Genomic DNA, 115,343 nt, shown 5'->3' on the forward strand with positions numbered 1-115,343 from the left:
ACTACTGGGGTGCCCCCGGATCAGCTCGCGGACTCCTTGACACCGGACACCTGGGCCGGGACCGCCGGCACCGGGGTTTCCTTCGCGTCGGACGCGGCGGGGATGTCCGCCTCGTCCGGCGCGTCGTCCTCGTCCGAGATGACGATCTCCCGGTCCAGCACCTTCTTCGCGCGCTCCAGGTCCAGGGCGCCCTCCCAGCGGGAGACCGCGAAGACGGCGACGCAGTTGCCGAGCAGGTTCGTCACGACACGCATCGAGTCCATGATGCGGTCGACGCCGAGGAGCAGGGCGACGGCCCCCGCCGGGATGGCCCCGAGCGAGGAGGCGGTCGCGGACAGCGCGAGGAAGGCGGAACCGGGGATGCCGGCCATGCCCTTGCTGGTGAGCATGAGCACCAGGATCACGGTGACCTGCTGACCGAGGCTGAGGTCCACTCCCACGGCCTGGGCGATGAACAGGGTGCCGATGGAGAGATAGAGCGACGCGCCGTCGAGGTTGAAGGAGTAGCCGGTGGGCAGCACCAGACCCACGGCGTCGTCGCGGGCGCCGGCCCTGCGCAGCTTCAGCATCACGCGCGGCATGACGGACTCGGTGGAGGCGGTGCCGAGGGCGAGGAGCATCTCCTCACGGATGTAGCGGAGGAACTTCCAGAGGCTGAGCCCGGTGACCATCTTCAGAGCGACGGCGAGCAGCGCGATGAAGAGCGCGGCAGCCGCATAGCAGAGGATGATGAGTTTGGCGTACGTCTCGATCACGCCGAGTCCGTACTGGCCGATCAGGACCGCCATCGCGCCGAACACCGCGATCGGGGCGAGTCGCATGATGAAGCCGACGACCGCGAAGATGATCTCCTGGGCCTGCTCGATGGCCGGCAGCACCTTCGGCACCTTGGTGTGGCCGAGGTGGAGCAGGGCGGCGCCCACCAGACAGGCCAGGATCAGCACCTGGAGGAGCTCGTTCTCGGCGAAGGCACCGACGAAGCTGGTGGGAATCGCGTTGACGACGAACTCGGTCGTCGAGGGCAGCGAGCCGCCGCCCGTCTTCGCGTCGATCGCCGAGGTGTCGAGCGTGGCCGGGTCGACGTTCATGCCCGAGCCGGGCTGGACGATGTTGGCGGCGAGGAGCCCGATGACCAGGGCGAGCGTGCTCGCCACCTCGAACCAGATCAGGGCCTTGAGGCCGATCCGGCCGAACGCCTTGAGATCTCCGGCCTTGGCGATGCCGACGACGACCACGCAGAACACGAGCGGCGAGATGATCGTCTTGATGAGCCGGGTGAAACCGTCGCCGAGCGGCTTGAGATCAGTGGCCACGCCGGGCCACAGCTTGCCGACGACGATGCCGAGCACAAGCGCGACGGCAACCTGCGCGAACAGAGAGGTACGCAGTATGCGTGCGACGCGTCGCGGCAGGGACGGTACGGACTGCGGCACGAGCACTCCTCCAGGAAGTTTCTGGGATGCGGAAAAGTGCTTCCGCGTCGCACACTATTGAGGAATCATGGATCCCGGCTGCAACCTGCGTATTTCAGCGGCGTAAATCATCGACCGTCCCCACCGCGCGCACAGCCCTCTCAGCAGCCGTCGCGGTCCTCCGTGAGCACCCCCTGCACGGTCACCAGCGAACGGTCGTGGCATCCGGCCGAGCCGAACAGCCGGTAGCGCTCGCTCGTCGTCCCGACGGCGTGACGCTGGTCGCGCGGCACGTTCGCCGTGTATGTCGCGTCGCCCGTGTACGCGTCGTCGAGCCACGACCACGCCGTACGCCGGCCTGCGAACGTCTCGGTGACGGCCTCCCGGTCGCCCAGCGCCAGCACGGTCCGCAGCCGGTCGCCCGCACCGAGCGTGGTCGTGCCGTCCATCGTGTACGTCCGCTGCGTGCGGGTCGCCCTGGCCGGCCCGCGTCCGTCGACGGTGACGTTCTCGGCGTCCGTCCAGGTGGCGGCCAGTCCGTCGGTGTTCTCGCCGTCGGTCCAGCGGTGCACGGAGGTGTTGGTGAGGGATCGGCCTACGGTGGTGACGACCCGGCCGTGCGAGGTGTCGACATACCCGGCGACGGTCAGCCGGTGAGCGGCGCCGGTGTCGAGACGGTGCTGCTCGTCGGCCGAACCAGGTGTGTACGTCGAGGAGTTGTCGAGGTCGCCCGCGTGGTGGGCGGTGAGCCTGCCGGTGACCCGCGCGCGCTCGGTGTCCTGCCAGACGAGGACGTTGACGGGGCTGCTCCAGCCCGCCTGCCCTTCCGGAACACCGACGACGGAGACCTCCACGTCGTGCGGGCGACCGTCGTTGAGCAGCCCGGCGAAGGGGGTCAGATCGTATTCGATCGGTTTGATGTCGAAGGCGCGCGGCCCCGGAATCACGTACCAGAGAAAGGGGTTGGACCAGCCTCCGGTCCACACGGTCGGGAACGGGGCGGCGATTCCGGCCAGTTGGCCGTCGACCTTGATCTGCACCTCGCGGTACGGGCCGTCCGTGGCCTTGCAGGAGTAGGGGGCCGAGTCGGGGACGGTGAGGTACCAGTACTCCTCGCAGCCGCCGCCGGAGCCGGTCGCGTAGACCTCGGCGACGATGCGTTCACTGTTGCGCGGGGTGGTGAGGGTGCCGTCCTGGAGGGTGAGGACGCGGTCGGGAGTGTCCTTCGCGACGGGTGTGCCCGGATAGAACGTCAGCGTGACCTTGACGTCGAGGATGCCGGTGTAGGTGTCGTTGACAACGTTTCCGATGAGCATCTCTACGGGCTGGGCCCTACTGAGGGTGTCGCTGTAGCGCGTGACGTCCTTCTCGACGGACCAGGAGATGCCGTCGGGCGAAGGCTGCGGAGTGGAGGTACGGAGGACTTCGACGCCGCCGATGTGCAGATAGCCGAGTCGGTCGTACTGACGCCCCTTGACCCTGCCCTCCATCCGCAGCACGACCTTGCTCCAGCCCGCACCGCAGCCTCTCGGGGGCTCGTACGCGCCCTCGTAGGGTGTGAAGTCCCTGAACTGGGCCTCGGCGACGGTGACTTCGCAGGAGGTGGAGCCGACCGGGCGGGTGACCGCGGGCGCGGCGGTGACCGGGTCGTGCCAGTCGGTGCCGAACTCGGCGGGTACGTCGACGGGCTGGGCCGCCGCCTCGGCCGACTGAGCGGGGTTCGCTCCTAGGAGGGTGCTCGCCAGGAGGGTCGCTCCGGCAAGCATGGACATGATGATCCGGCTTCTCATGGCCGGTGTTCTACGGGCAGTCGGCCCCGCGCGGCAATGAGGCGAACAACCGCCAATCGGGCCGAAACCACGCCTCTTGCCGGAAAACCGTTTGCCTCCGACCACACGGTGACGCGAACCTTTCACGGCCCGTTGTCGGCCTTTCCGACCCCCTCCCCCACACATCCACCCCCTCATGCGAGATGCGAGCCACTGGGACGTCATGAAGATCCAAGACCTTCCGTATCGAGACCCGGGTGTACCGGACGCACGCTCGGGCCCCAGATTTCTGTGGTGGCTCTTCCGCAACCAGCTCGGCGGTCAGCTCACCGCCCTCGCCTGGGGACTGGTGCACTTCGTGGCCGTCTCCGGACTGCCGTTCGGCGTCGGGTTCGCCGTCCAGGCCGTCGTCGACCGCTCGGGCGAGCGGCTGGCTCTCGCGGGCGGGCTGATGGTGCTGTGCGGGGTGGCCATCGCACTCGGCGACAGCATGCTGCACCGGGCCGCGGTCACCAACTGGATCACGGCGGCGGCCCGCGTCCAGCAGCTGCTGGCCCGCAGGACCGCCCAGCTGGGGTCGGCCCTGACGCGGCGCGTCGCGGCCGGTGAGGTCGTCGCGGTCTCCACGGGGGACGTGGAGAAGATCGGCTGGTTCGTGGAGGCCCTCTCCCGGTTCACGGCCGCGGCGGTGACCGTCGTACTGGTCTGCGTCGGCCTGTACCTCTACCAGCCGGAGCTCGGCATCGTCGTCGCCGTGGGCATCCCGGTCCTCGCCATCGCCGTACTGCCGCTGCTGCCGCGAGCCACCCGGCGGGCCGACTTCCAGCGTGAGAAGGCGGGCCGCGCGACCGAGCTGGCCTCGGACACCGTCGCGGGACTGCGCGTGCTGCGTGGCATCGGTGGCGAGGAACTCTTCCTCGACCGCTACCGCCGGGCCTCGCAGGAAGTGCGGCACGCGGCCGTGCGCAGCGCCCGTATGTGGGCGCTGATCTCGGCGATCCAGGTGCTCCTGCCCGGTCTGCTGATGATCGCGGTCGTCTGGCACGGCGTGCACCTGGCCGGGCAGGACCGGATCACCGTCGGCGAGCTCGTCACCGTGTACAGCGCGGTCATGCTGCTGACGTATCCGCTGCGGCACTTCGAGGAGATCGCCATGGCGTACTCCTTCTCCCGGCCCTCCGCGAAACGGGCCGCCCGGGTGCTGTCCCTGGAACGCGCCACGGACACGGCGGGCTCGCGCGAGGCGGTGGTGCCGACCGGGGATCTGTACGACCCCGCGACCGGGCTGCTGGCACCCGCCGGATGTCTGACCGCCGTGGTGTGCGGCGATCCGGACGCGGCGGGTCTGCTGGCGGAACGGCTCGGCGGGCACCCGTCCGAGGAGGGCACGTCGGCGCTCCTCGGTGGCGTGCCGCTGGACGAACTGCCGCTCTCCAGCACCCGCACGGCCGTCCTCGTCCAGGACAAGGACCCGGTGCTGCTCTCCGGTTCGCTGCGCGAGCTGCTCGACGTGCCCGCCTCGGGTGCGGTGACCGCCGCCGAAGCACTGGCCGCCGCACAGTGCGGGGACGTGCTGGAAGCGCTCGTGCAGGGTTCACTGGACGCCGAGGACCCGTTGGACGCGCGGATCACCGAGCGTGGGCGGTCGTTGTCCGGCGGCCAGCGCCAGCGGCTGGCACTGGCGCGGTCGCTGATCACGGACCCCGGGGTGCTCGTGCTCGACGAACCGACGTCGGCCGTCGACTCGCACACCGAGGCCCGGATCGCCGACGGGGTGCGGGAGTTGCGCGCCGGCCGGACGACGGTCGTGTTCACCTCCTCGCCGTTGCTCCTGGACCACGCCGACCGGGTCGTGCTGATCCATGAGGGCGAGGTCGCGGCCGTCGGTGTGCACCGCGAACTGGTGCACAAGGAACCGCGGTACCGGGCCGTGGTGACCCGCGAGACCGAGGACGAGGAAGCCATCGGCCTCGAACTGGACGACCTGGAAGACCTGGAACAACTCAAGGAAATCGGAGAGACGGCATGATCGGCGTGGCGCCACCGGCGTACGACCCGGCGGCCCCGACAACGGCGAGCACCCTGCCGGTCGGTGCCCCCGCGACCGTACGCGCCTACGTGGCCGAACTGTTCCGCAGGCACCGGCGTGCCTTCCTGCTCCTGGTCACCGTCAACACGGTCTCCGTGGTGGCCTCCATGGTCGGCCCGTACCTGCTGGGCGACCTCGTCGAGCGGGTCTCGGACGACGCCCGCGAAGTCCATCTGGAGCTCACCGTCGGCCTGTTCGCCGCCGCGCTGGTCGTACAGGCCGTGTTCGTACGCCAGGTGCGGCTGCGCGGCGCGATGCTCGGCGAGCGGATGCTGGCCGACCTGCGCGAGGACTTCCTCGTCCGGGCGGTCGGGCTGCCGCCGGGTGTCCTGGAACGGGCAGGCACGGGTGACCTGCTCTCCCGCATCACGACCGACATCGACCGGCTCGCCAACGCGATGCGCGAGGCGGTGCCGCAGCTCGCCATCGGTGTGGTGTGGGCGGCACTGCTGCTCGGAGGTCTCGTGGTCACGGCACCGCCGCTGGCGCCGGCCGTGCTCCTCGCGGTGCCGCTGCTGGTGGTCGGCTGCCGCTGGTACTTCCGGCGCGCCCCCTCCGGCTACCGCTCGGAGGCCGCCGGGTACGCCGCTGTCGCCGCCGTGCTCGCGGAGACCGTGGACGCCGGGCGGACCATCGAGGCCCACCGGCTGGGCGACCGCCGGATCGAGCTGTCGGACCGGCGGGTCAGGGAGTGGACGGCCTGGGAGCGCTACACGCTGTGGCTGCGGTGTGTGCTCTTCCCGGTCATCAACGCCACCCATGTGACGGTGCTGTGCTCGGTGCTGATGATCGGCGGGGTCTTCGTGCTCCAGGGCTGGATCGGCGTGGGCCAGCTGACCACGAGCGCTCTGCTCGCCCAGATGCTCGTCGACCCGGTGGGGATCATCCTGCGCTGGTACGACGAGCTCCAGGTCGCCCAGGTGTCGCTGGCCCGCCTGGTCGGCGTCCGGGACATCGAGCCGGACGCCGGTGACCCCTCGTTGGCCCCGGACGGGCGGGACGTGCACGCGGACCAGGTGCACTTCGGTTACCGGGAGGGCGTGGACGTGCTGCGCAAGGTGTCCCTGGAGGTCGCGCCGGGCACCCGGCTGGCCCTGGTGGGCCCCTCCGGCGCGGGCAAGTCCACGCTGGGCAGGCTGCTCGCCGGGATCTACGCGCCCCGGACCGGCCGGATCACCCTGGGCGGCGCCGAGCTGTCCAGGATGCCCGCCGAGGAGGTCCGCTCGCACGTCGCGCTGGTCAACCAGGAGCACCACGTCTTCGTCGGCTCCCTGCGCGACAACCTGCTGCTGGCCCGGACGGACGCAGGGGACGCCGAGCTGTGGGCGGCGCTGGGCGCGGTCGACGCGGACGGCTGGGCCCGGGCGCTGGACGACGGCCTGGACACCGAGGTCGGTTCGGGCGGGTTCGCGCTCACCCCGGCGCAGGCCCAGCAGATCGCGCTGGCCCGGCTGGTCCTGGCCGACCCGCACACACTGGTCCTGGACGAGGCGACCTCCCTCCTCGACCCGCGCGCGGCGCGTCATCTGGAGCGGTCCCTGGCAAGGGTCCTGGACGGCCGTACGGTCGTCGCCATCGCCCACCGACTGCACACGGCCCATGACGCGGACGTCATCGCCGTGGTGGAGAACGGCCGGATCAGCGAGCTGGGCAGCCACGACGAGCTGGTCGCGGCGGACGGGGCGTACGCGGCGCTGTGGCGGTCGTGGCACGGGTGACGCACGGGTGATCGGGCGGCGGGGCGGGGCCGGCTCGGCTCCGTCCCGTTGCGCGGTCCCGACGGTGGGTGGAACGCTGGAAGCGGCTGCCCGCCCATCCCGGCGGCGCCGGGGCCGGTCCCCACCCACCTGGAGGTACCCGTGGACAGTGACGAGGGATGGGGAGACGACGTCTACCAGCCCGACGGATCCGAGGTACAGGACGACGCGGGCCTCCTGGACGCCGAGGACACCCTGGTCACCGACGGGGTCGACGACCCCCTCGACCGTGGCTGGTCCCCTCCGGACCGGCCCTGGGCGGTGGAGCGCACCGGTGTGACGGCGGCGGAGCGACGGCAGGGCGAGACCCTGGACCAGCGCCTCGCCGAGGAACTGCCGGACATCGCGGCATCGGACGGCGACGGCATCGGCGACTGTGCGGGCACGGACGGCGAGCCGCTGGACAACGAGGTGGGCGCCGCCCGCTCGGGCCGCCTGGTGGCCCCGAACGAGGGCGCGCACGAGGACGGGGAGAGCGGGCTGATCGCCACCGACGTGGGTATCGACGGCGCCGCGGCCTCGGCCGAGGAGGCCGCGATGCACATCGTCGACGAGGACGCCCTGTCCGGCTGACCGGCCCCCACACGCAAGGGCCCGGTGGGGCCACCAGGCCGAGCGAGGAGTACGCGCATGCAGCAGGACAAGCAGCCCGCCTACCAGCCTGTCGTCTTCCGGGACCGGGCCGCCGGATACGCCTTCCTGACCCGGTCCACCGCGACGAGCGAGCAGACCATCGAATGGGACGACGGCAAGACCTACCCGGTCGTGGACGTGGAGATCTCCTCCGAGAGCCATCCGTTCTACACCGGCAGGGCCCGGACGGTGGACACCGAGGGCCGCGTCGCCGCCTTCGAACGGCGATACGGCGACGGGGAGAGCCAGGGCTGAGACGGCTGTCTCAGCCCTGGGCCTCAGATGAGGTTGAGTGCCGCCGCGCAGCCCACTCCCCCGAGCAGCATGAACGCCGGCATGAGCACCTTCAGCTCAACCCAGCTGCCCGCCCGGAAGCGCAGCGCCTTCGGCGGGCCGATCGGGTACCAGCGCTTGCGGCCGATCGGGACGGGCCACAGGACCGGGCAGCCCGACACCGTCAGCGCGTCCCCGATGTCGTGCACCAGCCCGCCGAGCACGATCGGCAGCCCGAGCCACAGATACGTCTGCCCCGGGTCCGTGAACAGCCAGTCCGCGCCGTTGCCCGGCTTGTCCAGGACGCCGGCCAGGATCCAGGCAGTGGTCGCTGCCAGCAGCCAGACCAGGACGTCGGCGCTGGAACCGCGCGTCGCCCGCCACAGCAGGCCCTCGATGGCGAGCACGATGTGCACGAAGAGGATCGCCAGCACCGCCCAGCGGCCTCCGGTGATCGCCGCCGCGGAGGCGCCCCCACCGATCAGGACCGCCCACAGCCAGGTGTGCGTCAGCGTCCGGTGCCCGCCCGAGCGGCGCGGGTCGCCCTGCTTCTTCGTCGCCTTGTAGACGGCGTAGGAGAGCTTGTCGACGATCTCGCACAGGCCGCGCGAGACCGGGCCGAAGGCACGCGAGATCGTCGCCGCCTTGTGGTCGAGGTCCGGGCCGAGTGCGGCACCGGCACAGATCAGGGCACCGACCAGGACCACCGGCCAAGGCATCGGCTTGCCGGCCGCGGCCGCGGCGGCTCCGACCCCGAGCCAGGCCGCGGCCCCCGAGAGTGAGTGTGCTGGTCCCATCATGGCCGTGTCCCGCCCTATTCCTCGTACGCCGCTGTCCAGTTGACCGGGTGCGCTGACGCTCCGTCGGCGACACAGCGTATCGGCCATGATCTTCGGACTGGCATCCGATTCCCCCTTCACCTGGGATCACAGGCAAGATGGGGGCGTGACCCTCATCGATCAGCTGCCGCAGACCGCAGACCCCGACGCCCTCTACGAAGCCTTCGAGTCGTGGGCCCAGGAGCGCGGTCTCACGCTCTACCCGCACCAGGAGGAGGCGCTGATCGAGGCGGTCTCGGGTGCGAACGTGATCGTGTCGACGCCCACCGGCTCCGGCAAGAGCATGATCGCGGCGGGCGCGCACTTCGCCGCGCTTGCCCGGGACGAGGTCACCTTCTACACCGCTCCGATCAAGGCCCTGGTCTCGGAGAAGTTCTTCGAGCTGTGCAAGATCTTCGGCACGGAGAACGTCGGGATGCTGACCGGTGACGCGTCCGTCAACTCCGATGCCCCCGTCATCTGCTGCACGGCCGAGGTGCTGGCGTCGATCGCGCTGCGCGACGGCAAGCAGGCGGATGTCGGCCAGGTCGTGATGGACGAGTTCCACTTCTACGCCGAGGCCGACCGCGGCTGGGCCTGGCAGATCCCGATCCTGGAGCTGCCGCAGGCGCAGTTCATCCTGATGTCGGCGACGCTGGGCGACGTCTCGATGTTCGAGAAGGACCTCACCCGCCGCACCGGCCGCCCGACCTCGGTGGTCCGCTCGGCGATCCGCCCGGTCCCGCTGTCGTACGAGTACAAGCTGACCCCGATGACCGAGACCCTGACGGAACTCCTGGAGACCCGGCAGGCACCCGTCTACATCGTCCACTTCACTCAGGCCCAGGCGGTGGAGCGGGCGCAGGCACTGATGAGCATCAACATGTGCACGCGCGAGGAGAAGGACCGGATCGCCGACCTTATCGGCAACTTCCGCTTCACCACCAAGTTCGGCCAGAACCTGTCCCGTTATGTCCGGCACGGCATCGGCGTCCATCACGCCGGCATGCTCCCCAAGTACCGCCGTCTGGTCGAGAAGCTGGCCCAGGCGGGCCTGTTGAAGGTCATCTGCGGCACGGACACGCTCGGCGTCGGCGTCAACGTGCCCATCCGTACGGTGCTGTTCACGGCGCTGACGAAGTACGACGGCAATCGCGTACGGAATCTGCGCGCGCGTGAGTTCCACCAGATCGCCGGCCGGGCGGGCCGCGCGGGCTTCGACACGGCGGGCTTCGTCGTCGCACAGGCGCCCGAGCACGTCATCGAGAACGAGAAGTCCCTCGCCAAGGCGGGAGACGACCCGAAGAAGCGCCGCAAGGTGGTCCGCAAGAAGGCGCCCGAGGGTTTTGTCGGCTGGACGGAGAACACCTTCGATAAGCTGATCACCTCCGATCCGGAGCCGCTGACGTCCCGCTTCCGGGTGACCCACACGATGCTGCTGTCGGTGATCGCCCGCCCCGGCAACGCCTTCGACGCGATGCGGCACCTGCTGGAGGACAACCACGAGCCGCGCAAGCAGCAGTTGCGGCACATCCGGCGCGCGATCGCCATCTACCGGTCGCTGCTGGACGGCGGCGTCGTCGAGAAGCTGGACGAGCCGGACGCGACCGGGCGCATCGTGCGCCTGACCGTGGACCTCCAGCAGGACTTCGCGCTCAACCAGCCGCTGTCCACCTTCGCGCTGGCCGCGTTCGAGCTCCTGGACCCGGAGTCGCCGTCGTACGCGCTGGACATGGTGTCGGTGGTCGAGTCCACGCTGGACGACCCGCGCCAGATTCTCGCGGCCCAGCAGAACAAGGCGCGCGGTGAGGCCGTCGGGGCGATGAAGGCGGACGGCGTCGAGTACGAGGAGCGCATGGAGCGCCTCCAGGACGTCTCGTACCCGAAGCCGTTGGAAGAGCTGCTCTTCCACGCCTACGACACGTACCGCAAGAGCCACCCGTGGGTCGGCGATCATCCTCTCTCCCCCAAGTCCGTCATCCGCGACATGTACGAACGCGCCATGTCCTTCACCGAGTTGGTGTCCCACTACGATCTGGCCCGCACCGAGGGCATCGTGCTGCGCTATCTCGCCGGCGCCTTCAAGGCCCTCGACCACACCGTCCCCGACGACCTCAAGTCCGAGGACCTGCAGGATCTGATCGCCTGGCTGGGCGAGATGGTGCGCCAGGTCGACTCCAGCCTCCTGGACGAGTGGGAGCAACTCGCCAACCCGGAGGTGATGACCGCCGAGGAGGCCCAGGAGAAGGCGGACCAGGTCAAGCCGGTCACGGCCAACGCGCGGGCCTTCCGTGTCCTTGTCCGCAACGCCATGTTCCGCCGCGTCGAGCTGGCCGCGCTCGACCAGGTGGAGGCCCTGGGCGAACTGGACGCGGAGGCCGGGTGGGACGCCGACGCGTGGGGCGAGGCGATGGACAAGTACTGGGACGAGTACGAGGAGCTCGGCACCGGCCCCGACGCCCGCGGCCCCCGGCTGCTGATGATCGAGGAGGAGCCGCAGAACAGGCTGTGGCGCGTCCGGCAGGCCTTCGCCGACCCGAACGGCGACCACGACTGGGGCATCAGCGCGGAGGTCGACCTCGTGGCCTCCGACACGGAGGGGCGCGCGGTCATCAAGGTCACCGACGTCGGCCAGTTGTGAGGACAGGAGAATCGCACCCATGACGAACGCAGCCGAAAGACTCGTCGACCTGCTGGACCTGGAGCAGATCGAGGTCAACATCTTCCGTGGCCGCAGCCCCGACGAATCCCTCCAGCGGGTCTTCGGCGGCCAGGTGGCGGGCCAGGCACTGGTCGCCGCCGGGCGCACCACGGACGGCGAGCGTCCGGTGCACTCGCTGCACGCGTACTTCCTGCGCCCGGGCCGCCCGGGGGTACCGATCGTGTACCAGGTCGAACGGGTCCGTGACGGCCGGTCGTTCACCACCCGGCGGGTCACGGCCGTGCAGCAGGGCCGCACAATCTTCAATCTCACCGCCTCCTTTCACAAGCCCGAGGAAGGCAGCTTCGAACATCAGCTGCCGCCGGCCCGGAAGGTCCCCGATCCGGAGTCCCTGCCGAACGTCACCCAGGAGATCAAGGACCATCTCGGCGCGTTGCCCGAGCAGTTCGAGCGAATGGCGCGCCGTCAGCCCTTCGACATCCGTTATGTGGACCGTTTGCTCTGGACCGCCGAGGAGGTCCAGCAGTTGGAGCCGCGCAGCGCGGTGTGGATGCGTACGGTCGGCCCGCTGGGGGACGACCCGCTCGTCCACACCTGCGCGCTGACGTACGCGAGCGACATGACGCTGCTCGACGCCGTCCGCCTCCCGGTGGAGCCCCTGTTCGGCCCGCGGACCTTCGACATGGCCTCGCTGGACCACGCCATGTGGTTCCACCGGCCGTTCCGCGCGGACGAGTGGTTCCTGTACGACCAGGAATCCCCCATCGCCACGGGCGGGCGCGGGCTGGCCCGCGGCCGGATCTACGACGTCGAGGGCAGGCTGCTCGTCTCCGTCGTCCAGGAGGGGCTGTTCCGGAAGCTGGGTTGAGGAGTCTCGTCCGGTCAGACTCGTGCCGCGCGCTCACGGTCCCGGGCGGGGCGTGGGTTTCTGCCGCGCAGGCGGCTCAACAGTCCGCGGGTTCGCTCGGATGCCCCTGATTGCACGGACACTTCGGGCCGGCGCTCCTGCTGCTGGGGCAGGTGCCCGACGTGCTCCTGTTCGGTCTCTTCGTACGAGGCCCGGGCCTGTTCCGGCCCGGGGCGCGGTGCGGGTCGGTGGTCGCGGGCCTCGGCCAGGGTTCCGGCCAGGTCCGCGCGGAGCCAGCCGATCTCGTCCGGGTCGTCCGCCGTCATGATCCGTTCCGCGAGACGGGCGGCGGGCGAACCCGGTACCCCATAGGCCGGCCGCTCCGGCCGGAAGCGGTTCAAGTAAGCACGTTCGTAGGGGTCGTTGACGATTTCCGCGACCTGGGCCGGGTCGAGGAAGGACGCCACGACGGCGGCCCGCGCCCACGGGTCGTCGGCCGGCCGGAGCAGGAATCCCAGTTGTCGTCCCCGCCAGTTGCGGGGCCGCAGGTCAAGGCCTGCTTCGAGTTGGTTCCGCAGGCTCCGGGTGGTGCGGCCGGTCAGCAGCGGGGCGGTGTCCTTGCCTGCGGCGAACTGCCGTAGTTCGTCGGCGAGATACAGCCAGACCACGGCCCGGTAGCGGTTGAGGTAGAAGTTCACCGGCGTCACCAGGCCCAGCCGCGCCAGGCGGGTGAACCTGGTGGGCGTCACATCCATGAGCTTCGCGCCATCGGCCGTGCCCACCGCCCGCACGCGTTCGCGCAAGGTGTCGGGGAAGTGTGCGTCGTTGCGCAGCCGGTCGATCTCGTCGCGGCCCACGCGTCGGCCGCCGCCCCCTTCGTCAGGAACGGTCCGGACACACCCGAGATGGACCGCGAGGTCGAACTCGCGTCGTTTCAGACCAAGTTCGCGTGCGGCTCGGCTCGGCGCGAAGGGTGTGCCGGAAGTGCGGAGCGTGCCGGTGGCCGTCTGGGCGGGTCGTGCGAAGTTGACGCCGGACATGGTCGGTCTCCCCCGTGGAGTGGATGGCCCGCGCCGTGTGCGCCGGCCTCGGGAAAAACCGTAGCCGGTTCGGCGCCCGGACCGGCAAGCCTGTGGATAACTCTCTCCACAGGGCCATATCCGCAGGTCAGATATCTGACGCCGGAGTCGGCCCGGGCTGCCTGGCATCCACGTCGAGGTGTTCGCCGACGCGATTGACGAGCAGTGTCATCTCGTAGGCGATCTGGCCGATGTCGGCCTCGGCGGCGCTGAGTACGCACAGACAGCTGCCGGCGCCGGCCGCCGTGACGAACAGCACCGCGTCGTCGAACTCGATCATCGTCTGACGTACCTTGCCCGCGCCGAAGTGGCGTCCGGAGCCTTTGGCCAGGCTGTGCAGGCCCGACGACACGGCGGCGAGATGCTCGGCGTCCTCGCGTCGAAGTCCTGTGCTGGCGCCTGTCACCAGCCCGTCGTTCGACAGGACCAGCGCATGCCGTATGTGGTCGACACGCTCGGTCAGATCATCCAGCAGCCAGCCAAGTCCTTGGTTCTGCGCCATGATTCCGATCTCCCCGTACGGCAGGTCCTCCAAGCCGAAGGATCCGGTCAGTCAGCCTTGCCCACGGCTGCCGTCCGAGCAAGCAGGATGGGTGCATGGCACAGAAGATGACTGACGAGGAATGGCGGGCCTTTGTCTCGCACGGCACCCGCACGGGAAAACTGTCGACCGTCCGAGCCGACGGGAGCCCGCACGTGGCCCCGATCTGGTTCCTGCTCGACGGTGACGACCTGGTGTTCAACACCGGGAAGGACACGGTGAAGGGGCGCAACCTGGCGCGTGACGGCCGGATCGCCCTGTGCGTGGACGACGACCGGCCGCCGTTCGACTATGTCGTGATTCAGGGCCGGGCGACGCTGTCGGAGGAGCTCGACGACGTCCGGCACTGGGCCGCGCGCATAGGCGCGCGCTACATGGGCGAGGACCGGGCCGAGGAGTTCGGCGCCCGCAACGGCGTTCCGGGGGAACTGCTCGTCCGCGTGCACATCGAGAAGGTGCTGGCGCAGACCGCCGTCGCCCACTGAGGAGGGAACCGGCCCCACCACCCACTCCTCCGCATCAGCTCACCGAGTCGAGCAGCCGGGCGGTGTGCATCCGCCCGGCGTACTCGACCAGCCGGATCAGCACTTCCTTGCCCGAGTCGCGGTCGCGGGCGTCGCAGAGCACCACGGGCGTGCCCTGGTCCAGGTCGAGGGCGCGCGACACGTCCTGGGCTCCGTAGGAGCGGGCGCCCGCGAAGCAGTTGACGGCCACCACGAACGGGATGTGCCGGTGCTCGAAGTAGTCCACAGCGGGGAAGCAGTCCTCCAGTCGGCGGGTGTCGGCGAGGACTACCGCGCCGAGGGCACCCTGGGACAGTTCGTCCCACAGAAACCAGAAACGGTCCTGGCCCGGCGTACCGAACAGGTACAGGGAAAGACCTGAACGAATGGTGATGCGGCCGAAGTCCATGGCGACGGTCGTCGTGACCTTCTGGTCCACACCGTCGGTGTCGTCCACCAACTGGCCCGCCTCGCTCAGCAGTTCCTCGGTGCGCAGCGGCCGGATCTCGCTGACCGCGCCCACCATGGTGGTCTTGCCGACACCGAACCCGCCGGCGACCAATATCTTCAACGCCAGGGCGGACATCTCGTCGTCCGTGGCGTCGGAGTGTTCGGAGACCATCGATCACTTCTCTCGGGAGGGCCGGCAACGGTCGACGTCCATAAGTGCGTGCCGCGCCCTCGCGGTGGGTCCGCGCGCGGCGTCGCTGCGTGTGTGCGAGGTCAGCATCATGACAACTGCCGGTCCCCGCTGGGGGATTGGACCGCTATTAGCCCGATGCGACCGGCTCGCACCCATTCGGTGTCCGGAAGAGCGCACAACTCGGCGTGGTCCGGATGGTTCCGTGACTCTCATCTACAACGCCCTCAGTCCTTCGATCACCTCGCGCAGAATGCGTTCGTCGGGCAACTGGGCGGGGGGCACCGGACGGCTGACGGTGACGCAGCCCAGCTCCAGCAGATCGCCGAGCAACACCCTCACCACCCCTACGGGGAGGTCGGTACCCGCGGCGAGTTCGGCGACCGACTGCGTCTCCGTACGGCACAGGTCGATGAGGGCCCGGTGCTCGGGGCCGAGCGCGGTGTCGTCGTCCATGCCGGGCGCGCCCTTGTCGAGCGTGACGAGCGCGATCAGGTCGAAGCGCACCCCTGTGGGACCGGATCTGGTGCGCCCGCCCGTCATGGCGTACGGGCGGACCAGGGGCCCGGCCTCGTGGTCGTACCACTGGCTGCCCGGCTCCTGCAGGGTGCCTGTCGTGTCCTCGGTCATCGGTGCGGACCGCCCTCTCGCCTCATCCGGCGGCGGGCGGGCGGGCCGCAGCCCGCGGCGCCGTGTGAAGGTGCTCGCCCACGCGTTTCACCAGTCGTGCCATCTCGTACGCGACGAGGCCCATGTCGGCGGTCGCGGCGGTGAGCACCGCGAGGCAGGAGCCGTCCCCCGCGGCGGCGACGAACAGGAAACCGTCGTCCATCTCCACCATGGTCTGTCGTACGCCGCCGGCGCCGAAGTGCCTGCCTGCACCCTTGGCCAGGCTGTGGAACCCGGAGGCGACCGCGGCGAGGTGCTCCGCGTCCTCGCGTTTGAGATCGGTGGAGGCGCCCACCGCGAGTCCGTCGTTGGACAGCACCACCGCGTGCCGTACCTCGCTGACGCGCAATACCAGGTCGTCCAGCAGCCAGTCGAGTTCGCCGGACCGCCGCTCCGCCCTCGTGCTCGGGTCCTTGATCATGCGCGGTCTCCTTCGCTGCTGTCTCTGCCGGTTCCGGAGCCTCGGGCGGCTCCGCGGCCGGATGACCTGCCGCCGCCGCGCACCCAGCCGTCGCGGTAGGCCACCATGCGGTCCCGTACGGCCTCGGGGGTGCGCTTCTCCTCGCTCCGGGAATCCGGCGTCCGGGTCGGCTTGTCAGGGCGCTGTTCGCGCAGTTGCGGCGCGAGGTGCGCCTGTCGCACGCGCCGTGGGAGGTCGTCGGACTCCTCCCCGTCGCCGGGGTCCTCGGGTGGACGGTGCAGCCGCAAAGCGGTGACTCCTGGCGGTGGGGTTTCGGGGGCGGTCTCCGCCGGGGCCTGCGCGTGAGCCACCAGTGCGGGGCGGTCCGCCGACGCCTGGACAGGTTCCTGGTGCGGGGCGGCGGCAGCGGGCACGCGCGCGTACTCGCGTTCGACGGCCGGCTCCCGGTCCACCGCTGCGCGGGGGGCGCGTTCCGCCGCGCCACCGTGCAGCAGACCCGTGGGCAGCAGGACGACCGCGGTGGTGCCGCCGTAGGGCGAGGTCCGCAGGTGCACCTTGATGCCGTGCCGCGCGGCGAGTCGGCTGACCACGAAGAGGCCGAGCCGGTCGCTGTCGAACAGGTCGAGCGTCTCGGACTGTTCGATGCGGCGGTTCGCCTCGGCGAGGGTCTCCTTGCCCATTCCCAGTCCCCGGTCCTCGACCTCCACGGCGTAGCCGTTGCCGACCGGCTCGCCGGTGATGCGCACCCTGGTGTGCGGAGGTGAGAACTGGGCGGCGTTCTCGACGATCTCGGCAAGGAGATGCGTGAGGTCGGCGACCGCCGCGCCGGTGACGGACGCCTCGGGGAACTGGCGTACCTCCACGCGCGCGTAGTCCTCGACTTCGGAGACCGCGGCGCGGACCACGTTCGTCAGGGAGACCGGCAGCCGCCAGGCCCGGCCGGGTGCCGCTCCGGAGAGGATGATCAGGCTCTCCGCGTGGCGCCGCATACGCGTGGTGAGGTGGTCGAGCCGGAACAGGTCGCTGAGTTCGTTGGGGTCGTCGGACCTGCGCTCCATGCTGTCGAGGAGGCTCAGTTGGCGGTGGACGAGGACCTGACTGCGGCGCGCGAGGTTGACGAAGACCCCGGAGATGCCGCTGGCCAGTTCCGCGCGTTCCACGGCGGCGCGCAGGGCGGCGCGGTGCACGGTGCCGAGGGCCTCCGCGACCTGTTCGGTCTCGTCCTCGGCGGGTGGTCCGGGGGGTGCCTCGGCCCGGATGTCGATCTCCTCTCCCGCACGCAGCTTCAGCATGGCCTGCGGGAGTTTGTGGCGGGCGATCTCCAGAGCGGTGTTGCGCAGACTCACCAGCTCGACGACGAGGCCGCGCCCGATGCGTACGGAGATCACCAGGGACGCGACGACGGAGGCGAGGCCGAACAGCACCGCGGCGCCGGCCGGGGTGAGCAGGCCCCGGGTGAAGGGGTCGGCCCGGTCCGCGACGTCGTGGCCCGCGTCCGCCTCGATGGCTCGCATGCCGCCCTGCACGCGTGCGTGTGCCTTGGTCCAGCCGGCTTCGGGCGCGGCTGCGTTCACCTTGGTCCCCGGGAGGGCGCCGAGCACCTTGTCCTCGACGGCGGCCAGCGTGGCGTACGCGGTGCTTGCCGCGACGTTCTGCCAGGTGGCCCGTTCCGGGCCGCGCAGGTCCGAGGCACTGGCTTCGATGAGGGTGCGTCGGGTGTCGACGGCTCCGGTGAACAGCCGTAGCCGTGGTCCGTCGAGGCGCCCGGCGAGCCGCGCACCGGCGAGAACGGCGTCCTCCTGGGCCAACGCCTCTCCCGCGCGGGAGAACTCGAGCAGTACGCGCGCGTCGGAGCCGAGTTCGGCGTCCTGGATGCCGGTGAGCGCGCCACCCACGGCGAACGCAGCCGAGATGCTCCTGGTGTACCGCGCATACGTCTCGGCCCAGCCGGTGCTGCGGTCGAGTACCGAGGTCCGCAGCGTGCGCAGTTGTTCGACACCGACGACGAAGGTCTCCAGACGCTCCGCGACTCCGGCGGGCAGTTCCTCGCCGTCGGCGACGGTGTTGCTGCCACCGAGGCGCAGCTTCGCCACGGTCCGGTCGGTGTGCTCGCCGAGTGTCCTGAGGTCGGTCCCCGGCACGGCGGCCGGATCGGTGGCATGGCGTACGGCGGCCGTGCGTTCGGCCTGAAGTGCGGCGACGACGGCGGCGACCGGCGCGCGCACCTGGGAGTCGACGCGCTGCAACTGCCGCAGCCGGGCGACGTCCTGGGCCGTGGTGACGGTGGCGTACGCCCACAGCGCGAGCAGCGAGACAACCGGCACCATCAGAAGGCAGACGATCTTGGCGCGGACACTTCCTGGCCGTAGGCGCCAGCGTCCCGCGCGTATGGGCACCTCGTCGGGCAGGGTGCCGAGGGATTCCTCGGAGTCTTCGTCGGCCGGCGGACCGGCGTGCGCGCGGCGTCCGCGCACCGGGGGCGGGGGCGCCGTCCCGGCGCCGGGTATCGGGGTCCTACGGGGTGTGCGCATGGCCTCCTCGCTCGTAGTGGTTCGGGGTGTGCCCGAGGCGTCGCCGACCCGGTGCACGCCTCTAACGGGCAGCGACGCTGTCGACCAGCCGCTGGGCGGACGCGGATGCCTCGCGTTCCCCGGCCGACGGCGACAACGCGACGAACGCCGAGGTCAGGAAGAGATAGGACCCGAGGCCGACGGCGAGGGGGAAGATGAACTGCATCGCCGTGGCCCCGGGCAGCGTCCCGCCGGAGGGCGTGACGTCCACGTGCACCGCGAACATCCCGGTGTAGTGCATGCTGCTGACGGCCGCCCCCATGACGAGCGAGGCGACGGTCACCGCGATCGGTGACTTGATGTTGAGAGCCGCCCACAGGGCCGCGGTGGCCGCCACGACGGCGATCACCACGGAGAGCACGACGAGCGCCGGGTCGTACTTCACGTCACCGTGCAGCCGTACCGCGGCCATGCCGAGGTAGTGCATGCTCGCCACGCCCAGCCCGGTGGTGAGTCCACCGACGAAGAGCGCGCGGGCGCGGTCGTGCCCGTAGCCGACGGCGAAGACCCCGGTGGAGACGACGACCATGGCGACAAGGAGGCTGAGGATGGTCAGCGGCACGTCGTAGCGGATGCCGGTGCCGCGGACGCTGAAGCCGAGCATGGCCACGAAGTGCATGGTCCAGATGCCGGTGCCGATCGCGGAGGCCGCGGTGACGAGCCAGTTGCGGCGCGAGCGGCCGGTCGCAGCGAGCGCACGGACGGTGCAGCGCAGCCCGAGGGCGGCGCCCATACAGGCCATCACGTATGACAGTACGGGGGTCAGCCAGCCGAAGGTGGCGTGGTCCAGGTGTCCCATGACCACGGGACGCTAGTGGGGGCACGGGAGCACAAAGGGGGCGCATTTCGAAAGGTATTGAAATATGGCAGGGAATTGCGCCTGAACGATCGCGTCCAGCTCGAACGTGTGCGCCGCGGGCTACTTCTCGTCCGTGCGGGATCATGCGGAACATGAGCGACGACCACACACACGTCCAGGAGTTCTTCGCCGCCCGCGCGGCCGACTGGGACAGCAGGTTCCCGGACGACGGACCCGCCCACGCCGCCGCGGTCGCCGAGTTGCGGCTGTGCGAGGGGGCCCGGGTGCTGGACGCGGGCTGTGGCACCGGACGGGCTCTGGCGCCGCTGCGTGCCGCAGTGGGGCCTACGGGAGTGGTCCTGGGCGTGGATCTGACTCCGGCCATGCTGGAGGCCGCGGTGCGAGCCGGACGGAACCTCGACGGGCAGTTGCTGCTCGCCGACGCGGCCACTCTTCCGCTGCGTTCGGAGTCCCTCGACGCCGTGTTCGCGGCGGGCCTGATCGCGCATCTGCCTCAGCCCGGCGAGAATCTGCGGGAACTCGCGCGCGTGGTCCGCCCCGGAGGCACCCTGGCGCTGTTCCACCCGATCGGCAGGGCCGCTCTGGCCGCCCGGCAGGGCAGACGTATCACCCCGGACGACCTGCGCGCGGAGGCCAACCTCGGTCCGCTGCTGGCCGGTTCCGGGTGGCGGATGACGTCCTATGCGGACGAGGACGCACGGTTTCTGGTGCTGGCCGTGCGACCGGCCTGACCCGGGCGGTCGTCGACATGCGGGGCGCCTCACCGCACATGCCCTCTTCTGCCGCCGGAACTCCATCTCTACGTTGGACCGCAGCAGATGAAACGATCAACCGTGGCAACCGCACAGGGGGAAGGTGGTCCGCATGTTCGGCGGTATCCATAAATCGTTCACCGGTTTCCTCCGTTCGTGGCGCTCGGAAACGAGCCCGGGGCGGGAGAAGCGCACACACAATCTCTTCGAGGCCGCTGCCGTGTACGTGTCGGCGTGTGCGGAGGACGACCAGGACCAGATGGACGAGGCCGTGGCCTGGGTGTCCCCGGAGGCGCTGTCGTTCGGCGTGAACGAGCTGGCGTGCCGTGCCGTCATCGCGCTGGCCAGAGAGCGCGACGAGTCGCCGCGGACGGTCGCCCGGGACCTTCTCGGGCTGCCGACGACCTGACCGAAGCGGGTACATCCGGTCGATTCCCCCTGCCCGGCAGGAAAGCAGCAGCTCCGGGTGGGGTGGGAGTCGTGACAACGGCCTTCCGCTCGGATTAGGGTGCGCGCCGATGGACGAACCGATGGGGAGGCTGGGATGGCAGAGACGGACGAGGGAGCCGTCGCCACCGCGGACGACGCGCTCTATGTGCTCACGGCGATACTGCTGACGCCCGCGCAGTTCCCGAGCGTGCTGGGCGACGACTATCCGGAGGCATGTGCGGCGCTCGGCCTCGCGCCTCTCGCCGACGGGTACGGGCTGGTGCTCGGCCAGGACGGCGACGGCGCGCGGTGGACGGTGGTCATCGACGATGTCTCCCTGGTCGCGGTCGCGATCGCGTCGTGGGACTGCGGCATGGAGTACGACCTGTCGCCGGAGGAGCACACGGTCGTCGCGGCCCTGCCCGGCTGGCCTCTCGCGGTCGCCGTCGCGGCTCCCGACGTACCCGCCCCGCACGACCCGGGCCCCGAACTCACCGACCGGCCGCCGCTCACTCCGCCGGACACCGCTTCGTGGGGCCCGGCACAGCGGCGTCTGGGCGCCGACGAGATCGCGCGCCAGTGGGCGGTCTGGCGGGAACAGCTCAGCGACGAGGACTTCACACCTCCGGGTGGCAGGTCAGCGACGCCCGAGGACGAGTCGGACGCGGCTGGGGCGAACACGGATCGGGCTGTGGACGCCACAGACTCGGCCGAGGACACCCCGGGCCGGGCCGAGGGCACCGTGAACCGGCCCCGTGCCGGCATCCGGCGCGTCCTCGCGGAGGTACGCGCGTACGTGGACACTCCTCCGCCTCTCGGCCGTGTCCGCTCCTCCTTCGCTCCGGAGGGCGCGCGGACACTGCGCGCCGACGGTCCCGGCTGGTCGATGGTGGCCAGGACGGACGACATCGCCTTCGTCCTGCTCGACGACGAGCCCGGAGAGGTGCTTCCGGTCGGCCGGGGCCCGGAGCTGCCCGGTCTCCTCGAAGCGCTCGACAAGATGGCCGTACGGCCCAGCTGAGCCCCGCGGCCGACGCCGCCCGGATCTTTTGTGTTCCGGGCGGCGTTCGGCACGCCGATCGCCCTGCGGGCCACGCGGGGCGTCAGCCGGAGTGAAGCACGCTCGCCTCCGGACGGCTGCGCCTCAGCGGCCGATCTCCTTGCGGGTGACGCGGCGCAGCCTGCGCCGCTGTGCGGGGTCCAGTGCGAGATAGGCAGCCGCCGGGACTCCCAGCACTATCAGCAGCGCGGCCCACCAGGGCAACCAGATCCACAGGATGATCCCGGCTGCCACGCCTCCTGCGGCGATCTTCGCGTTCCTCGACATGAGTGTCGCCTCCTTCGCGGCCAGTGCCGCTCTCTGCCATCAAAAACGGGTCCGCGCCTCCCACGGTTCCGGATCGCGACCCTGAGACGTCCCTGAGACTCGCCCCCTACTCGTCCCTGAGGGGCTGTCCCACCTCGTACAAGTGCCGCAGAACCTGCCGGTGCGAGTTGACGAGCCCCGTCTCCGTATAGGGGATACCCAACTCACGGCAGTAGGCGCGCATCGTCGGCCGCGCGAGCCGTAAACGAGGGCGGGGCATGCTCGGGAAGAGGTGGAGGCCGATCAGGGCCTGGTGCAGGGCGGCGAAGGCGAGTGCCTCACCTGGCGGGAGACAGGTCAGCAGCCGCGTCTCGCTGCCACCGGACTGCGCGGCGGAGGTCCCCGGAGGCCCGGCGGCGAGGAGGACGGCCTCGGGCATGGCCGGTCTCCTGGTCTCTTCGGGGATCGGCTGACCTGAGGCAACGCACGAAGCAGTCACCTTTGGCGACCCGTCGCCACCACTCGTGCCTCGCGGTGGAACGCGCGCCATTCCCAAGGGATTGATGGCACCCCGGCAAAGGTGACCCGGGTCACCGCCCAGGGATGCCGGGCAGGTTGCCGAAGTGCTGTACCCTCGGCGACTCGAACCCCCAGTAGTCAAATTTGAGGAATGCGGCCATCGCTGTGCAGAGGATTCCCGCGGCAACCCCTTCCCAGATCTCCGAACTGGCCCGCTGCTGTGCCGTGTTCGTGCCCGGCGATCCGGCCCGCACCGGCCTGGTCGCGTTCTGGCGGCCCGACGGCGACGCGCCGCCCGCCGTGGCCGCCGGAACCGTCGACGACCTGACCGTGGTCCTGCCCGGCGACCATGGTGTCGAACGGACACAGGTGACCGCCGTCCTGCTCCCGGTACGTACGGCGTTGCCTGTCCTCACGCGGGCGCGTGGCGCCGCGCAGGGCCACAGGGCGACGGCGTTCTGGGGTACGGCCGGCGTTCTCGCCCTGCAACTGGCCGCTCGCGGACTGCTGTTGCCCGGGCTCTCCGCGGGGGATAACGACGCCTGGCGGGCCGGGCCGCTCGGCGCGGCGGACGTGGAGCGCGTTCGCGAACTCGCCGCCGCGATGCCCCCGGAGGCGCATTCCGTGCCGCTGGAGGGCACGGAGCCGCCGCGACTGCCCGACCCGGAGCGGCTGCTGCGTGCCTTCCTGGACGCGGTGGCCGACGCACTGCCCCGCTCCCCCGCCGCCTCGCTCGCCGCAGGCGGGGCGGCCTACGCCGGGCCGGAACCGCAGCACCTGCCGGAGCAGCGTGTATGGGCCTCCGAGGTCGCCGCCGGGCACGACGCGGGCGTACGGATCTCACTGCGGCTGGAGGTACCGGGGTTGGCGTCGGCCCTGCCGGACGAGACTGCCCTGCGGTTCCGGGCCGTGCTCCAGGTGCACAGTGTGAGCGAGCCCGGACTCGTCGCGGACGCCGCCGAGGTATGGGCTTCGGCCCGCGGCTTCGGCCCGCGCGCGCGGATGGACGCCCTGCTCGCTCTGCGCCGTGCGGCCCGGACCTGGCCGCCGCTCACACCGCTGCTCTCCGCAGCCGTGCCCGACGCCGTCGAACTGGCCGACGAAGAGGTCACCGAGTTGCTCGGGGAGGGCGCCCGCGCCCTGTCCGCCGCCGGGGTCGAGGTGCACTGGCCCAAGGAGCTGGCCCGCAAGCTGACGGCCCGCGCGGTCGTCGGTCCACCCGACGAGGGCACGAGCCCAGGGAAGGCCCCGTCGGACACGCCCTCGTTCCTGTCCGCCGACGCGCTGCTCGCCTTCAACTGGCGGTTCGCACTGGGCAACCAGCAGCTCACGCGCGAGGAGCTGGACCGGCTCGCCGAGGCGAACCGCCCCGTGGTGCGACTGCGTGACCAGTGGGTCCTCGTCGACCCTCGGGAGATACACCGCGCCCACGCACAGCAGGACCGCAAGATCACCCCCGTCGACGCTCTCAGCGCCGCTCTGACGGGCTCAACGGAGGTGGACGGCCGCTCGGTCGAGGTGCGGCCCACCGGGTGGCTGGCGGCCTTGCGGGACCGCATCTCGGAACCGGACGCACAGGCCCCGGTCGGTCAGCCGGCCGCGCTCGCCGCCACACTGCGCGACTACCAGCTGCGGGGACTCAACTGGCTGGCCCGGACGACCTCCCTGGGACTCGGCTGCTGTCTGGCCGACGACATGGGGCTCGGCAAGACGATCACACTGATCGCTCTGCATCTGCACCGGCAGACCGACACGTCGGCGGCGGGGCCCACTCTCGTCGTCTGTCCGACCTCCCTCATGGGCAACTGGCAGCGCGAGATCGAACGGTTCGCGCCCGGTACGCCCGTGCGCCGCTTCCACGGGTCACGGCGCAGCCTGGAGGCCCTGGCCGACGGCGAGTTCGTGCTCACCACGTACGGCACGATGCGCCTGGACGCGCGGCGGCTGGCCGAGGTGCCGTGGGGCATGGTGGTGGCGGACGAGGCACAGCACGTCAAGAACCCGTACTCGGAGACGGCCCGGGAGCTGCGTTCCATCGGTGCACGCGCACGCGTGGCGCTCACCGGCACACCGGTGGAGAACAACCTGTCGGAACTGTGGGCGATCCTCGACTGGACGACCCCGGGACTGCTGGGCCGGCTGGGCACCTTCCGCTCGCGGTACGCGCAGTCCGTCGAGGGAGGTCAGGACCCGGCCGCCGCGGAGCGTCTGGCCCGGCTCGTGCGCCCGTTCCTGCTGCGGCGGCGCAAGTCGGACCCGGGCATCGCTCCCGAGCTGCCGCCGAAGACGGAGACCGACCGCGCCGTGTCGCTCACCAAGGAGCAGACGGGGCTGTACGAGGCCGTCGTGCGGGAGACGCTCGCGGAGATCTCCGGCGCCGACAACATGGTGCGGCGCGGGCTGATCGTGAAGCTGCTGACCGGCCTCAAGCAGATCTGCAACCATCCGGCGCAGTTCCTTAAGGAGGACCGACCGAAAATCGCGGGACGCTCCGGGAAGCTGGAACTGCTGGACGAGTTGCTCGACACCATCCTCTCCGAAGGAGCGAGCGTTCTGGTCTTCACCCAGTACGTGCAGATGGCGCGGCTCCTGGAACGGCATCTGGCGGCACGCGGAGTGCCCACGCAGTTTCTCCACGGCGGCACGCCCGTCGCGGAACGCGAGGCGATGGTGGAACGTTTCCAGGAGGGGCGAGTGCCTGTCTTCCTGCTGTCCCTGAAGGCCGCCGGCACCGGCCTGAACCTGACCAGGGCCGAGCACGTCGTGCACTACGACCGCTGGTGGAACCCCGCGGTCGAGGCCCAGGCCACGGACCGCGCGTACCGCATCGGCCAGAACCGCCCCGTGCAGGTGCACCGCCTGATCGCCGAGGGCACGATCGAGGACCGCATCGCCGAAATGCTGAACCGCAAACAGGCACTGGCCGACGCGGTGCTCGGCTCCGGTGAGGCCGCGCTCACGGAACTCACGGACGACGAACTGGCCGACCTGGTACGACTGCGAGGGGGCGCGCGATGAACCAGCACAACGGCGACCAGAACAACGGTGACGAGCACAACGGTGACGGCCACGACCGCGAGGCGTACGAGAGCGACGCGTCCGGCGCCGACCTGGAGCGTACGTTCGCCGCGCTGCCTCCCCCGTGCGGGCGCGGTTTCGCGGAGACGTGGTGGGGGCGTGCCTGGCTGAAGTCGCTGGAGGACGCGGCGCTGGACTCCGAACAGGTGCGGGCGGGCCGCCGACTCGCGCGTGCGGGAGCCGTGGGCGCGGTGTCGGTGCGCCCGGGGCGCATCACCGCCGTCGTCCAGGACCGAGACCGCACCACTCACCGTTCCGACGTCCTGCTCCAGGAGCTGTCCCCCGCACAATGGGAACGCTTTCTGGACGTGGCGGTCGAACAGGCCGGTCATATCGCGGCCCTCCTCGACCGGGACATGCCCCCGCACCTTGTGGAGGACTCCGCTGCCGCCGGAGTCGAACTCCTGCCCGGCATGGGCGACCTGGAGCCGGATTGCGACTGCGGCGCCTGGGACCACTGCGGTCATACGGCAGCTCTCTGCTACCTGGTGGCGCGGCTGCTGGACCAGGACCCCTTCCTCCTGCTGCTGATGCGGGGACGCGGCGAACGCGCCCTGCTCGACGACGTACAGAGCCGTGACGCCGTGCCCGCCGGCGAGTCCGCCGCGCCGGAGGGCGTGGACGCGGCCGAGGCGTACGCGGCCGGGGACACCCTCCCGCCGTTGCCTGCCCTGCCCCTCCTGCCCGACGCGCCAGGGACACCGCCGGCCCTGGACACCGACGCCCCGCCCGCGCCCGGGGTGGACCCCGGGGCGTTGGAGTTCCTGACCGCACGGACAGCCGTAGAGGCGCATCGGCAGCTTGCCGACGCGCTCGGGGCCGGTCATGGACGGCGGCCGGTCGAAGCGGAGTTGACGATGGCTCAGGACGCGGTGCGACTGGCTGCGGGCAACCCTTCGGGGACCGTTTCGGACCGGCTGGCGGAGGGATCGGGGCGTGGCCGGGAGCAGTTGGCGTCGGCTGTTTCCGCCTGGCGGTTCGGTGGCACGGAGGCGTTGTCGGTCCTGGAGGAGGAGTGGACGGTCGAGGGCGAAGTGCTCGCACGCGCGCGTGCCGCGCTCGACTCGGCCTGGGACGAGGACGAGCGGCCGGTACTGCGGGCGACGCGCAACCGGTGGACGGTGGTCGGCGCGGGCGGTCAACTGCGCCTGGGGCGTGACGGCCGCTGGTGGCCGTACCGGAAGCAGAGCGGCCGTTGGGTGCCCGCCGGGCGGGCGGCCCAGGACCCGGGGACCGCGCTCGCCTCGATGGAGCACATAGCCGGGGAGGAGTCTTCCTGAGGCCTGACGAATTCGCGATCTCCGTGAAGGGGACGCCGACGACGAAGCGGAGTCCGCTGTCCCGCAGGCGTCGGCCGGGGCACGGGACCGCAGGCCGGTCGGTACGCACGCGTGGACCCCGCCCCTCCGAGATGTCAGGTCAACGGAGTGGTGAGTTTCCGGGTGTCCGAGCCGAGGTCGGTGGCCAGACTGCACGCGACGTTGTCGATGCCCAACCGGTAGCCCGAGGTGTCCGGATACTGCACCAGGCTGCCTTTCACGCTCCCCGCCGGCTGTTCGGCCGCCACGCGCTCCAGGGCCGGCCGACACAGCTCGGCAGCGGCGTCCTTCAGGGCGGCGTCCGTCGCGAACCCGCCTGCGAGCTCGGCGACCTTCACGACCTCGGCGTCATGCGGATCGTCGCACGCGCGCTTCGCGGCCTGCCCGGGGTGGGCGGCATCGGCGTCGAAGCAGTCGCCGGTTCGCAGCATGTAGTACGGCATTTCGTCGCCGGCCAACGGGACAAGCGACTCCAGGCCACTCGGGAACTCGCTCGGCAGGTCGGTGGGGAACTCGGTCGGAAGCTCGGTGGGGAGCCCGGACGGCAACGTGGGCAGCTTGGTGGGAAGCCTGGTGGGCAGTTCGGTCGGGATGCTGAACGACGGCTCGGGGGTTCGGCCTGGGCTCTGGCTGTTCCCGGGCGGGTTCTTGTCCGGGGTGTCGTCGCCTCCGGAGACCATGAGCACCACCGCGGCGATGACACCGACTGCGCCGATCGCCGCGAGCAGGATGAACAGAGGCCTCGGACGCCCACCGGAGCCTCGGTGTCCCCCGGGGCTGTCGGGCGGTTCGGGCGGCACCGGCGGCAGCCAGCCCCCGCCACCCTGCATCGGCGGTCCATCGTCTCCCGGAGGAGGTCCGTAGCCGCCGTTCCTGTGGCCTTCGTAGGGAGGGCCGTAACCTCCCCCGGCGGGCGGGCCGAAGCCACCGGGAGGCGGGCCGAAGCCACCACCCGGAGGCGGAGTGTCTCCCGGTGGCCCGGGCGGCTGGGGCGGTACGGGCGGCATGGCCATACCGTCAAGACTCGCCGCGAACCGGTCAGCGCGCGACCCCCACACGCAAGTTGATACGGACCGATGCCATGGACCGCACGATTCCGGAGCAATTCACGCCAGGACCCGTCACAGAGAATCGAGCGGCGCACATTTGTATGCGCCGGTGACCGGGGACGCCCGCCGGCAGACAGACACCCCCGGCTCGCGACTCAGCCTCGTGCGCCCAGCAGATGGTCCATCGCCAGCTGGTCGAGCTGCTCGAAGGCCATCCCGCGCGCGGCCGTCGCGTCCACGTCGAACCCCTCGAAGGCCGAGCGGTCCGCGAGCAGGCCTGCCAGACCGTCCGCCGCCGTCTGCTGGGCCAGCTCGTCCAGACGCGAGGCGCGCAACGCCGCCTGAACCTCCGGGTCGGCGCGGAACGCGGCCGTACGCTCCTTCAGGATGAGGTAGTTGCGCATGCAGCCGGCCGCCGAGGCCCACACGCCGTCGAGATCCTCGGTCCTCGGCGGCTTGAAGTCGAAGTGCTTCGGGCCCGCGTAACCGGCACTCTCCAGGAGGTCGACCAGCCAGAAGGCGGCACGCAGGTCACCGGCGCCGAAGCGCAGGTCCTGGTCGTACTTGATGCCGGACTGGCCGTTGAGGTCGATGTGGAAGAGCTTGCCCGCCCACAGGGCCTGGGCGATGCCGTGCGGGAAGTTCAGCCCGGCCATCTGCTCGTGGCCGACCTCGGGGTTGACGCCGTACATCTCCGGGCGCTCCAGGCGCTCGATGAAGGCAAGGGCGTGGCCGACCGTGGGCAGCAGGATGTCGCCGCGCGGCTCGTTCGGCTTGGGCTCGATCGCGAACTTCAGGTCGTAGCCCTGGGAGATCACGTACTCGCCGAGGAGGTCGAAGGCCTCCTTCATGCGGTCCAGCGCGACGCGCACGTCCTTGGCGGCGCCGGACTCGGCGCCTTCCCGGCCGCCCCAGGCGACGTAGGTCTCCGCGCCGAGTTCGACCGCGAGGTCGATGTTGCGGATCGTCTTGCGCAGCGCGTAACGGCGCACTTCACGGTCGTTGGCGGTGAACGCGCCGTCCTTGAAGACGGGGTGCGTGAAGAGGTTGGTGGTGGCCATCGGCACCTTCATGCCGGTCGCGTCGAGGGCCTGGCGGAAGCGCTTGATGTGCGACTCGCGCTCGGCGTCCGAGGACCCGAACGGGATCAGGTCGTCGTCGTGGAAGGTCACCCCGTGGGCACCCAGCTCGGACAGACGCTGCACCGTCTCGACCGGGTCGAGCGCACGGCGGGTGGCGTCGCCGAACGGGTCCCGTCCCTGCCAGCCGACGGTCCACAGGCCGAAGGTGAACCTGTCATCGGGGGTGGGCTGGTAGTTCATGCCGCGGCTCCTTGCTGCTCCGACTATTTCGTCATGGCGGTTTACAAATTAGTATGCGGAAGCATCTCTGGGAAGAGACAACGTGTCCCTGAAACGTTTCCCTGAGCAGAGACTGAGGGTGAGGACGGGTCGCCGCGACCCGGACAGGCACCGGAAACCACCAGGCCAGATCCCGCGGAGCCGCGGAAAAGGGAGAGCCCGATGTCAGCAGCCGAGGGTCCGCTCGTCGTCGGCGTGGACACGTCGACCCAGTCCACCAAGGCGCTGGTCGTCGACGCGGCCACCGGACAGGTCGTGGCGAGCGGACAAGCCGCGCACACCGTCACCACCGGGGCTGGCCGCGAGAGCGACCCCCGGCAGTGGTGGGACGCCCTGTGCGAGGCGCTGAGCCAATGCGGTGACGCGGCCCGCGAGGCCGCCGCCGTGTCGATCGGCGGCCAGCAGCACGGGCTCGTCACCCTGGACGCCCAGGGCGAGCCGATCCGGCCGGCGATGCTGTGGAACGACGTGCGCTCGGCGCCCCAGGCCCGCCGGCTGGTCGAGGAACTCGGCGGCGCGAAGGCCTGGGCGGAGCGCACCGGAAGCGTGCCGGGCGCCTCTTTCACGGTCACGAAGTGGGCCTGGCTGGCGGAGCACGAGCCGGAGACGGTTCGCGCCGTCAAGGCTGTACGGCTCCCCCACGACTACCTCACCGAGCGCCTCACGGGTCAGGGCACCACCGACCGCGGCGACGCCTCCGGCACGGGCTGGTGGGCGTCCGGGACGGAGGCGTACGACGCGGAGGTGCTCGCTCACGTGGGGCTGGACGCCACGCTGCTGCCCCGGGTGGTCCGGCCTGGTGAGGTCGCCGGAACCGTCCGTGACGGCCATGACCTGCCATTCTCCAAGGGCACCCTGGTCGCCGCGGGCACCGGGGACAACGCCGCCGCCGCGCTGGGCCTCGGACTCCGCCCCGGCACTCCGGTACTGAGCCTTGGCACTTCGGGCACGGTGTACGCGGTCTCGACGCACCGGCCCGCCGATCCGACCGGCACCGTCGCGGGCTTCGCCGACGCACGCGGCGACTGGCTGCCGCTGGCCTGCACCCTCAACTGCACCCTCGCTGTCGACCGCGTCGCGGCTCTGCTCGGCCTGGACCGCGAGGCCGTCGAACCCGGTACGTCCGTCACCCTGCTGCCCTACCTGGACGGCGAGCGCACCCCGAACCTGCCGGGCGCCTCGGGGCTGCTGCACGGGCTGCGCCACGACACGACCGGCGGACAACTGCTCCAGGCCGCGTACGACGGGGCCGTGCACTCACTGCTCGGCGCCCTCGATCTGGTGCTCGACGCGGACGCCGACCGCTCGGTGCCCCTGCTGCTGATCGGCGGCGGCGCACGCGGCACGGCCTGGCAGGAGACCGTACGGCGGCTGTCCGGACGGCCCGTCCAGGTGCCCGAGGCCAAGGAACTGGTCGCGCTCGGCGCCGCGGCACAGGCGGCGGGCCTGCTGACCGGCGAGGACCCGGCCGCGGTGGCTCGGCGCTGGGAAACGGCCCGGGGCCCGGTCCTGGACGCGGTGGAGCGGGACCAGGCGGCGCTGGACCGGATCGCCGGGGTACTCTCCGACGCATCGCCGCTGCTGGAGCGGGGGACGGACGCCGGCTGACGGCTCCGAGGGACGGACACGAACCGACGGAGCCGAACCGGCTCCACCGAACGTCCGCTGAAGGACGCCGACGTGCGTCCGTCCACGGATGTCGGCTCACGGACACCCACTGAGGACTGACGGAGGCATGACCGCACCGCTGCACGAGGCCCGTCCGCCCGGCGCCGGCGCCCGCCTGCCCGACACTCAGCAGGGCATGCGCCGCCGCAACCTCGCGCGGGTGATGCACACCGTCAGCGCCGAGGGGCCGCTGTCCCGTGCCGGGGTCGCCTCACGCATCGGGCTGACCCGGGCGGCGGTGTCGACACTCGTGGACGAGTTGGTCCGCTCGGGGCTGCTCGAAGAGCTGGGCCCCGAGCGGCCCGGCCGGGTCGGGCGCCCCGGGTCGGCGCTGGCCGTGAGCGGGCGTGGTCCGGCCGGGATCGGCGCGGAGGTCGGTGTCGACCACCTCGCGGTCTGCGCGGTCGATCTGCGGGGCGCGGTGCGGGCGCGCGCCGTGCGCCACCACGCCAACCGCGGGCGCTCCCCCGAACCGGTGATCGAGGAACTGACCGGATTGGTTCGGGAGGTGATCGCCGAGGTGGAGCGTGAGGGGCTGTGGCCGGCCGGCCTCACGGTCGCCGTGCCGGGGCTCGTGGCCCGCGACGGGCGCACGGTCGTCCGCGCCCCCAACCTCGACTGGAACGCCACGGATCTCGGGGCACTGCTCCCCACCGGATTCCCGCTGACCGTGGACAACGAGGCCAACCTCGGCGCGCTGGCGGAACTCTGGCTCGGAGACGGCACTCCGCCCGACTTCCTGCACGTGTCGGCCGAGATCGGTATCGGCGCGGCGGTGGTCGTGGACGGGCGGCTGTTGCGAGGAACGAGAGGGTTCGCTGGCGAGTTGGGGCATGTGCCGGTCCATCCGGACGGGCCGGAGTGCGCGTGCGGCGGGCGCGGGTGCCTGGAGCAGTACGCGGGTGAGGAGGCGGTTCTGCGGGCGGCGGGAGTCGAAGCAGGCGAGGACCGCGTCGGGCTCCTCGCAGAGCGCGCCGCCCAGGGCGACAGAGACGTACGCCGGGCCCTGGACGGGGCCGGCACGGCACTCGGCATCGCGCTGACCGGGGCGGTCAATCTGCTGGACCCCGAGATCGTCGTCCTGGGCGGTGCGCTGTCCGGGCTCGCGCCGTGGCTGCTGCCGTCGCTGGAGACGGAACTGGCCCGGCGTACGGCGGGACCCGCCTGTGCGGTGTCGGTGTCGCGGCTCGGACCCGAGGGCCCACTGCTGGGCGCCGCGCACTCGGTGGTGCGGGCGGTGCTGGACGATCCCGGGGCGGTGGCGGAACGGGGCTGAGCGGGCCCCGACCGGCTTCGATCCGCCGCACGGCGTGCCAGCGTCATCACCCGTTGGGGTGGCCGAGTTATCCACAATCACACGGTCATCCACCGAAATTCACGGGTCCTTCCTGCCCGACCGCGACGCGCCGTAGCGTGATCCACGTGAGGCGCGGCCCGTCATGGCGGTCGGCGGCACTCCAGCGCCGAGCCGAACCGTTCGCGGGCATCTGCATCCGCCTGGCACACGCATGCGTCTCACAACCAGTGGTCCCGAGTCCCGCGGCCCCTGTCGAAAGGATGTCACGCATGGAGCGGACCAGGTTGTTCCCCAGCAGACGGCGGCTGTTGAAGAGCTCCGCGCTCGGCGCCGGCAGTTACGCCCTGCTCCCCGCTCCCCGGGTCGGCGCCCAGCCCCGGTCCCTCGACTACCCGCTCGCCACGTGGGAACCGGCGACCACCGCCAACTACACGGTCTCCGCCCGCCCGATGACCCAGGTCCCCGATCTCGTCGTCCTCCATGTCACCCAGGCCTCCTACGCCAACACCCTGGCCGTCTTCCAGCACCCACGGAAGAAGGTGTCCGCGCACTACGTCGTACGGTCCGATGACGGACACGTGGCGCAGTGCGTGCGGGAGCACGACATCGCCTGGCACGCGGGCGACTGGAACCACAACCTCCGCAGCATCGGCATCGAACACGAAGGTTGGGTGGACCGCCCGGGCTATTTCACGGACGCCCTGTACGAGCAGTCCGCGAGACTCACCGCGACGATCTGCACGCGCTACGGCATACCGAAGGACCGTACGCACATCATCGGGCACTACGAGGTTCCCGGTACCGATCACACCGATCCCGGACCGAACTGGGACTGGACGCGCTATATACGCCTCGTCAACGCCACCTGAGCGAAACGGTGGTGCGGTCGACCGGGTCCACCGGCGTCGAAACGGTTGTCCGCGTCCCTCCCCCGAGTGACGATGTCACCAGCCGCATCACCTTCCGGGAGGCCCAGTTGACCGATCCATGGGTGGCCCTGGAACAGGGAGCCGACCCCGTCGAACGGGGACGGGTGCTGCGTCGCGCGCACGAGACGTTCACCGAGGCGGGGACGGTGACACTGCCGGTGCGTTCCGTGGTGGCGGACTCCTGGAGACGTTCCGCCCGGGCAGGCGTGGGGCCGGACGGCACGGCGAGCGTGGAGCTGGTGGACGGCGACCTCGGCGCCTACCGTGCGGAGCATCCGCTGGCCCGGGTGATGCCCCTGTTCCGTGAACTCATGGGCACCTTCGCCGCCGACGGCGAGCATCTGCTCGCGGTGTGCGACGCGCAGGGAAGGCTGTTGTGGGTCGAGGGGCATCCGGCCACCAGACGGCAGGCGGGGCGGATCAACTTCGTACCGGGGGCGCGTTGGGCGGAGTCGGCGGTCGGCACGAACGCGCCGGGTACGGCGGTCGCCGTGGACCGGCCGGTGCAGGTGTTCGCGGCCGAGCACTTCATCCGGCAGGTGCAGCCGTGGACGTGCGCGGCGGCTCCGGTGCACGACCCTCGCACGGGACGGGTACTGGGTGCCGTGGACATCACCGGCCGGGACGGGCTCGCGCATCCGCACAGCCTCGGATTCGTGCAGGCGGTGGCGCGGGCCGCCGAGTCCCAGCTGGCGCTGCTCGCCCCGGCCGGCCCCGCAGCGGGCGCGCTCGAACTGACCGCGCTGGGCCGTGACGAGGCCCATCTGCTGTCCGCCGGGCGCACGTTGCGGCTCAGTCGTCGGCACAGCGAACTCCTCGTTCTGCTCGCCCGCCATCCGGAAGGGCTGACCGGGGACGAGTTGCTGTGCGCCCTGTACGAGGACGAGTCGGTGACACCGGTGACGCTGCGCGCCGAACTGGCCCGGCTGCGCCGTGTCCTGGCGCCGGGGTTGCTGGCGTCGCGCCCCTACCGGCTGACGGTGCAGGTCGAGTCGGACATCGCCGTCGTGGAGCGCGCGCTCGAGACCGGGGCGGTCACGACGGCGATGCGGGCGTATGCCGGTCCGCTGCTGCCCGGTTCCCGTGCTCCGGCGGTGGCCCGACTGCGGCGCAGGCTCGCCGACGGCCTGCGCACCGCGCTGGTCGCCCGCCGCGACCCGGACCTGCTGGCCGACTGGGCCCACGCGCCGTGGGGCGAGGACGACCTCGACCTATGGCGTGCGCTCGCGGCGGTGCGACCGACGGCGGCAGTACGGGCCCGCCTCAACGAGCTGGAGTCGGAACAGGCGGCGCCTCGGGGTTGGGCACACCAGGCCGCGCGGCGCTGACGGAACGCCGGCGCCGGAACTCGGGGGGAGGTCCCATGGCAGACGCGGGTGCCTGACACCTGTCGCCCCACGCTGCGGCACCCTCGTACACATCACGCTTCACGCGCCCGTGCCTGATCCCGCACGCACACCTCACCCCCCGGCGTCGGTGCGCAACCTGTCTGCAACCTCGGCGCTTCTAGCCTCACGGCGAGAGCGGCCCAACGGCGGGCGGCTCTGCTGAAGGAGGCAGGCCAGCATGACCCGTTACGCGGCGCCCGGTACCGACGGCGCGATCGTCTCCTACCAGGCGCGCTACGACCACTTCATCGGCGGCGAGTACGTGCCGCCGGCCCAGGGGCAGTACTTCGAGAACCCGAGTCCGGTGAACGGGCAGCCGTTCACGGAGATCGCGCGGGGCACCGCCGAGGATGTGGAGCTCGCGCTCGACGCGGCGCACGCGGCGGCGCCGGCGTGGGGCCGTACGTCGGTGACCCAGCGGTCCGACATCCTGCTGAAGATCGCCGACCGGATGGAGGCGAACCTCGAAGCACTGGCGGTCGCCGAGACCTGGGAGAACGGCAAGCCGGTTCGGGAGACGCTCGCCGCCGACATCCCGCTCGCCATCGACCACTTCCGCTACTTCGCGGGCGCGATCCGTGCGCAGGAGGGGTCGCTCGGCGAGCTCGACGACGACACGGTGGCGTATCACTTCCATGAGCCGCTCGGTGTGGTCGCACAGATCATTCCGTGGAACTTCCCCATTCTGATGGCCGTCTGGAAGCTGGCTCCCGCACTCGCGGCGGGCAACGCGGTCGTGATCAAGCCCGCCGAGCAGACGCCGGCGTCCCTCCACTACTGGATGAGCCTGATCTCGGATCTGCTTCCGGCGGGTGTGGTGAACATCGTCAACGGCTTCGGGGTGGAGGCGGGCAAGCCGCTCGCGTCCAGTGCGCGGGTGGCGAAGGTGGCGTTCACGGGTGAGACCACGACGGGGCGGCTGATCATGCAGTACGCCTCGGAAAACATCAAACCGGTCACGCTGGAGCTGGGCGGCAAGTCGCCGAACATCTTCTTCGACGACGTGTGGGCGGCGGACGACGACTTCCGCGACAAGGCGCTCGAAGGCTTCACCATGTTCGCGCTCAACCAGGGCGAGGTGTGCACCTGCCCGTCCCGTGCGCTGGTCCAGCGCGGCAACTACGCCGACTTCCTCCAGGCCGCGGTCGCCCGCACCGAGCTCATCAAGCCGGGTCACCCGCTCGACACGGACACCATGATCGGCGCGCAGGCCTCCAACGACCAGTTGGAGAAGATCCTCTCCTATCTGGACATCGGCCGGCAGGAGGGCGCCCGGATCCTCACGGGTGGCGAACGCATCGAGTACGACGGTGAGTTGAAGGGCGGCTACTACGTCCAGCCGACCATCTTCGAGGGTGACAACCGGATGCGGATCTTCCAGGAGGAGATCTTCGGGCCCGTGGTGTCCGTTACCTCGTTCGACGACTTCGACGACGCCATCAAGACCGCCAACGACACGTTGTACGGTCTCGGGGCCGGTGTGTGGACCCGCGACATGAACACCGCGTACCGGGCGGGCCGCGCGATCCAGGCGGGCCGGGTGTGGACCAACTGCTACCACGCCTATCCGGCGCACGCGGCGTTCGGCGGCTACAAGCAGTCCGGGATCGGCCGTGAGACGCACAAGATGATGCTGGACCACTACCAGCAGACCAAGAATCTGCTGGTGAGCTATTCGCCGAAGAAGCTGGGCTTCTTCTAGACGTCCAGGAAAGGGCGCCTGACCAGGGAAGATACTGTCCGGGCGCCCCATGCTCTCCCCGAGGACCATGGAGATGCCGAGACGGCGGCTGTCGGCCCGCGTGTACGTCGAGTCGCGGTGACGACGGGGGTGAGCCGAAGGCGGACAGGCCCGGCAGCTCGTCGCGAGATCGACCGGGTCGTGGCCCAGGACCGCTGCGTCGTCGCGGCGGGCCGCCGGGACGCCCCGGGCTCGGACGATCGGGTTTCAGCCCCTTCGTCGACGTCTTCAGCGTCGCCCAGGGAAGCCGTCGGACCGGTCCTGGTCGGACCTCACCTCGGCGTAGCACAGCACTCGGAATCGACCGCGGATGTCCTGTACGGCACCCAGAGAGCCGCGCCTGGCCGCCGCCGCCAGGGAATCGAGCCGGGATGCCGCGACAGGCGTGCGCTGCCGCCGGGCAGCCCGCCTACCGCCATCCCGATGAAGACCAGGGTGATCAGCGGGCCGACGACCCGGAGCAGCAGGCACCCGGTCGGCCAACTGCCGCGGCCCGCGGGTCACCCGCTTCCGGTCCCTCTGAGACGGGGTGCGTCGCTGTTCCACAGCCGCTCAGCCGCTCAGTCGCTCTGCCGATCGGACCGGGAGTGTGGCCGATCGGCCGACGCGGTGTCGCCAGGGGTGCGCCTAGCGTCGTTCCTACCGAGACACCGCGCTTCGAGGGGGATGTTCGATGGATCAGCGAGGGACGACCGCAGCACAGGCCGGCGCCACGACCGTGGTCGGAGCAACCACAGAGTTCGAGCCGGACGTCATGGACCTGCTCGTGGAGGCACTGCGGCGTGCGGTCAGGCGCGAGTTGCCGGTCGTGGGGACGGACACTCTGCTGGGCGCGCTCGTGATGGGAGAAACCGACGCAGGTGCGGCGATCGCCCCGGGGATGCGGAAGGCCGGCTCGCTCAGCGGCTTGATCTCCGGCCGGGCGGGCGGCGGTTGGGTGAGCGACGACGAGGCGGACGGTGCGCCGGTGGCTGTCGGCGCGGAAGCCGATCGGGCGGAGGTCGACGCCGCGTGGGGTGAGACACGGTGGCGCTACGGCCTCGGTTCGCGCGGAGCGGCTTCGGAGAGTGGCCCCGTGCTGCCCGGGATGACCGGGGCGACGCGCGCGTGCCTGATGCTCGCACTCAGCTCGGCCCGCGCCGAGGGGAGCATCTCGGTGCGCTGCCGCCATGTGGCCCGTGCCCTGCTGGACCTGCCGGGCAGCAGGGCACGGGAAGCCCTGCTGCTGCAGAGGCTGGACCCGGCCGCCGCGGCGACCGCGCTCGACGGACTGGACGCCGGGGCTCCGGCGGAGACCGGGGGACCGGAATCCCGCGGTGTCACCCTTCTTCGCCGGGCCGGAACGCTGGGGAAGAGCGGCAACCCCCTGACACGCGCACTGATTTCGTGGACCTCAGGGACCCCCGTGAACGGCTCGCCGGTGCTGTTCGCGGTGTCGGTCGAGGCTGTGCGGCAAGCGGTACGGTGCGGGCGCGCGGCGGCGGAGCCGGTGGATCTCCTGCTGGGCATACTGGCCCTGGACCGGGCGCTGTCCGTCGCCGGACGCGCGCTGCCCGGGAGTCTGACGGCCGCCAACGCCGCTGCGGCCCTGATGCGTCGGCACGGCGTACGGCAGGATTTCCTGGTCCTTTCGGCTTCGGCGGTCCCGTCCCCCACTGTTCCCGACGGTGCTGGCAGCGACGTGCGGCTGTCCGCTGCCGCCGACCGGATCACGGCGGTCGCACAGTTGTCCGCCGCCGAGCACGGTTCACCCACGGTCGGTACGGTCCACCTGTTGTCCGCGCTGCTCGACGGGTCACCGACGGAGGCGGACGCCGGGGGTGATGGTGCGGTCGTACGGCTTCTGACCGCCGGTCAGGTCGACCTGGCCGCGTTGCGGGCAGAGTTGAGCCTCCGGCTGGGCGCATGACGCCCGGGGGCCGCCGCGTGGCGACCGCTGCCGCCACCGCTACCGTTCCTCCCGGCAGATCCACGGGGGCGGGGCAGGGGTGATCATGAGTCAGGTGGCCGGAGACGCACAACCGCCGCGCCCGTCCGTACGGCTGGGGCGCACGCTGGCCGGTGTGCCTGGGCGGGTGTGTCGCGAGGCAGCCCAGAGCTGGGCCGCGGTACGTGCCGCCGAGCGCCGTACGGTCGTCGTAGAGGCGCTGATCTCTGCGCTGGTGGCGGTCTTCTGCCTGTTGCCGCTGCTGCTCGCGCCCCCGGAACATCCTGTGTCGGCGGTGTTGGAGGGGGTGTGGGCGGCGCTGATCGTCTCCGCTCGGCGCGGTCGGCCGGTCGCCGCCGTGGTGGGTGCCTCTCTGCTGGTCGCGGGTGCCAACGTATGGACGCTGGCGGTGGTGCCGCTGATCGTGCTGTCCGCCACCCGTCGTATCGCGCCGCCCCGGCGTGTGTGGCAGGTCGTCGGGGTGGCCTGCGCCGCCGCCGTCGCGCTGACCGTCGCCTCCGCTCTGATCCATTCCGATGCACTGGCGTTCGAACTGGCCGACAACGCGGTCTCAGCGGTGCTGCTTCTCCTGTTTCCCGCCCTGGCCGGGACCCTGTTGGGGCGGCGGCGGCCCCTGGTCAGCCTGCTGCGGGAACGCAACGCCTATCTGGAACAGACCCGCACGATGACCGCCGAAGCCGCCCGAGCGGAGGAACGGAACCGGATCGCGGGAGAGATGCACGATCTCCTGGGCCACCGGCTGAGCCTGATCTCCGTGCACGCGGGGGCACTTGAGCTCGCCACCGCGCGACAGGCACCCACTCTCGTCGGACAGGCCGAGCTGCTGCGCACGACCGCCGGTACGGCCATGGGGGAACTGCGTGAAATCCTCGGTGTCCTGCGGCACGTGGACGTCACGGATCTGACTGACGGGACCGGGGACGGGAGGGGAACGCGGGAGGACATCACCGCTCTGGTGACGGAATCCCGGCAGACAGGCAGCACCGTCGAGCTGGACTGGTCCGTTCCCGACACCACCGAAGTGGGCCTCGCTACGCGTCAGGCGATCCACCGTCTGGTCCGCGAAGGGCTGACGAACGTACTGAAACACGCGTCCGGGGCGCCCACCGAAGTGAAGGTCGAGGGCACGGCCAGGGGAATCGAGGTGTCCGTCACCAACGAGGCACCGCGCGCGGCGGGCCGCTCCCAGGGAGGAAGCCACAGTGGACTGGCCGGCTGCCATGAACGGATCTCGTTGCTCGGCGGCACGTTCGCAGCGGGCGCCTTGACGAACGGCGGTTTCCGCATGGTGGCCTGGCTGCCCAACCACGGGAACAGACCCCTCGAATTCGCCCCGATCGACGGTGCCTCGACCAGGACCCCGCCGGGCAGGGCCCGTCATCCCTCCGGCGGTATCGGGCAGGAAGGGGCGCGCGCCCCGCTGTCGGACGAGATCCTGACCTGGCCGCGGGTCCTGGGATCGGGCTGCGTGGCACTGCTCGTGATCCTGCCGACGGTGGGCTTCCTCGTGGCACTGCTGACCCTGGCAGTCCTAAGATGAGCTGATGATCCGAGTCCTGATCGCCGACGACGAGGCACTGATGCGTGCGGGGATCCGGATGATCCTGGAGAACGCCGAGGACATCGAAGTGGTCGCCGAGGCGGGCGACGGTCGGGAAGCCGCCGCGGCATGCCGCGGCCAGGACATCGACGTCGCCCTTCTCGACATCCAGATGCCCTCCCGGGACGGAATCGCGGCCGCCGAGGACATCAGCCGGCTCTCGCCCCGCACCTGTGTCGTGATGCTGACGGCGTTCGGCGAGGAAGCGAGCGTGACGCGCGCCCTGCGGGCCGGGGCGAGCGGATTCCTCCTCAAGGACACCGGTCCCGTCGAGCTGATCCGCGCCGTGCAGCTCGCCGCGAGAGGTGAACCGGTCCTGGCACCCAGGATCACCCGGCAACTGCTGGAACGGCATGTGCGGTCCGGCCGGGACACCGAGGCGGCTCTGCGCAGGACCGAGGAGCTGACCCCGGCCGAACGGGATGTCCTGCGGCTGCTCGGCACGGGCCTGTCCAACGCGGAGATCGCCGATCAGCTGTATCTCAGCGCCGGCACGGTCAAGGCGCACATCAGCCGGATCCTCACCCGCACCGGCTGCGCCAACCGCGTACAGGCCGCCGTCCTCGCACACGACGCCGGTCTGCTCACCGATCGTTGAGCCGCCCCTCCGCGGTCCTGCGCGAGCGGACGGCGGAGTCTCAGAGTGGCGGAGTGGCGAAGCCAACGGGACCTCGGCAGCCGCCGAGTCGTCACCGGACGGGCCTACGGCCCCGGAGATGGCGGGTCGAGGGGTGTCCACATCTCGCATCGCCCGACCGCCATCGACCCGGATCCCCACGCCCCGGCGGACTCCGCGATCACGTGCTTGCCCACGCCGCCGCCCGGCTCGAACGCCTGGTGCGCGGCGGTGATGTCCGCGAGCGGATGGCTCGTGTCGACCACCGCGCTCAGCACACCCGCACGCGGTGACCCGCTCGGCCATCCCACTCAGCACGGCGGCATCGGGATCGACGCTGAAGGTACGGACGCGGCGAGCGCCCTAGACGCTCGATGCCGGGGCCACGCCCAGGGCGAGGGCCGAGAGGGACCGACGGTGGCCATCCGTCCCCCTTCGCCAGCCGCCCTTGGCAGGAGTACGAGGGGGGCGGACCCGACGACGAGCGCCTCCAACTGCCCGTCGGCCTGCTCAACACCCCTGACCTGGCTTCGGCTTCCGCCTCGCGGCGCACGGAGTCCGGATCGGCGTGAGACCAGCGCGGCATCCCGGTTCCCTGGTGCGAGATTTCTGCCGAGCAGCCCTGGACGGCCTGCGCCGGGTCCTGCCCGCACAGCTCGAAAGGGGGTGCACCGGGCAGGTTCAGGGCCTCGGCACGTTGCGCAGATTGGCCCTGGCCAGGTCGAGCATCTTGCCCACGCCCCCGTTGAGAACCGTCTTGCCTGCCGAGAAGGCGAAGCCCTTCACCTGTTCGCCGGAGATGTGCGGGGGGATCGACAGTGCGTTGGGGTCGGTGACCAGGTCCACCAGACACGGCCCGTCGTACGCCAGCGCCTCCCGCAGGCCTTCGCGGATCTGGCCGGGCTTCTCGATACGGATCGAGTGGATTCCGACCCCCGCGGCGATGGCGGCGTAGTCCACCGGCTCGTGGTCGGTCTCGTAGTCGGGCATGCCGTCGACCATCATCTCCAACTTGACCATGCCGAGGGAGGAGTTGTTGAAGACGATCGTCTTCACCGGCAGATTGTGCAGTTTGACGGTGAGCAACTCCCCCATGAGCATGCCGAGTCCGCCGTCGCCCGACATCGAGATCACCTGACGGCCGGGGTAGGCGAACTGGGCCCCGATGGCGTGCGGGAGAGCGTTGGCCATGGTGCCGTGCCGGAACGAACCGATCACGCGGCGGCGCCCGTTGGGCGTGAGGTAGCGGGCCGCCCACACGTTGCACATGCCGGTGTCGACGGTGAACACCGCGTCGTCGTCGGCAAGTTCGTCGAGGACCGACGCCGGGTACTCGGGATGGATCGGCACCTGGTGCTCGACGTCACGGGTGTACGCCGAGACCACGTTCTCCAGGGACTTGGCATGGTGGCGCAAGGTCCGGTCCAGGTACGAGCGGTCGCCCTTGGCCTCGACCAGCGGCAGCGCCGCGCGCAGCGTCTCCCCCACGTCGCCGTGCACGCCCAGCTCCAGCGCGGTCCGGCGTCCGATGCGCCCCGCGTCGTGGTCGATCTGCACGGTGTGGGCCTGCGGCAGGAAATCGTCGTACGGGAAGTCGGTGCCCAGCAGTACCACGAGGTCGGCCTCGTGCATCGCGTCATAGCAGGCGCCGTAGCCGAGCAGCCCGCTCATGCCCACGTCGAACGGATTGTCGTACTGGATCCACTCCTTGCCGCGCAGGGTGTGCCCGACCGGCGCGTGCACACGGCCGGCGAGTTCCATCACCTCGGTGTGCGCGTCCCGTACGCCGGCTCCGCAGAAGAGCATCACCTTCTCCGCAGCGTTGAGCTTCGCCGCGAGGTCCCGTACCTGCTCGGGCGGAGGTACGACCCGGCCGTGAGTGGTGACGAAGCTGCTCGTGCCGGTGGGGTTGGTGGCGGACGCGTGGGACAGGTCGCCGGGCATGACGAGCACCGAGACCCCGTTGTCGGAGAGCGCGCGCTGTACGGCGATCCGGACCATCCGCGGCATCTGCGACGGCTGGCTCACCATTTCGCAGTACCGGCTGCACTCGGTGAACAGCCGCTCCGGATGCGTCTCCTGGAAGAACCCGGTTCCGATCTGCTTGGACGGAATGTGCGAGGCGATCGCGAGCACCGGGGCGCCTGAGCGATTGGCGTCGTACAGCCCCTGGATCAGGTGGGTGTTGCCCGGACCGCAGCTGCCCGCGCACACCGCGAGCCGCCCGGTAAGCTGCGCCTCGGCCGCGGCGGCCAACGCCGCCGCCTCCTCGTTGCGCACATGGATCCACTCAATGCCGTCGGTACGCCGGATGGCGTCCACGACGGGATTGAGGCTGTCGCCGACGACGCCGTAGATGCGTTCCACCCCTGCTTGGCGCAGGACATCGATCAACTGCTGTGCCACGGTCGGATTACGCATCGCAGGCCTCCTTGAACGGGTTGCTCGGCAGTACTGGTTCCCACCCGCGCCGCCGGGCCCGGCCACCACGCAGGCGCAGCCGGAGGCGGTGCGGGTCAGGTCCGCCCTGGTACCCCGGTGCCCACCGTTGCACACCGTCGTCCTGAGACATGATCGCCACGAGGCGACCCGGACGCCGGTCGGACGCCGCCCCCTGCGTCAGATCAACAATTTGCCGGTGACCGACGCTCTGACCAGCGGAGCACCAGAACGCCGGGGTACCGGAGCGGCGCGTCAAGTGTTGGCAATGGTTTCCACATAGATCGGAATCGGCCACGTTTTTGATATTCATTTCCATCTACTGTGGCGCACACACCCTTGCTGACCCCCTGTCGTGGAGGATCCATGTCCCCGTCCCCGTCCCGGCATCTCGCCCTGATCACCGGCGCCTCGCTGGCCCTCCTGGCAGGGTGCGGCAGTTCGTCGGACTCCGGCGGTGACGGGAGCGGTGCGCAGGCGCCGGTCGGCTCGTCCAAGGTCGCCGTGGTCGCCTCCACCAACGTCTACGGCGACATCGTCGAGCAGATAGGCGGCGCGAAGGTCGACGTCACGTCGATCATCAGCGACCCCGACCAGGACCCGCACTCCTACGAGGCCAACACCCAGAACCAGCTGGCGCTGTCGAAGGCGAAGGTCGTCGTCGAGAACGGCGGCGGCTACGACGACTTCGTCGACCGGATGCTGAAGAGCGGCGGCTCCTCCGCCGAGGTCGTCAACGCGGTCAAGGTCTCCGGGAAGACCGCCCCGAAGGGCGGCGAGCTGAACGAGCACGTCTGGTACGACTTCCCCACCGTCGCGAAGATCGCCGACCGTATAGCCGCCGCGCTCGGCAAGGCCGATGCCGGCGACGCCGCCCTCTTCACCAGGAACGCCGAGGCCTTCAGGACGCAGCTCACGGCGCTGGAGGCGAAGGAAGCCCAGATCAAGAAGGCACACGCCGGTGAGGGCATCGCCATCACCGAACCCGTGCCGCTGTACCTGACCACCGCGAGCGGGCTGGTGAACAGGACGCCCGAGCAGTTCAGCGAGGCCATCGAGGAGGGCGACGACGTCTCCCCCCGGGTTCTGCAGGCCACGCTGGCGGTGTTCGGCGACAAGCAGGTCAAGGCGCTGGTCTACAACGAGCAGACCTCCGGCCCGCAGACCGAGAAGTCCAAGGCCGCGGCCGTGGCGGCCGGCATCCCCGTCGTACCGGTGACGGAGACCCTGCCCGCCGGCAAGAACTACCTCGGCTGGATGACCTCCAACGTCGACGCGCTCGCGAGCGCGCTCGCCAAGTGAGGCAGCCGGTCCCGGCCGCCGTACCCCGCGCCCGCCTGGGTGAGGCGCCGGCCGGGGGCAGCGACTCCGGTGCGGTGGTCAGCCTGCGCGGCGCCGAACTGTCGTACGGCACGCGTGTGGTGTGGCAGGGCCTCGATCTGGAGGTGCGGCCGGGCGAGTTCCTGGCCGTGCTCGGGCCGAACGGTTCGGGCAAGACCAGTTTCGTCCGGGCCCTGCTGGGCCGACAGCCCCTGTCCGCCGGCACCCTGACCGTCCTCGGCGGCTCCCCTCGCGAGGCCGGCCGGCACGTCGGGTACGTCCCTCAGCAGGCGGAGTTGTCCGCACAGGCGATGCTGCGCGCCCGCGATCTCGTGCGCTTCGGCATCGACGGGCACCGCTTCGGACCCCGGCCGCGCACGGGCGCCGTCCGCCGCCGGGTCGACGAGATCCTCGCCTCCGTCGGAGCCTCGGCGTACGCCGATGTCCCCCTCGGCATGCTGTCCGGCGGCGAGCGGCAGCGCGTCCGCATCGGACAGGCCCTGGCGACCGACCCGCGCATCCTGCTCTGCGACGAACCGCTGCTCTCCCTCGACCTGAACCACCAGCGGGCCGTCACCGAACTAGTGGACGCCCGCCGCCGTTCCCACGGCACCGCCGTGGTCTTCGTGACCCACGAGATCAACCCGGTGCTCGGCCTGGTCGACCGCGTGCTGTACCTGGCGCCGGGCGGTCACCGGATCGGTACCCCGGAGGAGGTGCTGACCTCGGAGTCGCTGTCGCGGTTGTACGGCACGCGGGTCGACGTCCTCCGCGTCCAGGGGCGGGTCGTGGTCGTCGGCGCCCCCGACGGACCGGCCGCACCACCGCATCACACCCATGAGACAGCCCATGAGACCGCCCACGAGACCGCCCCTGGGGCTGTCCCGCAGACCGAGGAAGTGCGCCCATGACGCTCGCCGAGGGGGTCTGGCACCAGATCTTCAGCTTCGAGAACTACGGCGAACTCCTGGCGCTCGTCCGCAACTCCCTCATCGCGGGTGCGGCGCTCGGCCTCGTCGGCGGGCTGGCCGGGGTCTTCGTCATCATGCGCGACCTGCCCTTCGCGGTGCACGGCATCAGCGAGCTGTCCTTCGCGGGCGCGTCGGCGGCGCTGCTGCTGGGGGCGAACATCGTCGCGGGCTCGATCGTCGGGTCGCTTCTCGCGGCCGGCGCGATCGGTCTCCTGGGCGCGCGGGCCCGCGACCGCAACTCGGCGATCGGAATCCTGATGCCGTTCGGTCTCGGGCTCGGCGTGCTCTTCCTCGCTCTCTACAAGGGCCGGGCAGCCAACAAGTTCGGGCTGCTCACCGGGCAGATCGTCGCCGTCGACACCCCGCAGATGACCTGGCTGCTGGGCACCTCCGCGCTGGTCCTGGTCGCCCTGGCCGTCATCTGGCGGCCGTTGACCTTCGCCAGCGCGGACCCGGACGTCGCCGCCGCCCGTGGTGTGCCGGTGCGCGGACTGTCCTTCGCCTTCATGATCGTGCTCGGCCTCACCGTCGCCCTGTCGGTCCAGGTCGTCGGCGCGCTGCTGGTCCTGACCCTCGTCGTCACACCCGCCGCGGCCGCCGCCCGCGTCACCGCGTCCCCGGTGCTGCTGCCGCTGCTCAGCGTGGTCTTCGCCGTGCTCTCCATCGAGGGCGGCATCCTGCTCGCCCTGGGCAGCTCCATCCCCATCAGCCCGTACGTCACGACGATCTCGTTCACGATCTACGCGCTGTGCCGCCTGGCCGGCACCTACCGCACCCGGCGGTGGGGAGTCAGGAGGACGGCACCGCAGCCCGCCTGACACGGTCCCCCTTCTCACACCGGCCCGTCCCGCACCACCGCTTGTCACTCACGGACGAACACCGGTCCCGCGGGACTCACCTCGCGCACACAGAACGGTGATTGACCCGGTCCCCTCCTCCGACGCTGCCATATTCGAAAGCCACTTCGGAGGTGGCTGTGACGCTAGAGGCGACAACATCCTGGGCCACACGCCTGCCAGACCGTACCGTCGACCGCATCACCGTCCTGGAGAGCCGTCGGTCGCGGGCGCTGGCCGAGGGCGGACCCAGAAGACGCGGGGAGTTCGGCGCCCGGGAGCGGATCGACCTGCTGCTGGACGAGGGCTCGTTCACGGAGACGGGGATGTTCGTCCGGGCGCGGCCCACCGAGGACGGCGCCCGGCGCCCGTACGGGGACGGGGTGGTCACCGGGCACGGCACGGTCGACGGTCGTCCCGTCTGTGTGTTCGCCCAGGATTCCACGGTCTTCGGCGGGAGCATGGGCGAGGCCTTCGGGGAGAAGACGATCGCGCTGATGGACCTGGCGATGAAGACCGGCTGTCCGGTGATCGGGCTCAATGACGGCGGCGGCGCCCGGATCCAGGAGGGCGTCGCCTCGCTCGCCCTGTACGCCGAGCTGGTGCGCCGCAACGTGCAGGCGTCCGGGGTGATCCCCCAGCTCTCGGTCGTGCTCGGGCCGTGTGCCGGCGGGGCCGCGTACTCGCCGGCCATCACCGACTTCACCGTGATGGTGGACGGCGCCTCGCACATGTTCGTCACCGGACCCGACGTCATCGAGGCGGTCACCGGGGAGCGCACCACCGCCGAGGATCTCGGCGGTGCCCGCACCAGCAACTCCGTCAACGGCAACGCCCACTTCCTCGCCGCCGACGAGGTGGAGGCCCTCGACACCGTACGGGACCTGCTGTCGTACCTGCCCGCCAACAACCTGGAGCGGCCCCCGCAGTACGCGCCCGCGCAGGCGCCCGCCGACGTGTGTCTCGACGACGTCGTGCCGGACCGGCTCGGGCAGGCCTACGACATGCGGGACATCCTGCGCGCGGTCGTCGACGGCGGTGAACTGCTGGAGGTCCAGGAGCTGTTCGCGCCGAACATCATCTGCGCGCTGGCCCTCGTCGAGGGCTCTTCCGTCGGTGTCGTCGCCAACCAGCCGCTGCACAGCGCCGGGGTGCTCGACATCGACGCCTCCGAGAAGGCGGCGCGCTTCGTGCGGTTCTGCGACGCGTTCGGCATCCCGCTGCTGACGTTCGCCGACGTCCCCGGTTATCTGTCCGGTGTCCGGCAGGAACAGGCCGGGATCATCCGGCGCGGCGCCAAACTGCTGTACGCGTACGCCGAGGCGACCGTCCCGAAGGTCACGGTCGTGGTGCGCAAGGCGTACGGCGGCGGGTACGCGGTGATGGGATCCAAGCACCTGGGCGCCGACATCAACCTCGCCTGGCCCACCGCGCGGATCGCCGTCATGGGCGCCGAGGGTGCGGTGGGCGTCCTGCACCGGCGTGAACTGGCCGCCGCCGACGACCCGGAGGCGCTGCGGGCCCGTCTGATCGCCGCGTACGAGAGCACGCACGGGACGCCCTACCTGGCCGCCGAACGCGGGTACGTCGACGCCGTCATCGCCCCGCGCGACACCCGCGACCACATCTGCCGTGCCCTGCGCGCGCTGCGCGGCAAGCGCGCCCCGATGCCGACGCGCCGGCACGGCAACATCCCCCTCTGAGCCCCGAGTTCCTGAGCGGCCCGAGGCCTCCGAGCCGTCCGAGTCCGCGCCGTTCCCGCCGTTCCCGCGATGTGAGGAGCCATGCCCGATGGACAGCCGCCGCCCCCCGCTCGCCCCCGCCCAGCGGAGTCTGCCGGAGTACGTACGGCACTGGGCCGAAACCACCCCCGACCGCCGGGCGTTCACGTTCGTCGACCATCCCGCCCCCCACTCGCGCGGTGTCCATCGCACGCTGACCTGGCGCCGACTGGATCTGCGAGTACGGGCGTTGGCCGCCCGTCTCGCCGAAGAGGCCGAGCCCGGCACCCGGGTGGCGCTGCTCTGCCCGCAGGGTACGGAGTACGTCACCGCCTTCCTGGCGACGCTCACGGCCGGGCTGGTGGCCGTCCCGCTGTATCCGCCCAGTCTGCCCGGGCACGGCGACCGGCTCGCCGCCGTGCTGGACGACGCGTGTCCGGCGATTGTTCTGACGACCAGTCACATCTACGACGAGGTGCGGGACTTCTGCGCTCATCTGCCGGTCCGGATCATCGCTGTGGACCACATGCCCGACACGGTGCGGGAGTTGCCGCCGGTCGTGCCGGACGGGGATTCGGTCGCGTACCTCCAGTACACGTCCGGGTCGACCCGTTCCCCGGCGGGCGTGGAGATCAGTCACGGCAACGTCGTCGCCAACGCCCGCCAGGCGCTGGCCTCTTACGGCCTGGACGAGCGTCCGGCGACCTGTGTGGGCTGGCTGCCGCTGTACCACGACATGGGACTCGTCCTGAGTGTCGCCGCTCCGGTCGAACGGGGGCTGTTGTCGGTGCTCATGGACCCTGCCGCGTTCCTGCACGAACCGGTGCGCTGGCTGCGGCTGCTCGCCGCTCATCCGCGCGCGCTGAGCGCGGCGCCCAACTTCGCCTACGACTACTGCGCTTCGGCCGTCACCGAGGACCAGAAGAGGGACCTGCGGCTGGACGGTGTCGCCGCGCTGCTCAACGGCAGTGAGCCGGTCCGCCCCGCCACCGTCGACCGCTTCCACGCCGCCTTCGCCGACCAGGGGCTGTCGCCCGACACCCATTGTCCGTCGTACGGACTCGCCGAGGCCACCGTCTTTGTCAGCGCGGCCCGGCCCGGGCAGCCGCTCAGCCGGTTCGCGCTCGACCGCGACGCCCTCGCCACCGGCAAGGCCCTGCCCGCGCGGGCCGACGACCCCACAGCCGTGACGCTGGCCGGCTGCGGGACTCCGGCGGGGCAGCGGGTGCGTATCGCCGACCCCGTGTCCCGCGCCCGGTTGTCCGAGGGCGAGGTCGGTGAGATCTGGGTGCAGGGTCCCAACGTGGGGCGTGGCTACCGGAACCGGGACGAGCAGACGCGGCGGGTGTTCGGCGCGGTGTTCGCCGAGGACACCTCCGATTCCGGTCGCTGGTTGCGCACCGGGGACCTGGGGACCTTCCTGGACGGGCAGTTGATCGTCACCGGGCGGCTGAAGGACCTCATCGTGGTCGACGGCCGCAACCACTACCCGCAGGATGTGGAGGCCTCGGTCCAGGACGCGGACCCGGCCGTGCGGCGCGACCGGCTCGCCGCGTTCGGTGTGCCGGGGGACACGGGCGAACGGGTGGTCCTCGTGGCCGAGCACGCGCGGAGCATCCGCCTCGCGGAGATCGACGCACCGGGCCTGGTGCGTGCCGTGCGAGCGGCCGTCTCGGCACGGCACGGGCTACGGCTCGCCGACGTCGTCCTCGTGCCGCCGGGCACCGTGCCCCGTACGTCCAGCGGCAAGGTGGCCCGGGCTCTGACCCGGCAACGCTATCTGGAGGGTGCCTACACGCCGGAACCGCCGGAGCCGGCACAGTCGGGGGAGGCGGGCGAATGAAGGGCCTCGACAAGGGCCCGATACGCCGGCTGGTCACCGAGCGGGTGGCCGCCTGGAGCGGTACGCCTGCCGAGGGCGTGCCCATGGACCGGCCGCTCGCGGACCTCGGGATGTCGTCGCGGGACGCGGTCGTGCTGGCCGGGGAGCTCTCACGGGCAACGGGTCGGGAACTGTCGGCGACGCTGCTGTGGGAGGCGCCCACCTGTGACGCCCTGGTCGCGTATCTGTGCCGCGCGGAATCGGGGACAGGGACGGGGACCGGGGTCGATCCGGCGGGCAGACCGACTCCGTCCCCGACTGCGGCCGGGGAGCCCGTCGCGGTCATCGGGGTCGGGTGCCGCCTGCCCGGAGGTGTGCACGGGCCGGGCGACTACTGGCGGCTGCTGACCGACGGCGTCGACGCGGTCCGCCGGGTGCCCGAGGACCGGTGGCGCGACTTCGGCCCGTTCCCGCCCGCCGACGCTCCCCTGTACGGCGGTTACCTCGACGACATCGCGGGGTTCGACGCGGACTTCTTCCGCGTCACACCGCGCGAGGCAGCGGTGATGGACCCACAGCAGCGAATCCTCCTGGAGGTCGTCCACGAGGCCCTCGACCATGCCGCCGTCCCGGCGTCCTCCCTCGCCGGCAGCGCCACCGGTGTCTTCGTCGGCGTCTCCGCCGCCGAGTACGGCTCGCTCACCGGCGCCGACCCGGCTGCCGTCGACCCCTGGGCGCCCGCGGGCGGGGCGTTGAGCGTGACCGCCGGGCGACTGGCGTATGTGCTGGACACCCGGGGGCCGAGCATGGCCGTCGACACCGCCTGCTCGTCCTCGCTGGTCGCCGTGCACCACGCCTGTGTCAGCCTGCGCACCGGCGAGAGTGACACGGCGATCGCCGCCGGGGTCAACCTGCTGCTCTCGCCCACCGTCGGCGTGGCGTTCCGGCGGGCCGGGGCCCTCGCGCCGGACGGGCGGTGCAAGCCGTTCTCGGCGGCGGCCGACGGCATCGGACGCGGCGAGGGATGCGCGGCCGTGCTTTTGAAGCGGCTCTCCGACGCCGAGCGGGACGGCGACCGTGTCCTCGCCGTCATCCGCGCCACGGCCGTCAACTCCGACGGCCGTTCCAACGGCCTCCTGGCGCCCAACCCCGTCGCGCAGAAAGCCCTGTTGGCCACCGCCTACGCCCGGGCCGGTCTCCTCCCTGCGCACATCGACCACGTCGAGGCGCACGGCACCGGCACGCCGCTCGGCGACCCGATCGAGGCGGGCGCGCTCGGCGCCGTACTCGGTGCGGGCCGCGACCCCGACCAACCGCTGCTGCTCGGCTCGGTCAAGGGCAACCTCGCCCATCTGGAGTCCGCCGCGGGCATCGCCGGGCTGGTGAAGACGGTCCTCGCGCTGCACCACGACACCATTCCGCCGTCCCTGCACTGCGCGGACGGGAGCGCCCTGGACGACGAACGGCTGCGGGTGGTCACCGAGTGCGAGCCCTGGCCGCGCTACGGCGGTACGGCCACCGCCGGGGTGTCCGGGTTCGGGTTCGGCGGCACCAACGCCCATGCGGTGCTGGAGGAATGGCGACCCGACGTCCTGCCACCGCCCCGGGGGGAGGCCCCGGCTGCCCGTCTCCACCTCCTCTCCGACGTCGACACCACCCGTCTCAAGGACACCGCGGCCCGGCTCGCCGACTGGCTCGGTACGCCCGAGGGCAGCGCCGCGCATCCCGCCGACGTGGCGCGCACACTCGCCGGGCGCGTCGGGAGGGGTACGGTGCGCGCCGCTGTCGTCGCCCGCGACGGTGCCGAACTCGCGGACGGACTGCTGGCGTTGGGACAGGGGGACGCTCACCCGCGGGTCGTGACCGGCGGCCGGGACCTCGTCGGGCGTGGGCCGGTGTGGGTGTTCTCCGGATACGGCAGCCAGTGGACCGGCATGGGGCGGCGGCTGCTGGCCGAGGAACCCGTCTTCGCCGCCGCCGTGGAGAAGCTCGACGCGCAGATCGCCCCCGAGTGCGGGCTGTCCCTGTACGAACACCTGGCGTTCGGCGGCGACCTCGACCGGCTGGAGGTCGCCCAACCCGTGCTGTTCGGCCTCCAGTTGGCCCTCGCTGAGCTGTGGCGCTCGTACGGTGTCGAACCCTCCGCCGTCATCGGCCACTCGGTGGGCGAGGTGGCCGCCGCGGTGTGCGCGGGTGCGCTGGACGTTTCGGAGGCCGCCCGGGTGGTCGCCGTGCGGGCCCGGCTGCTCAGCGGACTACGGGGCGGCGCGATGGCTGTCGTGGACCTCGATGACGGTGAACTCGACGCGCTGGAAAAGGACTTCCCCGGTGTCTGCGTCGCCGTGCACTCCTCGCCCGGACAGAAGATCGTCGCCGGGGAGGAGTTGGCGGTGGCACGGCTCGTGCGGCGGCTGGAGCAGCAGGGGCGGACCGCTCGCGCCCTTCATGTCGTCGGAGCCGGGCACTCCCCCCAGGTCGAGCCGCTGCTACCGGAGTTGACCGACGCCCTGGCCGACATCAAGGGCGGACAACCCCTCGTCCCCGTCTACTCCACCGTCCTGGACGACCCACGCGACGACTCCCTCTTCGACGCGGCCCACTGGGCGGCGAACCTGCGGCGGCCAGTGCGGCTGGACCGGGCCGTCGCGGCGGCCTCCGCCGACGGTCACACCGCCTTCGTCGAGATCTCGCCGCACCCGGTCCTGACCCGGGCCGTCCTCGACACCGCACCCGGCGCCCTCGCCATCGGCACCCTGCGCCGTGACGCCGACAGTTCCGCCGGGTTCCTGGCCCAGGTGGGCGCCCTGTACTGCGCGGGCGGGCGCCTGCCGTCGCCGCCCGGCCACGTGATCGACCTGCCCGGACCGCGCTGGCGACACGTCCGGCACTGGTGGACGGACGGTCGCGCGACGGCCGCGACGGAGACGCCGACCGAGGGGGCCGACGTACCGGACACATCCGTCTGCGGCCGGCTGCGTCAGCACATCGCGGCCGTCACCGGTCACCCGGCGACCCGCATCACGCCCTCCACCGCCCTGGCCGACCTCGGCCTGGACTCCCTGATGGCCGTCCGCATCCGCACCGCCCTGCAGGGTGAGTTCGGGATCGAGCTGCCCCTGCGCGAGCTGCTCGGCGCCACCAGCGTCCGGTCGGTGGCCGACCGCCTCCAACAGGCCCTCACCACACGCGAGTCGGCGTCCCCACTGCGCACCCTGCGTGCCACCGGATCCCGGGCCCCGTTCTTCCTCGCCCACGCCGCCGGCGGCACGACCGACGTCTACCGGGCACTCGTCGAACGGCTCGGCGAGGAGCGGCCGGTGTACGGACTGGAACGGCTCCCGGACGCCCCTACGGTGACCGAGAAGGCGCGCCGCTACGCCGAGGCCGTCACCGCCGCCCACCCCGACGGGCCGTGTCTGCTGGGTGGTTGGTCCTTCGGCGGCTTCGTCGCCCAGGAGACGGCACGGCAACTCACCGCCGCCGGGCGGGACGTCGAGCTCGTGGCGCTCATCGACTCCGTACGGCCACTCCCCCGGCCCGGCGAGACCCCGGCCGACCGGATCCGCGCCCACTTCACGGGCTTCGCCGCTCATGTCGCCGATGCGTACGGAGTCCAACTGGCACTTCCGTACGACGAGTTGCTCGCGATGGAAGACGACGGCGAGCGCATCGACACCGTGCTGCGGGCCCTGCGCGAGGTCGCCGACGTACCGTCCGCCGCCCTGGAGCACCAGCGCTCCTCCTATCTGGACCTGAGGATCGGCGAGGACCACCGACCCGGGCCCTACGACGGACCGGTGGTCCTGTACCGGGCCACCGATCCCGCTCCGCACACCGTGCGCGACCCGGCGTACGAACGGGACGACGAGGCGCTCGGCTGGGACGAGGTGTGCCCGCGCCTGACCGTCGTACCGGTCGCGGGGCACCACCTGTCGCTGCTCGACCCGCCGTACGTCGACGAGATCGCTGCCCGACTGCGGCGCGCACTCGACGAACAGAGCCGCTGAACCGGACGACGAGGAGCAAGCCATGGCCCATCCCAGCAACGGAGTGTCCCGACGCACCGTCACCAAAGCCGCGACGGCCGTCGGCCTGACCGCGCTGTTCGGCGCCACATCCACCACCGCCCGAGCCGTGACCCGGCTCTCCGCCCGCACCCTGGACGTCTCCGTGCCGTCCTCCGCCCTGGGCCGCAGCGCGCCGGTACGGCTGATCCTGCCGTCGGGTTTCGGCACGCAGACCGGGCGCACCTACCCCGTGCTGTATCTGCTGCACGGCGCCCACGACGACTACACGTCCTGGACCCGGGAGACGGACATCGAGGCCTTCACCGAGGGCCGAAACATGATCGTGGCAATGCCCGACGCGGGGCCCACCGGCATTCCCACGGCCTGGCGCGGAGGGCCCGACTACGAGACCTTCCAGCTCACGGAGGTACACACACTGCTCACCCGCCAGTACCGGGCCTCCGGTGTCCGGGCCGTCGCCGGGGTCTCCACCGGCGGTTACGGCGCGATGGCGCACGCCGCACGCCATCCGGGCATGTTCGCGGCGGCGGCCTCGTACAGCGGCATCCTCGACACCATGGCCATCGGTGTGCCGCCGCTCGTGGACGCCATCGTGGCCCGCGAGAACCTGGCGCCCCGCTCCCTGTGGGGCAGCCCTCTTCTCAATTTCCTCACCTGGCGCGACTTCAACCCGCGGTCCCGCGCCGAGGGTCTGCGCGGCACCCCCTTGTACGTCTCCAGCGGCAGCGGAGTCGTCGGCGGCACCGGTGACTGGCTGCCCGAGGCGCTGGAGAGCGCCCTGTGGCTCTCCGCACACGCCTTCACCGACACGCTCGCACTGCTCCGCGTCCCGGTCACGACCCACTACTACACGGGAGGAGGACACGGCTGGGCCTACTGGAAAGGGGAGTTCAGCGCGTCGTGGCCGATGCTCGCCAGTGCGCTGGGGGTGCCCGAGTGAGGCCGGTTCCGTCGGGGCACGGAACGGAACGGAGGGGACGGCCGTCCAACTCAGGACTCGTCCCTCACCCCACGGGCACCAGCCCCCGGGTGAGCCGCTTCCGGGTGAAAGGAGGGCCCTCCGTGGTGACCCCCGCCCCGAACGGCGTACCGGACGGCCCCGGATCCGCCCCCGTGCCGCCCGAACTGGCCAGACTGCTGCGCGACCAGCTGGGGGCCGTCGCCGACGAGGTGGAGGAGGAGGTCCGCAACCAGGTCCCGGAGTACGCCGCCCGGTCGGTCGACGAAAGGCAGCGCGCCCTCCTCAGATCAGGGGTCGTCCAGGCGCTCACCCTCTTCGTCGACCACATCGCCGACCCGGGCACCCGGGGAGACTCGATTACCGCGATCTACCACGAGCTGGGGCGCGGCGAGGCGCTGGAGGGCCACAGCCTCGAAACCCTGCAGTCCGCACTGCGGGTCGGGGGGATGCACGCCTGGCGGCTGCTGGGCCGTACGACGGAGGAACTCGGGCTGGACTCCGCGGTCATGGCCGGGCTCGGCGAGCTGGCGTTCCGGACCGTGCACGAGGTCGCCGAGGCCGCGGCGGCGGGTTACGCGGAGGGACAGCTGCACAGCACGGACGAGCTGGAGCGGCGCCGGGCGCGGCTGCTCGGCCTGTTGCTGGGCGAGGGGCCGGTGTCCTCGGAGGCGGTGCGGGACCTGGCCCACGGCGCCCGGTGGACCGTACCGCCGTACGTCGCCGTCGTCGTCCTCGCGGCCTGTCCGGACCATCGGGAGGTGGAGTGGCCGCCTGCGGCGGCGGGAGCGCTGGTGGACATGGAGTCCCGGCCGCCACGGATGCTGGTGCCCGACCCGGACGGCTCGGGCGGCTTTGGCGGCCGGGCGTTCACGCTCGCGCTGCGGGGGCGGCCGGCGGCGATCGGGCCGACGGTCCCGCTCACCGAGGCCGCCAGGTCACTGCGCTGGGCCACCCGGGCCCTCGGGCTGATGGGGCGCGGGATACTCCCCCGGCAGGGGGTGGTGCGCTGCGCCGATCACCTGTCGACCCTGGTGCTGCACAGCGACGAACCCATGCTCGACCTGCTCCGCGTACGCGCGCTCTCCCCCCTCGACGCGGTTTCGGAGCAGCAGCGCGGCAGGCTCGCGGAGACACTGCTCGCGTGGCTGCTCAGCGGCAGCAACGTGCCCGATGTCGCCACCCGGCTGCACATCCACCCGCAGACGGTCCGCTATCGCCTGCGTCAGCTGGAGAAGGTTTTCGGCGAGGCCGCCCTGCACGACCCGGGCAACCGCCTTGATCTGATCCTGGCACTCACCTCGGCACAAAAAAACGAGGAATTCCTGAATTCCCGTCCATAACCCTCGGAGCGTCAACGCGAATACGTTCGGGACGTCCTTTCTCATAGGCGCTTGACCGCGCCCCACCCGCAAAGGATCCCCCCATGCGTATCCGCTTCTGTCTCGCCGCGCTCGCACTCGTCGGCGGAGCTGGACTGACCACCCTCTCGGCACCCGCCGCCACCGCCGCCGCCTGCACCGACATCGACGTCGTCGCAGCTCGTGGCACGTTCGAGCCGGGCACGCTCGGCCTGATCGTCGGCGACCCGGTTTATTCCGCACTCCAGCGGAAACTGACGGGCAAAAGCCTGTCCAGCTACAAGGTGAACTATCCCGCTGACCTTTCCCTCACGTCGGCCGCACAGGGCAACTCGGATCTGGTGAACCACGTCAGGAGCCAGGCGTCCGCGTGCCCGAACCAGCGTTTCGTGCTCGTCGGCTATTCGCAGGGCGCGAACGTCGTCGACAACTCGATCGGAATCAGCAGCGCCGGCGCGGTGGTCGGCAGCCCGATCGTGGCCACCATTCCCGCCGCACTGGAAGGGAAGGTCGCCGCGGTGCTGCTGTTCGGCAACCCGATCCGGGCCATCGGCAAGAGCGTCACCGGCACCTACCAGAGCCGCACCATCGACTTCTGCGCCAAGGGTGACCCCATCTGTGAGAACGGCGGGGGCGACGTACTGGCCCACCTCGGCTACACGGCGAACGCCGGCGCGGCGGCCGACTTCGCGGCGGGCAAGGTCTGAGCCGACTGAGCCGACCGCCGTACAACAGCCGTACGGAACACAGGAAAGGGCCCGGGAGGAAAATCCTCCCGGGCCCTTCTTCCATGGGAGGAAGTTATCGGGGATTTCGTGCGAACTCCGTGAGGCTCGTGGAGACGGGTTCCGGACGGCCGTCGTTCTGCGTGGGCGCCGCCGTCAGGACGTCGAGGTGCTGATAGCCGTCGGCGACCACGGGATCGAGATCGGCGGGGACCCGGCCCGCCAGCAGTCCGTCGCCCGCGAGGACGGTGAGCGTCGGATTGGCGGTGAGTCCCTCCGGGTGCACGATGAGCCGCTTCACCTGCGGGGAGGTGGCCAGTTGGAGGTCGGTGACCAGCTTGGTCGGGAAGTACTGCTCGGTGAAGTCGAGCGGCTGTTCGGCGAGGCTGCGGGCCAGCTCCTGGATGTCGGTCACCTCCTTGCCCGCGCCGGTGAACGGCGTCCCGTCCGCCGACCGGTACCCGGGGTCGTCGGCATCGCCGACGCGGTCGTAGTTCCGCCAGGTGTAGAGCGGCCCGTGCGGCCGGTCCGGGATGGCCTTGTAGGCGGTGCCGAACAGCCCCGGCTGCTCCTCGCCGCCGTTGGCGACGGGGAAGCTCTTGTCCACGATCGGCCCGCCGTCGAAGAACCCCACGCTGGTCTGCAGGAACGCCAGCGGTACGGAGTTGTCGTCCAGCAGCGCGCCGAGCACCGTCTCGTTGGTGAGCCGGAAGTCCTTCACGGCCGGTGAGCCCGTGAGGAAGGCGGCGGCGTCCTTGGCGAACAGGAAGCGGTTCGTCGCCTCGATGTTGAGGTTGGCGGGCAGATAGGAGGGCAGGTCCGCCTCACCGCCCGGGTCCTGTATCGCGCCGAGGCCGGCGATGGCCAGCAAGGTCATCGTCTCGGCGTTGAGCAGGACCGGCGCGGACAGTGAGCGCGGCAGCAGTCCGCTGTCGAGCCCGGCCTGCACGACGCCGTGACCGAGGCCGATGTCGGGCAGGTTGGTGTCGTCCGGGATGCTGCCGCTCAGGTCGGCGAGCGAGGTGGAGACGGTGGTGTCGAGGGCGAAGTAGCCCGCGCACTGGCGGTGTCCGGCGTCGGCGGTGGTGGCGGGGTCGCCGTCGAAGTCGGCGACCGCGAAGTACCCGGTGATCACACCGCCCAGGGAGTGCCCGCCGCACAGCACCTTCCGCTCACGCACCCCCTGGTCGGGCAACTCGGCGGTGAGCAGGGTGTACTGGTCGCGGACGGTCTGCTCGACACCGAGTTTCGCCATCCACCCGAGCTTGTCGTTGCCGACGAACCCGGCGAACCTACGGCCCGCGACCTGCTTGCCCCGGTAGTAGTAGTCGACGGCCGTGTGCTGGTCGCCGGAGTCGATACCGGTGTGGTCCTCCATGCAGTTGGAACGCCGGTCCAGGGCCCAGAACTCGATGTGCAGGCCCTGTTCGGCAGCGCGCGCCACGGTGTTGCGGGCGACGCTGTCGAACGCTCCGGCGCCTTCCAGGATGCCCGGCTGGGCGACGAGGATCCGGTCCGCGTCGGCCGATTCGGTGGGCCCGTCGGAGGAGCGGTAGCGCAGGTACGACAGCCAGTCGCACGCCGCCGGACGGGCCCCGAAGGACGCCGGCAGCGGTGCCTTCACCCGGACCACCGTCTCGGTCACTCCGGCGACCGCCGTGCTCGACAACGTCACGGAGGCCTCGGTGCGCACGCTCTCGCCGCGCGCCTCCGGGGCCACCGCGGTGAGCGTCCCGGTGGTGAGCAGCACCGCGAGCGCGGTGCCGCTCAGACTCTTCAGGGGCCTTCCTCTGCTGCGGCTCGTATTCATAGCCGGACCGTAGGACCGCGCGGACCACGCGATCAGGCGGTGCTCACAAGAACGCAGCTCCCGGTGGCACCTTTGTCATCAGGCACCAACCCGTTCCTGTCGCCTACAGCCCGTCGTTCTTCATCGCGGCGACGATCCGGACGTGTCGGTCGGCCGCCGTGCCGGACCACTCGTTCTCGTAGTTCAGGCCGTAGGGCCAGAAGTGCCCGCCGCCGGTGGACAGTCTGGCGCTCGAACCGTCGAACTGCCGTACCAGCGCGGTGGCTCGCGAGCCGGTCCAGGTGCCGCTGCCGCCCAGGGAGGACCAGCCCGAGCTGGTGCCCACGCCTATGGTGTGGGCGATCTCGTGCAGAGCTGTCCGCTCGGTCATGTAGCTGCGGTTGCTGCCGAAGCGGATGGTCCCGTTGAGACTGCCGTCCGCGGTGGGCACGCCGGGCTCGTAGCGGACGGTGATGGTCTTCCCGAGGTCGCTGAGGTTGTTGTAGCGGGCCACCGCGGCGTTCATGGCCGTGGTGATGAGGTTGTACGCACTCTGCTGGTCCGTCGTGGGATTGCTCGCCCGGACGAGGGACCAGGTGATGGTGGCCGCCGCTGCCCGCTCCCCGGCCACCGGGGCGGTCTGCGGTGCTGCTTGTGCGATGCCGGGTCCTGACAGCATCGCGGCTGCCAGGGCGACCACGACCGCCTTGCTGCGCCAAGGGGCTTGCTGTGAACTCATGGGGGCTCCTGTGGGGGGATGAGCCGTCGCGTAGGGCCGACAGCGTCCTGAAAGCGCTTTCCCAGATTGCGGGGAGGCTAGCCAGATGTTTCGGGCGCGTCAATGAACCGCACCAAGCCCCGCCCTCGCAGCGGAACTTGCACACCATCTTGACGTGTTCATTTTTGTCATCAAGCATGCCGTCAGCTCGATTCCTTCTGTTCGGTTCTGTTCGCCTCCTTGTCGTGGAAGGGAGTGCCGTGTCCTCTCGGCACCGCCATCGCATCGCCCGGGCCCTGGCCCCGACGGTCCCCCTGGCACTCGGCGCGGGTCTTCTGGTCCCACAGCCCGCGGCGAGCGCGGAAGCGGCGGCGCACAGCAGCGTCACCGTGCGGATCGACCCGTCGTACCAGCAACAGGAGTTCGAGGGCTGGGGGACGAGTCTGGTCTGGTTCGCCAACGCGACGGGCGGCTATCCGGAGCCCGTCCGAAGACGGCTGGTGGACATGTTGTTCGGCAGGGACGGGCTCGATCTCAACATCGCGCGCTACAACATCGGCGGCGGCAACGCGCCCGACGTCCGCACGAACTACATGAAGGCCGGCGCGACCATGGAGGGCTTCTGGAAGGCCCCCGAGGGCACCACCCGCAAGGACATGGACTGGTGGGACCCGAACGACCCGGACCACTGGAACTGGGACGCCGACGCGAACCAGCGCTGGTGGGTGGACCAGATCAAGGACAAGGTCACCACCTGGGAGGCGTTCAGCAACTCGCCGCCCTGGTTCCAGACGGTCAGCGGGTACGTCTCCGGGGGCTTCGACTCGAACACGGACCAGATCCGTGCGGACCGAGTCGACGAGTTCGCCACCTATCTCGTGCGGGTGACCGAGGAGATGGAGAAGCGGCACGGCATCACGTTCGACACCATCGATCCCCTGAACGAGCCCAACACCAACTACTGGGGTACCCAGTTGGGCGCAGACGGTCAGCCTACGGGCGGCCGTCAGGAAGGCGCGCACGCCGGGCCGGCACTCCAGCAGCAGGTCATTCTGGCTCTCGACAAGGCACTTGCCGGTGCGAAGACCGACGCCGCGATCTCCGCGATGGACGAGACCAACCCGAGCATCTTCACCCAGAACTGGAACGCCTACAGCACCGAGGCGCGGGCCGCCGTCGACCAGCTCAACGTGCACACCTACGGCACCGGTATGCGCACCAGCGCCCGGGACATCGCCAAGGGCGCCGACCGGAAGCTGTGGATGAGCGAGGTCGAGGGCACCTGGGGCACCGGGACCGACTTCACGAGCATGGAACCGGGGCTCGGCATCGCCACGCGGATGGTCGACGACATGCGTGAACTGGAGCCCTCCGCCTGGGTGTTCTGGCAGCCGATCGAGGACTCGATCCCGCAGGCGGCGGCCGGCAAGAACTGGGGCAGCATCCACGTCCCGTTCAACTGCACGGCGGCGGACACCCTGGAGACCTGCCCGGTCAAGGCCAACTCCAAGTTCCACACCATCCGCAACTTCACCCACTACATCCGCCCCGGCGACCACTTCGTGAAGACCGACGATCCGTCGACCGTCGCCGCGGTGAAGGCGTCCGGCCGTGCGGCGACGGCGGTGCACGTGAACAGCGGCACGTCCGCGCGGTCCGTGACCATCGATCTCTCGCGCTTCGGCAAGGTCGCGCGGAAGGCCTCCGTCACGCCGGTGGTCACGAACGCCGACGGCGCGCTCGTCCGGGGAACTCCAGTGCGGGTGACCGACCGTTCGGCGACGCTCACCGTCCCCGCGAAGTCGGTGACGACCTTCCTGGTCGAGGGTGTCAGCGGAGTGGCCAAGGACGCGGCCCTCGTCCAGCCCGGGCACGTCTACCGGCTCCAGGGCGCCCAGAGCGGCAAGTCACTCGCCCCCTCGGAGGACGGCACCGGTGTCGTCATCCGCACGACCGACGCCGCCAACCCCCAACAGCTCTGGTCCATACGACAGTTGACGCCCGGCACCGAGAACCGCGAACGCTACGCCCTCAGCAGCGCCACCACCGGCGGACGGCTCGCCGTGCGCGACAACGCGGCCGTCCTGGAAAACCCGGACCCGACGAACGGTGAGCCCGACAGCGCCGCTCAGTGGATCCTGTCGACCACCGGCGACGGCACCTGGACGTTCGTCAACGCCGCCACCGGCCGCCTGCTCGACGTCACCGGGCAGTCCGCGGCGGACGGCGCGAAGGTGTCGACGTACACGCCGACCTCGGCGTCGAACCAGCGCTGGGCCGTGTCCGACGAGACGGTACTGCGCACCGAGCCCGCGACGGCGTTCACGATCCCCGGGCTGCGGCCCGAGTTGCCGGGGACGGTGACGCCGGTGTTCCGGGACGGTGCCCGCGGCGCCCTCCCCGTTGTGTGGGACCTGCCGTCGGACCGGGCCTGGCGCAAGGCCGGGACCGTGCGGGTCAGGGGTGAGGCGACCGACGCGCTCGGGCGCACTATCCCCGCGAAGGCGGTCGTCACCGTCGACACGATCGCCTCGACCCTGCCCGGCCGTGCCAAGACATACGTGGGCGGGCACCCGGAGCTCCCCGCCACTGTCGTCGGCGTCGGTGCGCACGGCGGCCGGACCGATCTTCCGGTCACCTGGGACCCGGCGCCCGAGGGGGCGTTCACCGCGACCGGGACCGTCACCCTGCACGGCGTCGCCCGGATCGTCGGCGGCGGTACGGCCGACGCGACCGTCCGCGTCCAGGTCACGGCACCGGTGGCGACCAACATCGCGCCCGACGCGGACGTATCCGTCGCCGCCACGTTCACCGAGAGCGGGTACTCGGCGGAGCGGCTGCGCAACGGCGACCTGACCGAGAAGGCTTGGTCCAACTGGAAATCGGGGAACACGAAGAACCCCTCGGACACCATCACGTACACACTGCCGAAGGCCCGCGACCTGAGCGGGGTCGTCGCGCACTTCTACCGGGACGGGTCCAGCGCGTCCTTCCCGGCGAGCCTGAAGGTGCAGGTGCGGGCGGCCGGCAGTGACACGTGGACCGACGCGAGCGGCGTCGTCCCGGTCGGGACCGAGGGCACGCCGGTGATCGACGTACCGCTGACGGCCGGTCCCGCGGCCGGGGTGCGTGTGGTCATGACGGCACGTCAGGGCGGGTACGTCACCCTGAGCGAGATCGAGGTGTACGCCAGGTCGCCCGGCGCCTCCTCGGACTCGGCCGCCGCGTCGATCGAGGTGGCCGGTGTGCCGGTCGCGTCCTTCGACCCGGGGACGACCGACTACCGGGTCGGGACCGGCGATCCGGCACGGGCCGAGGTCACGGCGACGGCTCGCGACCCCTACGCGAACGTCACGGTCGAGAAGGTCCGCGAACAAGGCCGGACGCGGGCCGTCGTCACGGTGACCGGTGAGGACGGGACACGGACGACGACGTACCGGATCGCACTCGTACGACGCTGAGGGCCCGCCCGGAGGGAGGGGAACCGCCCCCGGTTCCCCTCCCTCCGGCCGTCGGCGCCTCGGGTTCGCCCTGCCGGCGCCGCACCACCCGGGCACAGAAGTTCTGCTGGAACGCCGACGGCACGGCGAACTTCGGTACGCACGCGGTGGCGCCAGGCGTCACATCGACCGCGCCGTCGGGCGAGTGACTGCCCCTTCGGAAGCCGTCGCACCGGAACTCACCGCCCCGGGAGCCGACGGTTCGGGAACCACCACGTCCCGGACCGTCGGTTTGCGGATCAGGAGCAGCGCCGCGTCGTCGTGGAGCCTGCCGCCCACGTGGGTCAGCAGTTCCTCGTGGAGCGCGTCGAGCGTGCGGGCGGGCTCGTCACAGGCGTGGCGGGCCAGCCCTTCGTGAAGCGGGTAGAAGGCGCGGCCCCGGTCGCGGGCCTCGGTGACTCCGTCGGTGTACAGCAGGAGCTGGTCGCCGTCGGTGAAGGTCAGCACCTGGAGGTCGGGGGTGTGTCCGGTGAGGGCGCGCAGTCCGAGCGGCGGGGCCGGATGCGTGGGCTCCACGCTCACGAGGGCGCCCGCGGAAGTGACCAGCAGCGGGGGCGCGTGTCCGCAGTTCACCACTTCCAGCTGGCCCGGTTTCGGGTATCCGGCGACGACGGCGGTGACGAAGTCGTCCGCGCCGAGGTTGCGGGCGAGGCTCCGCTCGATCCGGTCGACGACGGCGAGGAGATCGGGCTCGTCGTACGCGGCCTCCCGGAAGACGCCGAGCACCAGAGCGGCGGTCCCCACGGCCGGCAGCCCCTTGCCCCGCACATCGCCGACGATCAGTCTCACCCCGTACGGCGTGGGTATCAGCGCGTACAGATCACCACCGATCCGGGCCTCGGCCGCCGCGGCGCTGTAGCGGACGGCCACCTGGAAGGGGCCGACCGTCGCCGGTACGGGGCTGAGCAGCGCGTGCTGGGCGGTCTCCGCGACGGAGCGGACGGCGTCGAGCACCCGTTCCCGGCGTCCGCGCAGCGCGCTGGCCAGGCAGCTCGTGAGGGTGACGGCGGCCAGGGCGGACAGGCCGGCCGCCAGCTCGGGACCCGGCACTCCGTCCCGGTCTCCGAGCGTCACGCCGAGTACGCCGGCGAGGAGGCCGACACAGAGGACACCGCGCGGTCCGTTGGTGGTGGCGGCCACCGCGGGCCCGGCGGCGAGCAGCGGCAGCCAGCTCGTCCCGGCCCCGTCGGCGAGGTCGCCGAGGACGACGGCGGCGATGACCAGCACGGGCAGGGCGGGAAGCAAGGACAGACGGTTCCTGAACGCTCGCATGGACCAGTTGTCTCCACCTCGGTGTCGGGCCTGACTCATGTCCGTCCGCAGTCCTCACCTGTGTACGGGGTGAATCCCCGAAATGCCTGTTTCGTCCTGGCATCCAGATAACGCGATCAGCCCGGGCGGCAGCAAGAAGAGGATTTTCAGATAGTGAGCGAGAGAGTCCTGGTCACACGGTCGGCGACCGGGATCAGCCGTGCCCGGATCTCCGGCACCCGGGAGAGCCGGTCCGCCGGCATGGAGACGCCGAGCGAGCCGAGCGTGGCGCCCCGGTAGACGGGGACTGCGACACAGACCGTACCGAGGGCGTACTCCTCCAGGTCCGTGACGGCCGGGGCCACAGGTGAGGAATCGATACGCCGGAGCAGTTCCGGCCGGCTGGTGATCGTCCTCGGGGTGAGGTCGTTGAGGTGGTGGCGGGCGAGGTAGTCCTTGCGGGCGTCCTCGTCCAGTTCCCGCAGCACGGACTTGCCCAGCGCTGTGGCGTGTCCCGCGTCCTCGAACCCCACCCAGAGGTCGACGCGAGGCGCCCGGGGGCCGTCGACGATCTCGGCGACCCGGATCTCACCCTCCTCGTAGAAGGTGAGGTAGGCGGCGGTCGCCAGCTCGTCGCGCAGCGCGGCGAGCGTGGGACGGACGCGGCTGAGCAGCGCCTGCCCGCTCCCCGCGACCTGCAGCGACCGCACCTTGTCCCCCAGAATGAATCCGCCGTCGGCCAGTTTCCGCAGGTAGCCGTCGTGGACGAGCGTGCGCAGCAGATGGTAGGCGGTGGCCAGGGGCAGCCCCGTCTCCCGTGCCAGCTGCTTGGCCGGCGCCCCGTTCTCGTGCGCGCTCACCGCCTCCATCAGGCGGAAGGCCCGCTGGACGGAGGTGATGAGCGTGGGGCCGTCGTGCGCAGCCATACGACCAGCGTGCGCCCGGCGCCCGGCACGGGCAAGGCGTGCGGCGCCCCGCGGGCAACCGGCAGCTGCGGCGGCGTGGTGTGATCGGTACACCACCCGCCTTGAAGTCCATGACCAGGTTGTATACGGCATAGGTCGTCGCGATGACGCCGTCGGTTTCGCAGTCATTGACGACGTCTCAGGAATGGATTTCGCCGGACGTAAAGGCGAGCCATGGGGTCGCCACCAGGCCGGGAGGCGGGAATCAGGGATGGCTCAGGAATGCCGACGCTTCGAATGTTCCGAAGCGCGATGCCGACTCCCTCTCATCGCGCACGCGGCGGAGCCGTACTGTCCCGCACGACCAGCCGCGTCGGCACCAGTGTGGTCCCGTGCTCCGTGGCGTCCTGCCGCATCTGCCGCAGCACGCCCTCCACGCACAGCCGCCCCACCTCGGCGAAGTCCTGGTGCACGGTGGTCAGCGGCGGCAGGAACGAACTCGCCTCCGGGATGTCGTCGAAGCCGATCACACTGACGTCCTCGGGCACCTCGCGCCCGCTCTCGTGCAGGGCCCGCAGCAGCCCCAGCGCCATCTGGTCGTTGGCCACGAACACCGCCGTACAGTCCGGCAGCGCGGCGATCCGCAGACCGGCGTGGTAGCCGGACTCCGCCGACCAGTCACCGCGCACCAGGGGCGGCGCGGTCCGCCCGGCCGCGAGGAGCTCGGCGCGCCAGGCGTCGGTGCGGCGCTGTGCGGCGTAGGAGCCCTCGGGGCCCGCCAGATGCCAGACGGTGCGGTGCCCGAGGTCCAGGAGATGCCGTACGGCGGTCCGGGTGCCGCCCGCCTGGTCGGTGTCGACCACGTTGTAGCGGTCGCCGGCGTCGGAGTCGGCCACGACCACCTGGACGTGCGGAGGCATGGACAGGGTCGACGCGTCGAGGAGGTGCACTTCGAGGATGACGATGACCGCGTCGACGGCGAGCTCACCGAGCCGCGAGAAGGCTCCACGCACCTCGTCCTGCGTCGGCACGGCGACCGGCAGCAGGGTGACCGAGTACCCCTCGTGCGCCGCCGAGGTGGCGATCGCCTCCAGCGTGCGCACGTTGCCGGTGGTGGACAGGCCGAAGGTGATGACACCGATGGTGCGGAACTCGCCGCGCTTGAGGGCCCGGGCGGCACTGTTGGGCCGGTAGCCCAGCTCCTTCATGGCGGCGAGGACCTGGCGCCGGGTCTCCTCGTTGACGCCGGGGAAGCCGTTCGACACCCGGGAGACGGTCTGTGAGGACACTCCGGCGACCCTGGCGACGTCCGCCATGGAGGCGCTCTGGGTGCGGCGGGCGGCCCGCTTCCTGGTGCGTGCGCGCGCCCGCGCCGGCTCCGCCGAGGTGCCGTCAGCTGTGTCCACCCGTCAATCCTCGCTCTCGGGTCCACAGTTACGCTCGACGACCCTTGACCAGCGTCGGGGGAGCGGTGTAGACATGCCGCCATCAGATGTTTACGTAAACATAACAGCCGGTGGACCTCTCGTGGGGCTCCTATGGAGAGAGATGTTTACGTAAACATCGGGGCGGCGGCGGATCAGCGCCGGTTCCGAGACGGACGAGCGAGGCACGACAATGACGACCCTAGAACCGCCGGTGGCCGCGAAGCGCGCCCCGGCCCGGCCCGCGGCGAAGAGGGACCGCCGCTCTTGGACGGGATGGGGGTTCATAGGCCCGTTCGTTGCGGTGTTCGCCCTCGTCTTCCTGGCACCCATCGGATACTCGATCTACCTCAGCCTCTTCAGGGACCAGCTGATCGGCGGCACCAGTTTCGTCGGCCTGGACAACTACAAGCAGGCTCTGGAGGACGACCATTTCTGGGACTCCCTGATACGGGTGTCGCTGTTCCTGGTCGTCCAGGTGCCGATCATGCTGGGCATCGCCCTGCTGATCGCCCTCGCCCTGGACAGCGGCCGTCTGTTCGGCAAGGACTTCTTCCGCATCGCGATCTTCCTGCCGTACGCGGTGCCCTCCGTGGTCGCCACCCTGATGTGGGGCTTCATGTACGGCACCAAGTACGGGCTGGTGGGTGACATCAACAGCGCGTTCGACGTGACACTGCCGGACCCGCTCTCCAGCGACCTGGTCCTGGCGTCGATCGGCAACATCGTCACCTGGGAGTTCATCGGCTACAACATGCTGATCTTCTACTCCGCCCTACGCGTCATCCCGCTCTCGCTCTACGAGGCCGCGGAGATCGACGGCGCCGGGCAGTTCCGCGTCATCACCGCCATCAAGCTCCCCGCGATCCGCGGTGCCCTCGTCATCGCGACGATCTTCTCGATCATCGGCAGCTTCCAGCTCTTCAACGAGCCGGCCGTCCTGCGGCTGATCGCGCGGAACGCCATCACGACCGACTTCACCCCGAACTTCTACACGTACTCGCTGTCCTTCAACGGCCAGCAGCACAACTACTCCGCGGCGGTCGCCATCATCATGGGGCTGATCACCATGGTCATCGCCTATGTCGTGCAGCTCCGCGGCATGCGCAAGGGAGCGTGAACCATGAGCAGCTCCGTCACCACCACCTCCCCGGACGCATCCGCACAGGCCACCGGCGACTCGAAGGGCGCGCCCCGACTGCGTACCCGTCGTAAGCACTCCCCCGGCCGTCCCAAGCGCAGCATCCTGCTGACCGTGCTCACCGGCCTGATCCTGGTCTACACGGTCGTGCCCCTGATCTGGCTGGTCATCAGCGCCACCAAGACCCAGACCGGGCTGGCCGACTCGTCCGGAATGTGGTTCAGCAGCGACTTCGCCCTCTGGCAGAACATCCACGACACGTTCACGTACCACGACGGCATCTTCGTCCGCTGGCTGCTGAACACCCTGCTGTACGTCGTGCTCGGTGCCGGCGGCGCCACTCTGCTGGCGATCCTCGGCGGCTACGCGCTGGCGAAGTTCACCTTCCCCGGCAAGCGCGCCGTGTTCGCCGTGGTCATCGGTGCCGTCGCTGTCCCTGGCACGGCCCTGGCGGTGCCCACCTTCCTGATGTTCAGCAAGATGGGCCTGACCGACACCCCGTGGGCGGTGATCATCCCCTCGCTCGTGTCGCCCTTCGGTCTGTATCTGATGTGGGTCTTCGCGACCGAGGCCATCCCCACCGAACTGATGGAGGCGGCCCGCATCGACGGAGCGGGCGAGGTGCGCACCTTCTTCCAGGTCGCCATGCCTCTGCTCGCCCCCGGCACCGTGACCGTCCTGCTGTTCACCACGGTCGCGACCTGGAACAACTACTTCCTGCCGCTGATCATGCTCAAGGACTCGAACTGGTACCCGCTGACCCTGGGGCTGGACGCCTGGAACAACCAGGCCCAGACGATCGGCGGCGACGTCGTCACCAACCTGGTGATCACCGGGTCACTGCTCACCATCATCCCGCTGATCGCCGCGTTCCTGCTGCTCCAGAAGTACTGGCAGTCCGGCCTCTCCGCCGGAAGTGTCAAGGAGTGATCCACCCTCAGGCCCCACACCCCCCTCGGCTTCACCGCGTTTCACCCTCACACCGCATTCACCCTCACCCCGTCCCACCCACGAAGAAGTGGAAGCACCTCGATGCGTAGAACCACCGGCCGCCTGATGCGCGGCATAACCCTGCTTTCCGTCCTCGCCCTCGGCGCGACCGCCTGCGGCGGCTCCGACGACAGCTCGGACCAGAAGGCCGTCTCCGCCGCGGACATCCAGGCGGCCCTCAAGAAGGGCGGCACGGTCAATGTCTGGGCCTGGGAGCCCACGCTGAAGTCGGTCGCCGCCGACTTCGAGAAGAAGTACCCGAAGGTCAAGATCAACCTGTTGGCCGAACGGTCCGGCGACAAGCACTACACCGCTCTCTCGAACGCCATCTCGGCCAAGAAGGGCGTCCCGGACGTCGCGCAGGTCGAGTACTTCGCGCTGAGCCAGTACTCCCTCACCAAGGGCCTGACCAACCTGGCCCCCTACGGCGCCGACAAGCTCAAGGCCAAGTACACGCCCGGCCCGTGGAACGCCGTGAGCGACGGCGACCAGGTCTACGGCCTGCCGATGGACTCGGGCCCGATGGCGATGTTCTACAACAAGAAGGTCTTCGACAAGTACAAGATCGCGGTCCCGACCACGTGGGACGAGTACGTCGAAGCGGCCCGCAAGCTGCACAAGGCCGACCCCAAGGTCTACATCGCCAACGACGCCGGTGACGCGGGCTTCACCACCAGCCTGCTGTGGGAGGCCGGTTCGCGTCCCTACAAGGTCGACGGCACCAAGGTGTCGGTCAACTTCGACGACGCGGGTGCCAAGAAGTACACGGACACCTGGCAGAAGCTGATCGACGAGAAGCTCGTCTCGCCCATCAACGGCTGGACCGACGACTGGTACAAGGGCCTGGGCGACGGCACCATCGCCACCCTGACCACCGGCGCCTGGATGCCCGCCAACTTCGTCACCGGTGTCCCGCAGGCGGCCGGTGACTGGCGCGCGGCCCCGATGCCGGCCTGGACCAAGGGCGACAAGGCCAGCGCGGAGAACGGCGGCAGCTCGCTGGCGCTGCCCGAGCTGGGCAAGAACAAGGAGCTCGCCTACGCGTTCGTCGAGTACGCGAACGCCGGCGACGGTGTGCAGACCCGTGTCGACGAGGGCGCCTTCCCGGCGACCAACGCCCAGCTCCAGGACCCCGCGTTCCTGAGCAAGAAGTTCGAGTACTTCGACGGCCAGGAGGCCAACAAGATCTTCGCCGACTCCGCCGCCAACGTCGCCAGCGACTGGTCGTACCTGCCCTTCCAGCAGTACGCCAACTCGATCTTCAACGACACCGTCGGCAAGGCCTACGTCTCCGGCACGAAGCTCTCCGAGGGGCTGAAGACCTGGCAGGACGCGTCCATCAAGTACGGCAACGAGCAGGGCTTCACCGTCGAGAAGTAGCAGAACGAGAAGTAGCAGTCGAGCAGTAACGGCGGAGCAGCATCCGCCGAGCGGTAACAGCCGAGGAGCGGCCGGAGAGCATCACCGCCGGCCGCTCCTCGTACCCCCCCTTGTCTCCCTCTCCCCTCCCCCGCGTCGAGCCGCTTCGCAGCGTCCCGGAAGGATCACCATGACCTCCGCCTCCCCGTCCCGTCTGCCGTACGGGCCGGACGGTGACTCCGTGCCCCGTCTCGCGTACGGCGCCGACTACAACCCCGAGCAGTGGCCTCGGGAGGTGTGGGAGGAGGACGTACGGCTGATGCAGGAGGCCGGCGTCAACATCGTCTCGGTGGGGATCTTCTCCTGGGCCCGTATCCAGCCGGACGCGGACACCTGGGACTTCGGATGGCTCGACGAGGTCATGGACCTGCTGCACGAGGGCGGGATCGGCGTCGATCTGGCCACCGCGACCGCGTCCCCGCCGCCCTGGCTCACCACCGCGCACCCGGAGATCCTCCCGGTGACGGCCACCGGCGAGACGGTCTGGCCGGGCGCCCGTCAGCACTGGCGGCCCACCTCCCCGGTCTTCCGCAGCCATGCGCTCGGCCTGGTCCGGAAGATGGCGGAACGATACGCCAACCACCCGGCCCTGGTTGCCTGGCACATCTCGAACGAGCTGGGCTGCCACAACATCTACGACTTCTCGGACGACGCGGCCCAATCCTTCCGCGACTGGCTGCGCGCCCGCTACACCACGCTCGACGCCCTCAACCACGCCTGGGGCACGGCGTTCTGGTCGCAGCGCTACAGCGACTGGGCGCAGATCCTGCCGCCCCGGCTGGCCGGCTCGCACCCGAACCCCACCCAGCAGCTGGACTTCAAGCGGTTCTCCTCGGACGCGCTGAAGGACTATCTGGTCGCCGAGCGGGACATCCTGCGCGAGTACACGCCCGAGGTTCCCATCACCACCAACTTCATGGTGATGGGCGGCACGAAGGGCATGAACTACCCGGACTGGGCAGGCGAGATCGACTTCGTCTCCAACGACCACTACGTCCACCCCGGCCCGCAGGACCGCGACGAGCTGTCCTTCTCCGCCAACCTGACCAGCGGCATCGCGAGCGGCCGTCCGTGGTTCCTGATGGAGCACTCCACCAGCGCGGTCAACTGGCAGCACGTCAACGTGGCCAAGCGCCCCGGTGAGCTGGCCCGTGACTCGCTGCTGCACGTCGCGCACGGCGCCGACGCCGTGTGCTTCTTCCAGTGGCGCCAGTCGGCGGCCGGCGCCGAGAAGTACCACTCCGCGATGGTGCCGCACGCCGGCGCCGACAGCGAGGTCTTCCGTGCGGTGGCCGACCTCGGCCGGACCCTGAAGGACCTGGCGCCGATCGCGGGCTCCGAGCGCGAACCGGCCCGCGTCGGGATCGTGTTCGACTGGGACTCCTGGTGGGCGAGCGAGCAGGACTCGCACCCCACCGCCCTCCTCGACTACCGCCAGGAGGGGCTGAACTGGTACTCGGCGCTCCTCTCCCTCGGCATCCGCGCCGATGTCGTCACCACGCGCACCGACTTCAGCCGCTACGACGTGCTGATCACCCCGGTCCTGCACATGGTCCCGGCGACGCTCGCCAAGGAGCTGACGCGGTACGCGGAGACGGGCGGCCATCTGGTCACCACGTACTTCTCCGGTGTCGTCGACGAGAACGACCACATCTGGCTCGGCGGCTACCCGGGCGCCCTGCGCGACGTACTCGGCATCCGCGTCGAGGAGTTCGGCCCGCTGCTCGACGGCGAGTCGGTGGACGTGGACGGCGGCGCTACGGGCACGGTGTGGACCGACCGGATCGACGTCACCGACCCCGAGGTCGAGGTCCTCGCCCGCTACCGCTCGGGCGCGTACGCGGGCCGCCCCGCCGTCACCCGCCGTACGACGGGCGGGGGTTCGGCGTCGTACGTCTCCACGCGTCTCGGCGTCGACGGCCTCGCGGCGCTGCTGCCGGCGCTGCTCGCGCCGGCCGGGGTCGACAGCGAGCTGCCCGAACCCGCCCGTGGGCGCGTCGAGTTGACCGTACGGCAGGGCGGCGGAAGCCGTTTCCTGTTCCTGGTGAACCGGAGCGAGGAGGAGGTACCGCTGCCCGGCCTCGACGGAGAGCGGCTGTCCGGCGGCACGGATGCCGACGGTGTCCTCGTCCTCGCACCGAGGGAAGTCGCCGTACTGCGCCGGCCCGCCCCCTGAGCGACACCCCGCACCACACTCGCACCACCCCTGAACTCCCCTGATCCAAGGGGCACACCGTCGTGCCCCGTGTCCGTGCGCACCCGCGTACGGTCCGGGCACGGCGGTCCACCGCAGCGACCACATCTGAGTTGGGAGCACACGTTGGCACGCCGTACCCGCACGCGACACCTTCTGGGAGTCGTCGGCATCACCGCTCTGGCCACTTCGGCCGCCCTGGTCAGCGCGCCTTCACCGGACGCGCAGGCGGCGGCCGAGGCAGCGGCCTCGTCCGTCACGGTCACCCCCGATCCCTCGTACAAGCAGGAGAAGTTCGAGGGCTGGGGCACCAGTCTGGTCTGGTTCGCCAACGCGACCGGCGACTATCCCCCGGCGGTCCGCGAGAAGCTCGCGAAGCTGCTGTTCGGTGACGACGGGCTGGCGCTGAACATCGCCCGGTACAACATCGGCGGCGGCAACGCCCCCGACGTGAAGGACTACCTGCGGGCCGGCGGAGCCGTCGAGGGCTGGTGGAAGGCGCCCGCGGGCACCACCCGCGAGGACACCGACTGGTGGAGCGCCGACGACGCGGCCGACTGGAACCCGAAGGCGGACCAGACCCAGCGCTGGTGGGTTGACCGCATCAAGAAGGACATCACCCACTGGGAGACGTTCAGCAACTCGCCGCCCTGGTTCATGACGGAGAGCGGCTATGTCTCCGGCGGTTTCAACGCCAACACCGACCAGCTGAAGGCCGATTCGGTCGACGACTTCGCTGCCTACATGGCGGGAGCGACGAAGCGCCTGGAGAAAGCCGAGGGCATCAAGGTCGACATCGTCGACCCGTTCAACGAGCCCAACACCGGTTACTGGAGCACCCGTCTGGGCGCCGACGGCCAGCCTGTCGGCGGTCGTCAGGAGGGCGCCCACATCGGCCCCGAGCTCCAGCAGAAGGTTCTCGCCGCGCTGGCCCCCGCGCTGAAGAAGGCGAAGGTCAAGTCCGAGATCTCGGCGATGGACGAGACCAACCCGTCCATCTTCGCGACCAACTGGAACTCCTACTCGCAGGATTCCAAGGACCTCGTGGACCAGATGAACGTCCACACCTACGGCACCGGGCAGCGCACCACCGTGCGCGACCTCGCCAAGGCGGCCGACAAGCCGCTGTGGATGAGCGAGGTCGAGGGCGACTGGGGCGACGGGCAGAGCTTCACGGACATGCGTCCAGGGCTCGGCCTCGCCCAGCAGATCGTCAACGACCTGCGTGAACTGGAGCCCCAGGCCTGGGTGTTCTGGCAGCCGGTCGAGGACTACGACAACATGAAGCCCGGTGGCGAATCCGCCAAGGGCGGCAACTGGGGCAGCATCCAGCTGTCGTTCAGCTGCAAGAAGACGGACACGCTGGCGTCGTGCCCGATCTACACGAACACCAAGTTCGACACCGCCCGCAACTTCACGCACTTCATCAAGCCGGGCGACAAGCTGATCAAGGTGGACGACACCTCCAGCGCCGCGGCCGTGACCAAGGACGGCAAGGGCGCCTCGCTCGTCCACGTCAACAGCACCACCGCGGCGCGGGACGTCACCATCGACCTGTCCAAGTTCCGCACCGTCAAGGGCAACGCGACCGTCACACCGACCGTGACCAGCGCCGACGGCAAGCTCAAGCGGCAGGCCCCGGTCAAGGTCGTCGACGGCAAGGCCACGTACACGGTCCCCGCCCAGTCCGTGACCTCCTTCGCCGTCAAGGGCGTCTCGGGTGTCGCGAAGAACGCGGGCCTGTTCAGCAAGGGCCACTCCTACACGCTGACCGGCGTGCAGAGCGGCAAGGCCGTGACCGTCGCCGCCAACGGCAAGAGCCTGGTGATCGGGTCGGCCAACGGCACGGTCGCGCAGCAGTGGCAGCTCGACGCCCGGCACGGTGACAAGGGCGCCCGCCAGCGGTACGTGTTCGCCAACCCGGCCGAGGGCAAGCGACTGGCCGTCCGCGACAACGTCCCCGTGGTGGAGAGCGACACGGGCAAGCGGGATCCGGCCACCGAGTGGATCATGTCGACCACCGGTGACGGGACGTGGACCCTGATCAACGTGGCCACCGGCCGCCTTCTGGAGGTCGGCGGCCAGGCGACCACCGAGGGTGCCGCCGTCACCACGTGGCTGGCCAACTCCGGCTCGAACCAGCGCTGGAGGGTCACGGACGTGACCGACCGGAGCTGACCCGGTAGTTCGTCCATGAAGGCCGCCTTCCGTGAGCCCCGATACCCGGGTCACGGGGAGGCGGCCTTCGCCGTGCCCGGGGCGTCCGAGGCGGCCCGCAACCCTCTCGCAACGTCCGGCGCGGTCCACTGGGACGGTGGAGATGCCCGAGAAGGACCCGCGCGTCGAACTGACCCCAACCGCCGCCGAACTGCTGCGGCGACTGCACGCGATGCACGGCCCGCTGATGTTCCACCAGTCCGGCGGCTGCTGCGACGGCAGCGCGCCCATGTGCTTTCCTGCGGGCGAGTTCCGGACCGGCGGCTCGGACATCCTGCTCGCCGAACTGGTGGTCGAGGGTGTCCCCGAACCGGTGACGTTCTGGATGTCGCGCAGCCAGTACGAGGTATGGAGTCACACCCGGTTGATCGTGGACGTCGTACCGGGCCGGGGCAGCGGTTTCTCCCTGGAGGCGCCCGAAGGAGTGCGCTTCCTGATCCGTTCCCGGGTCGTCAACGTCTAGCCTCCCGCGCGCCCCCGCACGGCTCATCGTCACCTGTCGCGCTCCCCTTGCGCCCTGCCACAGTTGACGGAACTTCAGGGGGCCCGAATGCGTGGAAGCGGACGGTTCAGAGCGGGCAGAACAGCAGTCTCCTTGCTCGCGGTACTCGGAACGCTGGCCGGCGCGGCCCTGACGGGGGCGGCACCGGCCAGCGGCGCGCCGAGGGCCACTCGGATCGCGCCGGGCGTGCGCTACGCGCAGTTCGACATCGTGGCGGCCAAGGGGGTGACCCACGCGCACCTGCTGAGCGTCGACCTCGGCAACGCACGGGTACGGGTCGGCCTTCTCCACGCGGGGGCGGTGGCGGCGCGGGCCGCCGTCTCCAGGCTGGCCGACGCCAAGGGCGCCGTCGCGGGCGTCAACGGCGACTTCTTCAACCTCAGCGAGGTTCAGCATCCGGGGGTCGCGGCCACGGGCGCGTCCGTGGGCCCGGCGATCGCGAGCGGCGTGGCGCTCAAGGCGGCGGTGCCGAACGGCCAGCGCTTCGGCCCCCCGATGCCACCCGGCGTCACCACCAGGGCCGTCCTCGGCGTGGGCACCGACAGAAGGGCCCGGCTGGACAACCTCAGCCTGTCGGGCAGCGTCGGCACGCCCGCGGGACAGTTCACGCTCGGCGGGCTCAACCAGTACGCGCTGCCGGTGGGTTCCATCGGCGCGTTCACCCCGGCCTGGGGCAGCGTCTCCCGGGCGCGGGCGGTGTGCGGCACGGACACCGACCGGGCCGCGCCGTGCAGCACGGACACGTACGAGGTGACGGTGCGACGCGGCAAGGTCGTCCGCACCGCGAACTCCCCCGGTGGTGGTGCCATCGCCGCCAACACCACCGTCCTGGTGGGCCGGGAGGCGGGCGCGCGGCACCTGCGGAAACTGTCCGTCGGCGCGTCGGTAACGGTCAGGAGCCGTCTCGTGGCGGCCACGAGCCGCGTCCCGTACCGCTTCGCCCTCGGCGGCTACCCGGTGCTGAAGGGCGGCCGGCCACTGACGGGCCTCGACAACGGTACCGCCGCCGTGCGCACCGCCGCGGGCATCGCGAACGGCGGGCGCAAGCTGCTGCTGCTCGCGGTGGACGGTGCGCCCAAGTACCGCAGCGGTCTGACGGTCGCCGAAGTCGCCTCCACCATGCGGAAGTTGGGCTCGGTCGACGCCTTCAACCTGGACGGCGGCGGCTCCACGACCTTCGTCGCCAGAGCACCGGGGGCGAGCAGGGTCACCGTACGCAACCATCCGACCGGCGGCTCCGAACGGCCCGTCCCGAACGCCATCGGAGTCTTTCTGACGCCCTGACGCCCTGCCGCCCCGAATGTCCTGCCTTCAGGGCTTGAGGCTGCTCACGATGTCCGCCGTCGCCGTGATCCCGCTGTGGATGGTCGGCGCGACGTTCGTGCTCGCCAGATAGAAGCCGAGCAGGACGCAGACCACGGCGTGGCTGGTCTTCAGCGCGCCGCTGCGCAGGAAGACCACCGCCAGGATCAGGAGCAGCACCACCACAGAGATGGAAATGGCCATCGTCAACCTCCTCCGCCACGCCCAGTTCGCGGCTTTCGGCCGCAAGTGTGGCGCAGCGGAGGGTTCGTCCGTGCGGCTGACGTGTCGGCCGAACGTGTGGTCTCTCGTGGGTACTGGAGAGCGACTACGGCACGGCTACGGCGTCCCGTGGGCGTCGAGGAACGCTTCGAGCCCGGCCAGGTCGTCGGTGTTGAGGTGGTCGACGCCCGCCGCGAGGAGCTCGCCCCACAGGGCGTCCCGGGCGGGGCCGGCCGCATCGGGCGTGGCCCAGAAGCGCACCCGCTGCCCGCGGGCGTGGGCCGCCGACACCATGCCGTTCAGCCTGGCGCGCTCGGCGGCCGGGAACGGTCCGACTCCCAGCCAGGTGAAGTTGCGTGTCCAGTTGTCGGAGATCAGCGGCACGAAGGAGGCCGGCGTTGAGGTACCGAGATCGGCGAGGCGCCCGTCGTAGAAGGCACGCCGTACGCTCTGCGCCTCCATGGGCACCCGGGCGGCCCGGTCGCCGGAGATCACGGCGGTGACCGGGCCGGGGTGGACCCGGCCGTGGGCGTATGTGGTGAACAGGCCCCGACAGCGGCGGAGATGGCGGTCGAGTTCGAGATACGTCGACGCGCCCTCGGTCTTGATGTCGATGAGGAGCTGGAGCGGTCGGCGGTAACCCCGGTACACGGAGCCGTAGTTGGCCTTCACGCGGGCGGCGAGGGTGTCCAGGTAGAGGGATTCGAGGGTACGGGCCGGGTCGAGGTCCCCGGGGTCGTGGGCGACGAGGAGCTGGTCGCCGACGAGGTAGATGTCGGCCTCGACGCTGCCGAAGCGGTGCTCGAGGGCGTCGAGGAGCGGGCGGGGGTGTTCGTAGTCGTTGTGGGCGTGGGCGCGCCACAACGGGCGTGGACCGTACGTCGGTTCATCCGCGAGGGCGCGCGCGGCGGGCAGGACGACGGTGCCCGCGAGGGCGGCGCCGAAGGCGGTGAGGGCTCTGCGACGGGTGGTGAGGGCCATGCGCTGCCTCCCTGGCTGGAGTTCATGTGGGGCTGACTCTGGAGCTGACCGAGGAACGACACTTCCGCGAGTATGCGGGCCGGGCGTGACCCGGCAGCAGGGCCCGGCAAGGGAGTTGGCCGACTTGCCACTGCGCGTTCATTGGTGCCGCGGTGTGTTCATCTCGGCCGCGCCGCGCACACGAAGAAGCCCGCCCCTCGGGCAGAGGGGCGGGCTTCGCAGTCGTACCGGGTGACGTCAGGGGGCGCGCAGGCCGACCAGTTCGGCGAGGGTGGCGCGGTGGCCGCCGGAGGTGCCGTACGCGATCGAGTCGGCCTTGGCGCGCTTGAGGCACAGGTGGGTCGGGTGCTCCCACGTCATGCCGATGCCGCCGTGCAGCTGGAGTGCCTCCTCGGCGGCGCGGACGGCCACGGGAGCCGCGTAGGACTGGGCGACGGCGACCGCGACGTCGGAGTCCGCGCTGCCTGCGGCGAGGGCGTCCGCCGCGCTCCGGGCCGCCGCGCGCAGGCCGACGACCTCCAGCCAGAGCTGGGCCAGCCGGTGCTTGACGGCCTGGAAACCGCCGACGGGCCGGTTGAACTGCTTGCGGTCCTTCAGATAGCGCACGGTCTCGGTCAACGCCCAGTCCGCGAGCCCGAGTTGCTCGGAGGCAAGCAGTCCGGCCCCGGCCCGCAGCGCACGTCGTACGGCGGGTTCGGCGTCGCCCAGCAGCCGGGCCGACGCTCCGTCGAAGGCGATCGTGGCGACCGGCCGGGTGAGGTCCAGGGAGACCTGCGGAGTGATGGTGACGGCGTTCGCGTCGATGGATACCGCGTACAGCCCGCCGTCGTCGGCCGGGACCAGTAGGACGTCGGCGGCCGTCGCGTCCGCGATACCGGTCAACTCGCCGTGCAGCACGCCCCCTTCGTGCAGGACGACCTTGTAGGCGCCGCCGGGTGCCACGTTCAGCGCGACAGTGAGGGCGCCGACCGTGCGGCCGGAGGCCAGTGCGGTGAGCAGCTCGCCCGCCGCGTCTCCGGTGCAGGCCAGCAGCGCCTCGGTGGCGACGACGGCACTCGTGAGGTAGGGGACGGGTGCGACGGCGCGCCCCAACTCCTCCAGCACGACGGCGACTTCACGGTGCGAGGCGCCCTGGCCGCCCTGCTCCTCCGGCACCAGGAGACCGGCGAGGCCCATGCCCTCGGCGAGGGACTTCCACAGGGAGAGGTCGTGCGGGGCGTCCGTCTCCATGCGGGTGATCACGCCGGCCGGATCGCAGTGGTCGGTGAGCAGGTCCCGGACGGCGGCGCGCAGCGCCTCCTCGTCCTCCGAGTACAGCAGGTCGGGCTCGGTGCTCGCGGTGCTCGGCGTGCTCATCGGGCGAGGTCCTTCCAGGCGACGTCCTTGTCGGTGCGCGGTTCGCTGGGCAGGCCCAGGACACGTTCGGCGACGATGTTCAGCAGGACCTCGCTGGTCCCGCCCTCGATGCTGTTGCCCTTGGAGCGGAGGTAGCGGTAGCCGGCGTCACGACCGACGAAGTCCACCAGCTCGGGCCGGCGCATGGTCCAGTCCTCGTACAACAGGCCTTCCTCGCCGCGGAGTTCGACCTCCAGGCCGCTGATCTCCTGGTTGAGGCGGGCGAAGGAGAGCTTCAGGCCGGAGCCCTCCGGGCCGGGCTGGCCCGCGACGAGCTGCTGGCGCGTCCGCTCCCCCGTCAGCCGGGCGACCTCGGCCTCCACCCACAGCTTCACCAGCCGCTGGTGCAGATCGTGGGTGCGCAGCTCGGGGCGTTCGCGCCACACCTTGGCGACGGGCCCGATCATGCCGCCCTCACGCGGGATGCGCATACCGCCGATGGCCACGCGCTCGTTGTTCAGCGTGGTCTGCGCGACCCGCCAGCCGTCGCCGACCTCGCCGAGGCGATGGGCGTCCGGAATCCGGACGTCGGTCAGGAACACCTCGTTGAACTCGGCCTCGCCGGTGATCTGGCGCAGCGGCCGTACCTCGACACCGGGGTCGGTCATGTCGCAGAGGAAGTACGTGATGCCCCTGTGCTTGGGCACATCCGGATCGGTGCGCGCGATGAGGATGGCCCAGCGGGCGAGATGGGCGCTGGACGTCCACACCTTCTGCCCGTTGACGATCCACTCGTCCCCGGACCGGACCGCCCGCGTGCCCAGCGCGGCCAGGTCGGACCCGGCCCCCGGCTCGCTGAAGAGCTGGCACCAGACCTCCTCCCCCACCCACAGCGGCCGGAGAAACTTGCGCTTCTGCTCCTCCGTGCCGAAGCCGAGGATGGTCGGCGCGGCCATGCCCAGGCCGATGCCGATGCGCCGGGGGTCGTTGTCGGGAGCCCCTGCGGCCTCCAACTCGGCGTCCACAACGGCCTGGAGGGTGCGCGGCGCGCCCAGCCCGCCCAGTCCTTCCGGGTAGTGCACCCAGGCGAGCCCGGCGTCGAAGCGAGCCCTGAGGAAGTCGAGTCGGCCGGTGTCGGCCGGCGGGTGCGCGGCCAGCAACTCCCGTGTCAGCCGGGTGAGTTCAGTTGCGTCGGTCATGCGGCGGCTCCGTTCTCCAGCGAGGGCAGCACCGCGACCCGGCCCGTGGTGACACCGTCGGCGACGCGCTGCACGGCGGCCGAGGCCCCGGCCAGCGGCACGCGCTCGCTCACCAGCGGCTTGATCGCGCCCCGGGCGGCCAGCTCGGTGAGCTGCTCGTGGCAGTGCTGGACCAGCTTCGGGTTCCTGGTGTTGTAGAGGCCCCAGTGCAGGCCCAGGATCGAGTAGTTCTTCACGAGGGCGTGGTTGAGCGCGGGGCTGGGAATGGCCCCGCTCGCGAACCCGACGACCACGATCCGCCCCTCGAAGGCGACGACCTTGGTGGACTGGGTGTAGGCCTCCCCGCCGACGGGGTCGTAGACCACGTCGACACCGCGCCCACCGGTGGCTTCCTTCACCGCCCCGACAACGTTCTCCGTCCGCCGGTCGATGACGACGTCGCAGCCCAACTCCCGCGCCACGGACACCTTCTCGGCCCCGCCGACGACACCGATGACGGTGGCTCCGGCAGCCTTCCCGAGTTGTACGGCGGCGCTGCCGACCCCGCCCGCGGCGGCGTGCACGAGCAGTGTCTCGCCGGCCTCCAGGGCGGCCCGCCGGTGCAGTCCGAACCAGCCCGTCTGGTAGCCGATGAGGAGGGAGGCGGCCTCGGCGTCGTCCAGCGACTCGGGGGCCGTGAACAGCCCGCGGGGGTCCGCCACCACGTACTCGGCGAAACCGCCGTACGGCAGCACGGGGTTGCCGATCACCCGGCGGCCGTCCTCCGTCTCAGCGCAGACCTCCACCCCGGGAGTGAACGGCAGCGGCGGCCTGACCTGGTACTCCCCACGGCACATCAGCACGTCCGGGAAGTTGACGGTCGCGGCACGCACCTTCAGCAGTACCTGGCCCTCGGCGGGCACCGGCCGCTCCACCTCACCGAGGACCATCACCTCGCCCGGCTCACCGTTCTGGTGCACTTGCCATGCCTGCATGAGGGGCCTCCACGGGACTGCGCTTCGTCTTGTTCGGCTGACCGGGCTCGATCGCATACTAAGCGGTCGCTTGCAGATCAGGGAACCGCCGGGGACCGGTCCACGGCAGTCGCGTACGTCACGGCCGCTCCCCTTTCGCGCGGGCGGGCCGTGCCCGTACGTGCATCCGCTCCCCCTGCGGCCCGAACAGGCTGAGGAACTCCGCGGGCCCCTCCCCCACCGCCCCGAACCAGTGCGGCACCCGTGTGTCGAACTCGGCGGCCTCCCCCGGCCCGAGCACCACGTCGTGCTCCCCGAGCACCACCCGGAGCTTCCCCGACAGGACGTACAGCCACTCGTATCCCTCGTGCGTCCGCGGCTCGGGCTCCTCGTTGATCACCGGCAGGATCACCTTGAACGCCTGGAGCCCGCCCGGCTGGCGGGTGAGCGGGAGATACGTCCGCCCGTGCCGGACGATCGGCTTGGCCCGCACCCGGGGATCGCCGACGGGCGGAGCGCCGACCAGCTCGTCGAGCGGCACCTGATGCGCACGCGCGATCGGCAGCAGCAACTCCAGGCTGGGGCGCCGCAGCCCCGACTCCAACCGCGACAACGTACTCACGGAGATCCCGGTCGTGGCCGACAGCCCCGCCAGGGTCGCCCCCCGCTCCTTGCGGATCCGCCGCAGCCGGGGCCCCACCTCCGCGAGGACGTGGTCGGTGTCGTCGTCGGTCGTGGCATCGGTCGTGGCGTCGGTCGCGGCATCCATACGGCTATTGCAGTTTCGGCAAAGGGGTTTGTCAATACGGCAGCGAACGCGCGACGGTCGGGGTGGAGGTGGTCACCATGACCGGAGAACACAGGACCGACAGGTACGAGGTTGTCGTCATCGGAGGCGGTGCGGCCGGACTGTCCGCCGCGCTGATCCTCGGCCGGGCCCGCTGCCGCACGCTGCTCGTCGACGCGGGCGAGCCGCGCAACGCACCGGCCGCGCACATGCAGGGCTATCTGTCCCGCGACGGCATGCCGCCGGCCGAGTTCCTGGCGGTGGGCCGCGAGGAGGTCGCGCGGTACGGGGTGGAACTGGTCCGGGACAGGGCGGTGGACGTCACGAAGGGCGAGGACTTCACGGTGACGCTGGCGAACGGCGACCGGACGGTGCACGCCAGGCGGCTTGTCATCGCCACGGGGCTGCGGGACGAACTCCCCGCCGTGCCGGGCGTCGCCGAGCGGTTCGGGCGGGACGTGATCCACTGCCCGTTCTGCCACGGCTGGGAGGTACGGGACCGGGCGTTCGGCGTGCTGGCCTCGACCCCCGCGAGCGTGCACCAGGCGCTGCTGGTCGCCCGGTGGTCGAAGGACGTGACGCTGTTCCTGCACACCGTCGCGGAGACGGATCTCACCGATGAGGACCTGCGCAGGCTGGCCACGGCGGGCGTCGAGGTGGTCCCCGGCGAGGTCGCGTCCCTGACGACCGACGACGACCGCCTCACCGGTGTGCGCCTCACGAACGGTACGGCCCATGCCCGCGAGATCCTGTTCGTCGCCCCGCGCGCCGTGCCGCGCAACGCTCTCTTCGAGAGCCTGGGCGCCGAGCTGACGGAAACCCCGTTCGGGACGTATCCGAAGGTCGACGCGACGGGCCTGACGACCGTGCCCGGCGTCTGGGCGGCGGGCAACGCGATCGGCTTCGCGGAACAGGTCGTCCACGCGGCGAGCGGCGGCTACCGCGCGGCCACGGCGATCGTGGCGGACCTGGTGCTTTTCAGCCCGTCCGGCGTTTGAGGAGGAGGCCCCTTCAGGGCCGATGCGGGGGTCTGGGGGCGGCAGCCCCCAGTGGGGTCCCCCCTCTGGGGGGGGGAGGGATGGGACGGGTAGGGGCGGCGGGGGCGAGGAAACCGGGCCCCCGCCCGGATGTGCATCCGCCACCCCCGTTGCACCATGGCTGCATGCTGCTGACCCGGCTCGCCCACGTGTCCCAGGAGGTCGCCGCCACCTCCGCCCGGTCCCGCAAGATCGCCCTGCTCGCCGAACTGTTCCGGGACGCCGACGCCGACGACGTGCCGATCGTCATCCCGTATCTCGCCGGACGCCTGCCCCAGGGACGGCTGGGCATCGGATGGAAGGTGCTGGACCAGCAAGTCCCCGGCGCCGTCGAGCCCTCGCTCACCGTCCTCGACGTCGATGCCCGGCTCACGGCGGTCGGCGCGGTCACCGGAGCCGGCTCGCAGGCCGAACGCAGGCGACTGGTGGGCGAGTTGCTGGCAGCCGCCACCGTGGACGAGCAGCGGTTCCTGTTCGCTTTGATCACGGGCGAGGTACGGCAGGGTGCCCTGGACGCCGTGGCCGTGGAAGGCCTGGCGACGGCGACCGGCGCACCGCCCGCGGACGTACGGCGCGCGGTGATGCTCGCGGGTGCGATCCAGCCCGTCGCGCAGGCCCTGCTGGCCGACGGACCCGCGGCCCTGGCCCGTTTCCGGCTCACCGTCGGCCGACCCGTCCTGCCGATGCTCGCGCACAGCGCCTCCTCGGTGGCGGAGGCCGTCGAGAAGCTCGGGGCCTGTGCCGTCGAGGAGAAGCTGGACGGCATCCGGGTCCAGGTCCACCGAGCCGGCGACGACGTACGGCTCTACACCCGCACCCTCGACGACATCACCGACAGGCTGCCCGAACTGACCACCGCCGCACGGGCGTTGCGAGGCGAGCGGTTCATCCTGGACGGTGAGGTGATCGCCTTCGACACCGCCGGGCGCCCGCGTTCCTTCCAGGACACCGCCGGCCGCGTCGGCTCCCGCGTGGACGTGGAGACGGCCGCCCGGGAGACACCCGTCTCCCCCGTCTTCTTCGACGTGCTGTCGGTCGACGGCCACGACCTCCTCGACCTCCCCTTCGCCGAGCGGCACACGGAGCTGGCCCGCCTGGTACCCGAGCCGATGCGGGTGCGGCGTCTGCTGGTAGGCGGCACCACCGACCTGCCCGAGGCCGAGAAGTTCCTGGCCGACACACTCGCGCGCGGCCACGAGGGCGTCGTGGTCAAGGCCCTCGACGCCCCCTACAGCGCGGGCCGGCGTGGCGCCGCCTGGCTGAAGGTCAAGCCCGTACACACGCTCGACCTGGTGGTGCTGGCGGCCGAGTGGGGCCATGGCCGCCGTACCGGCAAGCTGTCGAACCTCCACCTCGCGGCCCGCAATCCCGACGGGTCCTTCGCCATGCTCGGCAAGACCTTCAAGGGCATGACCGACGCGATGCTGACCTGGCAGACCGAGCGGCTCCAGTCCCTGGCCGTGTCGGACGACGGCTGGGTGGTGACCGTACGGCCCGAGCTGGTCGTCGAGATCGCCTACGACGGTCTCCAGCGCTCCACCCGCTATCCGGCCGGCGTCACCCTCCGCTTCGCCCGCGTCGTCCGCTACCGCGAGGACAAGACCCCGGCGGAGGCGGACACCGTACAGGCCCTGCTGGCCGCGCACCCGGAGGCAACCCGGTGACGGCGGCGTACGGGAAGCGCAGCGCGGGACTGTTGCTGTTCCGCCGCCGGCCCCCGCCCGGCCCCGAACTGGAGGTACTGCTCGGGCACATGGGCGGCCCCTTCTTCGCCCGGCGCGAAGCCGGGGCCTGGACGATTCCCAAGGGCGAGTACGGGGACGGGGAGACTGCCTGGGATGCCGCGCGCCGGGAGTTCGAGGAGGAGCTGGGGCTGGCGCCGCCCGACGGCGAGGCCGTGCCGCTGGGCGAGGTGCGGCAGGCCGGCGGGAAGGTCGTCACGGCGTGGGCGGTCGAGGCGGACCTCGATCCGGCGGCCGTGGTGCCGGGCACGTTCCGGATGGAATGGCCCAGGGGATCCGGGCGGGAGCAGGAGTTTCCCGAGCTGGACCGGGTGCGGTGGTTCGGGCTGGAGGAGGCCCGGGCGGTGATCGTGACGGCTCAGACAGGGTTTCTGGACCGGCTGACGGAGCACTCGGGGCATTGAGAGAGTGCCGGTGGGCGGCGTACGCGTTGCGGGGGCCATCGGCGCGCGGGAAGGTCGGAGAACGGCCCTCAACCTGGAGGACAGCAATGCCCATCGCGACGGTGAACCCGGCGACCGGCGAGACGCTTGTGACGTACGAGGCCATGGACGGCGAGGAGATCGAGCGCAGGCTCAGCGCCGCCGAGGCCGCCTTTCGGACGTACCGCACGACCGGCTTCGCCGAGCGGGCCCGGCTGCTGGGCCGGGCCGCCGGCCTGCTGGACGAGGACCGGGACGACATCGCCCGCACCATGACGGTCGAGATGGGCAAGCCGGTCACACAGGCCCGCGCGGAGGCCGCGAAGTGCGCGAAGGCGATGCGCTGGTACGCCGACCGTGCCGAGGAGCTCCTCGCCGACGAGGAGCCCGCCGAGGCGGACGTCAAGGACTCCGGCGCCTCCCGCGCCGTGGTCCGCTACCGTCCGCTGGGGCCGGTGCTCGCGGTGATGCCGTGGAACTTCCCGCTCTGGCAGGTGATCCGCTTCGCGGCGCCGGCGCTGATGGCGGGCAACGTGGGCCTGCTCAAGCACGCCTCGAACGTGCCGCAGACCGCCCTCTATCTGGAGGGCCTGTTCCGTCGGGCGGGCTACCCCGAGGGCTGCTTCCAGACGCTGCTGATCGGGTCGGGCGAGGTCGAGGAGATCCTGCGCGATCCGCGGGTGCGGGCGGCCACGCTCACCGGCAGCGAGCCGGCCGGGCGCGCGGTGGCGTCCGTCGCCGGGGACGAGGTCAAGAGGACGGTGCTGGAGCTGGGCGGCAGCGACCCGTTCATCGTCCTGCCGTCCGCCGATGTCGAACAGGCAGCGCGGGTCGCGGTGACAGCGCGTGTGCAGAACAACGGGCAGTCGTGCATCGCCGCGAAGCGGTTCATCGTGCACACGGATGTCTTCGACGCGTTCGCTGAACACTTCTCGACGGCCATGGCGGCGCTCAAGGTCGGCGATCCGCTGGCCGAGGACACGGAGGTCGGGCCGCTCGCGAGTGAGCGGGGGCGCGAGGATCTGGAGGCGCTGGTCGACGAGGCCGTGGAGAGCGGTGCGACGGTTCTGTGCGGTGGCGAACGCCCCGAGGGCCTCACGGACGACGGTTGGTACTACGCGCCGACGGTCCTCGCCGACGTCACACCCGAGATGCGCATTCACCAGGAGGAGACGTTCGGCCCGGTCGCGACGCTGTACCGTGCGGCCGACCTGGAGGAGGCGTTGGCGATCGCCAATGACACGCCCTTCGGCCTGAGTTCGAACGTGTGGACCCGCGACGAGGCCGAGGTGGACCGGCTCGTACGGGATCTGGACGCGGGCGGTGTGTTCGTTAACGGGATGACCGCGTCCCACCCGGCGTTGCCGTTCGGGGGTGTCAAGCGCTCCGGGTACGGCCGTGAGCTGTCGGGGCACGGAATCCGCGAGTTCTGCAACATCACGACGGTATGGCACGGAGCGTGAGCGTTCCGCGGCTACGATCCCCCCTGTGAACCGCGAAGTGACTCTGCCTCTGATCGTCGACGACCGCGGCACGTTGCAGGTTGCCGCCTCCGACGTCAGCAAACTGCTGCGCACGGTCGGGGGTCGCTGGCTGCATCTGGTGGAGGCGGGCCAGGACGGCCTCGACGAGGACACCGTGGCCGCCCTCACCATCGAACTGGCCAAACTGGCCGACCGCATCGACGTGGCCTGCATCGCCCACAGCAGCGGGAGCGCCTCCGGCTGAGGTGAGGGATGCGCCGTGGGGGCGTGGGTTTCGTTCCGTCCACCGGTCAGCTGTGACTGGTCGCGCAGTTCCCCGCGCCCCTGCAAATCGCCCCGCGTCCGAAACGCCGAAGAGCTGCCCGCCTGGAGCTACCCCACCTAGGGGCGCGGGGAACTGCGCGACAAGCCACGACGCACCCGCAGCCCGAGACGCACCGCACCCCCAATGGCGCTACCGAATCGGCATCCCCGACAGAGTCCGCGCGATCACCAACCGCTGGATCTCACTCGTACCCTCAAAAATGGTGTAAATCGCCGCATCCCGGTGCATGCGTTCGACCGGGTACTCCCGCGTGTACCCGTTCCCCCCGAGTATCTGAATCGCCTGCCCGGTAACCTTCTTCGCCGTCTCGCTCGCGAACAGCTTCGACATCGACCCCTCCGCCGCGGTGAACGGCTTCCCGCTGACCGCCATCCACGACGCCCGCCACGTCAGCAGCCGCGCCGCGTCGATGGACGTACGCATGTCGGCGAGCTGGAAGGCGACCCCCTGGTTGTCGATGATCGGGCGGCCGAACTGCTCACGGGTCTTCGCGTAGTCGAGGGCGACCTCGTACGCGGCCCGGGCCGTGCCCACCGCCATCGCGGCCACCGCGGGGCGGCTCGCCTCGAAGGTGGCCATCGCCGCGTTCTTCACCCGCTCGCCGCCGGACTTCGCGCGCTCACGGGCCCGGGCGAGGCGCTCGTCGAGCTTCTGCTTGCCGCCGAGGAGGCAGGAACCGGGGACGCGGACGTTCTCCAGGACGACCTCGGCGGTGTGCGAGGCTCGGATGCCGTGCTTCTTGAACTTCTGCCCCTGGGACAGGCCGGGCGTGTTCGGCGGGACGATGAAGGACGCGTGGCCCTTGGAGCCCAGTTCGGCGTCGACGACGGCGACGACCACGTGGACGTTGGCGATACCGCCGTTGGTCGCCCAGGTCTTCGTGCCGTTGAGGACCCACTCGTTCTTGGCCTCGTCGTACACGGCACGGGTGCGCATGGAGGCGACGTCGGAGCCCGCGTCGGGTTCGGAGGAGCAGAAGGCGGCGACCTTGACATCGTTGGCGTCGCCGTACATCTGGGGGATCCAGGTGCCGATCTGCTCCTCGGTGCCGTTGGCGAGGACACCCACGGCGGCGAGGCCGGTGCCGACGATGGAGAGGGCGATGCCCGCGTCACCCCAGAAGAGTTCCTCCATGGCCATCGGGATACCGAGGCCGGTGGGGTCGAAGTACTGCTGGGCGTAGAAGTCCAGGGAGTAGATGCCGACCTTCGCGGCCTCCTGGATGACCGGCCAGGGAGTCTCCTCGCGCTCGTCCCACTCGGCGGCGGCGGGACGGATCACATCGGCGGAGAACCCGTGGAGCCAGTCACGGACCTCTTTCTGTTCGTCATTGAGCTCCATGGTGAATTCGGCCATGACCCCTCCATCGCTGCACTAGCATGTTACCTACGGTAACTGGAGTCTGTTACTCGTCGGTAGGAAAAGTCAACTCCCGCACCACGGTCGGCAGCCCGTTCGATGGGCATGGACCGATCAGTGCTAGTTTGCGCGAGCGTCGCCGAAATCAGCACGGGTGGGGAGAAACCATGGACACCACGCAGCAAACGGATCAGCAGCGGTCCGCCGACCGCCGCCGGCGCGAGCTGCTGGAAGCCGCGGACCGGGTGGTGCTTCGCGACGGCCCGGGCGCCTCGATGAACGCCATCGCCGCCGAGGCGGGCATCACCAAACCGATTCTGTACCGGCACTTCGGTGACAAGGGCGGACTCTACGCCGCTCTGGCCAAGCGGCACACCGACGCGCTCCTCAACTCCCTGCGGGCCGCGCTGGACGCTCCGGCCGAGCGGCGGGAGCGGGTGGAGGCCACGCTGGACACCTACCTCGCGGCGATCGAGGCGAGGCCCCAGGTGTACCGGTTCCTGATGCACCCCGGGGACAGCGTGTCACCCGGCGATCCCGGGTTCGATGTGAGGAAGCACTCGCTGCCGTTGCTCCGGTTGATGGGCGAGGAACTGGCCCAGGTGATCGAGGATCGGCTGGATCTTGGTCCCGGCAGCCAGCAGTTGGCTCGGGTGTGGGGGCACGGGATAGTCGGGATGATGCATGCGGCCGGGGACTGGTGGCTGGGAGAACGGCCTTGTTCCCGGGCCGAGTTGGTGCGGAGCTTGGCTGATTTGCTGTGGGGGCGGTTGGCTGCCGCCGGGGACCGCGTTGGGGGTCCGGGGTTCTGAAGGGTTGCGTATTGTCTGCCGGTCGGTGGGGGCTGGTCGCGCAGTTCCCCGCGCCCCTCAAGGTCCCCGGTGCCAAGAAGCTCGGGTTGCCTGGCGCATGAGTTTCTTGTGGCGCCAGCCCGTCAAGCGGTCCGCGTACGTTCGGCCCTCCAAGTGGTCGCACTCGTGCTGGAGGCAGCGGGCGAAGAAGCCCGTGCCCTCGACCCTCACCGGCGCCCCTGCCACCGTGAAGCCCTCGACCACCGCCTCGTCGTATCGCTCCGTGCCCGCCTCGAGGCCCGGGAGGGACAGGCAGCCCTCGGGGCCACGCATCACCAGACCATCGGCCTCGACCAGGCGAGGGTTGATCACGTGTCCCACGTGGCGGACATCCTCGTCGTCGGGGCAGTCGTATACGAAGACCCGCAGGGGGCGGCCGATCTGGTTCGCGGCGAGGCCCACGCCCTGGGCCGCGTACATCGTCGCGAACATGTCCTCGACGAGCCCGGCGAGTTCGGCGTCGAAGTGTGTCACTTCCGCGCAGGGGGTGTGGAGAACGGGGTCGCCGAGCAGTGTCAGGGGGCGGACGCGCCCCCGGGTGCCCGGGATGGAGCCTGGTCGCATGGCCGCAAGGGTACGGTCACCCATGTCGCGCGGGCGCCGTGGTGGTGCCGCGATGCGGATCCGATGAACGGATCTCGATAGGCTGAGGTCCACACCACGTGGCCGGAGGCACAGGCGCGGCGCGTACGCAAGGAGGATCGAGATCTGATGGCAGGCAACTCGGACCCGCTCACTCCGCGGGCCAAGCTGGCCGTGACGGCCGGCAAGGCCGTAGCGGCGGCATCGCGTGCGGCAGGGCGCGGCAGCGGATCGGTGATCGGCGGCAAGGTAGCCCTCAAACTCGACCCAGACCTCCTCGCCCGGCTCGCCCAGCACCTGGACGTCATCCTGGTCTCGGCCACCAACGGCAAGACCACGACCACGCGGCTCATCGCGGAGGCCCTGCGCGCCGCCGGACCGGTCGTGTCGAACGCGCTCGGCGCCAACATGCCCGCCGGTATCACCTCGGCGCTCGCGGGCGGCTCGGACGCCAAGTTCGGGGTCATCGAGGTCGACGAGAAGTACCTCGCCGGCGTCGCCCGGGACACGGACCCCAAGTGCATCGCGCTCCTCAACCTCTCCCGCGACCAGCTCGACCGCGCCGCCGAGACCCGCATGCTCGCCGAGAACTGGCGTGAGGGGCTCGCCGGTTCGAAGGCCGTCATCGTCGCCAACGCCGACGACCCGCTGATCGTGTGGGCCGCCTCCTCCTCCCCCAACGTGATCTGGGTCGCCGCCGGACAGATGTGGAAGGACGACGCCTGGTCCTGCCCGTCCTGCGGTGGCGTGATGCAGCGCCCCGGCGACGACTGGTTCTGCGGTCAGTGCGGCTTCCGCCGCCCGACGCCGAGTTGGGCACTGTCCGGCGACCACGTGCTCGACCCGCACGGTTCGGCCTGGCCGATCCACCTCCAGCTGCCGGGGCGCGCCAACAAGTCCAACGCCGCCGCCTCCGCCGCTGTCGCCGCCGTGTTCGGCGTACCCCCGCAGGTCGGCCTGGAGCGCATGTACCAGGTGCAGGCCGTGGCCGGACGGTACGACGTCGTGCAGTTCATGCAGCGTGATCTGCGGCTGCTGCTCGCCAAGAACCCGGCCGGCTGGCTGGAGACGTTCTCCCTGATCGACCCGCCGCCGACCCCGGTCATCCTCTCCGTGAACGCGCGGGGCGCCGACGGCACCGACACCTCATGGCTGTGGGACGTCGACTACACGCAGCTCACCGGGCACCCGATCTTCGTCATCGGCGACCGCAAGCTCGACCTCGCCGTGCGCCTCGAGGTGGCCAACCAGCACTTCCAGGTCTGCGAGAACGCCGACCAGGCCGTGCAGATGGCGCCGCCCGGCCGCATCGAGGTCATCGCGAACTACACCGCCTTCCAGGATCTGCGCCGCCGCGTCGGCAACTGACCACTGCCGCCAACCGACCACTGAGGACGATCACTTCATGAGCGACAACCAGCTGCGTCTGGTGTGGATCTACCCGGACCTGCTCAGCACGTACGGCGACCAGGGCAACGCGCTCGTCGTGGAGCGCCGGGCCCGGCAGCGCGGCCTCGACGTGGCCCGGCTCGACGTGCGCAGCGACCAGCCGATCCCCACCTCCGGCGACATCTACCTGATCGGCGGCGGCGAGGACCGGCCGCAGCGGCTCGCGGCGGAACGTTTGCGCCGTGACGGCGGTCTGCACCGGGCCGTCGGCAACGGCGCGATCGTGTTCTCCGTGTGCGCCGGCTACCAGATCCTGGGCCACGAGTTCATCAACGACCTCGGGCAGCGGGAGCCCGGCCTCGGGCTCCTCGACGTGGTCTCGGTACGTGGCGAGGGCGAGCGATGCGTGGGCGACGTGCTCGGGGACATCGACGCGCGCCTGGGCCTGCCCCCGCTGACCGGCTTCGAGAACCACCAGGGGGTCACCCATCTCGGCCCCACCGCCCGCCCGTTCGCGAAGGTGCGGCTCGGCAAGGGCAACGGCACGGGGGACGGCACGGAGGGCGCGTACAACGACACGGTCTTCGGCACGTACATGCACGGGCCCGTGCTCGCCCGTAACCCGCTGATCGCGGATCTGCTGCTGAAGCTGGCCCTCGACGTCAACGCACTGCCGCCGACCGACGACCGCTGGTACGAGGCGCTGCGCAACGAGCGGATCACGGCGGCGCAGCAGCCGGCCTGACCTGCGCGCACGCCTGCTTCCGCGCCGGCCTGTACACCTGCCGTCCGCGTGTGCGTCACCGGCCCGTCTGACGGGGCATCCGCACAGGTGAGCGCCGGTGTCCAGCACGCGGACGGGTGCTACGGCCCAGGTCCCCGCCGCCGGTATGGTGACGGGGATCGAGCCGGACAGCGTGGTCCGGTCCCGGCCCACGTGGAGAAGGATTTCGGGCGATGCGCATTGGTGTCCTGACGTCCGGCGGCGACTGCCCCGGTCTGAACGCCGTCATCCGGTCCGTCGTGCACCGCGCCGTCGTGGACCACGGTGACGAGGTGATCGGCTTCCGGGACGGCTGGAAGGGCCTCCTGGAGTGCGACTACCTGAAGCTCGACCTCGACGCGGTGAGCGGCATCCTCGCTCGCGGCGGCACCATCCTCGGCTCGTCCCGGGTCCGCCCCGAGCATCTGCGGGACGGCGTGGAGCGGGCCAAGGGCCATGTCGCCGAGCTGGGGCTCGACGCGATCATCCCGATCGGCGGCGAGGGCACGCTCAAGGCGGCCCGGCTGTTGTCCGACAACGGTCTGCCGATAGTCGGCGTCCCCAAGACCATCGACAACGACATCGCGGTCACGGACGTCACCTTCGGCTTCGACACGGCCGTCGGGGTCGCCACCGAGGCCCTGGACCGGCTGAAGACCACCGCCGAGTCCCACCAGCGCGTCCTGATCGTCGAGGTCATGGGCCGCCACACCGGCTGGATCGCCCTGCACTCCGGCATGGCCGCGGGCGCCCACGCCATCGTCGTACCTGAACGCCCCTTCGACATCGAGGAGTTGGCCGCGCGCGTCGGCGAACGCTTCGAGGCGGGCAAGCGGTTCGCGATCGTCGTCGCCGCGGAGGGCGCGAAGCCGCGCGCGGGCTCGATGGAGTACGACGAGGGCGGCAAGGACGTGTACGGCCACGAGCGCTTCGCCGGTATCGCCCGGCAGCTCTCCCTGGAGTTGGAGGAGCGGCTCGGGAAGGAGGCACGGCCGGTGATCCTCGGTCATGTGCAGCGGGGTGGGACGCCCACGGCCTATGACCGGGTGCTGGCCACGCGGTTCGGGTGGCATGCGGTGGAGGCCGTGCATCGCGGGGAGTTCGGGCGGATGACGGCGCTTCGGGGGACGGACATCGTGATGGTGTCCCTGGCCGAGGCGGTGGAGACGCTCAAGACGGTTCCTGAGGCTCGGTATGCGGAAGCGGAGTGCGTGCTCTAGCCGTTGACCGGTAGTTCGTCGGGGACGGGTCCGCTGTGGCTGATCGCGCGGTTCCCCGCGCCCCTAAAACCTGAAAGCCCTGGGCCGCCCCCCGGTCACAAGTGCCGCTGGGGGCGGTTCTAGTCTGGTCGGGACAGACAGCGCCCAATCAGTACGAACCAGGAGCCGGCGGATGGAACACAGCGGGCACGGTACGACCATGGACCTTCTGCCCTTCACCTTGGGGCGGGGGCTCGGGTGGTCCGCCGACCCGTTCTTCCTGGTCGCCTGTCTGACGGGGCTCGGCCTCTACGGGTGGGCGGTCGTGCGGCTGGTCCGGCGTGGGGACAAGTGGTCCGCCGGGCGGACCGTCTCCTTCGTGCTCGGCGTGCTGACCGTCATGCTCGTCATGTGCACCAGGCTCAACGACTACGGCATGGTCATGTTCAGCGTGCACATGGTGCAGCACATGGTGATCAGCATGGTGTCGCCGATCCTCATTCTGCTCGGTGCGCCGATCACGCTGGCGCTGCGGGCGCTGCCGGTCGCCGGCCGGGGGCGGAAGGGGCCGCGTGAGCTGCTGCTGGCGTTGCTGCACAGCCGGTACATGCGGATCGTCACGCACGCGGCGTTCACCATCCCGCTGTTCATCGCCAGCCTGTACGTCCTGTACTTCACGCCGCTCTTCGACTTCCTGATGAGTTCGAAGGCCGGTCACATCACGATGATGTGTCACTTCCTCGCCGTCGGACTGATCTTCTTCTGGCCGATCATGGGCGTCGACCCCGGCCCGAACCGGCCCGGGTATCTGATGCGGATGCTGGAGTTGTTCGCCGGGATGCCGTTCCACGCGTTCTTCGGGATCGCGCTGATGATGGCATCGACGCCGATGGTCGACTCGTACAGGAATCCGCCCGCCTCGCTCGGCATCGACGCGCTCTCCGACCAGAACGCGGCCGGCGGGATCGCCTGGGCGTTCAGCGAGATCCCGACCGTACTGGTGCTGCTGGCGCTGCTCTTCCAGTGGCACAGCTCCGAGCAGCGGCAGGCCAAGCGCCAGGACCGGGCCGCCGACCGCGACGGCGACAAGGAACTCGAGGCGTACAACGCCTATTTGGCCTCACTGAACGCACGTGGGCGCTGAATCAACTTTTTATTTCCCTTGCCTGAAACACATTCTCATTCAGTAGCATGTGCGTGACGTATCCGCCGGGGGGAGCGGTATGACACTTCATGCTTTCAGGGAATCTGGGCTTCAGCGGCTTACTGTCGCACTGTTGTGCGTTCTATTGGCCAGCAGCTGCGACAGCAAGGCGCCGGCGGCGGTGGTGAAGGCGGTGGCTTCGGGGGTGCCTTCCCTCGCGCCGTTCTTCGACGAGAGCAGCGGCCTGGGTCATGACGCCCAGGTCCGTTCGCGGCCCGCGCACGGCAGCAGCCTGCAGCAGGGCAGCACCCCCGGGCTGTACGGGGGTACGAGGAAGCCGACGGTCTGTGACGTCGACCGGTTGGAACAATTCCTCACCGACCCCAAGAACAACAGGAAGACTGAGGAATGGGCACGTGTGGTCGATATTCCGCGGAGCGGGATTCCCGCCTATCTCGACCGGCTCACGCCCGTTCTCCTGCGCCACGACACCCTCGTGAGGAACCACGACTACAAGAAGGAAAAGGCGGTCCCCTACGACGCGCTGCTCCAGGCGGGAATCGCGGTTCTCGTCGATGAAGCGGGAGTTCCCGTCGTGAAGTGTTCATGCGGAAATCCGCTGAAGCCGTTTAAGGGCGCCACGGATCGCATATCCGTCGAGTTCGAGGACGGCAACAAGAAGTGGAGCGACTACGACGCCGACGAGGTCGTGCTCGTACGTCCCGCACCCGGCAAGGTCGACCGGTTCGCGCTCGTCGACGTGCACGAACCGGAGCGGGGCATCTACCGCCGGACCGGGACCGGGGGCGAGGCCGACCAGGTCTTCGACACGCGCGAGCGGCACCCGGTACCGCCCCTCGCCGGGACGACCTTCGGCGCCGCTAGCAGCCGGCTGACGAATCTGGGCCTGGCGACGGCGTACGACAGCGCGGGGCTGCCGCCGCCCGACGCCACCGTCACCGGGTCGGAGCCGGGGCCGGGGACGGCGCTCCCGTTCGGCTCGTACGTGAGACTGAACGTGCGCATCGAGTCCGGGTCGCCCGACGACGGCAGCGGCGAAAGCTACGGGACCACTGCCCCGGGGGCGAGTACGGGCTCGGGCTCGGAGCCCGGGCGAGGGACACCGTCGGAGTCGGGTTCCGGGGCGATTTCGGGGCCTGGGCCCGAAATCGCCCCGGACCCCGGCGGTACCGGTCCGTCGTCCCCCTCGACCGATCCCTCGACGCCTCCGTCATCCCCGTCGTCGCCGTCCTCGTCCAGTGACGAGCCCACGCCCTCCCCGTCCGACCCGCCCTCGTCCGACCCCACACCGTCCGGTCCCGGCAGCAGCACCCCCGACACCGGCCCCACGGACGAGCCGGCCCCTTCCGAACCACCTTCGCTCCCGCCTCCCCCTCCCCCACCGCCGCCGAGCGACCCGCCCAGCGCACCCCCGGAAACGACCGGCGCACCGCCCGATCCACCACCCCAGGAGCCGAGCAGCCCACCTCCGGCGACCGCCACTGCCTCGGAAACACCGGATGCGCAACCGCGCCCCTCAGAGGCGCGGGGCTGTGACATTTGCGGCTCCGCCGCGTGGGCGCGACCAGCCCTCACCGGCCCGCAGCCGAGTAACCGCACATCCAGCAGGTAGACGCGGGAGTTCACCGGATGCCATCAGGACCACCCACCTCGGGAGTGGGCCGGGTCATAGCCGGCCGATACCTCCTGCTCAACCAGCTCGGCAGCGGCGGCATGGGCCACGTCTGGCTCGCCCACGACCAGAGACTCGCCTGCGAGGTCGCCCTCAAGGAGATCGTGTTCCGCGACCCGTCCGAGGCCTCCGCTGAGCGCGCTGCCCGGGTTGCCCGGGCCCGCGCCGAGGCCCGGCACGCTGCCGTGCTGCGCGGCAACCCGAACGTGGTGACCGTGCACGACGTGCTGGAGCACGAGGGTTTGCCGTGGATCGTCATGGAGTACGTGGCGGGCGCCCTCGACCTGCGCGACCTGGTCGACATGCGCGGCCCGCTGGCGCCCGCCGAGTGTGCCCGGATCGGCCTCGCCGTCCTGGACGCGCTGACCGCCGGGCACGAGCAGGGCATCATGCACCGGGACGTGAAGCCCGCGAACATCCTGCTGGCGCCGGACCGCACCGGGGCGCCGTACGCCCGGGTCCTGCTCGCCGACTACGGCATCGCGGTGCAGCCGGACGCGGGTGAGACGCGGTACACGCTGACGTCCGCCCTGGTCGGCACTGCCGGATATCTGGCGCCCGAACGTGCCACCGGCGGGCCGCCGACCGCCGCCGCCGACCTGTTCTCGCTGGGCTGCACGCTGTACTACGCCGTCGAGGGTGTCGGGCCGTTCGAGCGGGACACGCATCTCGCGGAGATCACCGCGGTGGTCATGGAGGAGCCCCGGAAGCCGGAGCGGGCGGGCGCGCTGGGGCCGGTGCTGGAGGTGATGCTCGCCAAGGACCCGGTCGAGCGGATCACGGCGGCCCACGCGGAATCGGCCCTGGACCACATCGTCACACCCCGGGCCGACGCGTACGAGCGCACCAGGACGGACCCGGGGTCGATGCCGCCGTGGGGAGTGTCGGAGCAGCTGGACGGGCACCGGCATGTGCCTCCGCGGGCCGTCCACGCGCCCACCGACCCGGCCGCGTACCCGCCTGTCCCCGTGCCGCCGGTTCCCCGGCGCCCTCATGCGCTCCCGGCCGGCCTCGGCGCCCTGCTCGGGGTCGCGCTGGCCGGGGTCGGCCTCTGGTTCACCCTGGGCAACCCGCCGGGCGGCGACGACGGGGGGACCGTGCAGAAGCCGTACGGCGAGCCCGTCGGTCTCGCCGCACCCCTGTCCGAGGGTGACTGTGTGATCGCCGACTGGCCCGGCGGCACCCGCTTCCGGGGGACGCCGCGGCTGACGGTCGACCCGACCTGCCGGGACGCCCCGCCGGACGGGCAGGTGCTGGCGGTGGTGGACGCCGCGTCCGCCGACGAGGCGCGGGCGCAGGGGCCCGCCCGGTGCGAGGAACGGACCCGGGATCTGCGGGAGAAGCTGGCGGACGTACGCGGGTACGCCGTCGTGCCGGCCGAGGGCGGGTTCGATGCGGCCGGGGGGCGTACGGCCTGTCTGCTGCTCGGTGCGAACGGGCCGGTGTACGGGCCGCTCGGGCCGTACCGCGAGCCCGGACAGGCGTTCCGGGACACGGCCACCATGCAGAAGCGGGACTGTCTCCGCGCGCCCTCCAGGCGGGATGCCCAGCTGGTCCCGTGTACCGAGGCGCACGACGAGCAGGTCCTCGGGTTCGCGCGGCTGGACGTCGGAATCCCCTTCGAGAAGGCGCGTGACATGTCGGACGCGGCCTGCGCGAAGGACGTGCCGCCGACCGACTACGGCTTCGATCCGTCGGTCTACGAGGCCGGCTCCTGGACGAGTCGCGGAGCGTGGGACTCCGCATCGCATTTCGTCGTGTGCACCGTTCGGAAGCAGAACGGGGGCACCATGGGGGGAGAAGAGCCATGAGGAGGGTGTTGCGATGCCCGGTTCCACGAACGGTTCCACGAAGACCATGGGGGTGCTCACCGTGGGCGGGCTCGTCCTGGTGACCGCCTACTCGGTGGCGCTCGGCAGTAACGGCTGGCTGTGGTTCGGCTGGGTGGTGCTGGGCCTGATCACCCTGGGGATGGTGGTCAGCCGCCCCACCTGACCTCCGTACACCCGAATGGAGCAATGGCGGGTCCGGTCAGTTCTCGAAGAGCCGGCCGGCCGAGTGGACGCCCGGCTGGTACTTCGGCAGCCGGGCGGTGATCTTCATGCCGGCGCCGAGCGCGGTCTCGATGACGAGGCCGTGGTCGTCGCCGTACACCTGGCGGAGACGGTCGTCCACGTTCGAGAGGCCGATGCCGCCCGACGGGCTGACCTCGCCCGCCAGGATCCGGCGGAGCAGGACCGGGTCCATTCCGACGCCGTCGTCCTCGATGACGACCAGGGCCTCGGCGCCCGCGTCCTGCGCGGTGATGCTGATGCGGCTCCTGCCGGCGGATGCCCCCTTGCCCTCCAGTCCGTGTTTGACCGCGTTCTCCACGAGGGGCTGGAGACAGAGGAAGGGCAGGGCGACCGGAAGCACCTCGGGGGCGATCTGGAGGGTGACGGAGAGGCGGTCGCCGAAGCGGGCCCGGACGAGGGCCAAGTAGTGGTCGATGGCGTGGAGTTCGTCGGCGAGGGTGGTGAAGTCGCCGTGCCTGCGGAACGAGTAGCGGGTGAAGTCGGCGAATTCCAGCAGCAGTTCGCGGGCCCGCTCGGGGTCGGTGCGCACGAACGAGGCGATCACCGCGAGCGAGTTGAAGATGAAGTGCGGGGATATCTGGGCGCGGAGTGCCTTGATCTCGGCCTCGATGAGGCGGGTGCGGGACTGGTCGAGATCCGCCAGCTCCAGTTGGACCGAGACCCACCTCGCGACCTCTCCGGCGGCGCGGACGAGGACGGCGGACTCGCGGGGCGCGCAGGCGACGAGGGCGCCGTGGACGCGGTCGTCGACGGTGAGGGGGGCCACGACGGCCCAGCGCAGGGGACAGTCCGGGGCGTCGCAGGTGAGGCGGAAGGCTTCGCCCCGGCCGGTCTCCAGGGGGCCTGCGAGGCGTTCCATGATCTCGGCGCGATGGTGTTCGCCGACGCCGTCCCAGACGAGGACCGACTTCTGGTCGGTGAGGCAGAGGGCGTCCGTGCCGAGCAGGGTGCGCAGCCGTCGGGCCGAGCGGCCGGCGGTCTCCTCGGTGAGGCCGGCGCGCAGCGGGGGCGCGGCGAGGGAGGCGGTGTGCAGGGTCTCGAAGGTGGCGTGCTCGACGGGGGTGCCGAGACCGCCGAGGCGCTCGGGGCGGGCGGTGCGCCGGCCGAGCCAGAACCCGGCGGCCAGCAGCGGGAGGACGGCCACGCAGAGCCCGGCCAGGAATCCGCTCATGTCCGGGTCACCTCCGTGCGCGCCGGTCCCCCGAGACCGTGACCGCCGTGGCCGCCGTGCGCCCCGGACAGTTCCTCCGGCAGGTGGAAGCGGGCCAGGATGGCCGCCGTGCCGGCCGGGACGCGGCCGGGGGTGGCCAGGGACACCAGAACCATGGTGAGGAAGCCCAGGGGGACGGACCAGAGCGCGGGCCAGGCGAGCAGGGCATGCAGGGCGCCCGTACCCGGGAAGCCCGCCATGGTCGCGGCCACGGCGAGGAGCGCGGAGCCCCCGCCGACCAGCATCCCGGCGGCGGCGCCCGGCGGGGTCAGGCGGCGCCACCAGATGCCGAGGACGAGCAGCGGGCAGAACGAGGACGCGGACACGGCGAAGGCGAGCCCGACGGCGTCGGCGACCGGGAGTCCGCCCACTATGGCACTGGCGGCGAGCGGTACGGCCATGGCGATGACCGTACCGAGCCGGAAGTGCCGTACGCCGCGCGAGGGCAGGACGTCCTGGGTGAGGACGCCGGCGACGGCCATGGCGAGTCCCGACGCGGTGGACAGGAACGCGGCGAAGGCGCCGCCGGCCACCAGTGCGCCCAGGAGGTCGCCGCCGAGGCCGCCGATCACGCGGTCGGGCAGCAGGAGGACGGCGGCGTCGGCGTCGGAGGTGAGGGCCAGTTCGGGGGCGTAGAGGCGGCCCAGGGCCCCGTAGACGGGCGGGAGGAGGTAGAAGGCGCCGATGAGGCCGAGGACGACGACGGTGGTGCGGCGGGCGGCGACGCCGTGCGGGCTGGTGTAGAAGCGGACCACGACGTGCGGCAGGCCCATGGTGCCGAGGAAGGTGGCGAGGATCAGGCCGTACGTGGCGTACAGCGGGCGTTCCTCGCGGCCCTCGGCGAGGGAGGTCGACATGCCGCCGTTGGTGCCGCGGTCGGCCTCGGGGACGGCGGCGCCCTTGGCGAAGGTGAGGCGGGTGCCGGCGTCGATGTGGTGGGTCCCCGCGGGGAGGTGGAGGACCTGGTCCTGGTGCGGGCGGCCGTCGACCGTGCCGGTCACGGTGACGGTGAGCGGGGCCGTCAGCTTCAGGTCGAGGCCGTCCTCGACGCGGACGACGCGCTGTTCGCGGAAGGTGGCGGGTTCGTCGAAGACGGGGCGCGAGGCGCCGTCCCCCTGCCAGGCGAGGACGAGGAAGAGCGCGGGGACGAGCAGCGCGGTGAGCTTCAGCCAGTACTGGAAGGCCTGGACGAAGGTGATGCTGCGCATGCCGCCGGCGGCGACGGTGGCGACCACGACGACGGCGACGATGACCCCGCCGGCCCAGTCGGGCGCGTCGGTCAGGACCGCCAACGTCAGTCCGGCGCCCTGGAGTTGGGGCAGCAGATAGAGCCACCCGACGCCGACGACGAAGGCCCCGGCGAGCCGTCGTACGGCCTGGGAGGCGAGGCGGGCCTCGGCGAAGTCGGGGAGTGTGTAGGCGCCGGAGCGGCGCAGCGGGGCGGCGACGAAGAGAAGCAGGAGGAGGTAGCCGGCGGTGTAGCCGACGGGGTACCAGAGCATGTCGGGGCCCTGGACGAGGACGAGGCCCGCGATGCCGAGGAAGGAGGCGGCGGAGAGGTACTCGCCGCTGATCGCGGCGGCGTTGAGACGGGGGCCGACGGTGCGGGAGGCGACGTAGAAGTCGGAGGTGGTGCGGGAGATGCGCAGGCCGAACGCGCCGACGAAGACCGTCGCCACGACGACGAGGGCGACGGCCGGGACGGCGTAGTTCTCGTTCATCCGGACCGGTTCCCGTTCGTGATCCCGTTCGTGATCCTTTTCGTGATGCCGTTCGCGTTCCCGTTCATGGCGTCAGCGGTCCTGGTCCTCGACCAGCCGGACGAAGTCCCGCTCGTTGCGTTCGGCGCGCCGCACGTACCAGCGGGCGAGCAGCACCAGGGGCGCGTAGAGGCCGAAGCCGAGGATCAGCCACTCCAGCTGGTGGGCGTCGGGCATCGCCGCGAAGAGCAGCGGCAGCGGGGCGACGAGCAGGGCGAGGACCGCGAACACGGCAAGGGCGGCGCGGAGTTGGGAGCGCATCAGGGAGCGGACGTAGGTGTGGCCGAGGGTGGTCTGTTCGTCGATCTCGGTGCGCGGCCGGTAGTAGCCGGAGGTCCGGCGGACGCGCCGGGGCGGCCCGGTGACGACGACCCGGCGTTCGGAAGGGTCCTGGGGCATGGGTGGGGCTCCGCCCTTCAGCTCGCGGGCCGGCGCATGAGCAGGTCCCGCAGTTCGCGGGCGTGCCGTCGGCTGACCTGGAGTTCCTCGGCGCCGACCAGGACGCTCACGGTGCCCGCGTCGAGGCGGAGCTCGCCGATGTGGCGCAGGGCGACGAGATGGCGGCGGTGGATGCGGACGAATCCGCGGGCGCGCCAGCGCTCCTCCAGGGTGGAGAGCGGGATGCGGACGAGGTGGCTGCCCCGGTCGGTGTGCAGACGGGCGTAGTCGCCCTGGGCCTCGGCGTGGGTGATGTCGTCGACGGCGACGAAGCGGGTCACGCCGCCGAGTTCGACGGGTATGTGGTCGGGGTCGGGTTCGTGCACGGGTATGGGCGCGGGCACGGGCGGGGCGCCGCTCCGCAGTTCGGCGGCTCTGCGGATGGCCTCGGCGAGGCGTTCCTTGCGTACGGGTTTGAGTACGTAGTCCACCGCCTTGAGGTCGAAGGCCTGGACGGCGAAGTCCTCGTGGGCGGTGACGAACACGACGAGCGGCGGCTTGGCGAACCCGGTGAGGAGGCGGGCCAGGTCGAGGCCGTCGAGGCCGGGCATGTGGATGTCGAGGAACACGACGTCGATCGCCTCGGGTCCGCCGGGTCCCGACTCCAGGGCCCGGTTGATGCGGCGCAGCGCCTCGGTCGCGTCACCGGCTCCCTCGGCACTGCCGATCCGTGGATCCGCGTGCAGAAGATACAGCAGCTCCTCCAGGGAGGGGCGTTCGTCGTCGACGGCGAGGGCGCGCAGCATGAAGGTGGAGTGTAGGTGGAATTCGTACGTGTGCCCATGTGCCGGGCGCGCAAGCCGCCAACGCGGGCGGTGTCCACCGGTCGCTGGGTACAGTGCCCGGATGAACAGCAGGCCGGCGCCTTTCGACGAGCTGGACCGGAAGATCATCACCACCCTGATGGCGAACGCCCGTACGAGCTTCGCCGAGATCGGCGCGGCGGTCGGGCTGTCGGCCACGGCGGTGAAGCGGCGGGTGGACAGGCTGCGCGAGACGGGCGTGATCACCGGGTTCACGGCGACGGTGGAGCCGTCGGCGCTCGGCTGGAGCACGGAGGCTTACGTCGAGGTGTACTGCGAGGGCGCGGCGCCGCCGCGGCGGCTGGCGGAGGTCGTGCGCAACCATCCGGAGATCACGGCGGCGATGACGGTGACGGGCGGCGCGGACGCGTTGCTGCATGTGCGGGCGACGGATGTGGAGCACTTCGAGAACGTGCTGGAGCGCATCCGTACCGAGCCGTTCATCCGGAAGACGATCAGCTACATGGTGCTGTCCCACCTCCTCCCGGAAAGCCCGGAGGCGGGCGCAACCCACCCCGCTCCGAACACCACTTCGGGGGACGCATCAGACCTGCGCTGAGGAGGTCAAAGACGCATGATTCCTGCGCGGACACGCAATCGTTGTCGCTTGTCGGGCGTCGGGCTCAGTTCCTACCGTGGTGTACATCCCACTGGAACATTGCAGGAAGCGGAGGAACCCCTCTGTGCCCGACAGCCGTGTGCCGCGCCCCCGGCGCTTTCTCGTCTGTGAACCCAGACATTTCGCCGTGCAGTACGCGATCAACCCCTGGATGAACCCCGACACCAGGGTGGACGTGGATCTGGCCCAGGAGCAGTGGCGCTCACTGATCAGCGCCTACCGCGCCCATGGCCACACCGTGGACACCGTGGAGCCGGTCGCCGGCCTGCCCGACATGGTGTTCGCCGCGAACTCGGCGGTCGTCGTCGACGGCCGTGTCTTCGGCTCCTCCTTCCACGCCCCCGAGCGCCGCCCCGAGTCGACCGCGTACGAGACGTGGTTCAAGTCGGCGGGCTTCGACGTGTACCGCCCCGAGTCGGTGTGCGAGGGCGAGGGCGACCTGGTCCCGGCCGGCCGCTGGATCCTGGCGGGCACGGGCTTCCGTACGACCCGCGAGGCCCATCACGAGGTGCAGGAGTACTTCGGTGTCCCGGTGATCGGGCTCACGCTGACGGACCCGTACTTCTACCACCTGGACACGGCGCTGTTCGTCCTCGACGAGAGCAACATCGCCTACTACCCGGGCGCGTTCTCGCCGGGCAGCCGCGAGGTGCTGGCGCGGCTGTACCCGGACGCGGTCGTCGCGACCCGCGAGGACGCGATGACGTTCGGTCTGAACTCGGTCTCGGACGGCCACCACGTCTTCATCGACCCGGGCGCCACGGCCCTCGCCGCCGAACTGACGCGCCACGGCTACCTTCCCGTCCCCGTCGACCTGTCGGAGTTCCGCAAGGCCGGCGGCGGCATCAAGTGCTGCACCCAGGAGATCCGCTCATGACCGCACTGACGAGCACCAACACGGGCACACGCACCTCCACCGACCTGATCCGCGCCGAAGGACCGGTTCTCGCGCACAACTACCACCCGCTGCCCGTGGTCGTGGCCCGCGCGGAGGGCGCCTGGGTCGAGGACGTCGAGGGCCGCCGCTACCTGGACATGCTGGCCGGCTACTCGGCCCTCAACTTCGGCCACCGCCACCCGGCGCTGATCGAGGCGGCCCACCGCCAGCTGGACCGTCTCACCCTCACCTCCCGCGCCTTCCACAACGACCGTCTCGCCCAGTTCGCCACCTCCCTGGCCGAGCTGACGGGCCTGGACATGGTCCTGCCGATGAACACCGGCGCGGAGGCGGTCGAGAGCGCCATCAAGGTGGCCCGCAAATGGGCGTACGAGGTGAAGGGCGTCCCCGCCGACCGGGCGACGATCGTGGTGGCGGCGGACAACTTCCACGGCCGTACGACGACGATCGTCAGCTTCTCGACCGACGAGACGGCGAGGGCGGGCTTCGGCCCGTTCACGCCGGGCTTCCGGATCGTGCCCTACAACGACCTGGCGGCCCTGGAGGAGGCGGTCGACGAGACGACGGCGGCGGTCCTCTTGGAGCCCATCCAGGGCGAGGCGGGTGTCCTGATCCCGGACGACGGCTATCTGACCGGCGTACGCGAACTGACACGCCGCACGGGCTGCCTGTTCGTCGCGGACGAGATCCAGTCGGGCCTGGGCCGCACGGGCCGCACGCTGGCGGTGGACCACGAGAACGTCGTCCCGGACATGCTGTTGCTCGGCAAGGCCCTGGGCGGCGGCATCGTGCCGGTGTCGGCGGTGGTCGCACGCCGGGACGTCCTCGGGGTGCTGCGGCCGGGTGAACACGGCTCGACGTTCGGCGGCAACCCCCTGGCGGCGGCGGTCGGCCAGGCGGTGGTCGAGCTGCTGGAGACCGGTGAATTCCAGCGCAGGGCCGACGAGTTGGGCGTTGTGCTGCGCGACGGTCTGACCGGGCTGGTCGACAAGGGCGTCGTCGGATTCCGGTCCCGGGGACTGTGGGCGGGGGTCGACGTCGACCCGGCCATCGGGACCGGACGGGAGATCAGTGAGCGGCTGATGCGGGAGGGGATCCTGGTCAAGGACACGCACGGGTCGACGATCCGGCTGGCGCCGCCGCTGACGGTCACCGGGGAGGAACTGGCCACGGCTCTGGACACGTTGGAGAAGGTGCTGGCGCAGGGAGCCTGACGGCGAACGGCACGGCGCGGCTCCGCCCACCCGTCACCCGGGTGGGCCGTCCTCCCGCCGTGCCGGCATCAACTGCGGCTCCGAAGGTTCTCCGGGGCGCCGTGACCGCACGTCTCGACCACACCCGGCCGCGCCGAACAGGGCGCCCCGGGCAGTCGGCGGTCCCCGCCTGCGACGATCACGGCCGGCCCGAGTACAGGCCGCGTCGGCCCAGGGGCGCCACCTCCACGAAGCGAGCGCGCAGCCGCTTCGGTCCGGCCGCGAAGTCCTTCATGCACAGGTACCCAAGCTCGATGGACAGGTGGGAGCAGGGCACCGGCTCGGTGGGAAGTTCGGCGGGCCTAGTGGCAGCTCCAGCCGGACTCCCCCGGGCCCTCGGCGCCGACGCCGGTCACAGGGTGGTCCACCTGTCGTCGTCGGTCAGCACCCGCGCCAGGGCGTCGTCACCACCGGATTCGGCGTCGTCCCGCCTGGCCGCCGCGAGGTACCCGGGGCACCACTGCTGCGTGACGACCCGGCGCGGGAAGAACGTCTGGCGGTACGGGCCAGTACTCCTTCCACCTCAGTGCCCACACCGGATCCCTGGCCGTGGAGATCGACGTCCGGGCCGACAGCGGGCTGGCACACAACTGCCTGGTGGAAGCCTTCGTACGGCAGGAGCGACTGACCGTCGTCAGCCGCAAGGCCGGCGACGAGGCGAACGCCTCGGTCGAGGTCCATCCGCGGTTCGACGGCGGACTCTCGGAGCACTCGGCGCGGGTTTCGTCAGGACCTGGGACTCCACCAACATCGTCACCAAGGTCATCCTCGGCACACCGCCCCTTCTCCCGAGCACCGAGGCCCCTCTCACGGACAGTGACGTCGCCGAGCTGGACCGTATGTGGCAGGTGGGTTTCAAGCGTGCCAACGAGGTGCTGCCGGACTGCACCTGAGGCTGATCACCCCCGTTACAGGGGGCCGCCCCGGCACATAGACTGACCTCCCCAGTGAGGAGCGAGCCCTTGTTCTACTACGTACTCAAATACGTGCTGCTCGGGCCACTGCTGAGACTTGTCTTCCGGCCCCGGATCGAAGGGCTCGAACACGTACCGTCGTCGGGCGCCGCCATCGTCGCCGGGAATCACCTGTCGTTCTCGGACCACTTCCTGATGCCCGCGATCCTCAAACGGCGCATCACGTTCCTCGCGAAGGCCGAGTACTTCACGGGCCCCGGGATCAAGGGGCGGCTGACCGCGTACTTCTTTCGCAGTGCCGGGCAGATTCCGGTGGACCGGTCGGGCAAGGAGGCGGGGCAGGCCGCGATCCGTGAAGGGCTCGGGGTGCTGAGCAAGGACGAGCTGCTCGGCATCTATCCGGAGGGCACCCGGTCGCACGACGGACGGCTGTACAAGGGCAAGGTCGGCGTCGCCGTCATGGCGCTCAGGGCCCAGGTGCCCGTCATTCCCTGCGCGATGATCGGCACGTTCGAGGCACAGCCGCCGGGCAAGGTCATCCCGAACGTCCATCCCGTGGCGATCCGCTTCGGCGAGCCCCTCGACTTCTCCCGCTACCTCGGGATGGAGGACGAGAAGGCGGTGCTGCGGGCCATCACCGACGAGATCATGTACGCCATTCTCCACCTCTCCGGGCAGGAGTACGTCGACCAGTACGCGGCCGTCGCCAAGAAGGAGGAGGCCGATCGGAAGGCCGCCGAGAAGAAGGCGGAGAGGGAGAAGCGGGAGCGCAAGTTCCCGCGTATGCCGCTCAGTTGAAGCCTCCTACGCTCGCGCCGCAGCTGCGATCTGCTCGTGGCTAATCCCCGCGGGACCTGAGGGTGTCACCGGTTACCGTCGCTCCATGAGACAAGCGTGGTGATCGGGGCGACCGGGCAGATCGGGCGGGTGGCCGTGGGTGCGCTCGCCCGGGACGGGTGGGAGGTGACCGCCGTCTCGCGGGGCGGCGGCAGGGACGGGAACTGGCCGGACGAGGTGCGCGTCACGGCCGCCGACCGGGCCGACGACAGGGCGCTCTCGGCCGCCGTGGGCGACGGGTGCGACGTCCTCGTGGACATGGTGGCCTACGGGCCCGAGCACGCACGGCAGTTGACCGGTCTCGCCGGGCGGGTCGGGTCGGCGGTGGTCATCTCCAGTGTGTCCGTGTACGAGGACGACAAGGGCCGGAACTTCGACACACAGGCGGAGCCCGACGGATTCCCCGAGTACCCGGTGCCCATTCCCGAGGACCAGCGCACGGTCCGGCCCGGCGAGAGTTCGTACAGCACCCGGAAGGCGGGCCTCGAACGCGAACTCCTCGCCCTCGGCGACCGGTTGCCGACCACTCTGCTGCGGGCGGGCGCGATCCACGGGCCGTACGGCCGCAGTCCGCGCGAACTGTACTTCGTCAAGCGCAACCTCGACGGGCGGCGCCGACGCGTTCTCGCCCACGGTGGCGGCAGCCGCTTCCATCCGGCGAGCGTCCACAACATCGCCGAGCTGATCCGGCTGGCCGCCGCACGGCCGGGCACCCGGGTCCTGAACGCCGTCGATCCCGAGGCACCCACGGTGACGGAGATCGCCGGGGCGATCGACGCCGTGATGGGGGTCGAGGTGGAGAACGTCCTGGTGGACGGTCCACCGCCGGCGCCCACCGTGGGCGACACCCCGTGGTCGACTCCGGCGCCCGTCGTGTGCGACATGTCCGCCGCCGAACGGGAGTTGGGCTACCGCCCCGTGGTCACGTACGCGGAGAGCCTGCCGGAGACCGTCGCCTGGATCGGGGCCCGGCTGGCCGGGCGGGACTGGCGGGAGGCGTATCCCAAGATGTTCGAGACGTACGGCGACCTCTTCGACTACGCGGCGGAGGACGCCTGGCCCGGGTGACGGGAAGGGGCGGCCGGAAGACTCTCCGGCCGCCCCTCACCTCGTACGACTGACCGCTGCGGCTACGGCTTCGGGGTGGCGTGCGCGGCGCAGGTCACGTCCGCCGCGTCCACCTTGCCGGTGAGCAGGTAGGAGTCCACCCGCTCGTTGACACACGGGTTGACGAGCCCGGTCACGCCGTGGGAGCCCGCGCCCTTCTCGGTGATCAGACGGGAGCCCTTGAAGCGCTTGTGCAGTTCGACACCACCCTCGTACGGGGTGGCCGCGTCACGCTCGGCCTGCACGATCAGCACCGGCGGCAGCCCCTTGCCCGACTTCACGTTCACCGGGGTCTGCTGCTTGACCGGCCAGGTCGCGCACGGCAGGTTCATCCAGGCGTTGGCCCAGGTGAGGAACGGGTAGTTCTTGTGCAGCCGGGTGTTGTCCCGGTCCCACTTCTTCCAGCTGGTGGGCCACTTGGCGTCGGTGCACTCGACGGCCGTGTAGACGGCGTTGCCGTTCTCGGAGGCCGCGTTGCCCGCGGTGTCCGTGAGGTCGGGAGCCGCCGCGTCGACGAGCGCCTGGGTGTCACCCGCGAAGTACTTGCTGAACACGGTGGCGACCGGAATCCACGACGAGTCGTAGTACGGGGCGCCCTGGAAGAACCCGATCAGCTCCGCCGGTCCGACGAGCCCGCCGATCGGGTTCTTCTTCGCGGTGGCCCGCAACTCCAGCCACTTCGCCTGCACCTGGGCCCGGGTGGTCCCGAGGTGGAAGACGGCGTCGTTCTTGGCGACCCAGTCCTGCCAGTCGTTCCAGCGCATCTCGAAGGCGACGTCCTGGTCGAGGTTGGCCTCGTACCAGATCTTCTCGCGCGACGGGTTGACGACACTGTCGGCGATCATGCGGCGGACGTGTCCCGGGTAGAGCGTGCCGTAGACGGCCGCGATGTACGTCCCGTACGACACACCGAGGAAGTTGAGCTTCTTCTCCCCCAGCGCGGCACGGATGACGTCCAGGTCGCGCACGGTGTTCGGCGTCGTCATGTGCGGGAGCATCTCGCCGCTGCGCTCGTAGCAGCCCTCGGCGTACTCACGGGCAGACTTGCGCTGGGCGCGCTTGTCCGCCTCGCTGTCCGGTACCGGGTCGGGCTTGGGAGCCTTCACGAACTCCTGCGGGTCGGCGCAGGAAATGGGCGCCGAGTGGCCGACTCCGCGCGGGTCGAAGCCCACGAAGTCGTAGGCCTTCGACACGTTCGTCCACAGCGGGTTCTTGGTCGTCACCCGGCGCGGGAAGCGCAGCCCGGAGCCGCCCGGTCCACCCGGGTTGTAGATGAGGGCGCCCTGCCGCTCCTCCTTCGTCCCCGTGTTGCCGATACGGTCGACGGCGAGCTTGATCTGCTTGCCGTACGGCTTCGCGTAGTCGAGCGGCACCGTGACCCAGCCGCACTGGATCGGCTTCTCCAGGCCCCAGTCGGCCGCGCAGTCCTGCCAGTCGATTCCGGCCTTCGCGGCCCGTGCGGCGGCGATGGTCGCGCCGCGTGTCTCACGGTCCTTGCCGTGGCGGGCGTCCGCGCTGGCCGAGGGCGCCGCGACGGCGCCGGCTATCAGGGTCGCCGTGACGAGCGCTCCGGCGGAACCGAGCGCCGCGGCTCGTCTCGTCGGTGTGGTGCCTCTCAAGTGGGCCTCCCCGTAAGTAGTTGTGCTTGGTCGGTCAGGGGGATCCTCGCCGCTGTGCGGGACCTGTGAACAGGGGGTGGGCGGGCTTCTTTGCCAATCCGATAAACGGTGAGGGGAGTTCCGCTGAGCGGGTATCCGGTGTGGTGTGGGGATTTGCCATGGTCGGCGGACAGGTCGGGTGGCCCGGGTGATCAGCCGTGGCAGGCAGGCGCCAGGGCCGCGAGCGCCTCGTCCAGCACCCGGCGCAGCCGCAGCGCGTCCGGGGCGACGGCGGTCACCAGCGCGGCGGGTCCGGCGAGCGGAACGAGCGCGGCGCCCTCTCCCAGTAGCCGAGCCTCGACCGGCGCGTCCACGAACTCCGACTGTACGACGACGAGTTGACCGAGGGCGCGATGTCCTGCCAGCACGGCGGGCCCGTCCCAGCCGCCCGGCGCTCCGGGACCGCAGGCCAGCTCCTGGTCGAGGACGACACGGCCTCCGATCCGCACCGTGAGACGGCTGCCGAGCCGCCCGGGCTCCTCGCCGGAGCGTCCGAGCACCTGCTCCTCGCGGAACACCAGGCGGGCACCCGGCGCGAGGTCGACACGCGTGGCAACGTACAGCTCGCTGCCCTGGGCGCAGATCAACTGCTCGGGCAGCCACCGGAGTTCGCCTCCGTCGGCGACACCGATCCGTACCTCGTAACGGGCCTCGCCCTTCGCCTGGCCCGGCAGCGCGATGGTGGCCGCGGCGGACGCCAGATGCAGTCGGGCGCCTTCCGCCACCTCCGCCTCGACGGTGAAGTGGTCGCCGCCGAGAGGGCCGCTCATGGCACCGACCAGCATGACGCGGGCCTCGTCGCCGTGCGCGCGGATGCGGCGCAGGGCCAGCGGGCCGTCACCGTCGAGCACCGGCAGAGCGGTACCGCCCCGGCCGTCCGGCCGGGCGACGATCCTGGCGGTGGCCCGGACACCGGTGGTCATGCGGTCCACGCCGCGAGCTGTGCCCGCACCCAGAGGGCGACCTCCGTGACGCCTGCCTCGCTGCGCAGCGACTGGAAGACGACGGGCATCTCGCCGCGGGCCGTCTTCGCGTCGGCGGCCATCCTGCCGAGGTCGGAACCGACGTACGGCGCGAGGTCGGTCTTGTTGACGACGAGCAGGTCGGCGGTGGTGACGCCGGGGCCGCCCTTACGGGGGATGTCGTCCCCGCCGGCGACGTCGATGACGAAGATCTGGGCGTCGACGAGGCCCTTGGAGAAGGTGGCGGTGAGGTTGTCGCCGCCGGACTCGACGAGCACGATGTCGAGCGGCCCCACCTCGTCCTCCAGGTCCTCGACGGCTTCGAGGTTGGCGGAGATGTCGTCGCGGATCGCGGTGTGCGGGCAGGCGCCGGTCTCGACGGCGGTGATGCGTTCGGGGGGCAGCACGGCCTCGCGCAGCAGGAACTCGGCGTCCTCGCGCGTGTAGATGTCGTTGGTGACGACCGCGAGGGACAGCTCTTCGCGCAGGGTGCGGCAGAGGGCGGCGACGGTGGCGGTCTTGCCCGACCCCACGGGCCCGCCGAGGCCGATGCGCAGCGCGCGACGGGTGCCGTCGGGGCGGTGCGCATCCGCGCCCACGGTTGCGCCGGCGTGGGGGTGGGAGTGGTCGAGGTGCATGAGATACGGCTCCTGTTCTGGTCTCTGTGTGTTGTTGTGTGGTGTGTCCGAGGTGGCTGTTCGGGCCTTCTTCGCCCCCGAACACCCGCTCCTCAACCGCCGGAGGGGCTGGATATCCCCGGCCAGGGCTTGATCTTTCAGCCCGTCCGGCGTTTGAGGACGAGGCCCGTTCAGGGCCGACAGCGGGGGCGAGGAAACCCCTACGACGCGAACAACCGCACCGCCCACCCCGCATGCCCCTCCGCCCCCACCTCCAGCATCGGCGCGGAAGCCGCAGGCAACACATCGACCCCGCCCCCGGCCACCACCCCCCGAGCAGCCTCCACCGCCCGATCCGCGACGCGATCCAGCTCCGGCGCCAACCGAGCCAGCACCCGGGTCGCATCGAACGGATCAAGGCTCAGCAATCGCACAACCGCCGTCGCGGGCCCGCTGACGCTCTCGTACGCGGAGCAGTACGCCGCATCCTCCGGCCCCAGCCCCGCCGCCCGCGCCGTGAGCCCCAGCACCACCGGCTGATGTGCCCCCTTGGGGAACTCCCGTGCCAGTGCGTCGAGTTCGGCCGACGGCCAGGTCGCCCGCGCCGCCCGCATCAGCTGTCGCCCCAGCTTGCGCGCGGCGACGCGCAACGCCGGCGAAGGTGTCCGCGCGTCCGCCGCACCGTCGAGCTCCACCGGATCGACGCCCAGCGCCGCAGCCGCGGCCAGCGCCGCCGACACCAGCCCCGTCGTGTGCAGCCGCCCCCGGCAGAACTCCTCCAGGCTCGCGGCCCCGGTGACACGCCCCGCCTTGACAGCGGCCTCGGCCCCGCCGGAGTGCGCGTGCCCTCCGGCGGGGAAGCGGCCGTCGGCCAGGACGAACAGCGCTGCCCTGCTCATCAAAATCTCCTCATCAGAAGAGGAAGTAGCGCTGGGCCATGGGCAGTTCGGCGGCCGGAGTGGCCTCGACCAGCTCCCCGTCGATGTGCACGGCGAAGCTGTCAGGGTTGATCTTCACGTCCGGACGCGCGTCGTTCTCCCGCATGTCGGCCTTGGTCACCCCACGGGTGGACTCGATCGCCACGAACCGCTTGCCCAGCTGAAGCCGCTCCGGCAGCCCGTCCTCGATCGCCAACTGGGCGACGAAGTTGAACGAGTTGGACGCCGGTGCCCGTCCGATCGCCCCGAACATCGGCCGTGGCAGGATCGGCTGCGGAGTCGGGATCGAGGCGTTCGCGTCGCCCATCTGCGCGTACGCGATCTGGCCGCCCTTGATGACGAGGTGCGGTTTGACCCCGAAGAAGGCGGGCTCCCAGAGGACCAGGTCGGCGAGCTTGCCCGTCTCCACGGAGCCGATCTCCCGCGCGAGGCCCTGGGCGAGGGCCGGGTTGATCGTGTATTTGGCGACATAGCGACGTACTCGATGGTTGTCGGCACTGCCGTCGCCCGGCAGTGCACCCCGTCGGCGCTTCATCACATGGGCCGTCTGCCAGGTCCGCATGATGACCTCGCCGACCCGCCCCATGGCCTGAGCGTCGGAGGAGATAATGGAAATAGCACCCAGGTCGTGAAGGATGTCCTCCGCGCCGATCGTCGACGGCCGGATGCGTGACTCGGCGAACGCCAGGTCCTCCGGCACCGTCGGGTTCAGGTGGTGGCAGACCATCAGCATGTCGAGGTGTTCGTCGGCGGTGTTGACGGTGTAAGGCCGCGTCGGATTGGTCGAACTCGGCAGGACGTGCGCCTCGGAGACCACGGACATGATGTCCGGCGCGTGCCCGCCGCCCGCACCCTCGGTGTGGTAGGCGTGGATGCCGCGGCCGGCGATGGCCGCGAGCGTGTCGGCGACGAAACCGGCCTCGTTGAGGGTGTCCGTGTGGATGGCGACCTGGATACCCGTCCGGTCGGCGACGGTCAGGGCCGCGTCGATGGCGGCCGGGGTCGACCCCCAGTCCTCGTGGATCTTCAGGCCGAGGGCGCCGCCGCGGATCTGGGAGAGCATCGCGTCGTGCGAGACGGTGTTGCCCTTGCCGAGCAGCCCGAAGTTGAGGGGGTACTGCTCCATCGCCTCCAGCATCCGGGCGAGGTGCCAGGGACCGGGGGTCACCGTCGTCGCCTTCGAGCCCTCGGCCGGACCCGTACCGCCGCCGACGAGGGTCGTGATGCCCGATGCGAGCGCCTCGTCGGCGATCTGCGGGCAGATCAGGTGGACGTGCGCGTCGATGGCGCCCGCCGTCACGATCCGGCCGTTGCCCGCGATGATCTCGGTCTCCGGACCGATGACCAGGTCGGGATGGATCCCGTCCATCGTGTCGGGGTTGCCCGCCTTGCCGATGCCGGTGATGCGGCCGTCGCGGATGCCGATGTCGGCCTTGACGATGCCCCAGTGGTCGACGATCACGGCGCCCGTGATGACCGTGTCCGGGGTGCCGTCTGCGCGCGTAGCGCGGGCCTGGCCCATGGATTCGCGGATGACCTTGCCGCCGCCGAACACCGCCTCGTCACCGGCGAGACCGGGGCCGCCGCTGCGGTCCTCCTCGATCTCGATCAGCAGGTCGGTGTCGGCGAGCCGGATACGGTCGCCGGTGGTGGGGCCGAACAGGTCGGCGTACGCGGCACGCGAGATCTCAGGCATCGAGGGCACCTCCGGTCTCCCCGCGCAGTCCGGGCACGATGCGCGCGCCGGCGAGCGGAACGAGTTCCACGTCGACGGGGATCCCGGGTTCGAAGCGCACGGCGGTGCCGGCGGCGATGTTGAGCCGCTTGCCGCGCGCTGCGGCGCGGTCGAACTCCAGGCCGGGGTTGGCCTCGGCGAAGTGGTAGTGGGAACCGACCTGGACGGGCCGGTCGGCGGCGTTCAGCACGGTCATCGACGTGACCTCGCGGCCCTCGTTGTACACGACGGGTCCGTCGGCGAACAGGATCTCTCCGGGAATCACGGCAGCCCCCCTCAGACGATCGGGTCGTGGACGGTGACGAGCTTGGTGCCGTCCGGGAAGGTCGCCTCGACCTGGACGTCGTGGATCATCTCGGGGATGCCCTCCATGACGTCCTCCCTGGTCAGCAGCTGCCGCCCGGAGGACATCAGCTCGGCAACCGTCCGTCCGTCACGGGCACCCTCGAGGATGTGCGAGGTGATCAGCGCGACCGCCTCGGGATGGTTCAGTCTGAGCCCACGGGCCCGTCGCTTCTCGGCCACGTCCGCCGCCACATGGATCAGCAGCCTCTCCTGCTCGTGCGGGGTCAGTTGCACGGCTTCCCACCTCACATCCTCGCTCCGGACCGTGCGGGGTCCGGTTGCCCGATGCCACCAAAACCGCTGGTGACGAGATGGGCACGCTAGTTGGCCGGAGTTTCAAGGACGTTAACCGGCCTGTGGTCAACCGACCCGCGATCACCGGGCCCACGACCCGTTCGGCCCTTCGAAACCGGGGCCGCCCGTGCACGGCGCGCGTCGTGCCGACTTCCCGGTACCGCTCGGCCACCCGCACCCGAGGCACGCGGACCTCGACGTAGCCCTCGTCGAACACGTTCGACAGCGTGCCACCGCACCGCGCCGCACCGCGTCTCGGCCCAGGCCGGGGCATCCTGCCCGTCATCTCGCCCACGATCACGTCCGGCGGCGAGGGCGGCTCTGGGCGGGCTCTGCTCGCCGACGACCCCGAAGGCGTCGTCGCAGCTCGTGCGTCACCTCGATGACGACGGCGGCGACCAGCCCCTCCTCGCCACAACCGCCCCGGCTCCCGGCCCCTGGTCGCGCCGTCACTCCGGGCCTTCACCCGGCCAGCCCCCCGCACCGCGCCCCGCGACCTGCCGCCGCGGTCACCCGGGGCGAGCAGCAACTGGCGTCGCACGAGAGCACCTTCGGGATCCGCCGATACTCCGGCGGGGCCGCCGCCCGGGACACCGTCGAGAGCCGGACCGTATACGGTGCCGACGCCGTCACCGCCCGGGGCCCGAAGCCGCCCGCCCGACCGGCCGCCCTACCAGCCCGCTCAGCGGGTGCCCGGCCCCCGGTGCTCCGCCGCGATGCCGAACCGCTGCCGTTCCACGGGCGCGGCAGCGACCTCCCTGACGCTGGAGACCGCGCTGACGACCTGCCCCTCCGCCGCGTCCAGCTCGTCCAGGCGTTCCAGGTCGGCCGCGGAGACCAGGGCGACGAGGGGCTTGCCGTGCCGCGTCACGACGACGCGCTCACCGCCGTACACCACCTTGTTGATCAGGTCGGCGAGCTCAGCCCTGGCTTGCGTCACCGGAATCTCGTAGGCCATGTGTTCCAGCCTAGGCCCTGCCCGGCGGATCAAGCCGCGGACGCGGGGCTCGAGAACCCCGGGGAACAGCGCGCTCCCCGGGGTTTTCGCTGTCGGCGAGCACCTCGTGGAGCCCTCCCGCAGAGTCTGTACGTCCTGTACATTTTTTACGGAAGCCACCGAGGAGGCGCACGCCATGAAGGACACCGACGAACCGTCAGCCCGTTACGTGCTGCCCGAGTTCACCGAACGCACCAGCACGGGGAGCCGGACGCTGGACCCCTACTCGAAGCTCCTGGAGGAACGGATCGTCTTTCTCGGGACGCCGGTCGACGACACCTCGGCGAACGACGTGATGGCCCAGTTCATGCATCTCGAATACCTGGCGCCCGACCGGGACATCTCGCTCTACATCAACTCCCCCGGCGGCTCGTTCAGCG

The 115,343-nt window shown here is 70.9% G+C and carries 96 protein-coding genes and 2 pseudogenes (1 of these 98 only partly in view); 56 read left to right on the forward strand and 42 right to left on the reverse strand.

Going from position 1 to position 115,343, the window contains the following annotated elements; all coding sequences use genetic code 11:
* Positions 1–20: 20 nt before the first annotated feature.
* Positions 21–1,433 (reverse strand): cation:dicarboxylate symporter family transporter, encoded by a 1,413-nt coding sequence (locus IEY89_RS24925; RefSeq protein WP_189149723.1) that lies wholly within the window; start codon positions 1,431–1,433, stop codon positions 21–23.
* Positions 1,434–1,573: 140 nt separating this feature from the next.
* Positions 1,574–3,202 (reverse strand): peptide-N4-asparagine amidase, encoded by a 1,629-nt coding sequence (locus IEY89_RS24930; protein WP_189149724.1) that lies wholly within the window; start codon positions 3,200–3,202, stop codon positions 1,574–1,576.
* A 202-nt stretch (positions 3,203–3,404) separates the two neighbouring features.
* Between IEY89_RS24930 and IEY89_RS24935 the strand changes: the two genes are divergently transcribed.
* From IEY89_RS24935 to IEY89_RS24950, 4 genes are all read left to right on the forward strand, one after another.
* A complete protein-coding gene (locus tag IEY89_RS24935) occupies positions 3,405–5,210 on the forward strand; it encodes an ABC transporter ATP-binding protein (RefSeq protein WP_189149817.1) in 1,806 nt (601 codons plus the stop codon).
* On the forward strand, positions 5,207–6,988 hold the full coding sequence (locus tag IEY89_RS24940; protein ID WP_189149725.1) for an ABC transporter ATP-binding protein: 1,782 nt from the start codon (positions 5,207–5,209) through the stop codon (positions 6,986–6,988). The genes IEY89_RS24935 and IEY89_RS24940 overlap by 4 nt, the downstream gene beginning before the upstream one ends.
* A 141-nt stretch (positions 6,989–7,129) precedes the next feature.
* Entirely contained in the window at positions 7,130–7,600 is a 471-nt protein-coding gene (locus IEY89_RS24945) for a DUF5709 domain-containing protein (RefSeq protein WP_189149726.1), read from the forward strand.
* Positions 7,601–7,657: 57 nt separating this feature from the next.
* Positions 7,658–7,915 (forward strand): type B 50S ribosomal protein L31, encoded by a 258-nt coding sequence (locus IEY89_RS24950; RefSeq protein WP_189149727.1) that lies wholly within the window; start codon positions 7,658–7,660, stop codon positions 7,913–7,915.
* A gap of 23 nt (positions 7,916–7,938) precedes the next feature.
* Here the strand turns inward: IEY89_RS24950 and IEY89_RS24955 are convergent, their stop codons facing one another.
* Positions 7,939–8,733, reverse strand: a complete 795-nt coding sequence (locus IEY89_RS24955) for a metal-dependent hydrolase (RefSeq protein ID WP_189149728.1) — start codon at positions 8,731–8,733, stop codon at positions 7,939–7,941.
* 145 nt (positions 8,734–8,878) lie between these two features.
* Here IEY89_RS24955 and IEY89_RS24960 point away from each other — a divergent pair, with 145 nt between their 5' ends.
* Together IEY89_RS24960 and IEY89_RS24965 are read left to right on the forward strand one after the other, a co-directional pair.
* On the forward strand, positions 8,879–11,392 hold the full coding sequence (locus tag IEY89_RS24960; protein ID WP_189149729.1) for a DEAD/DEAH box helicase: 2,514 nt from the start codon (positions 8,879–8,881) through the stop codon (positions 11,390–11,392).
* 19 nt (positions 11,393–11,411) lie between these two features.
* On the forward strand, positions 11,412–12,281 hold the full coding sequence (locus IEY89_RS24965; protein ID WP_189149730.1) for an acyl-CoA thioesterase: 870 nt from the start codon (positions 11,412–11,414) through the stop codon (positions 12,279–12,281).
* Between the two features lie 14 nt (positions 12,282–12,295).
* Here the strand turns inward: IEY89_RS24965 and IEY89_RS24970 are convergent, their stop codons facing one another.
* Complete coding sequence (locus tag IEY89_RS24970; protein ID WP_189149731.1) at positions 12,296–13,300, reverse strand: DUF6397 family protein; 1,005 nt, start codon at positions 13,298–13,300, stop codon at positions 12,296–12,298.
* Between the two features lie 127 nt (positions 13,301–13,427).
* Positions 13,428–13,841 (reverse strand): roadblock/LC7 domain-containing protein, encoded by a 414-nt coding sequence (locus tag IEY89_RS24975; RefSeq protein ID WP_189149818.1) that lies wholly within the window; start codon positions 13,839–13,841, stop codon positions 13,428–13,430.
* A gap of 95 nt (positions 13,842–13,936) precedes the next feature.
* Here IEY89_RS24975 and IEY89_RS24980 point away from each other — a divergent pair, with 95 nt between their 5' ends.
* Positions 13,937–14,365 carry a PPOX class F420-dependent oxidoreductase gene (locus IEY89_RS24980; RefSeq protein ID WP_189149732.1) on the forward strand — a complete coding sequence of 143 codons (429 nt, stop codon included), beginning with the start codon at positions 13,937–13,939 and terminating at the stop codon, positions 14,363–14,365.
* 34 nt (positions 14,366–14,399) lie between these two features.
* Here IEY89_RS24980 and IEY89_RS24985 read toward each other — a convergent pair whose 3' ends face one another.
* From IEY89_RS24985 to IEY89_RS25005, 5 genes are all read right to left on the reverse strand, one after another.
* Positions 14,400–15,005: a GTP-binding protein gene (locus tag IEY89_RS24985; protein ID WP_189149733.1), complete on the reverse strand. Its 606-nt coding sequence runs from the start codon at positions 15,003–15,005 to the stop codon at positions 14,400–14,402.
* Between the two features lie 234 nt (positions 15,006–15,239).
* Positions 15,240–15,653, reverse strand: coding sequence for a DUF742 domain-containing protein (locus tag IEY89_RS24990; protein ID WP_189149734.1), 414 nt, complete (start codon positions 15,651–15,653; stop codon positions 15,240–15,242).
* 22 nt (positions 15,654–15,675) lie between these two features.
* Positions 15,676–16,113 carry a roadblock/LC7 domain-containing protein gene (locus tag IEY89_RS24995; RefSeq protein WP_189149735.1) on the reverse strand — a complete coding sequence of 146 codons (438 nt, stop codon included), beginning with the start codon at positions 16,111–16,113 and terminating at the stop codon, positions 15,676–15,678.
* Positions 16,110–18,644 carry a sensor histidine kinase gene (locus IEY89_RS25000; protein ID WP_189149736.1) on the reverse strand — a complete coding sequence of 845 codons (2,535 nt, stop codon included), beginning with the start codon at positions 18,642–18,644 and terminating at the stop codon, positions 16,110–16,112. The genes IEY89_RS24995 and IEY89_RS25000 overlap by 4 nt, the downstream gene beginning before the upstream one ends.
* Positions 18,645–18,705: 61 nt before the next feature.
* Positions 18,706–19,482: an MHYT domain-containing protein gene (locus IEY89_RS25005; protein WP_189149737.1), complete on the reverse strand. Its 777-nt coding sequence runs from the start codon at positions 19,480–19,482 to the stop codon at positions 18,706–18,708.
* 143 nt (positions 19,483–19,625) lie between these two features.
* On the opposite strand from IEY89_RS25005, the gene IEY89_RS25010 reads away from it, so the two are divergent.
* The 3 genes from IEY89_RS25010 (at position 19,626) to IEY89_RS25020 (ending at position 21,705) form a co-directional block, all read left to right on the forward strand.
* On the forward strand, positions 19,626–20,234 hold the full coding sequence (locus IEY89_RS25010; protein WP_189149738.1) for a class I SAM-dependent methyltransferase: 609 nt from the start codon (positions 19,626–19,628) through the stop codon (positions 20,232–20,234).
* Positions 20,235–20,367: 133 nt separating this feature from the next.
* Entirely contained in the window at positions 20,368–20,664 is a 297-nt protein-coding gene (locus tag IEY89_RS25015; protein ID WP_189149739.1) for a hypothetical protein, read from the forward strand.
* A gap of 135 nt (positions 20,665–20,799) precedes the next feature.
* Positions 20,800–21,705, forward strand: coding sequence for a hypothetical protein (locus IEY89_RS25020; protein ID WP_189149740.1), 906 nt, complete (start codon positions 20,800–20,802; stop codon positions 21,703–21,705).
* 123 nt (positions 21,706–21,828) lie between these two features.
* On the opposite strand, the gene IEY89_RS25025 is transcribed toward IEY89_RS25020, so the two are convergent.
* Both IEY89_RS25025 and IEY89_RS25030 read right to left on the reverse strand, forming a co-directional pair.
* Positions 21,829–22,011, reverse strand: coding sequence for a tail-anchor membrane protein (locus IEY89_RS25025; RefSeq protein ID WP_164316518.1), 183 nt, complete (start codon positions 22,009–22,011; stop codon positions 21,829–21,831).
* A 106-nt stretch (positions 22,012–22,117) separates the two neighbouring features.
* Positions 22,118–22,360: pseudogene (locus IEY89_RS25030) on the reverse strand (hypothetical protein); the annotation flags it as partial.
* 314 nt (positions 22,361–22,674) lie between these two features.
* On the opposite strand from IEY89_RS25030, the gene IEY89_RS25035 reads away from it, so the two are divergent.
* Complete coding sequence (locus IEY89_RS25035; RefSeq protein WP_189149741.1) at positions 22,675–25,527, forward strand: SCO1167/SCO6262 family helicase; 2,853 nt, start codon at positions 22,675–22,677, stop codon at positions 25,525–25,527.
* The gene (locus tag IEY89_RS25040; protein WP_229695416.1) at positions 25,524–26,867 is read left to right on the forward strand and encodes an SWIM zinc finger family protein; all 1,344 of its coding nucleotides are present in this window, start codon (positions 25,524–25,526) and stop codon (positions 26,865–26,867) included. Before IEY89_RS25035 ends, IEY89_RS25040 begins: the two co-directional genes overlap by 4 nt.
* Before the next feature lie 134 nt (positions 26,868–27,001).
* Here IEY89_RS25040 and IEY89_RS40920 read toward each other — a convergent pair whose 3' ends face one another.
* Positions 27,002–27,736 carry a hypothetical protein gene (locus IEY89_RS40920; RefSeq protein ID WP_229695417.1) on the reverse strand — a complete coding sequence of 245 codons (735 nt, stop codon included), beginning with the start codon at positions 27,734–27,736 and terminating at the stop codon, positions 27,002–27,004.
* A 374-nt stretch (positions 27,737–28,110) separates the two neighbouring features.
* Positions 28,111–29,277 carry a xylose isomerase gene (xylA, locus tag IEY89_RS25050; RefSeq protein ID WP_189149742.1) on the reverse strand — a complete coding sequence of 389 codons (1,167 nt, stop codon included), beginning with the start codon at positions 29,275–29,277 and terminating at the stop codon, positions 28,111–28,113.
* A 201-nt stretch (positions 29,278–29,478) separates the two neighbouring features.
* On the opposite strand from xylA, the gene xylB reads away from it, so the two are divergent.
* The 8 genes from xylB to IEY89_RS25090 all read left to right on the forward strand — a co-directional run bounded on the left by xylB (position 29,479) and on the right by IEY89_RS25090 (position 40,485).
* Positions 29,479–30,924, forward strand: coding sequence for a xylulokinase (gene xylB / locus IEY89_RS25055; protein ID WP_189149743.1), 1,446 nt, complete (start codon positions 29,479–29,481; stop codon positions 30,922–30,924).
* Between the two features lie 127 nt (positions 30,925–31,051).
* On the forward strand, positions 31,052–32,260 hold the full coding sequence (locus IEY89_RS25060; protein WP_189149744.1) for an ROK family transcriptional regulator: 1,209 nt from the start codon (positions 31,052–31,054) through the stop codon (positions 32,258–32,260).
* Between the two features lie 290 nt (positions 32,261–32,550).
* Complete coding sequence (locus tag IEY89_RS25065; protein ID WP_189149745.1) at positions 32,551–33,150, forward strand: N-acetylmuramoyl-L-alanine amidase; 600 nt, start codon at positions 32,551–32,553, stop codon at positions 33,148–33,150.
* Between the two features lie 107 nt (positions 33,151–33,257).
* Positions 33,258–34,538, forward strand: coding sequence for a GAF domain-containing protein (locus tag IEY89_RS25070; protein ID WP_189149746.1), 1,281 nt, complete (start codon positions 33,258–33,260; stop codon positions 34,536–34,538).
* Between the two features lie 238 nt (positions 34,539–34,776).
* Entirely contained in the window at positions 34,777–36,300 is a 1,524-nt protein-coding gene (exaC, locus tag IEY89_RS25075; protein ID WP_189149747.1) for an acetaldehyde dehydrogenase ExaC, read from the forward strand.
* A 712-nt stretch (positions 36,301–37,012) separates the two neighbouring features.
* A complete protein-coding gene (locus IEY89_RS25080; RefSeq protein WP_189149748.1) occupies positions 37,013–38,248 on the forward strand; it encodes a Clp protease N-terminal domain-containing protein in 1,236 nt (411 codons plus the stop codon).
* Between the two features lie 85 nt (positions 38,249–38,333).
* Positions 38,334–39,827: a sensor histidine kinase gene (locus IEY89_RS25085; RefSeq protein ID WP_189149749.1), complete on the forward strand. Its 1,494-nt coding sequence runs from the start codon at positions 38,334–38,336 to the stop codon at positions 39,825–39,827.
* A 4-nt stretch (positions 39,828–39,831) separates the two neighbouring features.
* A complete protein-coding gene (locus tag IEY89_RS25090; protein WP_189149750.1) occupies positions 39,832–40,485 on the forward strand; it encodes a response regulator in 654 nt (217 codons plus the stop codon).
* Positions 40,486–40,589: 104 nt separating this feature from the next.
* On the opposite strand, the gene IEY89_RS25095 is transcribed toward IEY89_RS25090, so the two are convergent.
* Both IEY89_RS25095 and IEY89_RS25100 read right to left on the reverse strand, forming a co-directional pair.
* On the reverse strand, positions 40,590–40,769 hold the full coding sequence (locus tag IEY89_RS25095; protein WP_189149751.1) for a hypothetical protein: 180 nt from the start codon (positions 40,767–40,769) through the stop codon (positions 40,590–40,592).
* Between the two features lie 415 nt (positions 40,770–41,184).
* Positions 41,185–42,924, reverse strand: a complete 1,740-nt coding sequence (locus IEY89_RS25100; protein WP_189149752.1) for a pyruvate dehydrogenase — start codon at positions 42,922–42,924, stop codon at positions 41,185–41,187.
* Positions 42,925–43,308: 384 nt separating this feature from the next.
* Between IEY89_RS25100 and IEY89_RS25105 the strand changes: the two genes are divergently transcribed.
* The 9 genes from IEY89_RS25105 (at position 43,309) to IEY89_RS25145 (ending at position 56,666) form a co-directional block, all read left to right on the forward strand.
* Entirely contained in the window at positions 43,309–44,244 is a 936-nt protein-coding gene (locus tag IEY89_RS25105) for a metal ABC transporter solute-binding protein, Zn/Mn family (RefSeq protein ID WP_189149753.1), read from the forward strand.
* Positions 44,245–44,318: 74 nt separating this feature from the next.
* Entirely contained in the window at positions 44,319–45,173 is an 855-nt protein-coding gene (locus IEY89_RS25110; RefSeq protein ID WP_229695420.1) for a metal ABC transporter ATP-binding protein, read from the forward strand.
* Positions 45,170–46,051, forward strand: a complete 882-nt coding sequence (locus IEY89_RS25115; RefSeq protein ID WP_189149754.1) for a metal ABC transporter permease — start codon at positions 45,170–45,172, stop codon at positions 46,049–46,051. Before IEY89_RS25110 ends, IEY89_RS25115 begins: the two co-directional genes overlap by 4 nt.
* A gap of 152 nt (positions 46,052–46,203) precedes the next feature.
* Positions 46,204–47,772 carry an acyl-CoA carboxylase subunit beta gene (locus IEY89_RS25120; RefSeq protein ID WP_373287289.1) on the forward strand — a complete coding sequence of 523 codons (1,569 nt, stop codon included), beginning with the start codon at positions 46,204–46,206 and terminating at the stop codon, positions 47,770–47,772.
* Positions 47,773–47,860: 88 nt separating this feature from the next.
* A complete protein-coding gene (locus IEY89_RS25125; RefSeq protein ID WP_189149755.1) occupies positions 47,861–49,633 on the forward strand; it encodes a fatty acyl-AMP ligase in 1,773 nt (590 codons plus the stop codon).
* Entirely contained in the window at positions 49,630–53,619 is a 3,990-nt protein-coding gene (locus IEY89_RS25130; protein ID WP_189149756.1) for a type I polyketide synthase, read from the forward strand. Before IEY89_RS25125 ends, IEY89_RS25130 begins: the two co-directional genes overlap by 4 nt.
* 22 nt (positions 53,620–53,641) lie before the next feature.
* On the forward strand, positions 53,642–54,580 hold the full coding sequence (locus IEY89_RS25135) for an alpha/beta hydrolase (protein WP_189149757.1): 939 nt from the start codon (positions 53,642–53,644) through the stop codon (positions 54,578–54,580).
* Between the two features lie 122 nt (positions 54,581–54,702).
* On the forward strand, positions 54,703–55,941 hold the full coding sequence (locus tag IEY89_RS25140) for a PucR family transcriptional regulator (RefSeq protein ID WP_189149758.1): 1,239 nt from the start codon (positions 54,703–54,705) through the stop codon (positions 55,939–55,941).
* An 83-nt stretch (positions 55,942–56,024) separates the two neighbouring features.
* Complete coding sequence (locus IEY89_RS25145) at positions 56,025–56,666, forward strand: cutinase family protein (RefSeq protein WP_189149759.1); 642 nt, start codon at positions 56,025–56,027, stop codon at positions 56,664–56,666.
* A 94-nt stretch (positions 56,667–56,760) separates the two neighbouring features.
* On the opposite strand, the gene IEY89_RS25150 is transcribed toward IEY89_RS25145, so the two are convergent.
* Both IEY89_RS25150 and IEY89_RS25155 read right to left on the reverse strand, forming a co-directional pair.
* Positions 56,761–58,494 (reverse strand): hypothetical protein, encoded by a 1,734-nt coding sequence (locus tag IEY89_RS25150; RefSeq protein WP_189149760.1) that lies wholly within the window; start codon positions 58,492–58,494, stop codon positions 56,761–56,763.
* A gap of 103 nt (positions 58,495–58,597) precedes the next feature.
* Complete coding sequence (locus IEY89_RS25155; RefSeq protein WP_189149761.1) at positions 58,598–59,212, reverse strand: hypothetical protein; 615 nt, start codon at positions 59,210–59,212, stop codon at positions 58,598–58,600.
* Between the two features lie 239 nt (positions 59,213–59,451).
* Here IEY89_RS25155 and IEY89_RS25160 point away from each other — a divergent pair, with 239 nt between their 5' ends.
* A complete protein-coding gene (locus IEY89_RS25160; protein ID WP_189149762.1) occupies positions 59,452–62,652 on the forward strand; it encodes an RICIN domain-containing protein in 3,201 nt (1,066 codons plus the stop codon).
* Positions 62,653–62,811: 159 nt separating this feature from the next.
* On the opposite strand, the gene IEY89_RS25165 is transcribed toward IEY89_RS25160, so the two are convergent.
* The 3 genes from IEY89_RS25165 to IEY89_RS25175 all read right to left on the reverse strand — a co-directional run bounded on the left by IEY89_RS25165 (position 62,812) and on the right by IEY89_RS25175 (position 66,253).
* Positions 62,812–63,963 carry a PP2C family protein-serine/threonine phosphatase gene (locus IEY89_RS25165; RefSeq protein WP_229695418.1) on the reverse strand — a complete coding sequence of 384 codons (1,152 nt, stop codon included), beginning with the start codon at positions 63,961–63,963 and terminating at the stop codon, positions 62,812–62,814.
* A gap of 146 nt (positions 63,964–64,109) precedes the next feature.
* Complete coding sequence (locus tag IEY89_RS25170) at positions 64,110–64,868, reverse strand: IclR family transcriptional regulator (protein ID WP_189149764.1); 759 nt, start codon at positions 64,866–64,868, stop codon at positions 64,110–64,112.
* A 305-nt stretch (positions 64,869–65,173) separates the two neighbouring features.
* Positions 65,174–66,253 (reverse strand): LacI family DNA-binding transcriptional regulator, encoded by a 1,080-nt coding sequence (locus tag IEY89_RS25175; protein ID WP_373287290.1) that lies wholly within the window; start codon positions 66,251–66,253, stop codon positions 65,174–65,176.
* Positions 66,254–66,464: 211 nt separating this feature from the next.
* On the opposite strand from IEY89_RS25175, the gene IEY89_RS25180 reads away from it, so the two are divergent.
* The 7 genes from IEY89_RS25180 to IEY89_RS25210 all read left to right on the forward strand — a co-directional run bounded on the left by IEY89_RS25180 (position 66,465) and on the right by IEY89_RS25210 (position 76,018).
* Positions 66,465–67,391: a carbohydrate ABC transporter permease gene (locus IEY89_RS25180; protein ID WP_189149765.1), complete on the forward strand. Its 927-nt coding sequence runs from the start codon at positions 66,465–66,467 to the stop codon at positions 67,389–67,391.
* Positions 67,392–67,394: 3 nt separating this feature from the next.
* Positions 67,395–68,342 carry a carbohydrate ABC transporter permease gene (locus IEY89_RS25185; protein ID WP_189149766.1) on the forward strand — a complete coding sequence of 316 codons (948 nt, stop codon included), beginning with the start codon at positions 67,395–67,397 and terminating at the stop codon, positions 68,340–68,342.
* Positions 68,343–68,444: 102 nt separating this feature from the next.
* A complete protein-coding gene (locus IEY89_RS25190) occupies positions 68,445–69,782 on the forward strand; it encodes an ABC transporter substrate-binding protein (protein ID WP_189149767.1) in 1,338 nt (445 codons plus the stop codon).
* Between the two features lie 169 nt (positions 69,783–69,951).
* Entirely contained in the window at positions 69,952–71,997 is a 2,046-nt protein-coding gene (locus tag IEY89_RS25195; protein WP_189149768.1) for a beta-galactosidase, read from the forward strand.
* Positions 71,998–72,141: 144 nt separating this feature from the next.
* Positions 72,142–74,193, forward strand: coding sequence for a glycoside hydrolase (locus IEY89_RS25200; protein ID WP_189149769.1), 2,052 nt, complete (start codon positions 72,142–72,144; stop codon positions 74,191–74,193).
* Positions 74,194–74,335: 142 nt separating this feature from the next.
* On the forward strand, positions 74,336–74,695 hold the full coding sequence (locus IEY89_RS25205) for a DUF779 domain-containing protein (protein WP_189149823.1): 360 nt from the start codon (positions 74,336–74,338) through the stop codon (positions 74,693–74,695).
* Positions 74,696–74,782: 87 nt separating this feature from the next.
* On the forward strand, positions 74,783–76,018 hold the full coding sequence (locus tag IEY89_RS25210; RefSeq protein WP_189149770.1) for a phosphodiester glycosidase family protein: 1,236 nt from the start codon (positions 74,783–74,785) through the stop codon (positions 76,016–76,018).
* Positions 76,019–76,045: 27 nt separating this feature from the next.
* On the opposite strand, the gene IEY89_RS25215 is transcribed toward IEY89_RS25210, so the two are convergent.
* The 6 genes from IEY89_RS25215 to IEY89_RS25240 form a co-directional block, all read right to left on the reverse strand.
* The gene (locus IEY89_RS25215) at positions 76,046–76,240 is read right to left on the reverse strand and encodes a hypothetical protein (protein ID WP_189149771.1); all 195 of its coding nucleotides are present in this window, start codon (positions 76,238–76,240) and stop codon (positions 76,046–76,048) included.
* A 135-nt stretch (positions 76,241–76,375) separates the two neighbouring features.
* Positions 76,376–77,239 carry a phosphatidylinositol-specific phospholipase C/glycerophosphodiester phosphodiesterase family protein gene (locus IEY89_RS25220; protein WP_189149772.1) on the reverse strand — a complete coding sequence of 288 codons (864 nt, stop codon included), beginning with the start codon at positions 77,237–77,239 and terminating at the stop codon, positions 76,376–76,378.
* A 237-nt stretch (positions 77,240–77,476) separates the two neighbouring features.
* Complete coding sequence (locus IEY89_RS25225) at positions 77,477–78,595, reverse strand: acyl-CoA dehydrogenase family protein (protein WP_189149773.1); 1,119 nt, start codon at positions 78,593–78,595, stop codon at positions 77,477–77,479.
* Positions 78,592–79,773 (reverse strand): acyl-CoA dehydrogenase family protein, encoded by a 1,182-nt coding sequence (locus tag IEY89_RS25230; RefSeq protein WP_189149774.1) that lies wholly within the window; start codon positions 79,771–79,773, stop codon positions 78,592–78,594. Before IEY89_RS25230 ends, IEY89_RS25225 begins: the two co-directional genes overlap by 4 nt.
* Complete coding sequence (locus tag IEY89_RS25235) at positions 79,770–80,747, reverse strand: NADPH:quinone oxidoreductase family protein (RefSeq protein ID WP_189149775.1); 978 nt, start codon at positions 80,745–80,747, stop codon at positions 79,770–79,772. Before IEY89_RS25235 ends, IEY89_RS25230 begins: the two co-directional genes overlap by 4 nt.
* Positions 80,748–80,865: 118 nt before the next feature.
* Complete coding sequence (locus IEY89_RS25240) at positions 80,866–81,495, reverse strand: helix-turn-helix domain-containing protein (RefSeq protein ID WP_189149776.1); 630 nt, start codon at positions 81,493–81,495, stop codon at positions 80,866–80,868.
* Positions 81,496–81,572: 77 nt separating this feature from the next.
* On the opposite strand from IEY89_RS25240, the gene IEY89_RS25245 reads away from it, so the two are divergent.
* The 5 genes from IEY89_RS25245 (at position 81,573) to IEY89_RS25265 (ending at position 86,442) form a co-directional block, all read left to right on the forward strand.
* Positions 81,573–82,511 (forward strand): NAD(P)/FAD-dependent oxidoreductase, encoded by a 939-nt coding sequence (locus IEY89_RS25245; protein WP_189149777.1) that lies wholly within the window; start codon positions 81,573–81,575, stop codon positions 82,509–82,511.
* Between the two features lie 164 nt (positions 82,512–82,675).
* The gene (locus tag IEY89_RS25250; RefSeq protein ID WP_189149778.1) at positions 82,676–84,214 is read left to right on the forward strand and encodes an ATP-dependent DNA ligase; all 1,539 of its coding nucleotides are present in this window, start codon (positions 82,676–82,678) and stop codon (positions 84,212–84,214) included.
* Positions 84,211–84,696, forward strand: coding sequence for an NUDIX hydrolase (locus IEY89_RS25255; protein WP_189149779.1), 486 nt, complete (start codon positions 84,211–84,213; stop codon positions 84,694–84,696). The genes IEY89_RS25250 and IEY89_RS25255 overlap by 4 nt, the downstream gene beginning before the upstream one ends.
* An 86-nt stretch (positions 84,697–84,782) precedes the next feature.
* On the forward strand, positions 84,783–86,177 hold the full coding sequence (locus IEY89_RS25260; RefSeq protein WP_189149780.1) for an NADP-dependent succinic semialdehyde dehydrogenase: 1,395 nt from the start codon (positions 84,783–84,785) through the stop codon (positions 86,175–86,177).
* 25 nt (positions 86,178–86,202) lie between these two features.
* Positions 86,203–86,442, forward strand: coding sequence for a DUF6213 family protein (locus IEY89_RS25265; protein WP_189149781.1), 240 nt, complete (start codon positions 86,203–86,205; stop codon positions 86,440–86,442).
* 210 nt (positions 86,443–86,652) lie between these two features.
* Here IEY89_RS25265 and IEY89_RS25270 read toward each other — a convergent pair whose 3' ends face one another.
* Positions 86,653–87,879 (reverse strand): acyl-CoA dehydrogenase family protein, encoded by a 1,227-nt coding sequence (locus IEY89_RS25270; RefSeq protein ID WP_189149782.1) that lies wholly within the window; start codon positions 87,877–87,879, stop codon positions 86,653–86,655.
* A 170-nt stretch (positions 87,880–88,049) separates the two neighbouring features.
* Between IEY89_RS25270 and IEY89_RS25275 the strand changes: the two genes are divergently transcribed.
* A complete protein-coding gene (locus IEY89_RS25275; RefSeq protein ID WP_189149783.1) occupies positions 88,050–88,694 on the forward strand; it encodes a TetR/AcrR family transcriptional regulator in 645 nt (214 codons plus the stop codon).
* A 57-nt stretch (positions 88,695–88,751) separates the two neighbouring features.
* On the opposite strand, the gene def is transcribed toward IEY89_RS25275, so the two are convergent.
* The gene (def, locus tag IEY89_RS25280) at positions 88,752–89,297 is read right to left on the reverse strand and encodes a peptide deformylase (RefSeq protein ID WP_189149784.1); all 546 of its coding nucleotides are present in this window, start codon (positions 89,295–89,297) and stop codon (positions 88,752–88,754) included.
* A 147-nt stretch (positions 89,298–89,444) separates the two neighbouring features.
* Here def and IEY89_RS25285 point away from each other — a divergent pair, with 147 nt between their 5' ends.
* The 7 genes from IEY89_RS25285 (at position 89,445) to IEY89_RS25315 (ending at position 97,498) form a co-directional block, all read left to right on the forward strand.
* Positions 89,445–90,683, forward strand: a complete 1,239-nt coding sequence (locus tag IEY89_RS25285) for a MurT ligase domain-containing protein (protein ID WP_189149785.1) — start codon at positions 89,445–89,447, stop codon at positions 90,681–90,683.
* Between the two features lie 37 nt (positions 90,684–90,720).
* The gene (locus tag IEY89_RS25290; protein WP_189149786.1) at positions 90,721–91,449 is read left to right on the forward strand and encodes a type 1 glutamine amidotransferase; all 729 of its coding nucleotides are present in this window, start codon (positions 90,721–90,723) and stop codon (positions 91,447–91,449) included.
* A 212-nt stretch (positions 91,450–91,661) separates the two neighbouring features.
* Positions 91,662–92,687: a 6-phosphofructokinase gene (locus tag IEY89_RS25295; RefSeq protein WP_189149787.1), complete on the forward strand. Its 1,026-nt coding sequence runs from the start codon at positions 91,662–91,664 to the stop codon at positions 92,685–92,687.
* Between the two features lie 172 nt (positions 92,688–92,859).
* Complete coding sequence (locus IEY89_RS25300; RefSeq protein WP_189149788.1) at positions 92,860–93,810, forward strand: cytochrome c oxidase assembly protein; 951 nt, start codon at positions 92,860–92,862, stop codon at positions 93,808–93,810.
* 145 nt (positions 93,811–93,955) lie between these two features.
* Positions 93,956–95,443: a PASTA domain-containing protein gene (locus IEY89_RS25305; protein WP_189149789.1), complete on the forward strand. Its 1,488-nt coding sequence runs from the start codon at positions 93,956–93,958 to the stop codon at positions 95,441–95,443.
* Between the two features lie 17 nt (positions 95,444–95,460).
* Positions 95,461–97,314, forward strand: coding sequence for a serine/threonine-protein kinase (locus IEY89_RS25310; protein WP_189149790.1), 1,854 nt, complete (start codon positions 95,461–95,463; stop codon positions 97,312–97,314).
* A gap of 13 nt (positions 97,315–97,327) precedes the next feature.
* The gene (locus IEY89_RS25315; protein WP_189149791.1) at positions 97,328–97,498 is read left to right on the forward strand and encodes a hypothetical protein; all 171 of its coding nucleotides are present in this window, start codon (positions 97,328–97,330) and stop codon (positions 97,496–97,498) included.
* A gap of 36 nt (positions 97,499–97,534) precedes the next feature.
* Here IEY89_RS25315 and IEY89_RS25320 read toward each other — a convergent pair whose 3' ends face one another.
* The 4 genes from IEY89_RS25320 to IEY89_RS25335 form a co-directional block, all read right to left on the reverse strand.
* On the reverse strand, positions 97,535–98,749 hold the full coding sequence (locus IEY89_RS25320) for a sensor histidine kinase (RefSeq protein WP_189149792.1): 1,215 nt from the start codon (positions 98,747–98,749) through the stop codon (positions 97,535–97,537).
* Entirely contained in the window at positions 98,746–100,509 is a 1,764-nt protein-coding gene (locus IEY89_RS25325; protein WP_189149793.1) for a sodium/solute symporter, read from the reverse strand. The genes IEY89_RS25320 and IEY89_RS25325 overlap by 4 nt, the downstream gene beginning before the upstream one ends.
* Before the next feature lie 72 nt (positions 100,510–100,581).
* A complete protein-coding gene (locus IEY89_RS25330; protein ID WP_189149794.1) occupies positions 100,582–100,947 on the reverse strand; it encodes a hypothetical protein in 366 nt (121 codons plus the stop codon).
* Positions 100,948–100,964: 17 nt separating this feature from the next.
* Positions 100,965–101,732 carry a LytR/AlgR family response regulator transcription factor gene (locus IEY89_RS25335; RefSeq protein ID WP_189149795.1) on the reverse strand — a complete coding sequence of 256 codons (768 nt, stop codon included), beginning with the start codon at positions 101,730–101,732 and terminating at the stop codon, positions 100,965–100,967.
* Positions 101,733–101,832: 100 nt separating this feature from the next.
* On the opposite strand from IEY89_RS25335, the gene IEY89_RS25340 reads away from it, so the two are divergent.
* The 3 genes from IEY89_RS25340 to rocD all read left to right on the forward strand — a co-directional run bounded on the left by IEY89_RS25340 (position 101,833) and on the right by rocD (position 104,520).
* The gene (locus IEY89_RS25340) at positions 101,833–102,348 is read left to right on the forward strand and encodes an Lrp/AsnC family transcriptional regulator (RefSeq protein ID WP_189149796.1); all 516 of its coding nucleotides are present in this window, start codon (positions 101,833–101,835) and stop codon (positions 102,346–102,348) included.
* 124 nt (positions 102,349–102,472) lie between these two features.
* A complete protein-coding gene (gene ddaH, locus IEY89_RS25345) occupies positions 102,473–103,285 on the forward strand; it encodes a dimethylargininase (RefSeq protein ID WP_189149797.1) in 813 nt (270 codons plus the stop codon).
* On the forward strand, positions 103,282–104,520 hold the full coding sequence (rocD, locus tag IEY89_RS25350) for an ornithine--oxo-acid transaminase (RefSeq protein WP_229695419.1): 1,239 nt from the start codon (positions 103,282–103,284) through the stop codon (positions 104,518–104,520). The genes ddaH and rocD overlap by 4 nt, the downstream gene beginning before the upstream one ends.
* Before the next feature lie 178 nt (positions 104,521–104,698).
* Here the strand turns inward: rocD and IEY89_RS42305 are convergent.
* Positions 104,699–104,845, reverse strand: a pseudogene (locus IEY89_RS42305) (hypothetical protein); the annotation flags it as partial.
* Between the two features lie 676 nt (positions 104,846–105,521).
* Here IEY89_RS42305 and IEY89_RS25355 point away from each other — a divergent pair.
* The gene (locus IEY89_RS25355; protein WP_189149798.1) at positions 105,522–106,271 is read left to right on the forward strand and encodes a lysophospholipid acyltransferase family protein; all 750 of its coding nucleotides are present in this window, start codon (positions 105,522–105,524) and stop codon (positions 106,269–106,271) included.
* A gap of 96 nt (positions 106,272–106,367) precedes the next feature.
* Complete coding sequence (locus tag IEY89_RS25360) at positions 106,368–107,378, forward strand: NAD-dependent epimerase/dehydratase family protein (RefSeq protein WP_189149799.1); 1,011 nt, start codon at positions 106,368–106,370, stop codon at positions 107,376–107,378.
* Positions 107,379–107,440: 62 nt separating this feature from the next.
* Here the strand turns inward: IEY89_RS25360 and IEY89_RS25365 are convergent, their stop codons facing one another.
* The 8 genes from IEY89_RS25365 to IEY89_RS25400 all read right to left on the reverse strand — a co-directional run bounded on the left by IEY89_RS25365 (position 107,441) and on the right by IEY89_RS25400 (position 114,924).
* A complete protein-coding gene (locus IEY89_RS25365) occupies positions 107,441–109,036 on the reverse strand; it encodes an alpha/beta hydrolase (protein WP_189149800.1) in 1,596 nt (531 codons plus the stop codon).
* 191 nt (positions 109,037–109,227) lie between these two features.
* Positions 109,228–109,998, reverse strand: a complete 771-nt coding sequence (locus IEY89_RS25370; protein ID WP_189149825.1) for an urease accessory protein UreD — start codon at positions 109,996–109,998, stop codon at positions 109,228–109,230.
* The gene (ureG, locus tag IEY89_RS25375; RefSeq protein ID WP_189149801.1) at positions 109,995–110,675 is read right to left on the reverse strand and encodes an urease accessory protein UreG; all 681 of its coding nucleotides are present in this window, start codon (positions 110,673–110,675) and stop codon (positions 109,995–109,997) included. The genes IEY89_RS25370 and ureG overlap by 4 nt, the downstream gene beginning before the upstream one ends.
* A 200-nt stretch (positions 110,676–110,875) precedes the next feature.
* On the reverse strand, positions 110,876–111,553 hold the full coding sequence (locus IEY89_RS25380; RefSeq protein WP_189149802.1) for an urease accessory protein UreF: 678 nt from the start codon (positions 111,551–111,553) through the stop codon (positions 110,876–110,878).
* A gap of 13 nt (positions 111,554–111,566) precedes the next feature.
* A complete protein-coding gene (locus IEY89_RS25385) occupies positions 111,567–113,288 on the reverse strand; it encodes an urease subunit alpha (RefSeq protein ID WP_189149803.1) in 1,722 nt (573 codons plus the stop codon).
* Complete coding sequence (locus tag IEY89_RS25390) at positions 113,281–113,592, reverse strand: urease subunit beta (RefSeq protein ID WP_164412501.1); 312 nt, start codon at positions 113,590–113,592, stop codon at positions 113,281–113,283. The genes IEY89_RS25385 and IEY89_RS25390 overlap by 8 nt, the downstream gene beginning before the upstream one ends.
* 11 nt (positions 113,593–113,603) lie before the next feature.
* Positions 113,604–113,906: an urease subunit gamma gene (locus tag IEY89_RS25395; protein WP_189149804.1), complete on the reverse strand. Its 303-nt coding sequence runs from the start codon at positions 113,904–113,906 to the stop codon at positions 113,604–113,606.
* 742 nt (positions 113,907–114,648) lie between these two features.
* Complete coding sequence (locus IEY89_RS25400; protein WP_189149805.1) at positions 114,649–114,924, reverse strand: type II toxin-antitoxin system Phd/YefM family antitoxin; 276 nt, start codon at positions 114,922–114,924, stop codon at positions 114,649–114,651.
* Between the two features lie 175 nt (positions 114,925–115,099).
* Between IEY89_RS25400 and IEY89_RS25405 the strand changes: the two genes are divergently transcribed.
* Positions 115,100–115,343: the beginning of an ATP-dependent Clp protease proteolytic subunit gene (locus IEY89_RS25405; RefSeq protein ID WP_189149806.1), read on the forward strand. 401 nt of this gene lie beyond the right edge of the window; only the first 244 of its 645 coding nucleotides appear in the window; its start codon is at positions 115,100–115,102; its stop codon lies beyond the right edge, outside the window.

Source organism: Streptomyces lacrimifluminis (genome assembly GCF_014646095.1).
GTDB lineage: Bacteria > Actinomycetota > Actinomycetes > Streptomycetales > Streptomycetaceae > Streptomyces > Streptomyces lacrimifluminis.

Coding starts and splice junctions, on each gene's coding strand:
- IEY89_RS24930 (WP_189149724.1), bottom strand. CDS start 3,202: ATGAGAAGCCGGATCATCATGTCCATGCTTGCCGGAGCGACCCTCCTG.
- IEY89_RS24935 (WP_189149817.1), top strand. CDS start 3,405: ATGAAGATCCAAGACCTTCCGTATCGAGACCCGGGTGTACCGGACGCA.
- IEY89_RS24940 (WP_189149725.1), top strand. CDS start 5,207: ATGATCGGCGTGGCGCCACCGGCGTACGACCCGGCGGCCCCGACAACG.
- IEY89_RS24950 (WP_189149727.1), top strand. CDS start 7,658: ATGCAGCAGGACAAGCAGCCCGCCTACCAGCCTGTCGTCTTCCGGGAC.
- IEY89_RS24955 (WP_189149728.1), bottom strand. CDS start 8,733: ATGATGGGACCAGCACACTCACTCTCGGGGGCCGCGGCCTGGCTCGGG.
- IEY89_RS24965 (WP_189149730.1), top strand. CDS start 11,412: ATGACGAACGCAGCCGAAAGACTCGTCGACCTGCTGGACCTGGAGCAG.
- IEY89_RS24970 (WP_189149731.1), bottom strand. CDS start 13,300: ATGTCCGGCGTCAACTTCGCACGACCCGCCCAGACGGCCACCGGCACG.
- IEY89_RS24975 (WP_189149818.1), bottom strand. CDS start 13,841: ATGGCGCAGAACCAAGGACTTGGCTGGCTGCTGGATGATCTGACCGAG.
- IEY89_RS24980 (WP_189149732.1), top strand. CDS start 13,937: ATGGCACAGAAGATGACTGACGAGGAATGGCGGGCCTTTGTCTCGCAC.
- IEY89_RS24985 (WP_189149733.1), bottom strand. CDS start 15,005: ATGGTCTCCGAACACTCCGACGCCACGGACGACGAGATGTCCGCCCTG.
- IEY89_RS24990 (WP_189149734.1), bottom strand. CDS start 15,653: ATGACCGAGGACACGACAGGCACCCTGCAGGAGCCGGGCAGCCAGTGG.
- IEY89_RS24995 (WP_189149735.1), bottom strand. CDS start 16,113: ATGATCAAGGACCCGAGCACGAGGGCGGAGCGGCGGTCCGGCGAACTC.
- IEY89_RS25000 (WP_189149736.1), bottom strand. CDS start 18,644: ATGCGCACACCCCGTAGGACCCCGATACCCGGCGCCGGGACGGCGCCC.
- IEY89_RS25005 (WP_189149737.1), bottom strand. CDS start 19,482: ATGGGACACCTGGACCACGCCACCTTCGGCTGGCTGACCCCCGTACTG.
- IEY89_RS25010 (WP_189149738.1), top strand. CDS start 19,626: ATGCGGAACATGAGCGACGACCACACACACGTCCAGGAGTTCTTCGCC.
- IEY89_RS25015 (WP_189149739.1), top strand. CDS start 20,368: ATGTTCGGCGGTATCCATAAATCGTTCACCGGTTTCCTCCGTTCGTGG.
- IEY89_RS25020 (WP_189149740.1), top strand. CDS start 20,800: ATGGCAGAGACGGACGAGGGAGCCGTCGCCACCGCGGACGACGCGCTC.
- IEY89_RS25025 (WP_164316518.1), bottom strand. CDS start 22,011: ATGTCGAGGAACGCGAAGATCGCCGCAGGAGGCGTGGCAGCCGGGATC.
- IEY89_RS25040 (WP_229695416.1), top strand. CDS start 25,524: ATGAACCAGCACAACGGCGACCAGAACAACGGTGACGAGCACAACGGT.
- IEY89_RS40920 (WP_229695417.1), bottom strand. CDS start 27,736: ATGCAGGGTGGCGGGGGCTGGCTGCCGCCGGTGCCGCCCGAACCGCCC.
- xylA (WP_189149742.1), bottom strand. CDS start 29,277: ATGAACTACCAGCCCACCCCCGATGACAGGTTCACCTTCGGCCTGTGG.
- xylB (WP_189149743.1), top strand. CDS start 29,479: ATGTCAGCAGCCGAGGGTCCGCTCGTCGTCGGCGTGGACACGTCGACC.
- IEY89_RS25060 (WP_189149744.1), top strand. CDS start 31,052: ATGACCGCACCGCTGCACGAGGCCCGTCCGCCCGGCGCCGGCGCCCGC.
- IEY89_RS25065 (WP_189149745.1), top strand. CDS start 32,551: ATGGAGCGGACCAGGTTGTTCCCCAGCAGACGGCGGCTGTTGAAGAGC.
- exaC (WP_189149747.1), top strand. CDS start 34,777: ATGACCCGTTACGCGGCGCCCGGTACCGACGGCGCGATCGTCTCCTAC.
- IEY89_RS25080 (WP_189149748.1), top strand. CDS start 37,013: ATGGATCAGCGAGGGACGACCGCAGCACAGGCCGGCGCCACGACCGTG.
- IEY89_RS25085 (WP_189149749.1), top strand. CDS start 38,334: ATGAGTCAGGTGGCCGGAGACGCACAACCGCCGCGCCCGTCCGTACGG.
- IEY89_RS25090 (WP_189149750.1), top strand. CDS start 39,832: ATGATCCGAGTCCTGATCGCCGACGACGAGGCACTGATGCGTGCGGGG.
- IEY89_RS25100 (WP_189149752.1), bottom strand. CDS start 42,924: ATGCGTAATCCGACCGTGGCACAGCAGTTGATCGATGTCCTGCGCCAA.
- IEY89_RS25105 (WP_189149753.1), top strand. CDS start 43,309: ATGTCCCCGTCCCCGTCCCGGCATCTCGCCCTGATCACCGGCGCCTCG.
- IEY89_RS25115 (WP_189149754.1), top strand. CDS start 45,170: ATGACGCTCGCCGAGGGGGTCTGGCACCAGATCTTCAGCTTCGAGAAC.
- IEY89_RS25125 (WP_189149755.1), top strand. CDS start 47,861: ATGGACAGCCGCCGCCCCCCGCTCGCCCCCGCCCAGCGGAGTCTGCCG.
- IEY89_RS25130 (WP_189149756.1), top strand. CDS start 49,630: ATGAAGGGCCTCGACAAGGGCCCGATACGCCGGCTGGTCACCGAGCGG.
- IEY89_RS25135 (WP_189149757.1), top strand. CDS start 53,642: ATGGCCCATCCCAGCAACGGAGTGTCCCGACGCACCGTCACCAAAGCC.
- IEY89_RS25145 (WP_189149759.1), top strand. CDS start 56,025: ATGCGTATCCGCTTCTGTCTCGCCGCGCTCGCACTCGTCGGCGGAGCT.
- IEY89_RS25150 (WP_189149760.1), bottom strand. CDS start 58,494: ATGAATACGAGCCGCAGCAGAGGAAGGCCCCTGAAGAGTCTGAGCGGC.
- IEY89_RS25155 (WP_189149761.1), bottom strand. CDS start 59,212: ATGAGTTCACAGCAAGCCCCTTGGCGCAGCAAGGCGGTCGTGGTCGCC.
- IEY89_RS25165 (WP_229695418.1), bottom strand. CDS start 63,963: ATGCGAGCGTTCAGGAACCGTCTGTCCTTGCTTCCCGCCCTGCCCGTG.
- IEY89_RS25170 (WP_189149764.1), bottom strand. CDS start 64,868: ATGGCTGCGCACGACGGCCCCACGCTCATCACCTCCGTCCAGCGGGCC.
- IEY89_RS25180 (WP_189149765.1), top strand. CDS start 66,465: ATGACGACCCTAGAACCGCCGGTGGCCGCGAAGCGCGCCCCGGCCCGG.
- IEY89_RS25185 (WP_189149766.1), top strand. CDS start 67,395: ATGAGCAGCTCCGTCACCACCACCTCCCCGGACGCATCCGCACAGGCC.
- IEY89_RS25190 (WP_189149767.1), top strand. CDS start 68,445: ATGCGTAGAACCACCGGCCGCCTGATGCGCGGCATAACCCTGCTTTCC.
- IEY89_RS25195 (WP_189149768.1), top strand. CDS start 69,952: ATGACCTCCGCCTCCCCGTCCCGTCTGCCGTACGGGCCGGACGGTGAC.
- IEY89_RS25205 (WP_189149823.1), top strand. CDS start 74,336: ATGCCCGAGAAGGACCCGCGCGTCGAACTGACCCCAACCGCCGCCGAA.
- IEY89_RS25210 (WP_189149770.1), top strand. CDS start 74,783: ATGCGTGGAAGCGGACGGTTCAGAGCGGGCAGAACAGCAGTCTCCTTG.
- IEY89_RS25215 (WP_189149771.1), bottom strand. CDS start 76,240: ATGGCCATTTCCATCTCTGTGGTGGTGCTGCTCCTGATCCTGGCGGTG.
- IEY89_RS25220 (WP_189149772.1), bottom strand. CDS start 77,239: ATGGCCCTCACCACCCGTCGCAGAGCCCTCACCGCCTTCGGCGCCGCC.
- IEY89_RS25225 (WP_189149773.1), bottom strand. CDS start 78,595: ATGAGCACGCCGAGCACCGCGAGCACCGAGCCCGACCTGCTGTACTCG.
- IEY89_RS25230 (WP_189149774.1), bottom strand. CDS start 79,773: ATGACCGACGCAACTGAACTCACCCGGCTGACACGGGAGTTGCTGGCC.
- IEY89_RS25235 (WP_189149775.1), bottom strand. CDS start 80,747: ATGCAGGCATGGCAAGTGCACCAGAACGGTGAGCCGGGCGAGGTGATG.
- IEY89_RS25240 (WP_189149776.1), bottom strand. CDS start 81,495: ATGGATGCCGCGACCGACGCCACGACCGATGCCACGACCGACGACGAC.
- IEY89_RS25245 (WP_189149777.1), top strand. CDS start 81,573: ATGACCGGAGAACACAGGACCGACAGGTACGAGGTTGTCGTCATCGGA.
- IEY89_RS25250 (WP_189149778.1), top strand. CDS start 82,676: ATGCTGCTGACCCGGCTCGCCCACGTGTCCCAGGAGGTCGCCGCCACC.
- IEY89_RS25260 (WP_189149780.1), top strand. CDS start 84,783: ATGCCCATCGCGACGGTGAACCCGGCGACCGGCGAGACGCTTGTGACG.
- IEY89_RS25270 (WP_189149782.1), bottom strand. CDS start 87,879: ATGGCCGAATTCACCATGGAGCTCAATGACGAACAGAAAGAGGTCCGT.
- IEY89_RS25275 (WP_189149783.1), top strand. CDS start 88,050: ATGGACACCACGCAGCAAACGGATCAGCAGCGGTCCGCCGACCGCCGC.
- def (WP_189149784.1), bottom strand. CDS start 89,297: ATGCGACCAGGCTCCATCCCGGGCACCCGGGGGCGCGTCCGCCCCCTG.
- IEY89_RS25285 (WP_189149785.1), top strand. CDS start 89,445: ATGGCAGGCAACTCGGACCCGCTCACTCCGCGGGCCAAGCTGGCCGTG.
- IEY89_RS25290 (WP_189149786.1), top strand. CDS start 90,721: ATGAGCGACAACCAGCTGCGTCTGGTGTGGATCTACCCGGACCTGCTC.
- IEY89_RS25295 (WP_189149787.1), top strand. CDS start 91,662: ATGCGCATTGGTGTCCTGACGTCCGGCGGCGACTGCCCCGGTCTGAAC.
- IEY89_RS25300 (WP_189149788.1), top strand. CDS start 92,860: ATGGAACACAGCGGGCACGGTACGACCATGGACCTTCTGCCCTTCACC.
- IEY89_RS25310 (WP_189149790.1), top strand. CDS start 95,461: ATGCCATCAGGACCACCCACCTCGGGAGTGGGCCGGGTCATAGCCGGC.
- IEY89_RS25315 (WP_189149791.1), top strand. CDS start 97,328: ATGCCCGGTTCCACGAACGGTTCCACGAAGACCATGGGGGTGCTCACC.
- IEY89_RS25320 (WP_189149792.1), bottom strand. CDS start 98,749: ATGAGCGGATTCCTGGCCGGGCTCTGCGTGGCCGTCCTCCCGCTGCTG.
- IEY89_RS25325 (WP_189149793.1), bottom strand. CDS start 100,509: ATGAACGAGAACTACGCCGTCCCGGCCGTCGCCCTCGTCGTCGTGGCG.
- IEY89_RS25330 (WP_189149794.1), bottom strand. CDS start 100,947: ATGCCCCAGGACCCTTCCGAACGCCGGGTCGTCGTCACCGGGCCGCCC.
- IEY89_RS25335 (WP_189149795.1), bottom strand. CDS start 101,732: ATGCTGCGCGCCCTCGCCGTCGACGACGAACGCCCCTCCCTGGAGGAG.
- IEY89_RS25340 (WP_189149796.1), top strand. CDS start 101,833: ATGAACAGCAGGCCGGCGCCTTTCGACGAGCTGGACCGGAAGATCATC.
- rocD (WP_229695419.1), top strand. CDS start 103,282: ATGACCGCACTGACGAGCACCAACACGGGCACACGCACCTCCACCGAC.
- IEY89_RS25370 (WP_189149825.1), bottom strand. CDS start 109,998: ATGACCACCGGTGTCCGGGCCACCGCCAGGATCGTCGCCCGGCCGGAC.
- ureG (WP_189149801.1), bottom strand. CDS start 110,675: ATGCACCTCGACCACTCCCACCCCCACGCCGGCGCAACCGTGGGCGCG.
- IEY89_RS25380 (WP_189149802.1), bottom strand. CDS start 111,553: ATGAGCAGGGCAGCGCTGTTCGTCCTGGCCGACGGCCGCTTCCCCGCC.
- IEY89_RS25385 (WP_189149803.1), bottom strand. CDS start 113,288: ATGCCTGAGATCTCGCGTGCCGCGTACGCCGACCTGTTCGGCCCCACC.
- IEY89_RS25400 (WP_189149805.1), bottom strand. CDS start 114,924: ATGGCCTACGAGATTCCGGTGACGCAAGCCAGGGCTGAGCTCGCCGAC.